Genomic DNA, 113,222 nt, shown 5'->3' with positions numbered 1-113,222 from the left:
AGTTCACCAACTCCTCGCCGCAGCAGCGGCTGCCGGCCCTGCAAGCGGGCGAGTTCGACGTGCTCCTGTCCGGCGTCACCGTGACGATCACCCGCGCCTTCCAGCTCGGCTTCCATTTCGGGCCGACGGTGTTCTACGACGGTCAGGGGCTGCTGGTGCGCAAGGACCTCGGCGTCAGCCAAGCCGCTGATCTCGACGGCGCGACGATCGGCGTGCAAAGCGGTACCACGGGCGAGCTGAACATCGCCGACTTCTTCCGCAAGAGCGGCCACAAGTTCACGCCCGTCACCATCGAGGACACCGGCGAGTTCATCAACGCCCTGGAGTCGGGCCGCGTCGACGCGATCACGCAGGACTCGTCCGACCTCATCGGCAAGCGCACGCAGTTGAAGAAGCCCGACGACTACGTCGTCTTGCCCGAGCGCCTGTCGAAGGAACCGCTGGCGCCGGCCGTCGCCGGCGGCGACGACCGCTGGCTCGAACTGGTGAACTGGACCGTCTACGCCACCGTCCAGGCCGAGGAATGGGGCATCACGCAAGCCAATGTCGACGAGTTCCTGAAGTCGGACGATCCGGCGATTCAGCGCTTCCTCGGCGTCGATCCCTCGCTCGCCCAGGCGATCAACCTCGATCCGAAGTGGGCCTACAACATCGTCAAGACCGTCGGGAACTATGGCGAGATCTTCGACCGCTCCCTGAAGCCACTCGGCTGGGAGCGCGGCTACAACCGTTTGTGGAAGGACGGCGGCCTCCTGTACTCGCCGCCCTTCCGTTGATCGATCGGCCCTGGGGGTGAGTTCCTTGACGAGCAAGGCGCTCGCCCCTCCCCGTCGGCCCGGCGCTTCGCGCCGGCTCGCCATGTGGTGGGGCGGTCACGGGCTTGCTCAGCTCGTGACCATCGCTCTCGTCGCCGCAGTTCTCGTCCTTGCGGGCGAGAACATCGCCGAGACCATGCGGCGCATCGGCGTCGTCCCCGGCTTCGCTTTCCTCGGCCGTTCGGCGAACTTCGAGATCGGCGAGAGCGTCATCGCCTTCCGGGGCGGTGACCCTTACGCCCTTGCGATCCTCGCGGGCTTTCTCAACACGCTGAAGGTGGCGCTCGCCGGCTGCGTGCTGGCAACCGTTCTCGGCGTCGTTCTCGGCGTCGCGGGTCTGTCGGGCAATCTTCTCCTCGCGAGCCTGGTGCGCGCCTATGTCGAGTTCGTCCGCAACACGCCGCTGCTCCTGCAACTGTTCTTCTGGATCGCGCTGGCGCAGGCCTTTCCGCCGCCCCGGCGGGCGATCTCGGCCTTCGATGCGTTGCTTCTGACCAATCGGGGCGTCTACGTTCCGAGCCTTACAGTCCACGGCTTCACGACTTGGACCTGGGTCACATTGGTGGTCGTGCTCATCGTCACGGTCGCCGCGCTGCGGCTGGCGAGGCGCGACGGCGCCTTCCACCTGCGGCGCAGCATGCTGGTCGTCGTTCTCGGCATCGCGGCCGCGGCGGCCGCGGCTCCGACGACGGGCGCTAGCCTCGATCTCGACCTGCCGACGCTCGCCGGCTTCAACATCCGCGGCGGCCACGTGCTGACGCCGGAGTTCGCGGCGCTTTTGACCGGCCTTGTCGTCAAGTTCGCCGCCGCGATCGCCGAGATCGTGCGCGCCGGCATCCAGTCAGTCGACCGCGGCCAGCGGGAAGCGGCGCGGGCGATGGGCCTGCGCGAGATGCAGATCATGCGCCTCGTGGTGCTGCCGCAGGCGATGCGCGTCATCACGCCGCTGACGACATCGAGCTATCTCGATCTCGCCAAGGATTCCAGCCTCGCCGTCGCCATCGGCTATCCGGACCTCGTCAGCGTCCTGAACACCACGGCGAACACCACAGGCCAGTCGCTGGAAGCACTGACGATCATGATCGGCGCCTATCTCGTCCTGAACCTGTCGATCTCCTTCGCGATGAACCTCTACAACCGCCGCGTCGTCCTGCGCGGCGCGACGCGCGCATGAGCGATCTCGATCCCGCCCTCCGGTCGGCGCGCCCGCTGGTCCGGAGCCGCCGGTCGTGGCGTACCGGGCTGTTCGGCACCCCGGCGAACACGACGCTCACCGTGCTGACGGCAGCCGCGCTGGTCTGGCTGCTGCTGCCCTTCGCGCGCTGGGCGACGCTCGACGCCACCTGGAGCGGCACCGCCGCCGACTGCGCCGCGCGCGACGGCGCCTGCTGGGCGTTCCTCGGCGCCAAGCTGCGTTTCATCCTCTTCGCCTTCTACCCGCCGGACCTGCAATGGCGGCCCGTTCTGGTGCTCCTCATGCTCGGCGCCCTTCTCGCCGCCACCGCGACGCCGCGCTTCTGGCGGCGCGAACTGCTGCTCGCCTGGCCCCTCGTCATCGCGGCGGCGTGGCTGCTGATGGCCGGCACGATCGCGCCGCCGACCGTCGGCACCAATCAATGGGGTGGTCTGCCGGTGACGATGCTGGTCTGGGCCGGATGCTTCGCCGCCGCCGTGCCGCTCGCCGTCCTGCTGGCGCTCGCGCGACGGTCCCGCATGGCAGGGCTGCGGCTCGTCGCCGTCGCCTATATCGAGGTGATGCGCGGCATCCCCATGGTGGCGGTCCTCTACTTCGCGATGCTGATCCTGCCGATGGCGGTGCCGAACGGCCAGTTCTTCGACAAGATCCAGCGGGCGATGGTGATGATCACGCTGTTCTGGGCCGCCTATGTCGCGGAGGTCGTGCGTGCGGGCCTGCAGGCCATCCCGGCGGGTCAGTACGAAGCGGCTTCAGGTCTCGGCCTTAGCTATTGGCGCATCATGCGGCTCGTGGTGCTGCCGCAGGCGCTGCGGCTGGTGATCCCCGGTCTCGTCAACCTCGCGATCGGCTTCCTGCTCGCGACCTCGCTGCTCGCGGTGATCGGCGTCTTCGACCTCCTGAACGCCGCCCGGGCCTCGGCGCTCGATCCGAACTGGCTCGGCTTCTACGACGAGAGCTATCTGGCCGTCGCGGTTCTCTACTTCGCGATCGGCTTCGGCGGCTCGCGCTACAGCCTCTGGCTCGAACGCCGCCTCGGCGCTGCCGGCAAGGCGAGAGACGTGCATTCCGGCGCCTGATGGCGCTCTTCCGGTCGACCAACCACGAAGGAGACGCGTCATGAAACTTCCGAGCTCCGCAGCATTTGCCCTGTTGGCCGCCGCGATCGGCCTCCTCGCCGGTAGCGCGTCGGCGACGCGAGCGGCTGACAATGGCCTGCAAACCTTGATCGACGGGCCGCAGCGCTCCGACAAGAACCGCGTCCGCGATGAGTACCGCCATCCCCGCGAGGTGCTGGAGTTCTTTGGCGTTAGACAGGACGAAACGGTGGTCGAAATCCTGCCGGGTGCGGGCGGGTACTGGACCGAGATCCTCGCGCCGTACCTGAAGGACCAAGGCCATTACATCGCGGCCAACGGCGAGAAGGCCTCGCCCTCGGCGGAAACGCAGAAGGACAATGCCGGATACGCGGCGAAGCTCGCGGCCGACCCCGGCAACTACGGCAAGGTCGTCGTCAGCGAGTTCGCCGCCGACCGGCACGAGATCGCACCGCCCGGCAGCGCCGACGTCGTCCTGACCTTCCGCAACGTCCACAACTGGATGGCCGACGGTGAGACGGCGCAAGCCTTCACGGCTTTCTACAAGGCGCTGAAGTCGGGTGGGGTGCTCGGCGTCGAGGAGCATCGCGGCCGGACGGACCAGCCGCAGGACCCGAAGGCGGCGAGTGGCTACGTCCGGCCCGACGTCATCGTCGGGTTCGCCGAGGCTGCGGGCTTCCGCTTCGCGGGCAGTTCGGAAGTGAACGCCAACCCGCGCGACACGAAGGATTATCCCGTCGGCGTCTGGGCACTGCCGCCGACCTACCGCATGAAGGACGTCGACCGCGCGAAGTACGCCGCGATTGGCGAAAGCGACCGTGCCGTGCTGAAATTCGTCAAACCCTGATCCTGGGAAAGCATCCCACCATCGGCAGGCGAAAGGTCATTCGCAGCAGGGGGAGTTCATACGGCTAAGACCGGCCGTGATCGGTCATCGCAGCAGAAGCCACAGCCACCCGTAGACGCCGAACATCAGCAAGCCCGCGCCGAGAACGCGAAGGCCAAGCTTCATGTCACCGAGCCCGGAAAGAGGCGTCGAGGGAACGGCCGGCAAGGAAAGCGCGACTAATCCGATGCCGATGAAGACGGCGAGAATAGCGATCGACATCCCGCGCCTTTCCCGACGATCGTCGCTGGCGCCTCAACCAGCGCACGTTCGAACGATGCGGGCGCGCTGGTGCGGGGGCCGTTCCCGTGCCGAGCCGGCCCACAGCCGCTTCGAACGATCCATGCCGGCCCGGAGACGCTCCGTGGCGTTTCCCGTCTACCGGCTCGCAGCGTCGACGGCACTGCGCGGCAGAGGCAGAGGTTGGCCGGGTCACCCCGGCGACAGATCGGCGTAGTGGCGCTGCGCCACGTCGGGATGCGAGCGCAGGCGGCTTTTCAGGACGTTCTCGCCGACGTTCCGCAGCAGCGGGTTCTCGGGGTCACTGGCGGGTCCCGGCGCTTCCGCAGCCAATGTTTCGGGTAGCCGCAAGAGCGGCACGGAAGCGTCGAGGCCCGCGCCGAAGAAGTACGGCACAGAGATGCGCTCGACCCCCGCCGTCGGGGCGACCACCCGGTGGACCGTCGCCCGAAGGTAGCCGTTCGACGCCAGCTCGAGCAGTTCGCCGATGTTGACGACGAGGGTGCCCGGGATCGGATCGGCGTCGATCCAGCTTCCGCCATACTCGACCTGCAGGCCCCTGTTCTCGTCCTGCAGAAGGAGGGTCAGGAAGCCGCCGTCCTTGTGGGCTCCGACGCCTTGGTCACCGTCGATCGCGTCGCGGCCGGGATAGCGCACGATCTTCATGCGGTTGTTCGGTGTCCTGCCGCGGATCGGCTCGAAGGCATCTTGGGGCTGATCGAGCGCCAGGGCGAATGCCTCGAGGAGCCGGAGCGCCACGCCGGCGACCTTTTCCTGCCATTCGAGCAAGGCGGGCTTCAGGCTCGGCAGCGATGCCGGCCACTGGTTGGGTCCCTGCAGGCGCGTCCAAGCCGGCAGGCCCGGGGCTTGCGCAATAGTTTCCCGCTCGACGCCGATGTCGAGCTGCTCGCGCATGTCGGCCTTGCCCTTGGTCAGTTCGCCGCCGACGCGGGTGTAGCCGCGGAACTGCGGCGAGTTGACCATCGCGATGGCTACCTTCTCGGCCTCGGGCAGGCGGAAGAAGGCGCGAGCGGCTTCGACCACCGCCTCGGCTTCGGTTTGGGTGATGCCGTGCGAAGCGAGATAGAAGAACCCGACGTCGCGCGCCGCCGAGCGCAAGTCTTCGAGGAACGTCCGCCGCTCCGAAGCGCCGGCGTCGAAACGCCGAAAGTCGAGAACGGGAATCAATCTGGTCACGTCCTGTCCTCTCCGGCTGGTTGGGACGCGTCGCCTCGGCGCACGCTTGACAACAGCATCAGCAGCGTCGGCGCGGCCCCGAGCCGGAGCAGTTCGGGGAGTAGCGTTCGATGCCGAGTATATGCCCGCCTCGAAGCTGAAAGACCGATCGATGTGGTTCCCATCGGCGTGAGCCGCCTCAAGCGGCCTGCCGTTCGGTGATCTCCGCCACTTGCCCCAGCGCTTGGTCGAGATCGCGGATGATGTCGTCGGGATGTTCGATGCCGACCGACAGGCGGACATAGCCCGGCGTCACGCCCGTCCGGAGCTGGTCCTCGCCGTTGAGCTGCGAATGCGTGGTGGTGGCCGGATGAATGGCGAGCGAGCGGGCGTCGCCGATGTTGGCAACGTGGTAGAGCAACTTCAGCGCGTCGATGAAGCGGCGTCCCGCCTCGCGCCCGCCCTTCAGCTCGAAGCCGACGAGCGCGCCATAGTGGCCGGGCCTGAAGGCGGCGTCCGCCCGTCGCTTGTCCTCGCCCTCCTGGTAGCGCGGGAAGATCACGCGCCCGACTTGTCGGTGGCCTTTCAGGAAGTCGGCGACCTTGACCGCGTTCTCGTTGTGCTGGCGGATGCGGAGCGGCAGCGTTTCCAGCCCCTGCAGGAACTGGAAGGCGCTGAACGGGCTGATCGCCGCGCCGACGTCGCGCAGCAGCACCACGCGAATGCGCACGACGTAGGCGACCGGACCGAGGGGCTTCACGAACTGCGTCCAGACCTTGCCGTGATAGCTCGGGTCGGGCTGGGTTAGCGTCGGGAAGCGGTCGGCGTGCGCCTCCCAGGGGAAGTTGCCGCCGTCGACGACGAGGCCACCGATCGTCGTGCCGTGGCCGCCGATGTACTTCGTCGCCGAATAGACGACCACCGCCGCGCCGAGCTCCAGCGGGCGAATGATCAAGGGGGCCGCCGTGTTGTCGACGATCAGCGGCACGCCGAGCGAGCGGCCGATGTCGGCGACTTCCTTGATCGGAAACACCTGCAGCTTCGGGTTGGGCAGCGACTCGGCGTAGTAGGCGCGGGTGCGCTCGTCGGTGGCGCGCCGGAAATTCTCCGGGTCGGCGGGATCAACGAAGCGGACCTCGACGCCGAAATGTTTCAGCGTCGCCGCGAACAGCGCCCAGGTGCCGCCGTAGAGGTCGGTCGAGGAGACGATGTTGTCGCCAGCGCCGGCAAGGTTCAGCACCGAATAGGCCGACGCGGCTTGGCCGGACGCCAGCGCGAGCGCCGCCGCGCCGCCTTCCAGCGCCGCCACGCGCTGCTCGAAGGCGTCCTGCGTCGGGTTGGAGACGCGGGTGTAGATGTGGCCGTCGACGTCGAGCGAGAACAGCTTGTCGGCGTGGTCCGTGTCCTGGAACTGGTAGGACGTGGTCTGGTAGATCGGCACCGCCACCGCGCCGTTCGTCGGGTCGGCCCGCCACGTGCCGCCGTGAAGCGCCAGGGTTTCCGGCGCGAGATCGGGCAAGGTCGTCATGGCGTGGCTCCAGTTCGGATGGGTTGTGGGCGCGTTCAGGCCGCGCGGTCGGCGGCCGCAGAAGCGCTTTCCGCGACGAGGTCCGGATAGTGGCGCTCGGCGACGTCGGGGTGCGAGCGCAGCCGGCTCTTCAGCGCGTTCTGGCCCGACACCCGGAACAGCGGATTCGTCGGGTCGCGGGTCACGCCCGCGGCCTGCGCCTTCAGATGCGGGGCGAGGTCGACGAGCGGGATCTCGGCATCGAACGGCGCGCCGAGGAAGAAGGCGACCGACAGTCGGTCGGCGCCGGCGGGCGGCGTCACGACGCGGTGGACGGTGGCCTTCAGGTAGCCGTCCGTCGCCATCTCGAGAAGCTCGCCGATGTTGACCACGAAGCTGCCCGGCCGCGGCTCGGCCTCGATCCAGCTTCCGTCGGCCGCCTCGACCTCGAGCCCCTTCTGCCGCTCCTGCAGGAGCAGGGTCAGGAAGCCGCTGTCCTTGTGCGCACCGACGCCCTGCTCGCTTTCCGTCGCCTCGCGGCCCGGATAGCGGATGATCTTGATCAGGTGGTTCGGCGTGCCGGCGGTGATCGCCTCGAACGTGGCTTCGTCCTCTTCGAGGGCGACCGCGAAGGCCCGCAGGAGCTCCGTCGAGACGCGGGTCAGCTCGCCCTGCCAGCGCAGGATGATCGGCTTCAGCTCCGGCTGGGCGCTCGGCCACTGGTTCGGCCCCTGCAGGCGCGTCCAGGCCGGCTGCCCGGGCTCGACCGGCAGGGCCGGCGCTTCCGAGCCGATGTCGACCTGCTCGCGCCAGTCGCGCTGCCCCTGGGTCCGCTCCTGGCCGACGCGGTTGTAGCCGCGGAAATGCGGCGAGTTGACCATCTCGATCTCGAGCTTGTCGGCGTCCGGCAGCGCGAAGAAGTCGCGCGAGCCCCGGAGCACCGCGTCGGTCAGGTCTTGCGGGACGTCGTGGCCGACGAGGTAGAAGAACCCGAAGTCGCGGGCGGCGGCCCGCAGCTCGGCGAGGAAGACCTGGCGCGCTTCCCGTCCGTCATACCATTTGGAGAGATCCAGGACCGGCAGAGCGGGAGTCGACATGCTCGCATTCCTCAATCAAACGATCGGAGCAGCGTGGCACGCACGAATAGTCCATTAAAGATATAGACAATTCGTGGGAAAGCCTGGAGGAGAACGGAACTGCTTCGGTCGGCGATTTCCGTCGAATGTTCGTCCTAACGAACGCTCCGACTTTCGCGACGGGCAACGTCATTCTCCGGCCTGCAGGTCGGTGCCTGCACGGCAAGCTTCATCGCAAATTGCGACGAGAACGACGGCGGGCTTCAGGAAGATCTCCAAGAGAACGTTCGGCAGTTGGCGCGAAAACGCTCTGCAATCGGTATCCCCCCGGAAAACCCGATTATGAGGAGCGAACCGGCGCGGAACTTCAGAGGCCGACGTCGTAGAACATCTGATCCATGACGCGCGAGGGTTCCGCGCAGCCGGCGTTACCGACGATGCGGGCGGGGATACCGGCCACCGTCACGTTCGGCGGCACGTCCTCGACGACCACCGATCCCGCGCCGACGCGCGAGCAGCGGCCGACCGTGATGCCGCCGAGGATCCTTGCCCCGGCGCCGATCATGACGCCGTTGCCGATCCTCGGATGGCGGCCCGCGCGGTCGTTTTCGCTCGGCCCCAGGACGACGCCCTGCAGAAGCGAGACGTTGTCGCCGATCGTGGCCGTTTCGCCGACCGAGATGCCGGTCGCATGGTCGACGAAGATGCCGAGGCCGATCGGCACAGCCGGATGGATGTCGACCTGAAACACTTCGGAGGCCCTGTCCTGCAGGTGGAGAGCGAAGTCACGCCGCCCCGCCTTCCAGAGCGCGTGAGCGATGCGATGGGTCTGCAGCGCTTGGAACCCCTTGAAATAAAGGAATGGGGTCAGCGCGCTGCTCGTCGCGGGATCGCGGTCGAGGAAGGCCAGAAGGTCGAGCCGGACCGCGTGCCCGAACGAGTTGTCGCCCGCCACCACCTTCTGCAGAAGCTGCTCCGACAAACCGCCCGCCGCGGTTCCGAGTCGCTCGGCGAGGCGGTGGAGAAGCGCCGCCTCCAGGCTCGGTTGCGCCAGGATCGAGGCGTATACGAAGCCGCCGAGAACGGGCTCGCTCCGGAGGATCTTCTCGGCCTCCTGGCAGAGCCTGACCCAGAGCAGATCGCTGACGCGCGATCTCGAAGGCGCCGCAAGGGACATCGCTCGACATCTCCAAACCCGGGTCCCGAGTATTTAAGTCCGCAAACGTCCGACGTGCGTTCGCGACCGCTCCCGCCCCGCCGAGCGCCGTCGCCCGAGCGACTTCCGAGCCGTTCAGCTCTTCCGTCTCGCCAGAAGACGATCGAGGATGCGGCGCTCGATCGCCGCGCCTTCCGCGTCGCCGTGTCGGCGCGGACGCGGCAGGTCGATGCGCTCCTCGTGCGCGATCCGGCCGGTTTCCATCACCAGCACCCGGTCGGCGAGCGCCACCGCTTCCGCGACGTCGTGCGTGACGAGCAGCGCCGTGAAGCCCTCTGCCTGCCAGACCCGCTCCAGGAGTTCCTGCATCTCGATCCGCGTCAGGGCGTCGAGGGCGCCGAGCGGCTCGTCGAGCGCGAGCAGGCGCGGCCGGCTGACCAGTGCCCTGGCCAGCGCGACGCGCTGGCGCTGGCCGCCGGACAAGACGGCCGGGCGCTCGCCGCCCTGGCCGGCGAGGCCGACCTCGGCGAGCGCGGCTTCGGCCATCGCGGCGCGGGTCGCGGCGGCGCGGTCTCGCGGGGCTCCGAGCGCGACGTTCGCCGCGACCCGCTCCCAGGGAAGCAGGCGCGGCTCCTGAAACACGAAGCGCGCCGACGCCGCGCCGCCCGCATCGGGCGCCCGGCCGTCGATCAGCACCGTTCCCCGGTCGACCGACTCCAGCCCGAGCGCGAGGCGCAGCAGCGTCGACTTCCCGCAGCCCGACCGCCCGACGATGGCGACGAACTCGCCGGGCGCGGCGGCAAGGTCGATGGCGGACAGGACCTCTTTATCGTCGAAGCGCTTGCCGACGCCGGAGATGCGCAACTCCGCGCCCCGATCCCCGGGCCCGGCCCGCGCCCCGGCGCGCTGCCGGGCCGCGGTGCGGCGTTCGGCGTCCGGTTCCGCGTCGAGACGCGGCGGCGCGCGGTCCAGCCGCAGGGCGCCGGGCGCAGCGGAGATGGCGTTCATGCGTGTCGCTCCTCCCGTCAGCGCGCGTGGGCCGGGTGCCAGGCGAGCACGCGCCGCTCGGCGAAGCGAACCACGACGTCGGCGAGCTTGCCGAGGGCGGCGTAGATCAGGATCGCCAGCACCACGACGTCGAGCTGCATGAACTCGCGCCCCTGCATCGCCATGTAGCCGAGGCCGGCGGACGCCGAGATCGTTTCGGCGACGATCAGCGTCAGCCACATGATGCCGAGCGCGTAGCGCAGACCGACGAGGATCGAAGGCAGCGCCCCCGGCAGCACGACGCGGCGGAACCGCTCGCGCGCGGTGAAGCCGTAGACCCGCGCCATCTCGCGCAGTTGCGGATCGACCGAGCGGATGCCGTGGAACGTATTCGCGTAGATCGGAAAGAATACGCCGAGCGCGACCAGGAAGAGCTTGGCTTCCTCGCCGATGCCGAACCAGACGATGACCAGCGGGATGAGCGCCAGATGCGGCACGTTGCGCACCATCTGGACGCTCGTGTCGAGCACCGTTTCCGACAGCCGCGACAGGCCGTTGGCGAGGCCGAGCGCGAAGCCGATCGAGGCGCCGATCGCCAGCCCGCCGAGCGCCCGCCCGAGGCTGACGGTCAGGTGCTCGAAGAGCTGGCCGTTGCCGCCGAGCTTCACCGCGGCCGCCCCGACGCCGAGCGGCGACGGCAGGACGTTGCGCGGCAGCCAGCCGAGGCTGGCGGACACCTGCCAGGCGACGAGCACCGCCGCCGGCAGGGCGAAGGGCAGCAAGCGTTCCGCCGCGAACCCGCCGCGCCGCGCCGCGAGCGCGCTCACCGGGCGGCGCCCGCGCCGATGCCGGACTCCGAGGCGAAGCCGGCATGTCCGCCTTCCGGCTGTTGCGGACCGGCCCGGCCCCGATCGCCGACGGTGTGGCCCAGCGCCGGAAACAGCAGTTCGGCGACGCGGTAGGCTTCCTCCAGGTGCGGGTAGCCGGAGGCGATCACCGTATCGATGCCGAGCGCCTGATATTCGCGGATGCGCTCCGCCACCGTTTCCGGATCGCCGACCAGCGCCGTGCCGGCGCCCTTGCGGACGAGCCCGACGCCGGCCCAGAGGTTCGGCGAGACCTCGAGGCGATCCCGCCGGCCGTTGTGCAGCGCCGACATGCGCTGCTGCCCGACGCTGTCGCTTTCGGCGGCCAATCGCTGCTGCGCCGCCGCGATCGACGCGTCGGTCAGGTGCGAGATCAGCCGGTTCGCTTCGGCCCAGGCTTCCGTTGCCGTTTCGCGGACGATGAGGTGGAGCCGGATGCCGAAGCGGAGCCGCCGGCCCTTCTCCCGCGCCTTGGCCCGAACGCGCTCGATCTTCTCGGCGACCTGCGCCGGCGGCTCGCCCCAGGTCAGATACATCTCGACGTGGTCGGTGGCGAGCTCGATCGCGGCGTCCGAGGAGCCGCCGATATAGAGCGGCGGATGGGGTAGCTGCACCGGCGGGAAGACTTGTCCGCCGCCTTTCGCCCAGAGGTAGTCGCCTTCGAAGTCGACGCTCTCGCCCGCCATCAGCGCGCGCCAGATTTTCAGGAAGTCGTCGGCGTGGGCGTAGCGCTCGTCGTGCCCGAGACCGACCCCGTCGACGGCCAGTTCCTTCGCCTCGCCCCCCACCACGACGTTGAGCAGGAGCCGTCCGTGCGAGAGGCGGTCGAGCGCGGCCGCCTGCCGGGCGTATTGCGCGGGGCTCGCGACGCCGGGGCGGATGGCGACGAGGTAGCGCAGACGCTCGGTGAACGGCGCGACGGAGGCGGCGGTGATCCAGGAGTCCTCGCAGAACTGCCCGGTCGGCAGGAGGACGCCGTCGTAGCCGAGCCGGTCGCTCGCCACCGCGATCTCGCGCATGTAGCTGTTGTCGGGCTGGCGGTTGCCGCGATCCGAACCGAGATACCGGCCGTCGCCCGAGGTCGGCAGGAACCAGAAGAAGTCGAGCGGACGGTCTTGGACGAAAGCGTGGCTGTTCATCGCGGCAACTCCGTGAGCCTGGACGGCCGCATCAACTCTGGTTCGCGGACCAGACCCGCGCGGCAACGTCGATCCGCGCCGGAATGAGGCCGAGCTTGGCGAAGCGGTCGGCGACCGCCTGCTGCGTCGCGACGATCTCAGGGCTGACCGGCGTGACGGTGAAGTCGCCGCGCTCGGCGGTGAGCTTCTGGATCTCGACCGGAACGCCGGTCGCGGCTGAGAGGGCCTCGGCGACGGCGTCCTTATTGGCGTTCGCCCAGTCGCCCGCCTTTCCGAGCGCGCCGATCGCGCTTTTCAGGACGTCGGCGTGATCCTTGGCGAAAGTGCCGTTCGCGAGGAAGAACGAGTTCGTCGCGCCGAGCAGGTCGTCGCCCTTGGCGAGCACCCGCGCGCCCTGGTTCAGTTCGGCCCCGGCGTAGAACGGGTCCCAGATGCTCCAGGCGTCGATCGCCCCGGAGGCGAAGGCCGCGCCCGCGTCCGCCGGGCTGAGATAGACCGGCTCGACGTCGGAATAGCCGAGGCCAGCCTTTTCCAGCGCCACCACCGCGACGTTGTGGGCGCTCGACCCTTTGGTGAAGGCGAGCTTTTTGCCCTTCAGGTCGGCGAGCGTCTGGATCGAGCTGTCCTTTGGGACGAGGATCGCCGAGTTGCGCCCCTTGGAAGGCAGCGCGGCGGCATAGACGATGTTGGCGTCGGCGGCCTGCGCGAAGATCGGCGGCGCGTCGCCGGTCGTGCCGAAGTCGATCGAACCGACGTTCATGGCTTCCAGCAGCGGCGGCCCCGCCTGGAACTCGACCCAGTTGACGGCGACGCCCTGCGGCTCGAGCGCCGTCTCGATCAGACGTTGGTTGCGCGCGACCACGAGCACACCGTTCTTCTGGAAGCCGACATTGAACTGCGTGAGGCTAGCGGCCCGAGCGGCCGGGAAGCGGAAGGGGAGCGCGGCGAGGCCCGCTAGGGCGGCGGTGCCAAGGAAGCGGCGTCGGTTCACGGCGAGGACTCCTTGGCCAGAAACGCCGCCCGGGGCGGCGCTGCTCGGTGGTTCGGGTCCGAGCAGGCTAGAGCGAAAGCGGACGGCCGCTGAGGTATTTTCTACCAATCTGATGGATAGTTCGAAGAATATTGGTGTGGCCTTCGAACCATTCATGGCTGCGTCGACGGGCCGAGTTCCCGATCGGGTGCGATGTGAGCTCTCGAACGGCCGGTGGTGATGCCGACCTGTTGCAGAGTTCCCGGGCGATCCGCCGCTACCGCGCGGGAACACCGCCGCGGAAGCGGTAGGCGGCTGCCGCGTGGCGCTCCGGCAGCCGGTCACCCGCGCCGAACAGCTTGCGGCGCAGCGATCCTGGCCTGTATTCCGCCTTGTGCAGCCCGATCTCCTGCAGCGCCGGCACGACGAAGCGCACGAAGTCCTCGAAGCTTTCCGGCACGACGGTGCGGGTGAGGTTGAAGCCGTCGATCTCGCCCTCCTCGATCCAGGACCGCATTTCCGCCGCCACCTCGTCGCCGGTCCCGACGATCGTCGCGTAGCGGCCGCCGAGCGCGAGCTGTTCGAGGAGCTGGCGCTTGGTGAAGCCGCTCTGCCGGGCGAGCTGGGTGGTCGACTGGATCGCGTTGGTCGGACCGTAGGGGATCGCCTCGTCGAGCTCGTAGCTCTGGAAGTCGATGCCGCTGCCGGCGGCGAAATGGGCGAGGCCCGCCTCAGGGCTGGCGTGGCGCACGTAATCGTCGAACTTTTCGCGGGCGGCCCCGGCGGTCTCCGCCGCGACGATGCTCACTCCGGCGATAACTTTCACGTCCTCCGCCCTGCGGCCAGCCGCCACGACCTCCTCGCGGATCCCGCGCGAAACGCGCCGCGCGGTCGCCTTGTCGGGCGCGAAGATAAAGACGCATTCGGCGTGGCGCGCGGCGAACTGCTTGCCCCGCCCCGACGTGCCGGCCTGGAAGATGACGGGGGTGCGCTGCGGCGAGGGTTCGGCGAGATGGACGCCGCTCGAGCGGTAGAACGGGCCGTCGTGCTCGATCCGGCGGATGCGGGACGGATCGGCATAGACGCGCTTCTCGCGGTCGCGGCGCAGGGCATCGTCCTCCCAGCTCGCCTCCCAAAGCTTGTAAAGGAGGGCGAGGTAGTCGTCCGCCCGATCGTAGCGCGTGTCGTGTTCGACCATGGCGTCGAGACCAACGGCGCGCGCCGCGCTGTCGAGATAGCCGGTGACGACGTTCCAGCCGATCCGGCCTTCCGTCAGGTGGTCGAGGGTCGAGAAGCGCCGGGCGAAGGTGTAGGGATGCTCGCCCGAGATGTTGACGGTCACCCCGAAGCCGAGATCACGCGTCACGGCCGCCATAGCCGGCACGAGCAGCGTTGGCTCGTTGACGGGAAGCTGGATCGACTCGCGGGCCGTGAGATCGATCGACCCGCCGTAGACGTCGTAGACCCCGACGATGTCGGCAATGAACACGGCGTCGAACAAGCCGCGCTCCAGGGTCTTTGCGAGATCGGTCCAGTAGGAAAGCTTCGTGTAGTCGCCCGAGCGGTCGCACGGGTGCGTCCACAGGCCGTGGTTGATGTGGCCGACGCAGTTCATCGTGAACGCGTTGAGGACGATCTCGCGGCGTCCGGTCATGGCTTCGTTCTCGCTGTTCGATCGCAAACGCGCATCATATCGCGCCGTGGCGCGGCGGATGCGCGCCGGTGAGATGGTAGCGGCCGACGGCCTGATACTTCCAGCGGACGGGGTCGTGCAGCGTGTGGGTGCGCACGTTCCGCCAGTGCCGGTCGTGGTTGTCGTCGGCGAAGGTGGAAGACGTGCCGCCGAGTTCGAACAGTTTGTTTGCCGCGAGGAGTCCGGCCTTCGTGGTCAGGATCCGCGCCTCGGCGACGGCGACCGAGGCCCGCGCGACGCTGTCCGCGTCCGGCGTGCCCCGGGCCGCGTCCACCAAGCGGCCCGCCCGCCGCACGAGCGCTTCGGCTGCGCGCAGGCGGACGGAAACCTCGCCGACTTGCGCGATCGTCAGCGGATCGTCGGACGCCCGCTCGACGCCGCTGTCGATCCAGGGCCGGGCGCGCTCGCGCACGAAGCGGAGCGTGTCGTGCAAAGCCGCGCGGCCGAGGCCGAGGTCGATCGCGGCGTGCATGATCTGCGCGACGGGCCCGATCGCGGTCGGCCGCTCGAACGAGGCCTGGAAGGGCACGATCCATTCGGGATCGACGCGGACCCGATCGAAGCGGACGGAGCCGCTGCCGGTGACGCGTTGGCCGATGCCGTCCCAGTCGTCCGCGACGGTGACGCCCTCGGCCATGCGGGGCACGAAGACGAGATGGGCGACGGCGCGCCCGTCCTCTTCAGCGACGGCGAGCGTCGGGATCCAGTGCGCGTAGAGCGCACCCGTGCAATAGAACTTCGCGCCGTCGACGAACCAGCTGCCTGCGTCCCGCGCCAGCCGCGTGCGCCGCACGAAGTCCTTCTGCCCGATCTCGGCGAGCGCGTTGCCGAAGCGCTCGCCCGCCAGCGCCCGGCCGAAAAAGGCCCGCTTCTGCGCCGCGCTGCCGCCGACGCGCAGCGCCTCCAGCGCGTAGAAATGGTTCTGCGGGATCTGGCCGAGCGAACCGTCCGCCTCGGAAATCACGGCGATCACTTCGGCGAGGGTCCCAGCGGAAACGTCTGCGCCGCCGTAGTCCCGCGGCACGGTGATGCCCCAGAGACCGCTCGCGCTGAAGGCAGCGAGTTCCTCCCACGGCAGTCGGCGTTCCCGGTCCCGAGCGGCGGCGGAGCCGGCGAAGCCGTCCGCCAGGCGTCGCGCCGCCTCCAGGGCTTCCGCGTCCGTCCGCACGACGTGGGCGGGCGGCATCTCGTCAGGGCGCTGCGCAGAATCCGGCGTCATGATGCGACGCTCAGTTCCACTGGTGCCGCGCCGGCAGGACGCCGTTCAGGCGCTGGTTGCCGAGAAGATGGAACTTCCAGCGCACCGGATCGTGCAGCGTGTGGACGCGGGCGTTGCGCCAGTGACGGTCGAGACCGTGGGCGGCGCGGGTCGCCGACGAGCCGGCGAGGTCGAACAGCGTCTCCGAGGCTTCGAGCGCGATCTCCGTGGTCAGGATCTTCGCCTCCGCGACGGCGACCGATGCCTCCCCGCTGGACGCGTCGGTGACGGGCGCCGCGGCGATGGCGTCCAGCCGCTCGGCCGCTTCCCAGAGCAGCGCCTCGGCCGCGTGGAGATTCGTCGCGAGCTGTCCGACGCCGTGGAGGATCGTCGGATCGTCGACGGCCCGCTCGACCCCCGAGTCCATCCAGGGCCGCGCCCGGTCCCGAACGAAGGCGACGGCGTCGGCGAAGGCGGCGCGGGCGATGCCGAGGTCGATCGCGGCCTGGATCATCTGCGAGACCGGTCCCATGAGGTTCGCAACCTTGGCGAAGGCATGGATCGGCACGACGTCGTCCGGCTCGACGGCGACACTCTCGAAGACGACCGAGCCGCTCGCGGTGGTGCGCTGGCCGAAAGACCGCCAGTCGTCGACGACGGAAACGCCCGGCCCGTCGGCCGGGACCCAAATCTGCACCGGCTTGTCCTCGTCGTCCAGCGCCCGGGTCGGTATCCAGTGGGCGAAGATCGCGCCGGTCGAGTAGAAGCGATGCCCGTCGAGGCGCAGGCCTTCCGGCGTCCGGCGGAGACGCGTGCGCGTGTCGGTGATTTTCCTGCCGCCGCGCTCCGGCCCGGCATTGCCGATGCGGGCGCCCGCGAGCACCGCCCCGAAGAAGCGGCGCTTCTGTGCCTCGCTGCCGAGCTCGCGGACGAGCTGCAGCACGCCGAAATGGTTCTGCGGGATCTGGCCGAGCGAGGGGTCGGCCGCGCAGAGGATCGCGAAGACCTCGGCGAGCGTCCGGTACGAAACGTCGGCGCCGCCAAGAGCCCGCGGCACGGTGATCGCGCCGAGGCCGCTCGCCGTGAAGCGCTCGATCTCGTCCCACGGCAGGCGGCGTTCGCGGTCGCGTTCGGACGCGCCACCTGCGACCTCCTCCGCCAGCCGCTCCGCGATCCCGATCGCTTCCGCGTCGCTCCGGACGAGATGCGGCCGGGCCGGCGGCAACGGGCGGCGGGGCGCGCCGGCGCCGGGGGCGGATGCGTCCGTCATCGGGCCTTGAGCCTTCGCACGGCGACGTCGCCTGCGAACTGCACGACGCAGACGAGCGCGATCAGGACGGCGATCACCGCCAGCATGACGGTGGTGTCGAAGCGCTGGTAGCCGTAGCGGATCGCGACGTCGCCAAGGCCCCCCGCGCCGACCGCGCCGGCCATCGCGGAGGCGCCGATCATGGTGACCACCGTGATCGTGAAGCCGCCGACGAGGCCCGGCAGCGCTTCCGGCAGGAGGACATGGCGCACGATGTGCCAGCGCCGGCAGCCCATCGCCTGCGCCGCCTCGACGAGGCCGGCGTCCACTTCGCGCAGCGAGACCTCGGCGATGCGCGCGAAGAACGGCGTCGCGGAGATCGACAGCGGCACGATCGCCGCCCAGACGCCGATCGTCGTTCCGGTGACGAGCCGCGTCAGCGGCAGCAGGGCGACGAGCAGCACGATGAAGGGCGTCGCGCGGAAACCGTTGATCAGCGTCGCGACGGCGCGGTTGGCGCGGGGCGCCTCCACCAGGCCGCTTGGGCCCGACAGGACGAGGAAGACCGCGATCGGGACGCCGGCCGCCGCGGCGATCGCCGCCGAAACGCCGACCATCGTGATCGTGTCAAGAAGCGCGTTCCAGAGCCGCCAGAGCATCGCCTCAGACATAGCCGAGCACCTTCGCTTGGGAGAAGAGCTCGGGGCGTTCGGGCAGCACGGCGGCCGGCAGGGGCGCTGCGACAAGGAGCCGACCTTGTGTCCGCCCGTCGATGCGGTCGAGCGAAGCGGACAGGACGCGCATCGGGCCGTCGAAAAGAGCGGCAAGGGCGGCGATGTCCGGCTCGCGCTCGCCCGCAAAGAAGAATTCCACGACCGCCTCGCTGGCGCTGTTGCCGGCAGGCCGGGAGCCGAGACGTTCGGCGATGTCTTCCGGCAGGCCGCGCGTCAGGGGTTTCAAAAGCGCGCGCGTCGCTTCGTGTCGAGGGTTCCCGAAGACCTGCCACACCGGACCCGTCTCGACGGTGCGTCCCCGGTCGAGCACCAGCACCTTCGTGCAGATCTCGCGGATGACGCTCATCTCGTGCGTGATGAGCAGGATCGTCAGGCCGAGCCGGCGGTTGATGTCTCGGAGCAGCCCGAGGATCGACAGGGTCGTCTCCGGGTCGAGCGCCGAGGTCGCCTCGTCGCAAAGCAGAATCTCGGGATCGTTCACCAGCGCGCGGGCGATGCCGACGCGCTGCTTCTGCCCGCCGGACAGCCGCGCCGGGTAGCTGTCGTGCTTCTCGTCCAGCCCGACCAGCGCCAGCGCTGCGTCCACCCGCCGCTCGCGCTCCGCCCGCGCGACGCCGGCGACGAGGAGCGGCAGCGCGACGTTCTCCCGGACGGTCTTCGCCTGAAGCAGGTTGAAGTGCTGGAACACCATGCCGACGCGCCGGCGCAGCCCGATCAGCGCTTCGCCGTCGAGAGCGGCGACATCCTGGCCGTCGACGAGCACACGGCCCACCGTCGGCGTCTCCAGGCGGTTGACGAGGCGGATCAGGCTGGACTTGCCGGCACCCGAGCGCCCGATGATGCCGAAGATGCTGCCCGCCTCGACTTCAGCGTCGACCGCCTCCAGCGCCCGCACCTCGCCCGCCTTCGAGCGATAGGTCTTGCCGATCCCCTCGAAACGGACGGTGCCGGACCGCCGCGTTGGACCGTTCGCGGCGCCTGCCCGTGCCCAGCCGACGGGAGCGAGCCCCGGCGCCGTGTCGGACGGCAACCGTTCCCGGTAGAGGCCTGCGACCGCGTCGCTCATCCGAGCTTTCCCGTTTCCCGTGCTGGCCGGACGCTCAATTCGTCCAGGCGATCGTGTAGAGCTTGTCGTTGTTGGCGAAGGCCTTGGCGATCGTCTCGCGCACGCTCAGTGAGGTCTGATAGATCTGCACGAACTTCGCGATGTCGGGATCCGCCACCCGGTCCTTCTTCACCACGAAGAGGATCGCGAACTGCTTGTCGTCGATGCCGGAATAGATGAGGCCGCTGCCCGGATCGAAGGCTTTCGCCGCGACGATGAAGTGCGGATAGCCGAGCGCGAGGTCGACGTCGCCGGTGACGCGCACGAGCTGCGGCCCCTCGACCTCGGTGAACGACAGGTTCTTCGGGTTGTCGACGATGTCATCCAAGGTGCCGTGGAAGCCGACCCCGTCCTTCAGCGTGATCAGACCCGCCTTCTGCAGCAGCAGCAGGCCGCGCCCCTGGTTCACCGGATCGTTGGCGATCGCCACCGTCCCGTTTTGCGGGATCTCGTCGAAGGATTTGTGCTTCAGCGAGTAGAGGCCGATATTGGCAAGGGTCCCCGTGCCGGCCGAGGCGAAGTCGTAGCCGCGCTCCTTGATCGCGTTGTCGAGGAAAGGCCGGTGCTGGAAGTAGTTGACGTCGATGTCGCCGTTGTCCAAAGCGACGTTCGGCGTCGTCCAGTCGCTGAATTCCACCACCTCGACGTCGAGGCCCTGCGACTTGGCCTCCTCGGCGGCGGCCGCGACGGAGTCCGCATAGGCGCCGGGCGTCACGCCGATCTTCAGCGACGCGGCCGGCGAGGGAGAGGCGACCGCCAGGAGGGCGGCGACGGTCGCGGCGAGGATACGGGCGGTCATGGCAACCTGCGTCGGTTGGGGGTGCTACGGGAGCGGACCCTCGCAACATGCCGGCGAATAAATCCAGTCGGAAAGTAGATTATCGCGTTTCCTTGCCCGGAACGAGATTCGTTTGCTCTTACGGCCTGGGTTCCCAACACGGCGGCTCGATACGACGCCGCGTTCTCGACGGTTTCGAGCCCCCGAATTCCCAAAGACAAACCGACGGAACACCGTACGCAGGCGAAACGGCCGTTCGAAATTGTCTATAACATTGGTATATCTTTCTTCGGCGCGGCGGGGATGCCGGCGTACGCTGCGTCCGGCACGGGATCGAACGGTCTGGTCAACAAGGAAGACGGCATGAACCTGATGGTGCCGAAATTCGACGGACGGAAGCTCCTTCCTGCCGGCGCAGCGGCGGATGTCCGACACGAGAAGGGATTGAAGCAGGCGATGCGCCACCTCGTCGGCAGCGTCTCGGTCGTCACGGCAGGCGTTGGCGAGTCTCGCACCGGGGCGACCGTGACCACGGCGCATTCGCTGGCCGTCGACCCGGAAACGATGGTGGTCTCGATCAACCTGTCGTCTTCGACCTGGCCGATCATCCGCCGTTTCGGCCATTACTGCGTCAACCTGCTCGCCGCTGACCAGCAGGCCGTGGCGGACCTCTTCGCCGGGCGCGGCGGCGTCAAGGGCGCCGACAGGTATCTCGGCGCCGACTGGACCACGCTGGAAACCGGCGCGGGCGTCCTCGTCGGGGCGCTGGCTTCGATCGACTGCGAGGTCGAGCACATCGTCGAGCGGCACAGCCACGCGCTGGTCTTCGGCGCAGTCAAGGCGGTGGCGACGGCGGAAGGCATGGATGCCCTCGTCTACAGCCACGGACGCTATGGAAGGTTCGCTCATCCGGATTGACGCCGTTTGCGGCCGATCCCGCCGTCGCGATCCAACCCTCTCGCTCCATTCGAGACCGAAGCCGATGTCCACCGACGCCCCTGACCGGATCAACGTCCTCTGGTTCCTGCCGACGCACGGCGACAGCCGCTATCTCGGGACCAGCGAGGGCGGCCGCGCTGTGGACCTGCCGTATCTGCGCCAGATCGCGCAGGCCGCCGACGGGCTCGGCTACTACGGCGCGCTCCTGCCGACGGGCCGTTCCTGCGAGGACTCCTGGGTGGTGGCGAGCGCTCTCGCGCCGATGACGGAACGGCTGCGCTTCCTTGTGGCGGTGCGGCCCGGCCTCCAGTCGCCGACGCTCGCGGCGCGGATGACTGCGACGCTCGACCGCATCTCGGGCGGAAGGCTCCTGATCAACGTCGTCACCGGCGGCGATCCGGCCGAGAACCGGGGCGACGGCATTCATCTCAGCCACGCCGAGCGCTACGAGGTGACGCGCGAGTTCCTCGCCATCTACAAACGAGTCCTTGCCGGTGAAACCGTCGAGCACAAGGGCAAGCATTTCCACATCGACGACGGCCGCCTGCTCTTCCCGCCCGTCCAGCAGCCCTACCCGCCGCTCTACTTCGGCGGCTCGTCGCCGGAAGCGAACGAGGTCGCGGCGGCCGAAATCGACAAGTACCTGACTTGGGGCGAGCCGCCGGCACTCGTGGCGGAAAAACTTGCCACGGTTCGTGCTCTTGCGGAAAGTCGAGGCCGCAAGCTCTCCTTCGGTATCCGCCTCCACGTCATCGTGCGCGAAACCAACGCGAAGGCATGGGAAGCGGCGGACGAATTGATCTCGCGCCTCGACGACGCGACGATCGCCGAGGCGCAGAAGGTGTTCGCCCGGATGGACTCGGTCGGCCAGTCGCGCATGAGCGCGCTGCACGGCGGGCGGCGCGACCGGCTGGAAGTCTCGCCGAACCTTTGGGCTGGCGTCGGCCTGGTGCGCGGCGGGGCGGGAACGGCTCTCGTCGGCGACCCGGACACCGTGGCGGAGCGGATCGACGAATACCGCCGGCTCGGCATCGACACGTTCATCATGTCCGGCTACCCGCATCTCGAAGAGGCCTACCGCTTCGGCGAGCTCGTGCTGCCGCGCCTGCCGCTCGCCCACGCTCTGCCCGCCCGGGGATCGACGGCGAACATGGGCCCCTTCGGCGAGTCCATCGCCGGCGACCGGCGGCCGAAACAGAAGCTCGCCGGCCAGTCGTGACCGACGGGCTGCGGCGACCGCTCGTCGTGGTTCTCGGCGGTGGCTTCACCGGCGCGGCGGTCGCCTACCATCTGGTGCGGCGCATCGGACGGGATGCCGCCAGAATCATGGTGATCGAGCCACGCGAAACGCTCGGCGCCGGGCTCGCCTACTCGACGCCCGAGCCGGCGCACCGGATCAACGTGCCGGCGGCGAAGATGAGCCTCGACTCGGCCGAGCCCGAGCAGTTCGCCCGCTGGCTCGAAGCCGCGAACCTGCCCGACGACGACCCGGCCGCGTTCGAGGCGCGGGGCGTCTTCCCGCAACGCCGGGTCTTCGCGCGCTACGTCGCCGCCATGCTGGCGCCGTTCCTCGCGGACGGGCGGATCGTCCACCGGCGCACCCGCGCCGAGCGCGTCGCGCGGGTCGCCGGCGGCAGGTTCGAGATCGGTCTTCGCGACGGACTGCCGGTCGCGGCGGACATCCTCGTTCTCGCGACGACGCATCCGCTGCCGGCGGTGCCGGAGCCCTTGCGTCCGATCGCGACGGCGCCCGGCTTCCTCGCAGACCCCTACGATATCGGCGCGCTCGGCCGCGTGCCTCGCGACGCGCGCGTTCTCGTGCTCGGCAACGGCCTCACCGCGGCGGACACGGTCGCCACCCTGGATCGCCTCGGCCATCGCGGTCCGATCGTCTCGCTGTCGAGGCACGGCCTGCGCTCGCGCGGCCACTCTCCGTTTCCCGTCGAGGCGTTCGGCGACTTCGCCGCCGAGCCGTCCTCGACGGCGCTTGCGCTTCTGCGGCGCATCCGACGAACGGTCGAACGGGCGGCCGAGGCAGGCGTCGGCTGGCACGCGGTGCTGGATGCCGTCCGCAACCAGGGCGGTGCCATCTGGCAGGGTTTGCCGGAAGCGCAGCAGCGCCGGCTGGTGCGCCGGCTACGCGCCTCCTGGGATGTTCACCGCTTCCGGATCGCGCCGCAGGTCGAGGCCGTCCTCGATCGGCTGACTGCGGAAGGCCGGCTCCGGACGTTCGCCGCCTCGCTCCATTCCGCCCGCGAAACGCTGGCGGGCATCGAGGTCGTCTTCCGCCAGCGCGGAGCCGCTTCGCCCCGGATCGAGACCTTCGACCGCGTGGTGAACACGACCGGGCCGGCGCATCGCGACGTGATCGCGGCGGAGCCGGCGCGCAGCCTCCATGCGGCGGGCCTCCTGCGTCTCGACGCGGTCGGTCTCGGGCTTGCGACGGCGGAGGACGGTCGGGCCATCGATCTCGACGGCCGACTGGTGCCGAACCTTTTCGTCGCCGGTCCCCTCGCCCGCGGCACGTTCGGCGAGCTGATGGGGCTGCTCGAAGTCACCCGCTATGCCGAGTTCGTTGCGGCGCAAATCGCAGCCGCCACCTTAAGGCTCGCAACCAAAGCGGAAAGAAGCGACGGCGAATTTGCCCGGTCGGGCTGACGGCGCAACTGCTACACCGCGGAACCGAAGAATTCGAAGCCTTGCGGCACACCATCGCTGCCGCTGTGGACGCAACTTTTGCTCCCGGACAGATGGCTTCATGAATGGCACCTGCAGATCTTCTGGCTGGCGCCCGGGTTTCGAGGTGCGTTGACCGACGCAATCCGCCGCATTCTGCACTGATCGGACGTCGAATTCCCTCGCTGGCGCATGCTCGTCGGCAAGCCGAGGCTGATGGAGTAGACGCCATGGTCACCGTGGTTCGGGTGGCCGGGAAGCGTCGGTCGACTGTGCCGATCGCCCGATCGCAGCACCAAGCCCGAGCGAGGCGACGGCGACGAGCGGGATGCCGAGGAGCCACGGCAGCCGCGCCGCCAGCGCGTAGAGGGCGGTGCCCGCTGCGGGTCCTAGCGAGTCCTTGAGGTCGTTCGCAACCGAGGCGGCCGCCATGTAGGTGGCGCGCTGTGGCCGTGGCGCGAGCGCGCTGACCGCAGTCGGCACCAGCGGTCCCGTCAGCATCTGGGCGATCGCGAACAGGGTCACGGCACCGATCAGCGCCGACTCCGAAGGCGACGCGGCCAAAAGCGCGAAGCCGACGACGGACGCGCCGCCGGCGCCTGCCGTCAGCCACCTGGCGGACCGCGTCTCGCCGACCCGGCTGACGAGCATCTGCAGGACGACCGTCAGGGCGGCGGCGTAGGCGAACAGCGCGCCGACGCCGGACGGCGTCAGCGTCCCGGCATCGTGCGCGTAGAGCGGGATCACGGCCTCGAGCCAACTGACCGAGACCTCGAACAAGACGATCCAGAACAGCAGCCTCGCCAACCGGCCGTCCCGGAAGGCCGGCAGCAGGGCCGACAGCCCCTCCTCTTCATCCTCGTCGGCGTCGCGACCACCGTCGCTCGCCCCGTGGCCGGTCCCGATGGTTTCGGTCAGGAAGAGCAGCATCATCGCGCCGCCGACGAGCAACATCCCGCCCGCGGCGAGGAAGACCGCGCCGAGCGAGGCGAGCGCGAGAAGCGCGCCGGTCGCCGGACCGAGCACCTGCCCCCCGCTGGACGCCACGCGCGCCAGCGCGAACCAGCGGCGGTGGGCTTCCGGCGGCGTCGCGTCGGCGATGACGGTCAGGATCGTCGGGTGGAGGACGGACTCGCAAAGGCCGGTCAGGAGCAGGAGAACGGCCGTCAGAACGACGCCGTGCGCGAGGAACAGTGCCGCGATGCCGCTTCCCACCCCGAGCGCGGAGACGATCAGCACAGGCCGCCGCCCGACCCGGTCCGCGATGCCGCCGATCAGCGGCGCCGCGACGAGCTCGCCAGCCGCGTAGCATCCGAACAGGAGGCCGATCGCCCCGACGGGAATGCCAGCCTCGCCCTCCGCCCAGAGCGGAAAGAAGGGCACGAGCGCACCGTCGGCGAAGCCCGCGCAGAGGAACAGGAGAAGGCCGAGCAAGGCCGGGCGCGGCGCGGTGCGCCAAAAGGAAACAAGCTGATCGAACACGAACCGCAACCTCGCGCGTGGCGAGCCCCGCCCATGGTCGGGAGCTCGGCGACTGCGCGTTGGTTGACGTAAACGCTTACGGACGCGTGGAGGCGACGCGGTCCCGATGCATCATTCGACGATGTGACGCAAGAGCGTCCGCAGGTCCTTGCCGGTCGACCAGCCCTGGATCGGAGCGAGCTTGCGCTCGTCGGGCGGGTTGTCGATCAAACGATCCGACCATCCTCCACAGCCGAGAAGCGGGAACAGCGGCCGCCGGTGCAGCCAGGCAAGGCACACTTCCGAGATGGTGCCCGCCCTGCCGCCGATCACCAGGCAGGCGTCGCCCGCCAGCGCCATCATCAGGTTGCGCGCGTCGCCCATGCCGCACGGGATGAGGACGGTGCAAGGCCAGTCGGCCGTCGTGATCTCGTCCGTCGGGACGATCGAGACGACTTGGCCCCCAGCGGCCAGCGCGCGCTCGGCGGCGAAGCGCGTCGCCGGACTGCCGCAGCCGCTGACCGTCGTGATCCCGAGGCTCGCCAGGATCTCGCCGGCCTCCCCCGCCCGCTCGTAGGCCACGCTTCCAGGCTCCGCGCTGCCGAGCACGCTCACCTGCAAGGGGTGCAGGCGCCTTGACGGCAAGACGGTCTGCGATGGCGAGTTCTTCTGAGCCTGCGGATGATTGCTGTTCAAGGCGAGTATCCCTCTCGTTTTCCGTCCCTACTCGTAGCCGAAGGCCACGCGTCTCGCCGCAGTCTGTGCATCTCAGTGGGCATACGATCCAGGCTTCAGGCTCGGAAACGACGTGACCAGCGCTCCAAACATTCAACCGATTGGTTGACTATCACCGCGCGGGCCCATACATTCAACCACATGGTTGAACTACAGGCTACTCCACTCGATGCCGTCTTCCACGCCCTCGGCGATCCCACTCGCCGGCAGATGTTGCGCGAGCTCGCCGGTCGCGAACGAACCGTCAGCCAGCTCGCCGAGCCGTTCGCGATGTCGCTCGCCGCCGCCTCCAAACACGTCAAGGCGCTGGAGGCCGCCGGCCTGATTCGCCGCGAGGTGCGCGGCCGGACGCATCTCTGCCGCCTCGATCCCGGACCGCTCGCGAGCGCCGCTGAGTGGCTGAACTTCTACGAACGCTTCTGGACCGGGCGTCTCGATGCCCTCGAACGGATCCTCCGCGAGGAGGACGCAGCCCGAACCCCGACCAGCCAAGGAGACAAGGAATGAGCGAGCTTGCAACTATGGAACGCTACGGCGAACTGATCGAACCCGCCACACTGCGGATCCAGCGCCTCCTGCCGGGCCCGATCGATCGCGTCTGGTCCTACCTCACGCAGAGCGAGTTGCGCCGCCAGTGGTTCGCGGCCGGCGATATGACGATGGAGGTCGGCAGCCCGGTCGAGCTCGTCTGGCGCAACGACGAACTGACCGATCCGCCCGGCCAGCGCCCCGCCGGATCGTCGGCGGAAAACCGGATGCAGACCCGGATTACCGAGCTCGATCCGCCGCGCAAGCTCGGCATTGCCTGGGGCGAAACCGGCGCCGTTTCCTTCGAGTTGCAACCGCAGGGCGGCGAGGTGCTGCTGACGATTATCCACAGCCGCGTGCCGGATCGCGCGCGCCTGATGAACTTCGCCCCCGGTTGGCACGTCCATCTCGATATTCTCGAAGCGCTGCTGACGGGCGGTCGGGCGAAGCCGTTCTGGGACGAGATCCACCGCCTCAAGGGTGAGTACGAACGGCGCCTGCCGGCCTGACGTACCCGCTTCGAAGCCTCGCGCACTTCGCGGCGGGCGGGGCTTCAGCCCTCACAAGACTTGACGCCGCGCGGATCGCTACCGACCGGCAGGTGAGTACCACGGACATACGCGCTTGAAGACGCCGATCCGGTTGGACGAAGCGGACCCTGAAAGCAGACGGATTGCCTTCGAGCCATCTAAGCCGTCGCGCGCACCAAACGGCATTCCCTAAAGCGGACGAACAGAAACAAGCACTCCGGAGGGCTCTGCTTTCATGCAAAAGAGTTTGACTGATGACCATTGCGATCACGTGGATCTTCTTCGAGAGAGCAGCCGTCGGATAAGCTTGTTCAAGGGGGAACGTGTCGCCGTTGGGATCCTGGATCATGCCGGCGATGTCGTTGTCAGAGTGGAGACAGGGCAGGTTCGGGGTCACACTTTCGAGTCGACCCAGAGACCATAAGGGAATGGCCGTCGACTCCGGCCTATCGGTAATCGGCGAAGCCGTGGCGGTGCAATGCGTCCTTCCCGACTGCCGATAACAGCCATTCCGCGAACCGCTCCGCATCGGTCCCGGCCATCCGTCCGAGGCACAGGCCGTAGCTCGCCGCGACATCCAGACGCTTCGGGATGGCCACGACCGCGAGGCCGGGTCGAGCTTCGACGAGCCTGCCGTTGGTGCGGTAGCTGACGAACACGTCCGCCTCGCCGCCATCGATCGCCCAGGCGGCGGCTGGAACATCGGAGGCGATCGGCAGCGAGTCCCGGCCGCCCACCAGCGCCCTCGCCTTTCCGGCGAGCACGGCACCGGCGCCGGGACGCTCCCGCTCGACATTCCGAAAGAACTCGAGCGCGTAGTCGCCGGACGGATCGGCGCCGGGCGTCGACGTCCCGATGCGGATGTCCGGCCGAAGCATGATCTCGATCATGGTCTCTGCCGTCATTCCGAGCCCGGCCCGAGCGATCAGGCAGAGGCTGTTCGCAGCGAACGGGCTCGCCGGGCCGGACAGCCCGAGCCGGTGGAGGCGTTCGGGATGCGCCATGTTGGCCGACGCGAACAGGTCGAACGCCTCGCCGGACTCGATCCGCTCCCGCAGGAGCCCGGCCGGGCCGAAGGCTGCGTCGACCCGAATACCCGTCCCGGCCTCGAACGCCGCGACGATGTCGGTGAACGCCTGGCGCAGGCTCCCCGCGGCAAGGACCTTGACGGCACGCGCAGGTCTTTCGGAGATTGTCATCGTCCCGGCGGCTCCTTCGCGTCGCGGCCCGATCCCCGCCTGCGGAACACCGGGGCGGCCGCGGTCAGCGGGGCTCCCTCAGCCTCGAACCGAACGAGCCGCACCGGCAGGCCGTAGAGGGCCTCGAGGTTGCGCTCGGTCACGACGTCGTCGACGGCACCGAAGATCGGGGACTCGTCCTCCATCATCAGGAGCGCCTTGGACGCCGCCGTGATCGCGTGGTTCGGCTGGTGCGTGGTGAAGACGAGCGTCCGCCCTTGCGCCGCGAGCCGGCCGAGAAGGTCCAGCACGCGGTCCTGGTTCTTCAGGTCGAGCGCCGACGCGGGCTCGTCCAGAAGCAGGATCGCACCCTCCGACGCGAGCGCCCGCGCGATCAGGACGAGCTGGCGCTCGCCGCCGGACAGCCTGTCGAAGGAACGCCCCGCGAGGTCGGCCATGCCGACGTCGCGAAGCGCGTCGAGGGCGATCGCCTCGTCGTTGGCGGTCGGCATCCGCAGCGTCGCCACGTGCCGGGCGCGTCCCATGAGGACGATGTCCAGCGCGGAATAGGGAAAGGCGCCTGCGAAGTCCTGCGGCACGAAGCCGATCGGGCCTGCCGCCCCGACCGTTCCTTCCGTCGCCCGGACGAGGCCGGCCATGACGCGCAGCAGCGTGGACTTGCCGCGCCCGTTGGGTCCGAGGATCGCGACGACGTCGCCGCTGTCGACGCTGAGGTCGAGCCGGCGGAACTGCCAGACGCGGCCGTCGTAGGAGTGGCCCGCGCCGGCGAGCCGCAGGACTGCCTCACCCATCCCGACCGCCCGCCATCTGGCTCCGGCGCAGGAGGATCGCGAAGACGGGCGTCCCGATCAGCGCCGTCAGGATGCCAAGCGGGATCTCGGTGCCGCTGAGCGTGCGCGCCGCGTCGTCGACGACGAGAAGGAAGGTGGCGCCGAGGAGAAGCGAGGCCGGCAGCATGCGGCGATGGCCCGGACCGACGAGCATCCGGGCAACGTGGGGGACGACGAGGCCGACCCAGCCGACGATGCCGCTGACGGCGACCTGCGCCGACACGATCAGGGCGACGAGGGCCAGCACGAACCAGCGCAGCCGCGCGACGTCGAGGCCGAGCGCCGCGGCGCTCTCGTCGCCGAGCGACAGGATGTCGATCCGCCAGCGCAGCGCCAGCAGCAGCGCACCGCCGACGAGCACCGGACCTGCGACCAGCAACGCCTTCTCCATGTTCGCGGTGGCGAAGCTGCCGAGCAGCCAGAACACCATCGTCGGCAGCTTGTCCTCGGTGTCGGCGAGAAACTGGACGAGGCTGACGAGCGCGCCGAAGAAGCCGCTGACCACGACGCCTGCGAGCACGAGCGCGAGGATATTGCGGCGGGCGACGAAGCTGTTCAGCGCATAGACGAGGACGAGCGCGAGGAGGCCGAAGGCGAAGGCGCCGGCGAGAAGCCCGCCGTGCGACAGGCCGAGAAGGATCGCGAGCACGCCGCCGAACGCCGCCCCGGAGGACACGCCGACGATCTGCGGCCCGACGAGCGGGTTGCGGAACACGCCCTGGAGCGCCGCCCCGGCCAGCGCCAGCCCCGAGCCGGCGAAGAGTGCGGTCAGTACGCGCGGCAGGCGGACGTTGAAAATGACGCTGCGCTCGACCGCCGTCACCGCCGGCTCGGCGGCGAGCACCGGATCGAGGAGGATCCGGACGACACGCAGAACCGGGATGTCGATCCGGCCGAGGCCGAGCGAGAGGAGCGCCACGGCGAGGAGGAGGACGCCGAGAAGCGGCAGCGCCAACGCCGCGCGGTCCCGGCTCGCGGCATCCTCCCGCGCCGTCCGGACCGTGGTCACGGTTTCGGAGGGGCGTACGATGTCCGATAGAATTCGCGGTAGTAGTCGTCGGCTTGCCTTTGCATGTCGACGTCTTTGAAGCGGTCGGGATAGAGCGTCTTCGCCATCCAGAGCTCGCCGAGCGCCAGCGCTTCCGGCATCGGGTAGCCCCAGGCCTTGGCGTATTCCGGCATCAGCTCGATGCGTCCGTTCCGCACCGCGTCGATCGTCGCCCAGGCGGGGTCCGCCTTGATCTCGCCGACGACCGCCGGATAGCGCTCCTGCACGAAGATCACCGCCGGGTTCCAGCCGATCACGTCCTCCATGGACACCTGCTTGAAGCCGGCGATCGAGTCGGCGACGTTGCGCGCTCCCGCGCGCCGCATCATCAGACCGGTGTACTTGCCGTGGCCGTAGGTCGAGAGGTCCGGATTCGCCATGTAGACCGGAACGCGGTCCTTCTCCGCGAGCCCTGCCAGCCGGTCGGACACGAGCTTGCGGTTCTCGGTCGCCTTGGCGATCAGCGCTTCGCCCTGGGGCTTCCGGTTCAGGACGTCGGCAATCAGCCGAATGCCCTCGGCGAAGCCCGCGTCGTAGGCCGCGGGCTCGTCGGCGACCGTCGGGTTCAGCTTGCCCGCCTCGCTCGACGGGACCTTCAGGAGCGAGATCGCGACCACCGGCACGCCGACGCCCTCGATCTGCCGGATCATCTCGGGCGGGGCGTAGTTCGTCACGAACACGACGTCCGGTTCGAGCTTCAGGAGCTCCTCGACGTTCACCTTCGTCAGTCCGCCCGGCATCGGCAGGTCTGCGATTTTGGGCGCGAGGCGAACGTAGTTGGATCCGAGCTGCTTCTTCCATTCGTCGAGGACGCCGACGAGTTCGTCCATGGCATCCAACTGCACGGCGATGTTCAGCGTCTGGTGCTGGAGGATCACAGCGTGCCGCACTGTGTCGGGCACATGCACCTCGCGCCCGAGCTGGTCGGTGACGGTGCGCTCGGCGAAGGCCGAACCGCCCGTTGCGAACAGCGTGGCGATCAATATCGCCGCCAGAAGACGGAGCTTGGGCAAAAACATGATGGCAAGGCTCCGATCGTGGCGGATGTCAGGTCGTAGCGATATGTTCCGGCGGATACAACGCATCGGGGCCACATCCCGGCGGAGTCGATCCCGTCTGCGAGAGTCGGCGGAGGTCGGCCTCCGATGGCAACGGCTTCGGAGGACCAAATTTGCGTGCGCGGCCCGGGAACGGCGATCGATGAACGAACGGCAGATTGACGGCAGCGCGGGCGACGCGAACTACGGGCGGATCGGCGTCGACTACACACGTTACCGCCACCCCGAGCCGGCGATCGCCCGGCTGATCGAGGACGCGCTGGGGGATGCCCGCACTGTCCTGAACGTCGGCGCGGGTGCGGGCTCCTACGAGCCGACGAGCCGAGATGTCACCGCGGTCGAGCCATCGGCCTCGATGCGCGACCAGCGGCCGCCGCAGCTTCCCCGCGCGATCGACGCCGTCGCCGAGGCGTTGCCGTTCGCCGACGGATCCTTCGACGCGGCGATGACGACCTTCTCCGTCCACCAGTGGAAAGACCTCGACAGGGGGCTCGCCGAGTTGCGGCGCGTGACGCGCGGCCCGGTCGTGGTGATGTCCTGCGATCCGGATCTGGTCCAGCGCTTCTGGCTGAACCGCTACGCCCCGGACGTCCTCTCGACCGAGGCGCGGCGCTATCCGTCCCTCCAGCGCGTCGGCTCGCTTCTTGGCGACGAGATGGAGATCGTTCCGGTCCCGATCCCGTTCGAGTGCCGCGACGGCTTCAACGAGGCCTACTACGGGCGACCGGAACGTTTGCTCGACCCGGGAGCCCGTAGGGCCAACTCGGCCTGGAGCTTCGTCGACGAAAGGACCGCCGACGGCTATGTCCGCCACCTCGAGCGCGAGCTGGTGGACGGCGCTTGGGACGAACGCTTCGGTCCGTTCAGGCGGCAGGCGGCCTTCGACGGCTCGCTGCGGCTGGTCGTCTCGCGCCGCTGCTCAGAACGGGTAGTGCTGCTCGCCCTCGACGGTGATCCAGCGCAAGTCGGTGAACTCGGCGATCGCCGCCCGACCGCCGAACCGGCCGTAGCCGGACGCGCCGACGCCGCCGAACGGCGCCTGCGGCTCGTCGCTGACGGTCGGCCCGTTCACGTGGCAGATGCCGGAGCGCAGCCGCCGCGCCACGTCGAGGGCGCGCCGGACGTCCCGCCCGAACACCGCCGTGGCGAGGCCGTAGTCGGTGTCGTTCGCGACCCGCACCGCTGCCTCGATGCCGTCGACGCGCACGACCGCCTTCGCCGGGCCGAAGGACTCCTCGCGGTAGATCCGCATGTCGGCCGTCACCCGGTCGAGCAGCGTCGGCTGCATCGCGCGGCCCTCGCCATCGCCGCCCGCCAGCAGTTCGGCCCCCTTGTCGAGCGCGTCGGCGACGAGACCCCGCACCCGTTCGGCAGCGGCGGCGTCGACCAGGAGGCCGAGCGCGCCCGGTCCGGCGGCGGCGAGAGCCCGGACGCGCGTCGCGAGCTTGTCGATGAAAGCGTCGGCGACTGCCGCGTCGACCACGATCCGCTCGGTCGACATGCAGATCTGACCCTGGTTCAGGTAGGCGCCGAACACGGCCGCGTCGACCGCGGCGTCGAGATCGGCGTCGTCGAGGACCACCAGCGCCGCCTTGCCGCCGAGTTCGAGGAGCACCGGCTTCAGGTGCCTTGCCGCGAGTTCCGCGACGATCCGTCCGACGCGCGTCGAGCCCGTGAAGTTGACGCGGCGCACCGCGGGCGCCGCGACCAGCGCCTCGACCACCGCGGCGGCCTCGGCGGGATCGTTGGCGACGACGCCGAGGACCCCGTCCGGCAGCCCGGCTTCCGCAAGGACGGCGCCGATCAGCCGGTGCGTTTCGGGGCACGTCTCGGACGCCTTCAGGACCGCGGTGTTGCCGCAGACGAGCGGCATCGCCACGGCACGGACGCCGAGGATGACGGGGGCGTTCCACGGCGCGATGCCGAGGCAGACGCCGGCCGGCTGCCGCACGGCGAGCGACAGGCAGCCCGGCTTGTCGGACGGGACGACCTCGCCGAGGATCTGCGTCGTCATCGAGGCGGCCTCGCGCAGCATGCGAGCGGCGAGCATGACGTTGAACCCGCCCCACGCCGCCGCCGCGCCCGTCTCTTCCGTCATCAGCCGGGCGAACTCGTCCGACCGTGCCTCGATGCAGTCGGCCGCGCGGAGCAGGATCGCCCGGCGCGCGGTCGGTCCCGTTTCTGACCAGGCCGAGAACGCGCCCGCCGCAGCCTGGACCGCCTGCAATGCCCGGTCGACAGCTTCGGCGCGTTTCCCTGCGACGCTCGGTTCCGCGTCCGCTCCCGGGATGGGCATCGCCTGTCTCCCGCTAGTTCGCGACCGCCGCTTCCTTCAGCGTCGCCATGTCGATGACAAAGCGGTAGCGCACGTCGTTCTTCAGGAGGCGTTCGTAGGCCTCGTTGATGTCCTGCATCGCGATCATCTCGATGTCCGGCAGGACACCGTGCTCGGCGCAGAAGTCCATCATCTCCTGCGTTTCGGCGAGGCCGCCGATCGCCGAGCCCGCGACCGAGCGCCGGCCCATGATCAGGCTCGCGCCGGCGAGCGGCTCGACCGGCGTCAGGACGCCCACCAGCACCATCGTGCCGTCGAGCTTCAGAAGCGCCGCGTAGGGATTGAGGTCGTGCCCGACCGGCACGGTGTTCAGGAGGAAGTCGAACGAGGCCTTCGCTTGGCCCATCGCCGACTCGTCCGTGGAGATCAGCACTTCGTCGGCGCCGAGCTTCATCGCGTCCTCGCCCTTGCCCGGCGAGGTGGTGATCATCGTGACGTGCGCGCCGAACGCCTTGGCGAGCTTGACGCCCATGTGGCCGAGGCCGCCGAGGCCGATCACGCCGACGCGGGAACCCGGCCCGACCTTCCAGTGCCGGAGCGGCGAGTAGGTCGTGATGCCGGCGCAGAGCAGCGGCGCGACGGCTTTGAGGTCCATCGTCTCCGGCACCTTCACCACGAAGCGCTCCTCGACGACGATCTGATCCGAGTAGCCGCCGAAGGTGAGCGCGTCCTTGCCGCGTTCCCGGCCGTTGTAGGTGGGCGTCGGGCCTTCCTCGCAGTACTGCTCGAGATCGGCCTCGCAGGCGGCGCAGCGGCGGCACGAGTCGACGAGGCAGCCAACGCCGGCGTAGTCGCCGGCTTTCAGCTTGGTGACGGCGGCGCCGACCTCGGCGACGCGCCCGACGATCTCATGGCCGGGCACCATCGGGTAGAGCGAGTTGCTCCAGTCGTTGCGCGCCTGGTGCAGGTCGGAATGGCAGACGCCGCAGTAGAGGATCTCGATCCGGACATCGTGCTCGCCGACGTCGCGCCGCTCGAACTCGAAGGGTTTCAGCGGCTGGTCGGCGGCGGACGCGGCAAAACCCTGACAAACGAACATGGATGGACCTCGTGAGGACAGGTGGAGGAGTGACCTGACGTCCCTCCGACATTGGGTCGGCACATAGCCCGTTCCGTCGTTGAGTCGATGCGCTCTCCGCTATATTCGATGGGATATAACGGGAGAACGATATGGGAAGCGTCCTGTCCGCGAACCGTCCCGGGGGATCGGGAGCGTTGCCCGGAGTGACGCTGCCGCCTGTGCGGGCCACGTCGCCCGCCACGCCTGCGCCAGCGATATCTTCCCACTCCCGGGACCGCGTTTGGGACCTGTCGCCGAACCTGCACTGCTCCATCGTCGGGACGTGCCTGACGACGGGAGAGTTGCGCCAGCTTCTCGCCAAGCTCGGAAACGCGGACGCGAAGACCGCCACCGCCCATCCCGTCCACTACCGTGGCGTGACGGCGGCCGGCCGGAACGACGTCGCCGGCAAGCTCCTCAACAAGCTGCTCGACCGGAAGCACGCGACAGCGATCAAGCGTTTTGGTCGTGCCCGGAGCCAGGCGGAGGTGGCCGCGCTCTGGCGCGAGGCGATGGATGGCGGCGACATCCCCGGCGGTTACTGGGCGACGATCAGCCATCCTCTGACGGGCGAGGAACTGGTGCGCGAGGCGTTCAGCGACGTCCACATGCTGTCGCATCTCGTCGGCTCCGCCAGCCGTCTCGACATCGCGCGGCTACGGCAGCTCGAAAGCCAACTTGGCGAGCGCGACGAGACGATCGCCCGCCAGCAGGCGCGGCTCCGGCGAGCCGCAGCAGAACTTGCCGAACGGGCCGAGCGCATCGCCGGCCTCGAGGCGGGTCGGGCGACTTTGCCGCATACGGCGACGACGACCCGCGAGCCAGACGCGAGCGACGCTTTGATGCGCAAGCTCCAGCTTGCGGAGGAGCGCGTCGCCGACGCATTGGCGCACCTGCGAGACCGTGAGGACAGGCTGCGCGGGAGCGAGGAGAGGTGTGGGGAACTGGAGCGTGAGAACGAGGCGCTTCGCGGCGAGATCGCCGCCTGCGAGCGCCTCGCCGCGCCACACATTGACGACGTTGCACCGGTCGACCTTGGCGGCTCACGGGTCCTCTATGTCGGCGGCCGTCCGGGGCACGTCGATCGACTGCGGGACCTCACCGAGCGCTCGGGCGGCAACTTCTTCACTCACGACGGCGGCGTCGAGGCGAGCGCCAAGCTGCTGCCGGGACTCATCGCTCAGGCGGACGTGGTCCTGTTCCCGGTGGACTGCGTTAGCCACGCCGCCGCGGAGCGGGTAAAACGCCATTGTCGCGAGGCGGACAAGCCGTTCGTCCCGCTGCGTAGCGCCAGCGTCGCGACCTTCGCCGCGGCGCTGCAACATCTGGCGACTTGAGCCAGGATCGATGTGTCCGAGCTTGTGACAATCCCGATTCCCGTCGTCCGTCGGTTAGCCGCCCGGATGGAACACGACCTTCACGCAGCCGTCCTGCTTCTCCTTGAACAGCTTGTAAAGATCCGGTCCGTCGGCGAGGTCGGTGCTGCGGTGGGTGATGAGGAAGGTCGTGTCGACTTGTCTGTCCTGGATCAGCTTGGTCAGCGGCTCGAGGTAGCGTTTGACGTGCGTCTGGCCGCTTTTGAGCGTCAGCCCCTTCTGGACGATCTGGCCCATGTTGACGGTCACCGGCCCGCCGTAGACGCCGGGCACCGAGACGATGCCGCATGGGCGCACCGCCCGGATCGCCTGATCGAGCACGAAGGTGCGCTCGCTCGGCAGCACCTTCTCCTTCAAGGCGCTCAACACGCCGGCCTGCCCGTGGCCCGCGTCCGCTTCCATGCCGACGCAGTCGATCACCGCGTCCGCGCCTTCGCCCTTGCTGATCTCGAGGATGCGCTCGTAGACGTCCTCCTCGGCGAAATCGACGATGTCGGTGGCGCCGGCCATCTTAGCGAGCGCGATGCGCTCCGGCACCGTCTCGATGGCGATGATGCGCTCGGCGCCGAGCACCTTCGCCGACTGCACCGCGAAGAGGCCGACCGGGCCCATGCCCCAGATCGCGACGATCTCACCGCCCTTGATCTCACAGTGCTCGGCCCCCTGGTAGCCGGTGGGGAAGATATCGGTGAGGAACAGCACCTCCTCGTCGGAGAGGCCCTCCGGCACCACCATCGGCGCGACGTCGGCCATCGGCACGCGGACGTATTCGGCTTGGCCGCCGCTATAGCCGCCGGTGAGGTGCGAATAGCCGAACAGCCCGGCGGTCGGGTAGCCGAACTGCTCGATCGCCATCGCGGCATTGCGGTTGGAGCGTTGGCAGACGGAATAGTTGCCGAGCTTGCACTGGCGGCATTCGCCGCAGTTGATGTTGAACGGTACGACGATGCGGTCGCCCTTCTTCAGCCGGTGGTTCGGCGAACCGACCTCCACGACCTCGCCCATGAATTCGTGGCCGAGGATGTCGCCGCTCTTCATGGTCGGCATCAGCCCGTCCATCAAATGGAGGTCCGAGCCGCAGATCGCGCAGCTCGTCACCTTGATGACGACGTCGCGCTCGCCCTCGATCTTCGGGTCGGGCACGCTGTCGCAGCGGATGTCGTTCGTGCCGTGCCAGGTCAAAGCCTTCATGCGCGTCGCCTCGTCGGTGGGATTCGTGATCGGAGAACAGGGCGGGTCGGTTGATGGTTCAACGGCCCGCGCGCCGCCGGACCCAGCCCAACGCAACCGCGGCCACGCCGGCCGCGATCACGGCGGTCGCAAGTGGTCGTTTCATCGCCTCCGTGTGCAGGCTGAACGGCAAGCCGCGGAAGTACGGGTAGTGCACTTCGCCGCCGCTGCCGCCCTGCTCGAGGTTGTCCGTCGTCGTTAGCGGATGGGAAGAACGCGTCACCGGCGGTACGGCGAAGGCCAGCACCCGGTCCATCAGGTTCGGCGCGATCGCAGCCGCCGCGGCGACGATGCGGCCGGCGGCGCCGACCGTCAGGTCGCGTACTCGGTGAGTCGCGGCATGGAGGATCGCGTCGGCGACGAGTTCGGGCGCATAGAGCGGCGGCACGACGCGGGGCTCGGCGCCGATCCGCGAGCGGGCGTGCTGCGGGAACGGCGTCGCAATGCCGGACGGCTTGATCAGCGTTACCTGCACCGGCGCCCGCTCGTACAGGAGTTCCATGCGCAGCGCGTTCGTGAACCCCTTCACCGCGTGCTTCGTCGCGCCGTAGGCGGAAAGATACGGCACCGCGACGTCGCCATTGACCGAGCCGACGTTGACAAGCGTGCCGCCGCCGGGGTGCTCACGGAAGTGCCGAACCGCGACGAGCGAGCCGTAGACGGTGCCCCAGTAGTTCGTCTCGAACGTCTTCCGGTGCTCCTCGATCGGCATGTCCGTCAGCGTGTCGTAGACGGCAGCGCCGGCGTTGTTGACCCAGGTGTCGAAACCGCCGAAGCGCTCGACCGCGGTCTGCGCGATGCGACGCACGTCCGTCTCCACCGACACGTCGGCGACGACCGCCGCGCACCGTCCCCCGTCGGCCTCGATCTCGTGGGCGACCCGCTCCAGCGTCTCGCCGCTGCGCGCCGCGAGCACGACGGCCGCACCACGGCGGGCCGCGGCTCGCGCCGTCGCCAGCCCGATGCCGGAGCTGGCACCCGTGACGACAATGACCTGTTCGCCGAGCGGCCTCTGTACGAGTCTCAAGCTGCGCTTCGCCTTTCCCGCTGTTCGGTCGCCATGACGCAGCGAGTTCGTCGGTCGGATGGCGCGCGAGAGGTCGTGCGCCGCTCGCCCACCGCTCCGCGCAACCGGGAAAGAGCGCCCGCTCAACGGCGAAGGTCCGGCAGCGCCCGACGCAGGACCGAGCGTGCCGCGGCGCCCGCGACCAGCAGACCGCCGACCGCGCCGGCCTTGATCAAATCGAGCTGCCGGCTGGTCAGGAACTCATGCCGGCTCCGGATGGTCCGCGAGCCGCCCTCGCCATCGATCCGCGCGGGACCCCGAACGGTTGCATCGAGGTTGCCGTCCCGCGCCGGCATCGGCGCACCTTGCATCGAGTCGATCATCTCCGCCGCCTTTCTGTCGGCGTAGGCGGGCACGGCGACCTGGGCGATGGCCATCATCACCGTCGAGCGTCCGACCCAGATCTCGCGCTGCGGATCCTCGACCGCAGAGAACACGGCCTCGGCGCACAGGCGCGGGTCGAACAGCGGATCGGGCAGAACCTGCTCGCGGCCCGTTCGGTTTCGCGCCCAGCCCGGCTGAGGCGTGTCCACCGCCGGCAGGTAGACGACCGTCAGCGTCACCGCCGAGCGGTCGGCGATGAGCTCGGCGCGCAGCGAGTCCGTGAAACCGCCAACGGCGGCCTTCGCCCCGCAATAGGCCGCTTGGAGCGGCGCCGCGCGGATCGCAAGGCCGGACGAGACCTGCACGATCGCGCCGCGGTTCCTCTCCCGCATGTACCGCAGAGCCGCCAGCGTCCCGTGCACCTGCGACAGATACGTGGTCGCGGTGACGCGCGCGTACTCGTCCGGCGTGATCTCGTGGGCCCGCGCCACGACGGTCGACATGGCGTTGTTGACCCAGGCGTCGATGCCGCCGAGCTCGGTCGCGACGCGGTCGGCGGCGGCATTCACGGCGCTTGCGTCGGCTACATCGACCGGCAGACCAAGCACTCGCCCGCCGTGGCGTTCGAGCATCGCCGTCGCTTGCGTGAGGCGCGCCTCGTCGCGGGCGAGGACGGCCACCTGCCAGCCGGCGCTCGCGAACCGCTCGGCGATCGCCAAGCCGATCCCGGCGCTCGCGCCCGTCACCACCACTGTCTTCATGAACGTCCTGATCCGTATGTTGCAGATATCGCAGGCACCCACCGTTCCCATTTGCAATCGACGCTCGCCGCGATCGAACGGTGAGGGGAACTTGCCGGGCATCGCGCTTCCATAGGATAGCCGGCGATGTGTCCGAGCAGATATAACCCTCGCTTGTTCAGATGGTTCGGTCGTCATCGAGTCGCAGGGCGCAGATCGCTCCGGCGGGGACCGACGACTGCACCTTCGAAGCTTTCGCGATGGATCACGGATATGAAGCGACCTTGGGCATGACGCTGTTTCGGGGCCTGTCGGCGTTTCCGCTGACGCCGCTGGACGAGGCGGGCGAAGTCGACGAAGCGATGCTCGGCTGCTTCCTCGATCGCATCGTCGCGGCTGGGGCCGACTCGATCGGCCTGCTCGGCAGCACCGGCGGCTACGCCTACCTGACGCGCGAGCAGCGGCAGCGCACCTTGCGCGTCGCCGTGGAACGCGTCGGCGGCCGCGTGCCGATCGTCGTCGGCGTCGGTGCGCTGACGACCGCCGAGGCCGTGGCGCTCGCCCGGGACGCTCGATCCGCCGGCGCCGACGGCCTCCTGCTGGCGCCGATGTCCTACCTGCCGCTGACGGACGAGGAGGTGTTCCGCCACTTCGTAGCGGTCACGGAGGCCGGCGAGTTGCCGCTCTGCATCTACGACAACCCCGGCACCACGAAGTTCGCGTTCACCGTCGACCTCGTCGCGCGGCTCGCCGAACTGCCGAACGTCGCGGCGGTGAAGCTGCCGTTGCCGGCCGATGGCGACCATGCGGGCGAACTGGCGCGGCTGCGCGCCCGGACACCGGACAGCTTCGCGGTCGGATACAGCGGCGACTGGGGCGCGGCGGACGCGCTGCTCGCCGGCTGCGACGCATGGTACAGCGTCGTCGCGGGCTTGCTTCCGGCAACGGCGCTTGCGTTGACGCGCGCCGCCATACAGGACGATTTCGCCGAGATGAGGCGGCTCGACGACGCCTTCCGGCCGCTGTGGGACCTGTTCAGGACTTACGGCAGCTTTCGCGTCATGTACGCGGTCGCCGATGTGCTGGGCTTCGCCGGGATCGCTCCGCCGCGCCCGGTGCTGCCGCTGCCGTCCGCGGAGCTCGGCCGCGTCGCGGCGGCGGTCCGGCAAATCGACCGCGCCAACGCGCAAGACGAGGGGAGTACGGATGGCGATGAGCACCCTGCCGGTTGAGGCCGAAGCCGACATCCCGGAAGCATCCGCGGCGCGCCCGCAGGTGTACATGGCGGTGCTGGTGGCGCTCGGCCTGTCGCATCTCCTGAACGACGCGGCGCAGTCGCTGATCCCGGCGATCTACCCGATCCTGAAGGACCGGTTCGCGCTCGACTTCGCCCGGATCGGCGCCATCACCCTGACCTTCCAGATCGCCGGGGCGCTGTTCCAGCCGGTGATCGGCATCTACACCGACCGCCATCCCCTGCCCTATTCCGGCGCCGTCGGCATGATCGCCACCCTCACCGGGCTGCTCAGCCTTGCCTTCGCGTCGAGCTACCCATTGATCCTCGTCTCGGTCTCGCTCGTCGGCATCGGCTCGTCGATCTTCCACCCGGAGGCGACGCGCGCCGCCCGCTATGCCTCCGGCGGGCGGCAGGGGCTGGCGCAGGGCATCTTCCAGGTGGGCGGCCAGATCGGCGGCGCGCTCGGGCCGCTGCTGGCCGCCCTCGTCATCGTGCCGCGCGGCCAGTCGAGCCTCGCACTCTTCGCCGCGATGGCCGTCCTCGGCATGGCGCTGCTGACGTGGACCGGCGGCCGGCAGGGCGCGATCCGGAAGCGGTTCGACGCGCTGGCGGCGCACGCCCACGCACGCGGCGGCGCGACGCCGCGGTCGCGCGGGCCGGCGCTGTTCGGGCTCGGGGTGCTCTGCGTCCTGATGACCTCGAAGCTCGCATATCTCGAGAGCTTCCGGTCGTTCTACACCTTCTACCTGATCGAGCGCTTCGAGGTGTCGGTCCAGACCTCGCAGATGATGCTGTTCGTCATCTTCATCGCCTCGGCGGTCGGCGTCCTCGTCGGCGGCGTCGTCGGCGACCGGATCGGCCGCTACCGGATCGTCTGGCTGTCGATCGTCGGACCGCTGCCGTTCACGCTGCTCCTGCCCTATGCCGACCTGTTCGGGGAACTGCCGCTCCTCCGGGTACTGGTACGCGAGCTCGTCCATCGAGAAGCGGCAGCGATTCGCGATCTCCATTGTCCGCCGAAGCGCGTCGGGATACCGGGCGAAGAGGCGATGCATCTCCTCCTGGGGCTTCAGGTAGCGGTCGGCGTGGCGTTCGCGGCGGAAGCCAGCGGCGTTGATCGTCGTTCGCTCGCGGATGCAGGTGACGACGTCCTGGAGGATGCGGCGGTCGGGGGAATGGAACAGCACGTCGTTCGTCACGACGGTGGCAACGCCGAGCCGGGCGGCCATCTCGGACAGTCCGTGCAGGCGAAGCTGGTCGTTCGGCCGGCGGCGGAGCGTCAGGGCGAGGTAGGCGCGGTCGCCGAAGGTATCGCGGAGCCGACGCAGATGGACCGCCGTCGCCTCGTCCGCTTCGTCCGGCACGAGGACAGCGAGCAAGCCCTCGCCGTGCGCGGCGAGATCGTCGAAGTTGAGGACGCAGCGTGCCTTGCCGCCGCGGCCCTTGCCGAGCGTCAGGAGGCGGCAGAGCCGCGAGTAGGCGGCGCGGTCGGTCGGGTAGACGAGAACCGGGGGGCCGCCGTCGAGGTCGAGGCGGCAGCCGACGACGAGGCGGACGCCGCAGGTCTTGGCTGCCTCGTGCGCCCGAACGATGCCGGCGAGCGAGTTGCGGTCCACGACGCCGAGCGCCCGGATACCGAGGACGGCCGCCGCGGCGAACAGTTCCTCGCAGCCCGACGCGCCGCGCAGGAACGAGAAGTGCGTCGTGACCTGAAGCTCGGCATAGGGTGGCGCGTTGGGCCGCAGCACTGGCGGTCTCGATGGATCGGCCTCCGTGCTCCCGCCGCTCATCCAAAGATACCGTGCAGAAACCAGCGCTGCGAGCCGGTCTCCGGGTGCTCGCCGTCACCCTCGCGGTAGAGCCAGTACCGTTCCCCGGCGTCGTCCTCGACCCGGAAGTAGTCGCGGGCCGTCGTGAGTTCGGCCTCCCGCTTCCACCATTCGCCGAACACCCGCTCCGGTCCGTCGGCGCGCCGCACCCGTCGCCGCACGCCGCGCCAGCGGAACCAGTTCGGCGGATGGTCGGGGAGGAGCGCCATGGTCTCCACCGGCTCCGGCCGGGGCAGCAGGCGCGAAGGTCGCGGCCAGTGGTCGTGCCAAGCGGCGCCGTCGTCGGGATTGAGCGCGCCGATCCGCGTGACGGACCGCTCCGGCACGTCGCTGGCGACCGGGGCAAAGCGATACAGGCGCCGCTCGCCGATCCTATTCGCCAACACGTCGACCAAACCGGCGAGGTCGGCTTCAGGCTCGGCAACCAGCGGGGATACCGCCTGCTTCGCGCCCAGTGGTTCGGCCAGCGTCGCGGCGAGCCGCATCGTTTCGATGCCGAAGCCGGGATCGACGGTCTCGATCCGGTCGCAGAGCAGGCGCGTCAGGCGGCGCACGTCGCGCACCGGCTGGCTGGTGCCGACACGGATCGCCTCGACGCGGTTGTCGACGCGGGTGAACAGCAGGTCGAGCCGCCTGGCGCCGAGGCCGCGCGGTTCCAGTTCGGCGCAGAGCGCGGCGACGAGCTTGCCCGTGTACCGCGCGATGGTCTCGGGGGCGCCGATCGGCTCTGGGAAGGCGCGACGCACTTCCACGAGGTCGGGCGAGCGCACGGGGTCGATGGGTTCGGGAACGGCCCCGAAGGCTTGGTCGAGGCGCCGGCCGAGCGCCGGGCCGAAGCGTTGTGTCAATGGCGCCCGCGGTTGGCTCGCGACGTCACCCACCGTCCGGAAGCCGAGGACATGCAGGTCCATCACCGTGCGCGCGTCGAGCCGCAGCGCCGCGACGGGCAGCCCGGCGAGAGCCTCCCTGCCCGCTCCCTCGTCGACGATCACTTGGCGCGCGCCGGCAAAGCGGGCAGCCGCGTGCGCCGCGCCCCACGTGTCGGCAACCCCGGCACGCGCTTCCAGCCCCGAAGCATCGAACCGCTCGACAAGGCGATGCAGCATCGCCTCCTCGCCGTCGTGCAGGTGGTCGGCGCCCGTCGTGTCGATCACGAGGCCGTCCGGTGGGTCAGCCGCGACCACGGGCGAGAAACGCAGCGCCCAGATCGCGAGGCGCTCGAGGGCCGCCGCATCGCCGACCGGATCGGCCTCCAGCACCGCGAGGCCCGGAAGGAGTGCCTGCGCCTTCGCGGTCGGCATGCCGATGGAGAGGCCGGCCGCTTCGGCGGCGCGGTCGAGCGCGACGGCCGTGCGGCGGTTGCCGTCCCGGCCGACGAGAACGAGCGGCACCTCAGCCGGCGGCGCGGTGCCGGGCGAGGTCCGCCGGAGCCGATCGGTCGGCCAGCGGGGCAGCCAGAGCGATGCGACCCTGGTCATCGCAGGCTTCCACCTCGAAGTCGGCGCACTCCCCGGCTCGGCAGCGGATCAGTTCGAGGAGCCATCGCGACCGTCCGACGCCCGGCACGGGCAACGGCGCCGACGGCATGACCGAAACCCGCCAGCGCGTCACCGCCGCTGTCGGCTGGCCGAAGTCGGCGGCTTCCGTCTGCCGCCGCCAGCGCCGGAGGGCGAGCGCCATCGTACCCGATCCTTCCGCCGCGAGCTGGAGGCGGCGCGAGGCGGTCATCGACAGCTTGGCGACCTCCGCCACCACCGCGCCGAGGCCGCCGTGCCGCAGGCAGTCCTCGAACGAGCCGAGCAGTTCCCGCTCGTCCCCCGCCTCCACGAAGATCACCCGTCCCGGAAGCAGGCCCGCCTGCTGGAGCGCCGGTGCGAACAGGTCCTGCCGCACGACGCACCACAGCACCGGACCCTTCGTGCGCGCCGCGACGCCGGCCGCGAACAGGGCCGCCGCCGCCCCGTCCACCGCGCCGTTGCCGCCTCCCGCCACCTCGTGCAGCGAGCCGAGCGCCAAGCCGCCGCCCGGTAGCCGCCGGTCGATCTCCCCGACGTCGAACGGCAGCGCGCCGCGCAACCGACGGTCGCCACCCTCTAGGCGCCGGACGCGCTCGCGCAACTCGGGCAACGTGAGCGGGATCGCCGGGAACGGCATCGGCGGAGCGAACTCCCATGCGCTGGTCGGATCCTTCGGGGCGGCGCGAATCGCCGACGAAAGCGTTCACTATCTGTTCCCGTCGAAGGGGCAGTCAATCCGGCAGCGGCCAGCCTGTGGATAGCGTGGACGAACCGGTTGTCCGCTTGCCCGGCCGTCAGCCGTTGGGAAGGTTCGCGCCTGCGCCGACGGACGGGCCTCCCGGGCCGGCGGACGCCGCGGACGGCGACTGGATGGGATCGTACTTGCGACCGAACATGCGGCAGGCGGACCTCTTCTCGCGCGCCGCCGCGAACGTCCCGGGGCTTCCCGCGACGCGCGCGGCCGCGCCGGCCGGTCCCGGCGCGCCCGTCCCCCTCGGAACGCGGTTCCCGCCGCTCGCTCCCGTGGCGGACCTCCCGCCCCTGTCCGCGACGCACGCCGCGGTCCGATCACCACAGCCCGACCACGAGGACGCGGCGCGCCGATTGGAGGAGACCGGGCTCTACCGTGTCCTGCGCCGCCTCGAGCCCCGCCCCGTGCGCGCCGCGGCCCGGCCGGCGCCCGGCGCGGAAACCCGGCTCGGCATCGTGGTCGACACCGAGACGACGGGACTGGACCACAGCCGTGACGAGGTCATCGAGCTCGGCATGGTCGCCTTCAGCTATGACGGGGACGGCATCCGCGACGTCGTCGACGTTTTCTCGGCGCTCGGGGAGCCGAGCGTTCCCATCGCACCGGAGATCACGCGGCTGACCGGGATCACGCCGGAGATGGTCGCGGGTCGACGCATCGATCGCGAGGCCGCGGCCCGATTCGTCGAGGGCGCGGACCTCGTGATCGCGCACAACGCCGGCTTCGACCGCCCCTTCTGCGAGGGTCTCGTCGGCGGCTTCGCGGCGATGCCCTGGGCCTGCTCGGTCCGCGAGATCGAATGGGCCACGCTCGGCTTCGAGGGAACGAAACTCGGTTATCTCGTCAACAGTTGCGGGTGGTTTCATTCCGGCCACCGCGCCGCCGACGACTGCCACGCGTTGCTCAAGGTGCTGGCCCGTCCCCTGCCCGACCACGGCGGCACTGCCTTCGGCCGCCTGCTCGAGGCTTCGCGGCGAACGCGGGTGCGCCTTTGGGCGGAGGGCAGCCCGTTCCACCTGAAGGACGCGTTGAAGGCGCGGGGCTATCGTTGGAGCGACGGCTCGAACGGCCGACCGAAGGCATGGTGGACGGAGGTCGGGGAGGACGCGCACGAGGCCGAGGTCGCGTACCTTCGCGCCGAGATCTACGGGCGGGACGTGACCCCGACCAGCCAGCGGCTCACCGCCCGCGATCGGTTCAAGCGGTAGGGGCGGATCCGAGTCAGCCCCCGTGGGCGGTGTCGCCGGTCGGCGGCGGGCGCCGCGTCCTACCCGACGCTCGCGCCGCGACCGTCCGCCGGAGCCGCATCGGGCATCGCGGCGTCGTCCGCATCCGGGCAGGCATCCCGCAGTCGTTCCCCGGGAATGTCGGCGAGCGACAGCGCGGTCACCCCGCCGAACGTCCGGTCAAACCGCGGCGCCCGTAATTGCCGCTTTCCGGTCCGACGCGGGCGGATAGGCGGCGCGTCGGCGGCGAACCGCACCGGCGCATTCCTCAAACGACGCTGCGGATGGCGAAGCTCGAGTTGATGCGCTGGACGCCGGGCAGGCGCGACAGCACCTCCTTGTGGATGCGCTCGTAGTCGCCCGCCCCGTCCGCCTCGACGCGCAGGAGGTAATCCTCCTCCCCGGTCATCAGGTAGCACTCGCGGATCTCCGGGTGTTTCAGCACGTCCGCCTCGAAGCGGTTCAGGACGTCCTCCGTCTGCCGCTCCAAGCTGATCCGGACGATGACCACCTGGGCGTCCGCCCCGGCACCCGCGCCCGACACCACCGCGGTGTACCCGCGGATGGTCCCCTGTGCCTCCAGGATCTGGACGCGACGCAGGCACGCGGACGGCGACAGGCCGACCTCCGCCGCGAGCTGCACGTTCGTCACCCGCGCGTTGCGGCGCAACGCCCTCACGATGTTGCGGTCGATGCTGTCGAGCGTCGGCACGACGTTGCTTCCTTTCGAACGTTGCATCAAATGGGACGGGAGATATCGCACGAACGGCGGACGAAAGCGCGGACATTCGGCGATCGTTCGACCATCATGCCGTCTCGACTCGGGAGGCGACACGATGGGTGCGGCAGCGATGGCGTCGACGCGCGACATGGCCGGGCGCGCGGTCCGCGACCCGGACCCGCGCTCCGGCGGCGACGGGACCGCGGGCGTCCTGACGATCGATCTCGTTGCCCTCGCCGCCAATCGTCGCCTGCTCGCCGAACGGGCGCCACACGCCACGGTCGCGGGCGTCGTCAAGGCCGACGGCTACGGGCTCGGCGCCTCTCCCGTCGCGGGGACGCTGTTCGCGAGCGGCTGCCGCACCTTCTTCGTCGCGCACCTCGCCGAGGCGCTCGCCCTGCTCGGCGGGCTGCCGGGGGCGGACATCCTCGTCCTGAACGGCCTCTCCCCCGGCGCGGAGGCGCGATGCGCCGACGCGGGGATCCAGCCGGTGCTCAACTCGCTCGACCAGGTCGCTCGGTGGTCGCGCGAAGCCCGGCGACGGGGCAAGCGCCTTCCCGCCGCCCTCCAGGTCGACAGCGGGATGGCGCGATTGGGTCTCTCGCCGTCCGACGTCGAGGCCATCGGTCGCGACCGCGGCTTCCTGGAGGGGATCGACGTGCGTCTCGTCATGAGTCACCTCGCGTGCGCGGACGAGCGGAACCACCCGGCCAACGCCGCGCAGCTCGGCCGCTTCACCGAATTGTCCGCCATGCTGCCGGACGCGCCGCGCTCGCTCGCCAACTCCGCCGGCATATTCCTCGGCGAGCACTACCATTTCGACCTCGTGCGCCCCGGCATCGCGCTCTACGGCGGCAAGCCGTTCGCCGGGACGGGACCGAACCCGATGCGGGCGGTCGCCCGGCTCCAGGCGCGCGTCGTCCAGGTCCGGGACGTGCCGTCCGGCACTGGGATCGGCTACGGGCACGCGGCGGTCGCCAGCAAAGCGATGCGGCTCGCCACGATCGGCATCGGCTACGCCGACGGCTGGCCGCGGCGGCTCGGCGGCCGCATCGCGGCCTGGGCCGGCGACGCGCGGCTGCCGATCGTCGGGCGGGTGTCGATGGACTCGATCGTTCTCGACGCGGGCGACGCCGGGCTGCGGCCCGGCGATCTCGTGGACCTCGTCGGCCCGCGCCAGGGGGTGGACGCGGTGGCGGCGGCGGCGGACACGATCCCCTACGAGATCCTGACGTCGCTTGGCCGTCGCTTCGAGCGCCGATACGTCAACGACGGGACGGGAGCGGCTTCGTGAAGGTCGCCGTTCTCGGCGCCGGCGTGATCGGCGTGACCTCCGCCTGGTACTTGGCGAGGGCCGGTCACGAGGTGACGGTGATCGACCGGCAGGACGGACCGGCGCTGGAGACGAGTTTTGCCAACGCGGGCGAGGTCTCGTTCGGTTACTGCTCCCCGTGGGCGGCTCCCGGCATCCCGAAGAAGGCGGTGAAGTGGCTCCTGATGGAGCACGCGCCGCTGATCCTCAGGCCCAAGCTCGATGCGGCCATGCTGCGCTGGCTCACCGCGATGCTGCGCAACTGCACGTCGGGGCGCTACGCGCTGAACAAGGGCCGCATGCTGCGCCTGTCCGACTACAGCCGTCTCGCGCTGGCGGAGGTCCGGCGCGACACCAACGTCGCCTACGACCAGCGCATGCGGGGCACGCTCCAGCTCTTTCGCACGGAGGCTCAGCTCGACGCCTCGCTCAAGGACCAGAAGGCGCTGGCGGCCGACGGCGTGCCCTACGAGGTGCTGGACCCGCAAGGTTGCGTTCGCGTCGAGCCGGCGCTGTTCCACGCGCGCGACCGGATCGTCGGCGGACTTCTCACCCCCCGGGACGAGACCGGCGACTGCTTCAAGTTCACGAACGCCCTAGCGGACGTCGCCGCTGGGCGCGGCGTATCCTTCGAGTGGGGCCGGGCGATCCGGAACGTCTTCGTCCGGAACGGTCGGACCGCGGGCGTCGAGACCGACCGGGGCATGGTCCGCGCCGATGCGGTCGTGGTGGCGCTCGGCTCGCATTCGCCGGCAATGGTCGCCCCGTTCGGCATCCGGCTGCCGGTCTACCCGGTGAAGGGCTACTCGCTGACGATCCCGATCGTCGACGAGGCGCTGGCACCGGAGTCGACCGTCATGGACGAGACCTTCAAGATCGCGATCACCCGGCTCGGCGACCGCATCCGGGTCGGCGGCATGGCGGAGATTTCCGGCTTCACCAACGACCGCCCGGAACGTCGGCGACGGACGCTGGAGCACTCCGTCTCCGACCTCTTCCCGGGAGGCGACCTGTCCCGCGCCTCGTTCTGGTCGGGGCTCCGACCGATGACGCCGGACGGCACGCCCGTGATCGGCCCGACGCACGTGAAGGGCCTCTTCCTCAACACCGGGCACGGCACGCTCGGTTGGACCATGAGTTGCGGCTCGGCCAAGCTCGTCGCCGACCTCGTCTCGGACCGGTCGCCCGACATCGACGCCCGCGACCTCGGCGTTTCCCGATACGCCGCCTGATCCCCGTCGCGTGCTTCCAATCGCTGGGCACCAAAAAGGCCGGGATCGCTCCCGGCCCTTCTCGTTTCCCTGCCGCGCTTGTCAGCGCATGACGGGCATGGAGAATTCGGCGCCCTGTTTGATGCCGGAGGGCCAGCGGCTCGTGACGGTCTTGGTTCGGGTCCAGAACTTGATGGCGTCGGGTCCGTGCTGGTTGAGGTCGCCGAAGACGGAGCGCTTCCAGCCGCCGAACGAGTGGTAGGCGAGCGGGGTGGGGATCGGCACGTTCACCCCGATCATCCCGATCGGCACTCTGCTCGCGAAGTCGCGCGCCGCATCGCCGTCGCGCGTGTAGATCGCGACGCCGTTGCCGTACTCATGCTGGGTCGGCAGCGACAGCGCCTCCTCGTAGTCCTTCGCGCGCACCACGCTGAGGACCGGCCCGAAGATTTCTTGGCGGTAGATTTCCATGTCCGGCGTCACCCGGTCGAAGAGGCACGAGCCGACGAAGAAGCCGTCCTCGTAGCCCTGCATCCGGAAGTTCCGGCCGTCGACCACGAGTTCCGCGCCCTCCGCGACGCCCTTCTCGACGAGGCTCAGGATCTTCTCCTTCGCCGCCTTCGTCACCACCGGGCCGTAATCGGCGGTCTCGTCGGTGTAGGGGCCGATCTTCAGCGCCTCGACCTTCGGCACGAGCTTCTCGATCAGCGCGTCCGCGGTCGCCTCGCCGACGGGCACGGCCACCGAGATCGCCATGCAGCGCTCGCCAGCCGAGCCGTAGCCCGCGCCGATAAGAGCGTCCGCCGCCATGTCGAGGTCGGCGTCCGGCAGGATGATCATGTGGTTCTTCGCGCCGCCGAAGCACTGCGCGCGCTTGCCCGTCTTCGCAGCCTCGGAATAGACGTAGCTCGCGATCGGGGTCGAGCCGACGAAGCTCACCGCGCCGATGTCGGGATGCCCGAGGATGCCGTCGACCGCCTCCTTGTCGCCGTTGACGACCTGCAGGACGCCGGCCGGCAGACCCGCCTCCATCATCAGTTCCGCGAGGCGCAGCGGCACGGAGGGATCGCGCTCGCTCGGCTTCAGGATGAAGGCGTTGCCGCAGGCGATGGCGGGAGCGAACATCCACATCGGGATCATGGCGGGGAAGTTGAACGGCGTGATGCCGGCCCCGATCCCGACGGCCTGGCGGATCGAGTACATGTCGATGCCCGGCCCCGCCCCTTCGGTGAACTCGCTCTTCATCAGGTGCGGAATGCCGCAGACGAACTCGGCGACCTCGAGCCCGCGCACGATGTCGCCCTTCGAGTCCTCCACCGTCTTGCCGTGCTCGGACGACAGCAGTTCGGTCAGCTCGGTCATGTGCTGGTTGAGGAGCGCGACGAAGCGCATGAACACCCGCGCCCGGCGCTGCGGGTTGGTCGCGGCCCACTTCGGCTGCGCGGCCAGAGCCCCGTCGACCGCCCGCTGCAATTCGGCAGCCGATGCCAGCGCGACCCGCCCCGTCGCCTGCCCCGTCGCGGGGTTGAAGACGTCCGCATGGCGCCCCGACATGCCCGCAACCCGCGCACCGCCGATGAAATGCCCGATGTCGTTCATGGTCTCAACTCGCCTGTTCCATGTGCTGCGACCGACGATCGGCGGTCATCGAATGGTCTCGATCGACGCGCGGAGCGTCTCGACCATCTCGTGGATGTGCCCGGTCTCGGCGATCAGCGGCGGCGACAGCGCGACGATCTCGCCGGTGACGCGGATGAGGAGGCCCTTCTCGAAGCAGTCGACGAAGACGTCGTAGGCGCGGGCGCCCATCGCGCCGTCCCTCGACTTCAGCTCGATGCCGGCGATCAGCCCGATCGTGCGGATGTCGACGACGTTCGGCAGGTCGGCGAGCGAGTGGATCGCCGCGTGCCAGTCTTCCTGGATGGCGGCGACACGTGTCAGCAGCCCCTCGCTCTCGTAGATGTCGAGCGTGGCGATGCCCGCGGCGCAGGCCGCCGGATGGCCGGAATAGGTGTAGCCGTGGAACAGCTCGATCGCGCCTTCCGGTCCCTGCATCAGCGCGTCGTGGACGTGGCGGCCGGCGAACACCGCGCCCATCGGCAACGCGCCGTTGGTCAAGCCCTTCGCTGTCGTGACGAGGTCGGGCAGGACGCCGAAATGGTCGGCCGCGAAGGGCGCGCCGAGCCGGCCGAACCCGGTGATGACCTCATCGAAGACAAGCAAGATACCGTGCCGGTCGCAGATCGCGCGGAGCCGTTCGAGGTAGCCCTTCGGCGGCACGAGGACGCCGGTGGAGCCCGCCACCGGCTCGACGATGCAGGCGGCGATCGTCTCGGCGCCATGCAGGGCAACGAGGCGTTCCAGATCGTCGGCGAGCTCGGCGCCGTGTTCAGGCTGGCCGCGCACGAAGCTGTTGCGGGCGATGTCGTGGGTATGGCGCAGATGGTCGGTGCCGGGAAGCTGCGGAAAGACGCGGCGGTTGTTGACGAGACCGCCGACCGAGATGCCGCCGAAGCCGACGCCGTGGTAGCCGCGCTCGCGCCCGATGAGGCGCGTGCGCGTCCCCTGTCCGATCGTCCGCTGGTAGGCGACCGCGATCTTCAGCGCGGTGTCGACCGACTCGGAGCCGGAGCCGGTGAAGAACACGCGGTCGAGCTTCCTGCCTTCCGGCCCCGGCGCAATGGCGGCGAGCCGTTCGGCGAAGTCGAAGGCGACGGGATGCCCCATCTGGAACGAGGGCGCGTAGTCGAGCGCGGAAAGCTGGCGCTCCACCGCGCTCGCGATCTCGCGGCGGCCGTGCCCGGCGTTGACGCACCAGAGACCCGCCGTGCCGTCGAGCACGCGGCGGCCATCGTCGCTCGTGTAGTGCATGCCCTCGGCGGAGACGAGCATGCGCGGCGCCGCCTTGAACTGGCGGTTGGCGGTGAACGGCATCCAGTAGCTGTCGAGCACCGGCGCGTTCGGCTTCGCGTGGACGTTCATGTCGGGCCTCCGAAGGGATGCGCGGACAAGGCCAGTGATTTGCCGTTCCAACAAGTCCTTTTCTTTCGTCGCCGAAAGGCTTGACCTAGCTGGACGGAAAGAGAAACTGTTGCGGATTTCGAACAGGGAGAACGGGGCTGGATGGTGGATGCCGTCGACATCGGTGGGCGCCTGCGCCACTTGCGCATGGTGCACGGCCTGTCGCAGCGCAAGCTCGCGAAGCGAGCGGGCGTCACGAACTCGACGGTGTCGCTGATCGAGGCGAACGCCACGAACCCGTCGGTCGGGGCGCTGAAGCGCATCCTCGACGGCATCCCGATCGGCCTCGCCGAGTTCTTCGCCTTTGAGCCGGAACGGTTGCGGAAGGCGTTCTATCAGGCGGAAGAACTGGTCGAGATCGGCAAGGGCGCGATCTCGTACCGGCAGGTCGGCGACGACCTGTTCGCACGATCCCTTCAGATTCTTAGGGAATGCTACCAGCCGGGCGCGGACACGGGAAAGGTGCCGCTCGTCCACGAGGGCGAGGAAGGCGGCATCGTCCTTACGGGTCGGCTGGAGGTGACGGTGGAGGACGAGCGGCGCATCCTCGGTCCCGGGGACGCATACTATTTCGAGAGCCGGCGGCCCCACCGCTTCCGCTGCGTCGGCCCCGTCCCCTGCGAGGTCGTCAGCGCCTGCACGCCGCCGACGTTCTGATGCATCGTTCTCGACGCTCGCAATCGCCGGACCCTCGTCGCCCGCGCCAAGGAGACGGTGCCGAGCGTCCAGTGAAGCTCACGGCTCCAGCAGCGGGGCGACGGCGTCCAGCAAGAACTCAGGCGAGACCGGATCGCCGTCCGTCTGCCATGCATACTGGAACTCGGCGATCTCGATCCCGACGAACTCGTGCCGTGCCAGCACCGTGCAGCACAGCCGCAGGTCCTCCAGCGACAGCCCGCCCTCGTGCACGTAGTCCGTCGGTACGATGCCCGGATCGAGGACGTCGCAATCGAGGTGCACGTAGACCGGTCGTCCCGCGACCGCGTCCCGCAGTTCGCTTGCGAGATCGGCGGCCGGCCCGATGTGCGCCATGCCGTGCTCCCCGATCACGCTTTGCTCGAAGGGATCGAGATCGCGCTGCCCGACCAGCACGATCCGATCCAGACCCAAGCCGGAACCCAACCCCGAATCCCAGAGCCCAGCGGGTGCGGCGAGAGCCAAGCCGCCAAGGTAGCCCGTGGTCGTGGAGCCGGGCGTATTCAGATCGCCGTGGGAGTCGAACCATACGACACAGGCGGCCGGATGATGCTGCGCGACGGCCGGCAAGGTCGCCAGCGACACGGCGCAACGGCTCGTCGCGGCGATCGAGATCGCTCCGGACGCAAGGACGTCATGCATGCGCGACTGCATCGCCCTGAGCGCCGGCAGGGCAGCATCGAGCTCCTCGCGCCAGTTCACGTTCAACGCGGGTGCCGGCGATCCGATCACGGTCGGTGAGACACCCGTCCTGCGAGCGAGCGCCTGCCCGATCGCTTTCGCACCGGGAATGGCGAGATCGTTGCGGTCGCCCGCCCGGCTCTGAAAGACGGTGTATTCGGTAGGCTTCATCGTCATACGGCCTAAGGCTGCCCTCGCCTCGCTTGGGCGCGACGGTGAGCTGGAGACGGGGACAACGTCCGCCATCGGCGCCCATGTCCCGAGATCGACGGTCGGGAAATTCGCCATCTCGCACCGTAACGGGCAGCCGGGATGGAGGACCTCCCGGGTTGCTTCGCGGCTGGATGGCGTAGGTCGTCAACTCCCTGGATCCATCGAGCGACGATCCCGGTACACTTTCGGCTTCCGCTACTCCGCCGCGGCGAGCGGCGCGAGCGAGACGCCGGACGTGTAGTTCTCGCGCATGTAGTCCATGAAGTTGTCGCGGAACTGCCGGGTATGGGCGTGCGCGAGCTCGTCGGCGAGCTTCACGTCCCGGGCACGGATCGCGGCGACCATCTCGTCGTGCTCGTCGGTCAGCAGGAAGCCGTCGCCGGTCCGCTCGAGGAAGCGGAAATGCAGGTGCAGCATCCGCCGCCCCTGGTTGAGCAGGCGGTCGTAGAAGCCGGCGAGGAACGGGTTCTGCCCCGCCCGGGCAACCGCCATGTGGAAATCCTTGTTGGTCGCCGACATCTGGAGATGGTCCCCCTCCCGCACCGCGTCTTCGAAGTCACGGGCCCGGCGCACTAGCGCCTTCAGGTCGGCGTCCGACCGGAGCTCGGCGGCGAGCCGGGTGTTCATGCGCTGCGCGACGTCGAGCGCCTCGACGTATTTCGGGAAGCGGTCGATCTCCAGCGGCGCGACGATCGTCGAGCGGTTCGGCAGGGTGACGACGAGCTCCTCGCCCGCCAACCGGATCAGCGCCTCGCGCACCGGCGAACGCGACAGGTCGAAGCGCTCGGCGAGCGTGTTCTCGTCGAGGAGGTCGCCGGGCGCGAGCTCCAGCGACAGGATGTCGGTGCGCAGCGTGTCGTAGACGCTCCTCCAACTCGTGCCCTTCGGGCGCCTCGGCTCCGCCATCGACGTCTCGTCCTCGATCACCGCATCGCACCTCCCTTGGCCAAATAAGCAGCAACTGCCTCATTTGTCGACACGTCGTACTTTTTTATTGACAGTGTCGACTCGATGACGACAAATGCTGTGTGTGTCGTCACGGTGACGACATGAACCTTCGGGTCTCGATGGCCCCGCCGCCGTCGACGATCAGCCAAGGGGAGTGCCAATGCGATCGACCTTGCTTTCCATCGCCGCGCGGGGCCTGTCAGCCCTCGCCGTCGCCGCCGTCCTCGCGGGAACCGCGAGCGCGCAGACGGCCGAGGGATACTGGCAGAAGGTGCAGGGCGCTGGCGTGCTGCGCTGCGGCGCCGCTGTCGCCCCTCCCTACGTGATGCGTGACCCGGCGACGGGAGAGTATTCCGGCTTCTTCGCCGACCTCTGCCGCGAGTTCGCCGACACGCTGAAGGTGAAGCCCGAGTTCGTCGACACGACCTGGGACAACATCGTCGCCGGGCTCCAAGCGGGCAAGTGGGACGTTTCGCTCGCCCTGAACCGCACGCCGGCCCGTGCCCTGGCGGTGAACTTCTCGATCCCCGCGATGCAGTACCAGATCTCGCTGGTCTACAATAAGCAGAACCCGAAGCTCGCCGGCGAGGCCAAGTCGGTCGCCGACGTCGACAAGCCCGGCGTGACGATGGCCGTGATGTCCGGCACCGCGCAGGACAAGGCGATCTCGGCCGCGGTCAAGCAGGCTACGGTCATGCGGCTGCCGAGCAACGACGAGACGCGCCTCGCCCTCATGTCCCGGCGCGCCGACATCGTGGTCGACGCCTCCGACACCAACCAGCTCCTGACCCAGTCGAACCCGGACTGGGCCGTGGCGCTCAACCCGGAGCCGGCGCTCGCCAAGCAGGGCGTCTCCTTCGGCCTGCCGCACCAGCTTTCCTACTCCGACATCGAGGTCGTGAACATCTTCCTCGAGGAGAAGGTCGCCACCGGCGCCGTCGACGCCCTGATCGCCAAGGCGAACGACGAGGTCCTGAAGGGCGCGAAGTAGGCGACGGCGTCCGGCTGCGGCGCGCTCGCCGTTGCCGGACGCCCCACCCAGCCATCAATCCGAGGGAGGCGGCGATGGATGCCAGGACGACCGACCAGGAGACATCGGCGCTCGTGAGGGTCGAGGGGCTCCACAAGAGCTACGGACCGAACATCAAGGTCCTCAACGGCCTCGACTTCACGATGCGACCCGGCGACCGCACGGTCGTGATCGGGCCGAGCGGCGGCGGGAAGTCGACGCTGCTGCGCATCATGATGGGGCTGGAGGAGATCGACTCGGGCTCGGTCACCTTCGACGGCAAGCCGTACATCTCGTCCCGCGGCGCGGGCAGGAAGACCGACATCGACGTCAGGGTCCGCCGCTCGATCGGCATGGTGTTCCAGCACTACACGCTGTTCCCGCACCTCAGCATCGTCCAGAACCTCGTGCTCGCGCCCTGCAAGGTGAACGGGGAGAGGAAGGCCAAGGCGACGGAGCGGGCCATGGCGCTCCTCGAGCGCTTCGGGCTGAAGGCGAAGGCGAATGCCTACCCGTCCCAGCTTTCCGGCGGCCAGAAGCAGCGCGTCGCCATCGCCCGGGCGCTGATGCTGGACCCGAAGCTGATGCTCTTCGACGAGGTGACGTCCGCGCTCGACCCCGAGCTCGTCGCCGAGGTCGAGCAGGTCGTCCTTCAGCTCGCGAAGCAGTCGATGCCGATGATGATCGTCACCCACGACATGTGGTTCGCGAAGAACATCGCTTCCCGCGTCCTGTTCTGCGCCGGCGGGGTGGTCGTGGAGGACGGTCCGCCCGAGCAGGTCCTCGGCAACCCGAAGGAAACCAGGACGAAGGAGTTCATCGACCGCGTCTTCCATATCCACTGAAGGGTGCGCCGCCGTGGATTACTCCTTCGATTTCGGTGCGGTCACCCGCAACCTCGATCCCCTGTTCCGGGGACTCTGGATCACCGTCCAGCTCACGGTCGCCGCCAACGCGATCGGCCTGACGCTCGGCTTCGTTGTCGCGCTCCTGCTGCTCAGCCGTTCCGCGGTCGTGCGGATGCCGGTGACGCTGTTCGTCGAGTTCTTCCGCTGCACGCCCGCGCTCATCCAGATCGTCTGGTTCTTCTACTGCGTGCCGCTGATCTTCAACGTCTTCCTCGACTCGCTGACGATGGGCATCCTCGCCCTCGGCCTGAACCTCACGGCCTTCAACGCCGAGGCCTACCGGGCGGCGATCCAGTCCGTGCCGCGCGAGCACCTCGACGCCAGCGTCGCGCTCGGCCTCTCCCCGCTCCAGCGCATTCTCCACGTCGTCCTGCCGCAGGCCGTGCGGGCCTCCGTTCCCGTTCTCCTGACCAACGGTGTAGGCATCTTCCAGCAGACGGCCCTCGTCGCCGTCGTGGCCGTGGCGGACCTCATGTACGAGGGCAAGTCGCTCGCGACCGTCACCTACCGACCGATCGAGACCTTCACGACGGTCGCGCTCATCTACTTCGCCGTCTCGTTCCCGATCACGCAGTTCGTCGGCTGGCTGGAGCGCCGCCGCGAGCTGGCCATGGCTCGCTGAGGAGGGCAGGTCGATGATGATGCCGCTCGACTTCTCGATCGTCCTCCGGTTCCAGCACGCGCTCCTGCTCGGGCTCCTGACCACGCTGGAGCTGACCGCGATCTGCATCGTGCTCGGCTGCGCCTGGGGCTTCCTGATCGCGCTGGCGCGGACGTCCGGCAGCCGGGTCCTGCGGGCCGCGGCCTCCGTCTACGTCGAGTTCTTCCGCGGGACCCCGGTGCTGATCCAGCTCTTCTGGATCTTCTTCTGCCTGCCGCTGATCCTCGGCTTCGAGCTCTCGAACTTCACCTGCGGCGTGACCGCGCTCACCCTCTACATGGGCGCCATCACCTCGGAGACCTTCCGCGCCTCGCTGAAGACCGTGGGACGCGAACAGTTCGACGCCTGCGTCGCCCTCGGGCTGTCGCCGTGGACGCGCGTGACGAGCGTCGTCCTGCCCCAGGCGGTGCTCCGGGCGGTGCCGACGCTCCTGTCGAACTGCGTCAGCCTGTTCAAGGAGAGCGCGCTGGTCTCGGCGGTGGGCATGGCCGACCTGATGTTCATCGGCCAGAACATCTCCAACAACACGGCCCGTCCCGTCGAGGTGCTGACGATCGTCGCCGCGATCTACTTCGCGATCGCCTTCCCCCTCACCCGTCTCGTGACCGTCGTCGAGCGCCGCATCCTGCGCCGGCTCGCCGTCTGACCCGCATCCGTCAATGTCGACCCGAGCCGGAAACGCTCCGGTTCCCGAGATCCAAAGGAGACCACCGATGCAGCTCTCAGGCGTCATGCCCGCGCTCGTCACCCCCTTCGACGCCGCCGGGAAGATCGACTTCAAGGCGTTCGAGAAGCACCTGACGGCCTTGCGTACCGCCGGCGTCACCGGCTGGGTGCCCTGCGGCTCGACCGGCGAGTACTCCTCCATGTCGAACGACGAGCGCGAGGACGTGCTGCGGTTCGTCAAGGAGTTCGCCAACGAGAACGAGACGCTCATCGCCGGCACCAACGCCCCGGCCACGCGCGAGGTGATCGAGAACACCCTGCGCGCCCGGGAGATCGGCTACGACACGGTTCTTCTGGCGACGCCCTTCTACACCCGCCCGACGGACGCCGAACTCCTCGCGCATTATCGGGCGGTCCTCGACGCGGCGGACGTCAACCTCGTGCTCTACAGCTACCCCTACAAGGACGGCATCGAGATCACTTTCGACGTGATGGACGCGCTGGCGGACGACCCGCGCGTCGTCGGCATCAAGGAAAGCTCGGGCGTCATGCAGCGCGCCATCGACATCCACAGCCGCTACGACGGCCGGATCGCCCTCGTGTCGGGCTCGGACGACCTCGCGCTCGACTTCATGTTCTGGGGCGCCGACTCCTGGATCTGCGGCCCGGCGAACTGCATGGCGAAGGCCTGCTGCGATCTCGACCGCACCTTCCGCTCCGGCGACCTCGCCAAGGCGCGCGAGCAGATGACGGTGCTCTACCGGGCGATGAACATCCTCGAAAGCGGCAAGTTCGTGCAGAAGATCAAGTACGGCTGCGAGGTGCAGGGCACGCCCGTCGGCGTCTGCCGGGCGCCGCTCGGCGAGCTGACGGCGGAAGAGAAGGCGGAGTTCCGCGCCGCGCTCGAGCCCGTCCTGAACTGAGCGACGCGCCGGCGGGGGTCGCCTCCGCCGGCGCCGCTCAGGCGCCCCGCATTCGCCCCGCTTCCGGTTTGGATCTTATGCGTTTCAAGCGAACCCTGTCCGTCGTCGACTGCCATGCGGAAGGCGAAAGCGGCAAGGTGATCGTCGGCGGCGTCGGGCAGGTGCCGGGCGAGACGATGTTCGACAAGCGCGTCCACCTCGAAACGCACATGGACGACATCCGCAGGATGGTGCTGTTCGAGCCGCGCGGCGCCGTCTGGCACAACGCCAACATCGTCCTGCCCTCGAACCACCCGCAGGCCGACATGGGCTACGTCATCCTCGAGACGACGGAGTACCCGGCGATGTCGGGCTCGAACACGATCTGCGTCGCGACCGTGCTGCTCGAGACCGGCATCCTGCCGATGCGGGAGCCGGTGACGAACCTTACGCTCGAGTCCCCGGCCGGGCTCATCCGGGTGCGCTGCGAGTGCTCGGACGGCAAGGTCACGAGCGTGCGCCTCGTGAACCAGCCGGCCTTCTGCTACCATCTGGACCGGAAGCTGGAACTCGCGGGCTTCGGCGCGGTCGGCGTCGACATCGTCTACGGCGGCATGACCTACGCGATGGTCGACGCCGCCGAGCTCGGCTTCGCGATCGAGCGCTCCGAGGCGCGCGAACTCTGCGAGCTCGGGCAGCGGGTCAAGGCCGCCGCGGTCGAGCAGTTCGCGGTGGAGCATCCGGAGAACCCGGCCATTCCCGGCATCACCAACACCCAGTTCATGGGGCCGCTGCGTCGCGAGGGGGAGCGGCTCTTCGCCAGGAACACCGTGATCGTCTCCCCGGGACGCTGCGACCGGAGCCCTTGCGGCACCGGGTCGTCCGCGCGGCTCGCCCTTCTCCATGCCAAGGGGCTGATGCGGGAAGGCGAGACGCTCGTCCACGAGTCGATCACGGGTAGCCGGTTCGCCTGCACGATCGACGGTGTCGCGAAGGTCGGGTCCTACGCCGCCGTCGTGCCGGCGATCGCCGGCCAGGCTTGGATCACCGGGCTCTACCAGATGGGCATGGACCCGACCGACCCCTACCAGGAAGGGTTCACGATGTCGGACACCTGGATGTCGACGGTCTGATCGCCGCATGCGTGAGCATAGTGACCGCGGAAGCTTCGAGGGAATGAACGACTTGACGAACCGGATCGTCGTGGTGGGCGCGGGCATCATCGGCGTCGCCATCGCCTACGAACTCCAGCGCCGCGGCCGCGACGTGACGCTGCTCGACAGGGCCGAGCCCGGGCGTGGCGCCTCCTTCGGCAACATGGCGAGCATCGCGGTGACGGAGTTCATGCCCGCCTCGCGTCCGGCGATCTGGCGGCAGATGCCGAAATGGCTCATCGACCCGGAAGGCCCGGTGCGCGTGCGGCCGTCCTACGTGCCGCGGCTGGTCCCGTGGTTCCTGCGCTTCCTCGCAGCGAGCCGGCCGGCGCGGCTGCGGGAACTGGAGGCCGCGGGCGCGGTGCTGTGCAAGCGCGTCTACGAGGATCTCGAGCCGCTTCTGGCGGACGCCGGGCTATCGGACGTTCTGGGCCGCGAGGGGTGCCTCAGCCTGTACCGGGACGACGCCGAGTTCGCGGCCGACCGCGACCACATCGAGATCCTCGAGCGCTTCGGCTTCGAGCACGAGCTGCTCGGCGGCAACGCCATCCGCGACCTGGAGCCGGCGCTGTCGACGAAGATCGGGCGCGCCGTCCTGTTTCCGCGGAACCGCTCGGTCCGCGACCCGCACAAGCTGGTCGTCGGTCTCTACGAGCGCTTCCTCCAGCGCGGCGGCCGGCTCGAGACCGGCGAGGTCGCGGGCTTCGAGCGGGCGGAGGGCAGGCTCCGGGCGATCCGCCTCACGGACGGGCGCAGCGTGGCGGCCGGGAATGTCCTGCTGTGCGCCGGCGCGCATACGGGACGGCTGGCGAAGCTCGTCGGCGAGCCGATGCCGCTCGAGACCGAGCGCGGCTACCACACGCAGATCATGGCGCCCGGGATCTCGATGCGCCACTCGATCATCTGGCCTGCCCGCGCCTTCATGGTGACCCCGACCGCCGGCGGCATCCGCGTCGGCGGCACCGTGGAGATGGCGGGTCTCGACGCGGAGCCCGACTTCCGACGCGCGAAGATCACGGTCAAGCGGGCCAGGGAAGCGTTGCCGGACCTGAAGGTCCAAGGAACGAGCGAATGGATGGGCCATCGCCCCGCGCTTCCGGACACGGTGCCGGTGATGGGCCCGTCGGCGAAAACCAAGGGGCTCTGGTACTCGACGGGCCACGGCCATCTCGGCCTGACCTACGCGGCGACCTCCGCCCGCCTGATGGCCGACCTCGTCACCGGCCGGACGCCCCCCGTCGACATGCGGCCCTACCGTGTCGACCGCTTCTAACGAAGGACGCCAAGCCATGCCCGAAGCCACGAAAGTCGACGCGCCTGTCGCCGTGATCACCGGCGGCGGCCGGGGCATGGGCGCCGCGATCGCCCGCGAACTGGGAAGCAGGGGCTATCGCCTCGCCCTCATGTCGCCGTCCGGCAGCGCGGAAGCGCTCGCTGCGGAACTCGACGGCCTCGGCCTGAAAGGTTCGACCGAGAACGCCGCCGACCTCGAGGCGCTGGTTTCCGGCGCGCTGGACCGCTTCGGCCGCATCGACGCCGTGGTGAACCACACCGGCCATCCGCCGAAGGGCGACCTCGTCGACATCGCGGACGAGAACTGGGCGCGCGGCAACGAGATGATGCTGCTGCCCGTGGTGCGCATGGCGCGGCTGGCGACGCCGACGATGCTGCGCCAGGGCCGGGGCGCGTTCCTGAACATCACCACCTTCGCCGCCTTCGAGCCGACGCTGAAGTTCCCCGTTTCCTGCGCCTACCGCGCGGCGGTCGGGGCCTATACCAAGCTCTACGCCGACCGCTACGCGGCCGACAACATCCGCATGAACGCACTGCTGCCGGGCTACATCGACAGCCTCGATTACACGGCGGAGACGGCCGCGACGATCCCGATGAAGCGGATCGGCACGGTGGCCGAGATCGCCAAGACCGCCGCGTTCCTCCTGTCCGACGACGCCGGCTACATCACCGGACAGAACGTGCGCGTCGACGGCGGCATCACCCGTCACGTCTGAACCCGGGAGACCCTTCCATGCGCGACGCACTCTACATCGACGGCCGTTGGGCGAAGCCGCTCCAGGGCGGCACCTTCGACGTGATCAACCCGGCGACCGAGGAGGTCATCCACAAGGCGCCGTCCGCCACCGCCGAGGACGTCGACCTCGCCGTGAAGGCGGCGCGGCGCGCCTTCGACGACGGATCCTGGTCGAAGCTGCCGGGCGCCGAGCGCGGGCGGTACCTGCGTTCCATCGCGGCCGCGATCCGCGAGCGGCTGGCGGAGATCTCCCGCCTCGAGGTCCTCGACAACGGCAAGCCCTATCCGGAAGCCGAGTGGGACATCGGCGACGCCGCCGGCTGCTTCGAGTTCTATGCCGGGCTCGCCGAGGAACTGGACGGGAAGCGCACCGAAACGGTCGCCCTGCCGGACGCGCGCTTCGTCTCGAAGGCGGTCAGGGAGCCGGTCGGCGTCGCGGGCGCGATCATTCCCTGGAACTACCCGCTGCTGATGGCCGCCTGGAAGGTCGCCCCTGCCCTCGCGGCCGGCTGCACGGTGGTGCTGAAGCCCGCCGAGCAGACCTCGCTGACGGCGCTGGAACTCGCCGCGATCGCGATCGACGTCGGCCTGCCGCCGGGGGTCCTCAACATCGTCACCGGCCCCGGCTCGAAGGTCGGCCAGGCGATCGTCGACCATCCGGACGTCGACAAGCTCGCCTTCACGGGCTCGGGGCCGATCGGCTCGAAGATCATGGAAGGGGCAGCGCGCGACATCAAGCGGATCAGCCTGGAGCTCGGCGGCAAGTCACCCTTCGTGGTGTTCGACGACGCCGACGTCGAGGAGGCCGTCGAATGGATCATGTTCGGCATCTTCTGGAACCAGGGACAGGTCTGCTCGGCGACCTCCCGCGTCCTCGTGCAGGAAAACCTCTACGCGCCGCTTCTCGATCGTCTGGTGGAAGAGGCGAAACGCATCCGGATCGGCGACGGGCTCGCGGAAGGCACGCTGCTCGGGCCGCTCGTGTCGAGGAAGCAGTACGACAACGTTCTCGCCGCGATCGCGAAGGCGAAGGCGGACGGGGCGACGATCGCTTCCGGCGGCGGCCGCGCGCCGAACTTCAACAAGGGCTACTACGTCGAGCCGACGGTGATCACGGACGCGCCGTTGGACAGCGACGCCTGGCGCGAGGAGATCTTCGGTCCCGTGGTCTGCGTCCGCTCCTTCGGAACGGAGGAGGAAGCGGTGCGGCTCGCCAACGACTCCCGCTTCGGCCTCGCGGCGGCCGTGATGTCGGCGGACGACGAGCGCGCCGAGCGGGTCGCGGCCGCCTTTCGGGCCGGCATCGTCTGGATCAACTGCTCGCAGCCGACCTTCACCGAGGCGCCCTGGGGCGGCTACAAGCAGTCCGGCATCGGCCGCGAGCTCGGCCGCTGGGGTCTCGAGAACTACCTCGAGACCAAGCAGGTCACCCGCTTCGTGTCGGAGGACCCCTGGGCCTGGTACATCAAGAAGGGCGAGGCGAATGAGCTTCGCTAGGGAGCTGGAGCTTCTCCAGGTCCACTGTCAGGGCGAGATCGGCAAGGTTATCGTCGGCGGCGCGCCGCCGATCCCGGGCGCGACCGCGCTGGACATGATGAACCACATCAACGAGGTCGACGACAGCTTGCGCCGTTTCGTCGCCTTCGAGCCGCGTGCCGGCGTCGCGATGTCGGTGAACCTGCTGATCCCTCCGACGCGACCCGACGCCGACGCGGGCTTCATCGTCCTCCAGGCCGACCGGGCGCATCCGATGTCCGGCTCGAACTGCATCTGCGTCGTGACCGCGCTGCTCGAAAGCGGCCGCGTGGCGATGCGCGAGCCGGAAACGGTCGTGCGGCTCGACACGCCCGCCGGCCTCGTCACCGCTCGGGCGCGCTGCTCCAACGGGCGCTGCCTGTCGGTCAGCCTCGACAACGTGCCCTCCTTCGTCGAGGCGTTGGATTGCGCGGTCGAGACGCCGCGCTGGGGCACGATCCGCGCCGACGTCGCCTTCGGCGGCGTGTTCTACGCGATCGTCGACGTCGGGCAGGTCGGCCTGTCTATCGATCCCGCCTACGCCCGGGAACTCGCGGAAGCGGGCATCGAGCTGAAGTCGATCCTCGCCAGCCAAGTCTCGGTGTGCCATCCGGAGTTGGATGGGGTCGGTGGCATCGCCTACGTGATGTTCCGGGACCGCGAGCCGGACGGCGCGATCCGGACCTGCACGACGCTGAAGCCCGGCCGCGTCGACCGCAGCCCTTGCGGCACCGGCTCCTCGGCCAACCTCGCCGTGCTCCACGCGAAGGGCGAGGTGCGGGTCGGCGACGCGCGCCGCTCGCGCTCCATCATCGGCGGCGAGTTCCTCGCCGAGGCGATCGGCGAGACGAACGTCGCCGGCCGCCCCGCGGTGCTCCCCCGGATCACCGGACGGGGCTGGATCTACGGCCGCGAGTTCATGCGGCTCGACCGGGACGATCCCTTTCCCCAAGGCTTCGCGCTCTCCGACACTTGGGGGCCACAGGTCGGCGATCTCTCGAGGGACCGGAAATGACGCTCGAAGGACGGACGATCCTCGTCACCGGAGCCAGCGGCGGCATCGGCGCGGCCATCGTCGAGCGGATCGCCGCCGAGGGCGGGCGCGCCGTGATCCACTACGGACGGGACGAGGCCAGGGCACGGGCGCTTTTGGAAAGCGTCGGCGGCTCCGGCTGGATCGTGGGCGCCGACCTTTCCAGCCCCGACGGGGCGACGAAGCTCTGGGAAGACGCCGTCCGGCAGGCGGGGAGGGTCCACGGCCTCGTCAACAACGCCGGCATCCGTTCGGAGACGACGATCGACGACGATCTCGACGCTTGGCAGTCCGCCTGGCGACACGAGTTCCAGGTCGACCTCTTCGCCGCGGTCGACCTCTGCCGCTCGGCGCTCCGGCATTTCCGGCAGCACGGCGGCGGCCAGATGGTCCACATCGCCAGCCGGGCGGCGCAGCGCGGCTACGCGGCCGAGGCCATGCCCTACGGCGCGGCGAAGGCGGCGCTCGTCAACGTCTCGAAATCGATCGCCCGCTCCTTCGGCAAGGACGGCGTCACCTCTGTCGCGATCGCCCCCGGCTGGGTGCGCACCGCGATGGCCGAGGACTTCGTCGCCAGGTTCGGCGAGGCGGCCGCGACCGGCGACATCCCGACCGGCGCGATGGCGACGCCCGAGGAGGTCGCCGAACTCGTCGCCTTCGCGCTCCGCCCGAGCCAGCGCTCGCTGAACGGCGCGACGCTGGACGTCAACGGCGGCAGCTACATCCGCTGAACGAGAAAGTCCGGAGACCCGCATGAAACGCTTCGAGGGCAAGGTCGCGATCGTCACGGGCGGCGGCGGAGGCATCGGCTCGGCGATCTGTCGCCGCCTCGCCGACGAGGGCGCGCACGTCGTGGTGACCGACATGGACGCCGCCGCCGCCAAGGAGGTGGCCGAAGGCATCCGGGCGAGCGGCGGCACGGCGGAACCGCTCGCCGCCGACATCTCGAGCGGTGCCGCCTGCGCCGCGCTCGTCGCCGCGACCCTCGAGCGCCACGGGCGCATCGACGTCCTCGCGAACAACGCGGGCATCAACCGGCGCGGCGACCTGCTGTCGCTCACCGAGGAGGACTGGCGCACCAGCTTCGCCGTGAACCTCGACGCGATGTTCCATCTCTGCCGGGCCGTCCTGCCTCACATGGTCGAGGCGGGCGGCGGGGCGATCGTGAACACCGCCTCGCAGTGGGGCCTTTACCCCGCGCCGAACCACATCGCCTACAACACGACGAAGGCCGCCGTCGCCGCGTTCACGCAGAACCTCGCTCGCGACTACGCCCCGAACAATGTCCGGGTGAACGCCGTCTGCCCCGGCGAGATCCACACGCCGATGCTGGAAGCCGGCGTCAAGCGCGCCGGCAAGACCATCGCCGACCTCGACCGGCTCGTGCCGCTCGGCCGCATCGGCAAGCCGGACGAGGTCGCGGCCCTCGTCGCCTTCCTTGCGTCCGACGAGGCGCCGTTCATCTGCGGCTCGCTGGTCGAGATCACCGGCGCGCAGGCCGTCGCTTGAACGGCGGAACCAAAGCCCCACCGATCGGGCGACGCCCGGAAAGGGACTCCCGATGACGGGAACCGGGTCCTCGGACCGCGTCCCCCTGGCCGACCTCGTCGAGACGCTCTCGCCCATCCTGGAGCGGTACGGCTGCTCGAACGCGGTGGCGCGCCTGCTCGCCGAGAACTGCGCCGCCGCCGAGCGCGACGGCGCGCACAGCCACGGACTCTTCCGCATGCGGGGTTACGTCGACACCCTCCGCTCCCCCGGTTGGGTCGACGGGCGTGCCGTGCCCTCGATCGAGGACGCGGCGCCCGGCTTCCTGCGGATCGACGCCCGGAACGGCTTCGCCGTTCCCGCATTGGCGGCGGGCCGCGACCTTGCGATCCGCAAGGCGCGGGAGAACGGCGTCGCCGCGGTCGCGATCCGCGACTCGCACCATCTCGGCGCCCTGTCCCTCGACGTCGAGCCGTTCGCGGATGCCGGGCTGGTCGCCCTGACGTTCATCAACTCGATGCGGGCGGTCGTCCCCTTCGGCGGGCATCGCGCCGTGTTCGGGACCAACCCGATCGCCTTCGCGACGCCGCGCGCGGGCGACGCTCCGTTGGTGTTCGACATGGCCACCTCCTCCATGGCGAACGGCGACGTGCAACTCGCGGCGCGCGAGGGCCGGGCGCTGCCTGCCGACACCGGCATCGATCGGGCGGGCCGGCCGACAACGGATCCGAAGGCCGTGCTGGACGGCGGCGCCCTCGTGTCGTTCGGCGGCCACAAGGGAGCCGCGCTGTCGCTGATGGTCGAGATCTTTTGCGCGGCCTTGGTCGGCGGAGGCTTCTCCGGCGAGCTCGACCTGTCCGGGCATCCGGGAGTCGCCACGCCGCGGAGCGGACAGACCGTCCTGCTGATCGATCCGGACGCCGGCCGGGGAAGGCTTCCGGACTTCGCCGGACGCGTCGCCACGCTGCTTTCCATGGTCCGGGAGGCGGGACAGGAACGGCTGCCCGGCGACCGGCGCCTGCAAGCCCGCCGCGTCGCGGAGCGCCGCGGGATCCCGGTCTCGCCGGAGATGCGCGCGACGCTGGCGGAACTGGCTGCCGGGTAAGCCCTCGGCGGCGCGGCCGAGCCGTCGCCGGCGGCACGGTCGCGAGGCGGCTTCACGTCGGCCCGTTCCGGGGACGACCGCGCGGCAGGGGATGGACCGTGCCCGTCGCGCGGGTCGCGCCGCCGGCGACCGACACGCCGGACGCGAGCCCCCGGGCCATGCCCTTCCGTTTCGTCCAGCCGATCCGGGACGACGGGCCTCGCCCGCCGTTAACCCTCCGGGGCTTCGCCATCGATATCGTTACCAACCATCTTGACGCCGCGCCGCGTTCACTATTTGTTCAGCACATGACCGGAACCGCGCAGCACCAGAGCATCGACGGGCGCCATGCGCTCCGCGCGGTCGCCCGCGCGTCCGTGTCCGCCATACGCATACGCTGATTCCTTCCACACATCCGAGAGGTTGAACGCGGACGGGGACACAGCCCGTCCGCCCGAGGACAGGCGCGCCCGTGCCGCAAGACGCGATCACAGCATCCGACCAGCCATCGTCCCCCGACGGGCGAAGGGTACCCCGAAGGGAACCGTGCGGGAACGCGTACGAGCCGCGGCACACCGTACGGTGTGTCGGCGAGCCCAGGTTCCGGTCGCAGGCGGTGCGGGACGCCGCCTGCCTCTTGGACGTCGACGCCGACGTCGTCGAATGGTCGTGCCTTCCCCGGCCCCTGGCGGACGGTGGGCGTACGTACGTCGTGGACCTCGCGGTGACGCGCGCTTCCGGACGCGAACTCGTCGCCGTCGCCGAGCGACCGGAAAACTTCTCCGCTCCCGGTTGGGCGCAGGAGGCGGCCGCCGAACGCGGCGCCGTCCTACGGATCGTTCCCGCCGCCGACCTCGCCGGGGACCGGCTGGAGAACTCGCGCGAACTCCTGCGCTACGCCAAATGGCGCGTCTCGCTCAGCCAGCGCATCGTGCTGCTCGCCGCCCTGGACCAGGAAGGCTCGCTTTCCCTGATCGAATGCATGTCGGCAGTGCGGAACGCCGCCGACCCCATAGGGGCGGTCGCGGCGCTCGCGTTGCGGCGCTTCGTCGAGATCGACCTCGACAGCGGTCCCCTCGGCCCGGAAACGAGGGTCACCCGCTTCCGCGGCTGACCCCCTCCCCACCAGACATCCACTCCATCGCGCGGCGCGCCCGACGGCGGCCGCGAACGGGAATCCTTGCCATGACCATCATCGTCTCGCCCCAGGGCGACATCCTCGGCCTCGACGATCACCTCGACCGCTTGAAGCGCCTCGTCGCCGACCTCGAGGCCCTGAAACTCGGCCGCCACCCCGATCCCGCCTCGATCGAGGGATCGGCCGGCATCCGTGGCTGGGTCCTCGACACGCGCCCGGCGCCCTGCCTTCGGGGACACATCGTCGGCCACCCCGACATCCGCGACGGACGGATGGGCGTGACCTCGGACCTGTGGGTCTGGGCGCCCGACCACGGCTACGCGCGCACGCTCTCGAGATGGTACGCGCTCGGCCCGCGCGACGCCGACGCCGACCGGAGGGGACGGCAATGACCGTTTTCTCGCTCGGGAAGCAGGCGGCGCGCGTCGCAGGAAAGAAGAGGCAGTTGCCGCCGCGACACCTGTCCCCGTCCGCCTTCGTCGCCCGCGGGATGATCGTCCACGCGCTGCGGCAGGCGAACCTCCACCACGTGCTGTGCCACGAACCGTGCACGGTCGGCATCGCGGGCGTGTCGGAGGGGGCCGTCGATGCCGTGTCCTCCGCCGCAAGGGACATCATGGGCGCCAACCTCACCGCGAACTACGGCTTCGACGTCTCGATCTACGACCGCACCGATGTCTCGTCCAACGGCAAGCGCAACCTCAAGACCCTCGTTCGGGAGGCCGCGAAGGGGGGCGAGCGCGCGGCGTTCCTGTTCCCGTCCCGGGACGCGGTGCCCGGGGCGTTCCTCGCCACGGCCGAGGGCGTCGTGGACTTCGGTCCGGTCGATCGGCGCGTCCTGCGCGGGGCGTTCATGGCCATCGTGGGGAGGGCGCCGGATCGGCAAGGGCTCGACCTCGTCGCCTCCCTGCCGATCGACCTTCTCGACAGCGTCGTCGTGAAGGGCCGCGGCGTCGAGCGCAGCCTCGGCGTCGCGCGAAGGCTGCTCGCGGCGGTCGCGGCGGAAGCGGAGCCGGCCGGGCCGCCGGCAGCGAACCCGCCGACGGCGAGCTCCGGACCCCGGCTGGAGGAACTGTCGGGCCTCGGCGAGGTCGGCGAGTGGGGCGCCGAACTCGTGCGCGACATCGCCGACTACCGCGCCGGCGCGATCCCGTGGACCGACGTCGACCGGGGCGTCCTCGTGACGGGGCCGCCCGGGGTCGGCAAGACGATGTTCGCCGCGGCCCTGGGCAGGTCGTGCGGCGTTCCCGTCCATCTCCATTCCTTCGCCGCGTGGCAGGCGCGCGGCCATCTCGGCGACCTGCTCAAGGCCATGAGGCAGGCGTTCGACGAGGCGAGGAAGTCGGCGCCCTCCATTCCTTCGCCGCGTGGCAGGCGCGCGGCCATCTCGGCGACCTGCTCAAGGCCATGAGGCAGGCGTTCGACGAGGCGAGGAAGTCGGCGCCGTGCGTGCTGTTCCTCGACGAGGCGGACGCCTTCGGGTCGCGCGTCGATCCGGGCGACCGCTACGCCGCCTACTCGCGTCAGGTCATCGACGGCCTGCTCGAGCAGCTCGACGGCGCGGCGGGACGCGAGGGCGTCGTGGTGGTCGGCGCTACCAATTACCCCGAGCTGGTGGATCCCGCGATCACGCGGCCGGGACGGCTTGACCGGGTACTGCGCATGCGGCTGCCCGATGCCGCGGCACGCGTCGGGATCCTCCGCCACCACCTGCGCGGCGCGATGGAGGCGGCGGACCTCGGGCCGTTGGCCGAACGCATGGAGGGTGCGACGGGCGCGGAGATCGAGCTGCTGGTCCGCGACGGTCGGCGGCGGGCGCGGCGGCGGCGGGAGGAACTGACCCTCGCCGATGTCGAGGCGGGCCTGCCGCCCGAGGAACGGATGTCGGACGCCTTGTTCCGAAGGGTCTGCGTGCACGAAGCCGCGCACCTCGTGGTCGGCACCGCGCTCGCGGACGAGTCGGGCAGCGACCCGGTCGAGGCGAGGGTCGACCGCCGCCTGCGCGAGGGAACCTCGCCCGGCACCGAGTTCACGCGGCGTGCGGGCTTCGACCGGACCCGCGGAAGCTGCCTCGCTGAGATCGCCGTCCTGCTCGCCGGCACGGCCGCCGAGGAGGAGATCGTCGGCGACCGCGGCGACGGCGCGGGCGGACCCGAGGGAAGCGACATCGCGAACGCCACGGCGATCGCGGTGGCGATCGAGGCGTCGTTCGGGCTCGGCGACGGATTGGTCCACCGCGTGGCGGCCCGCGGGGAAGGCGTCGAGGCCATCCGCTGGGACGCCACGCTCCGGCTGGCCGTGCGGAAGATCCTCGACGGTGCCTTCGAACGGGCCAGGGCGATCGTCCGGGCCGAGAGGGAGACCATCGAGCGCGTCGCCGCCGTGCTGGCGGCGGAAGGCCGGGCCGGCCGGGAGCCGTCGAGGCTGGAACTCGTCATGGAGGGGCGGGGGTGACGGCCGGGCGCCGACGCGTCGCTCCGGCCCATCCCGCCCCGTCCGTCGTACCGGGGTCGGGGTGACCGGAGTGACGCGGCTCCCGGACGCCCGCTTGCCGGACGGGGTCGCCGCGTCGGGCGATTGCCACGTATCCTTGAACGAATCCTTCAACCGGGGCTTGCGCGAATCGGGCGGCTGAACCAATCCTCGCGCATCGCAGGCGCCAGGCTTGCGAGTGGTGGGTTGACCCTGTCAACGGGCCGCGACGAAATCAGGTCGATGAACAACGAGATCATCTCCTTGGTTGGATCGCCGGCAAGTTCCGGCAGGACGGTCGACAGTCCGATGAGGACGGCACGACCAGCATACCGCAGCATGTTCGGTACACGGCAGCATTAGAGATCCCACCCGGGGTCTCGCTCAGAAACGGCAAGGGGCGCTGGGACGACGGAATGCCATCCCGACCAGCGTCCCTTCTCGCACCGCCCCGCCCGTGGACGATGCCGCCAGCGAAGCTGAAGAACTACCCGCACTTCGACAGTCCGCTCAGCGCGGCGGGGGCCACCGATCTCGCGACCGACCCCGTGGCCGTCGCGGCCCACGCGTTCCATCCTCTGCTCCTGTTCGACGACGTGAAGCGGTACTTCCGGCGTCCGGACCGTCCACGAAAGGCGCCGAAGAAAAGGCCGATCCGCTACGCGGCCCGAACCGACGCCTACATCTACACGCGCTACCGCGACTGGTTGTCGTGCCTCTACGAGGAGCGGCTCGCCGCGCTTGGACTGAGCGACGCCGTCGCCGCCTACCGCCGGATTCCGAGCCCGTACCGCCGCGGGAACAAGTGCAACATCGACTTCGCCTACGACGCGATCGGGCACATCCGGCGGCTCGGCGACTGCCACACGCTCTGCCTCGACATCAAGGGCTTCTTCGAGAGCCTCGACCACGCCCGCCTGAAGGCGGTGTGGGCATCCCTCCTCGGGGTCCGAGACCTTCCGCCCGACCACTACAGGGTCTTCAGGAGTGTGACGAAATACGTCGAGGTCGACCAGATCGAGGTCTACCGTCGGCTGGGCTTCTGGGGCGAGAAGACGGTGCGGGGTCGCCGCGATCCCGTGGAGGGTTTCCTCGTCGACCGTCGCAGGATCCCGATCCGCCTGTGCGACGCGCGGGTCATGCGGGAGGTGGTGTTCGGCGAGGGCGGCAGGCACCCGAAGATCGCGGTGACGCGGAAGGAGAGGTTCGGGATCCCGCAGGGAACGCCGATCTCGGACCTCCTCGCCAACATCTACATGCTCGACTTCGACAGGGACATGAAGGAGCTGGCGACGGGGCTCGGCGGCCACTACAGCCGCTACAGCGACGACATCCTGTTCGTCGTCCCCGCCGACGCGATCGCTCCGGGTGCGCTCGCGGCGACCGTCGCGTCGGCGATAACCCTCCAAGGCGACGAACTGAAGATCGCCGACGGCAAGACGGCCATCCACAGGTTCACCCGCCATGACGGCGAACTGCGCTGTGCGTCCGTCAGCGCCGGCTCCCCGAACAAGCGTTTCGAGTACCTGGGCTTCCGCTTCGACGGCCGTCGGGTCCACCTGCGCGACTCGACGCTGTCGGTGCTCCGGCAGAAGATCGCCGGCGTCGTTCGCCGCGAGGCCATCGCGCAGTCGCGGAGATACGCCTCGTGGTCTGTCGACGAGATTTGCGACCGCTACGACTACCGACGCATCGAGGCGCGTTTCGGCCGCGTCCGCGAATTCGAGGCTGTCTGCGACAAGGCGGACTGGTAGTTCTGGACCTACGTCAAGCGGGCGGAGGAGGTCATGGGAGCCGACGCGCGTCCCGTCATGAGGCAACTGCGGAACCAGAGGGCGCAGATCCGCGAGCGTTTCCGGGCGTACGTCGAGCGCGACCGCCTGTGATGCCTGTTCGAGGCATGGTCTAAATCTCGCTGCACCGCGGCGCCAAGCCTTCGCAAGCGTCTCCGCGATGTCCGGCGGAGGATGTAACGGTAACTCGCTGGCGCCAGCGGCCGCTCGGTGCGACGGTTCCCGGCCACAAGGTCGGATCGTCGACCGAATCGGAAGCCGGGAATGGAGAAACCGAACGTCATTCGGGGATGGCCGACGCGCCTTGTCGCGTTCGCGGCACTCGTGCCCGGGATGGCTACGGCCCAGGAAGCCGCCGACGGCTCGCCCGTCCCGACTGGCGCCTCCGGCATGATGGACGCCTCCGGCATGGTCGCGGCGGCCACGTGGGCCTCGGACACGCTCCGCCGCCTCATCGCCGCCGCCGACCTCGTGCCGGACAACCTCGCCCGGACGGCGGCTTGGGTCGGGACCCCGCGCGAGTGGCTCGCACTCGCCGCCTGCTCGCTCGTCCTCGTCGCCGTTGCGCAGGCGGCGCGGCGGCTCGTCGAGCGCCTCGTCGCACCGGAACACGGCTTTCGCGGCTGGTTCCTCGGTAGCGCCTCCTTCGTCGCCGCCGGCGTCCTCGTCCACCTCGCCTTTCCCGTCGCCGATCGGGTGCGCGCCGTGTCCCTTGTCGTCGTCCTGTCCGTCGGGTTCGTCGTCCTCAACGCCGCGCTGGCCGGGCTGGCGCTCAGGCGCGGCGGCGTCGCCGCGGACCGGACGACCGCGGCGCTCGTGACCGCCGAACTGACTGTGACGGCCGTCGGCTACACGACGCTCGGCCTGATGCGGCTCGCCGGGACCCCGGTCGACGCTCGCCTCTTCCTCGGCATGTGCCTGTGGCTCGTCCTGATGGCGGGCGCGGTCGCGCTCCTGGCACGCTTCCGCACGCTCGAACACGGATCGACTTCCATCGCCTCGTCGGACCCTGCTTCCGGACATGACCCGATCCATCATCTCCTGTCGCGGCGGGCGGAGTGGTTCTTCGGCTCGGTGCTCTTCCTGATCGCTGCGGCCACGATCGTCTCGGCGCTGCGCGAGGGTCCGGCCGCGTTCTTGTCCGGCGCGCTGGCGCTTCTCGCCCTCGGGGCGCTTCCCGCGACGATGGCATTGCTGCCGTTGCCGACGATCGGCAGCGAGGGCACGGTCCGGCCGTGGCGGGCGACCGTGCGACGCTGCGCCCGGCTCGGCCTGTTCATCGCGTTCTGGCTGGTCCTCGCCCGGCTCCTCGACGTCCACCTGGTGGAGATGGCCTCCGACCGCCTCGGCGAAGGCGTCGCCCGCGTCATGATCGACGTCGCCGTCGCGGTGGCGCTCGGCAGCCTTCTCTGGCAGGTCGCGGAGGCGGCGCTCGACGGCCTAGCCGCCGGCCGCGCAACAGGCATCGTCCCGCCGGACACCGACGCGCATGCCGGGCGGCATGCCTCGCGGATCGAGACCTTCGTGCCGCTGCTGCGCACCATCGCGGCCGCCCTCATCGTCACAGTGACGGGGATGGTCGTGCTAGCCTCGATGGGCGTCCACATCGGCCCGCTCCTCGCCGGAGCGGGCATCTTCGGCATCGCTGTCGGCTTCGGTTCGCAGGCGCTGGTCAAGGACGTCATCTCCGGCCTGTTCTTCCTCGCCGACGACGCCTTTCGGATCGGCGAGTACATCGAGGTCGGCAGCGCCAAGGGCACCGTCGAGAGCCTGTCGATCCGCTCGATGAAGCTCCGGCACTCGCGCGGGGCGATCTACACCGTGCCGTTCGGCCAGATCGGCGTCGTCAACAACCAGAGCCGCGACTGGGCGATCGTGAAGCTCGAGTTCCTCGTCGACTTCGACACGGACCTGCGCGAGGCGAAGCGCTTGGTGCGCGGCATCGGCGCGGAGATCGCCGCGGACGAGGAAATCGGAAAGTCGCTGCTCGACCCGGTGAAGTTCCAGGGCGTCCGCCGGATGGAGCCCTACGGCATGGTGGTCGGGGTGAAGTTCACCGCGGTACCGGGCGAACAGTTCGCGTTGCAGCGCGAGGTCTACGCCCGGGTCCGCGACGCCTTCGCCGGGGCCGGGATCCGCTTCGCGCGCCCCCGCGTCAGCGTCGACGCGGGCGGCCGACACCTCACCGACGAGGCGATCGGCGCGGCGGTGGCCACCTCGTTGCCGCCTCCGGCGAAGGACGGACGGGACACGGTAAGCGAGACCTGATCGCGGGACGTCAACGCGGCGCGGGAACGACCACGTAGACGACATCGTGGCCCTGGTAGCGCGGCTCGTACCATCCGTTGGAGCAACGCCTGTAGGCGATGCCATTCACGACCAGCGTCTCGCAGCTCGTCGGCACCGAGGCGACGATCGTGCCCGCCACGACCGCGCCGGCGGTGAAGGCGACCGCCGCCCGCGCGACGGGATGGTAGCCCGGGTAATACGGCAGGGCCGGCCGGACGGGCACGGGCACCGGGACGGGATACGGCCGCGGGTATGGACCCGGACGGTATCGGACCCCGCCGCCGTTGAAGCCGGGCCGCACGTAGGGGCGGCGCACGTTGTAGTGGCCGCCGAGGTTGGCCCGCGCCATCCGCGCGCTCATGAAGCGGCCGCGAGCGTCGGCGACGTCCGGCGGGATGACGGAGAGGCCGACCGCGAGCGTGCCGACCGCGAGGCCCAGGATCTTGAAGCATCGCAGGGCGATCATTTGCCGTCCTCCGACTTGAGGAAGCCGATCTTCGTCATCCCGCCCGGTGGGACGAACCGGAACTCGTCGTCGGGGATCGCCTCCCGGGGTGTCCACTCGAGCGTCGCGGAGAAGCGGGGTCCGGCCGGGTCGAGGCGGTCGACGAGCGAGTACTTCAGCGGCAGCGGGTCGCCTTCGGCGGCGAGCCACAGCTCCCAGTCCTGGTCCTCGGCGCGGAAGGCGTAGTGGTCCGCGCTCTTGCCGCCGATCGTCGCCTCGCCGACCTTGAAGGCGCGCAGGATCTTCTCGAACGGCGCGTCAGGCGTGCCCCAGTCGAAGAGGTCCGCCAGCGGCAGGGAGAGGTCGTAGGTCGCGGCCGCCCGCTCCAGCATCGCCTTGATCGTCGGCGGCGCGTCGAAGCTGCCGTAGACGTTCCGGTCCGGCGACGCGTAGGTCACCGTCCTGCCGTCGTAGACGAGTTCGCGGTGGACGACGTCCGTCGTCATCTCGACGCGCAGGCGGTCCGGGCGGCGTGCCCGGTAGTCGGCCGTGCCCTCTACCAGAAGCTTTTGGTCGTCGTCGAGGACGATCTCCACCGAGGTCGCGCTCTTCAGCTCGAAGGTCTTCATCGCAGCGATCGCCTCACCCATGCGGGTCAACGCCGCGACGGCGGCGGGCTCGATCGGCGGTCCCTCCTCGACGTCCGACATCGGCACATCGGCCTCCGGGATCGTCGGCGCTGCGGTGTCCGACACCCCGGCGGGTGCGTCGGGCGTCGCCTCCTGCGTGACTGCGGGAGGCGACGAGGCGATCAGCATCGCGGCGACCAGCGCCGTCGGCAGCGGGTGGCCAGGCAGCGTCCACCTGCGCTTCCGGTATTCGATCATGGCGGCGATCCACGGCTGTTGGGATGTCGCCAGCTTCGACCGCCCGTCCCCGCGGACAAGTACGTTACTGTTACGGCGGGGCGGTGTGCCTCAGATCGCGGCGAGGCAATGCCGGATCAGCTCGGCCTCGATCTCGCGGCAGACGGTCTCGTACTCCGCGAGGATCGCCGCGTCGGCGGCCGCCCGCTCGCGCCGGAGGCGGTCGAGCGTCGCCGTCGCCTCGTCGAAGGCGCTGCACAGGCTCGCAACCTCCTCGCTGTGGGCGAACGAGACTTGGAGCTCCCCGCGCAGGGCGGGCAGCCTGAGCATCAGCTTGGCGAGGCCGCGGCGCCTGCTCTCCGGCGACATGCCGATCCCCCGGCGGTCGAGTCAGCAACGACCCCGGTTTCCGGCACGCCGAACCAAAGCGCGAGCATGTTACTGTTACATGCCGCCGCCGCGCCGTGTCGGACGAGAGTATGTAACTGTTACATGCCCGCCGTCCGGCTCGCCGCTAGGACCGGATCGAGAGCTGCGCCCGCGCTGTCCGCCGCAGCGCCGACCGCCTTCGGCAGGTTGCGCCGCGTCGTCGGGTCGAGCACCGCGATCGGCGCCGCGATCACCGCGGCGGCGGTCTGCCCGACGGCCTGCGTCGCCCCGACCGCGACCGCGCCGATCGCCTCGCCCACCCCGACCCGGCTGTCGGTGATCGGCTGGTTCGTCAGCCGACGCCCGATCAGTTGGACGATCTCCGGACTCTGCGCGAACTTCGTGTGGTTCAGGCGGTCGCCACCCCGGACCGTCGTCAGGTCGATGACGTCGATCCCGGCGCGCTCGATCGCGCTGCGGGCCGGCTCACGCGACGGGTCCACCGCGCCGACGCGGCCGCGGTTGCCGGAGATCAGCCGGGACAGCGCGAGCGCCCGGTCGTCGGTCGACACGAAGATCGTGAACTTCGGCCGGGGTTCCCCAAGTTCCGCCCACTGCTTGCGGAACACGTCGATGTCGATGTCCGGCGAGGCGAGCATGACGTTGCGGATCTTGCGCGCGACCCGCCCGTCTCGGATCGCCATCTGCCGTAGCGACTCGACCGCGAGCCACGTCCCCATCGAGTGGGCGAGCACGGCGACCTCGCCGACGTTCGGGTCCCGCGCCAGCGCTTGCAGCACCGCCTCGAGGCCGTCGCGCGAGTAGTTCGTGCTCTCCTTGTCGTAGTTGTAGTCGAAGACGCTGGCCCGGGACGGCCAGGTGAACAGGACGGGCGTCACATCGGCGTTTGCGTCGTGGACGATCTGGGCGAAGCGGTAGACCGCGTCGTCGAAGCGGTTGTTGAAGCCGTGCACGAAGACCAGCACCCGCCGCTTGGCCCCGAGGTGTTGCCGCATCCAGGCCGGGCTGTCGCGAAGCTCGACCGGCTCGGACCGCAGGATCGCGAAGTCGCGGGCCGGGTCAGGCGGCAGGCGGCGCGGCCACTGCACCTCGCCGACCTTGCGGGCCGCTTCCGGCGGGATGGAGATGTCGAGGTCGGTGAGGCTTAGCCGGGCGCCCCGCTCGCCCGAGTAGAGGAAAGCGGGATCGCCGAGCGGCTCGCGGGTCGTCGCCACCAGCATGTCGACGTCCGACGCGCCGGCGACCGTGGTCGACGAGGCGAGCGGCGCCAGCACGCCGTCGGGGCGTCCGGCGCAGGCGGAGGCGGCGCATGCCATCGCGACTGCGACGGCGATCTGGATCGGATTGCGCATGCGCTGCCTCCCGGCCGCAAACGTTGTCCCGCGACGCTAGCCGGAAAGCCCGCTCGTTGCGGGCCGAGGGCACGATCCGACCGTTACGTTACAGTTACATGCTGGACGACCTGGCGTCGGATGCCCGATCGACGGACGACGCCGGGAGGCGGCGGTCTTGGACGGGAGGCCTTCGCGATGGGTGACGACACAAGCCGGCGGGCGGCCGCCGAGTTCTTCGGGACGTTCTGGCTGACCTTCGGGGGGTGCGGCGCGGCGGTGCTGTCCGCCGCCTTCCCGGAGCTGGGGATCGGCTTCCTCGGCGTCGCCTTCGCCTTCGGCCTGACGGTCCTCACGATGGCCTATGCCGTCGGCCACATCTCGGGCGGCCACTTCAACCCCGCCGTCACCCTCGGGCTCTGGTCGGCGGGCCGCTGCGCCAACCGCCACGTCCTGCCGTACATCGTGGCGCAGGTCGTGGGCGCCGTCCTCGCCGCCGGCCTGCTCTACGCCATCGCGTCCGGCAAGCCCGGCTGGGTGCCGGGCGGCTTCGCCTCGAACGGCTACGGCGAGCTCAGCCCCGGCAAGTACGGCATGGGCGCGGCCTTCGCGACGGAGTTCCTCACCACCTTCTTCTTCCTGTTCATCATCATCGGCACGACATCGAAGGGCGCGGCGACGGGCTTCGCCGGCATCCCGATCGGCTTCGCGCTCGTCCTGATCCACCTGATCTCGATCCCGGTCACGAACACCAGCGTCAACCCTGCGCGCTCGACCGGACCCGCGCTGTTCGCCGGCGGCCCCTACATCGCGCAGCTCTGGCTGTTCTGGCTGGCTCCCATCGTCGGCGCGATGGTGGCGGGCGCGCTGGCGAAGTGGCTCTACGAGCCGGCGGGGATCGTCGAGACGATCGTCGTCGAGGAGCGCGTGGCGGAAGTCTCCTGACAGAACGGCAACCGTCGAACCTCCGAGCCGTTCGGACACGATGGTGGACGACTGCACTCGCATGAGCCGGGAAGGCTCCCGGCGATCCCGGCCTCGGCGATGATGCTGTTGCTTCTCGGCGCGACAGGGCTGGTCGGCGGCCACGTCCTCGAGCAGGCGCTGCGCGACGCGCGCATCTCGGCGGTGACGGTGCCCGTGCGGCGGCCGATCCCGCCGCGCGACAAGCTCCATGCCCCGCTGGTCGACTTCGAGCGCCTGCCGGAAGAGGCCGACGCGGTGGTGTGCGCGCTCGGCTCGACGCGGCGCAAGGCGGGCTCGGCGGCGGCCTTCCGACACATCGACCACGACATCGTCCTTGCCGCCCTCCGCTTGGCGCGCGCCCACGGGACGCCGACGCTGGCGCTCGTCTCGGCGGCCGGGGCCGACGAACGGTCGCCGTTCCTCTACCCGCGGGTGAAGGGCGAGACCGAGCGCGACGCCGCGGCGCTCGGCTTCGCGTCGCTGACGATCCTGCGGCCCGGCCTGATCGGGGGCGAACGGGCCGAGCACCGTCCCGCCGAGCGCGTCGCCCTCGCCCTCGGCCGGATCGTCCAACCGTTGCTCCCAAGGGCGCTCCGAATCAACCCAGCGGAGCGGATCGCCGCGCGACTCGTCGAAGCGGCCGTCGAGGCTGCGCCCGGTCGGCGGTTCGTCGGGTCGCGGGAGCTCGCGTGACCCGACGGGCATCGGCGAGCCCGGTTTTCCGGGATTTTGTTACCCCCGGCCCCACGTTTCGTAACAGTTACATCCTTCCCATCGCACCGCCCCTGCGTACGGTCCGGACAGCCGGATCGGACCGTTCGGGGGAGACATGGCACGACGCGCGGGGCACGGCGAGCGCCCGGGGAGCGGTGGGGCCGCGAAAGCGATCGCGGCGGCCATGGTCGCCGCGCTCACGGTCGCCGGATCCGGCCACGCGAACGCCACCGAGGCGGTGGCGGGCCGCTACATCCCCGGCGCCTTCGCGATCCCGGGCGCGGGCATCGTTCCCCCGCCCGGCCTCTACTGGAACGCCGCCACCTCCTTCTACCACGGGACACTGGGGGCGGACGTGCAGGTGCCCGTCGCCGGCGAGATCCGCGCCGGCCTCGAGGCCACCATCCTCGCCGAGACCTTCACCGGGCTGTGGGTGCCCAACGTCGAGATCGCGCCCGGCACGTCGCTCGCCCTCACCCTGTCCGTGCCCGTCCAGTACCTCGACGCCGAGGCGTCGGTCGGTCGGTTCGACGTGGAGGCCGACCAGGTGGCGCTCGGCGACATCGCCTTCGGCCCGCGGCTCGGCTGGCATTCCGGCCCGCACTTCTTCTCCCTCGGCCTCAACGTCTTCGCGCCGACGGGCAAGTGGGAGGAAGGCGCGCTCGACAACATCGGCCTGAATTACTGGAGCTTCTCGCCGACCGTCGCCTACACCTACCTCGACGTGCCGCACGGGCTCGACCTGTCGCTCAACGCCGGGATCGACATCAACACGAAGGACCGGGACACCGACTACTACAGCGGCGCGCTGGCCCATCTCGACGCCGTCGCGATGAAGACGTTCACGGAGCGGTTCTCCGCCGGGATCTTCGGCTCGGTGCTCTACCAGGTCGAGAGCGACGAGGGCGGCATCGCCGACCGCCTCGGCGGCTTCAAGGGACGCTCCTACTCGGTCGGCCCGATGGTGAAGTTCGACTTCGGGCCGAAGGAGAAGCCGATCGCCGTCAGCCTGAGCTGGGCGCCGGAGTTCGGGGTCGAGAACCGCACGGAGGGCAACGCCGTCTACCTGTCCGTCGCGGGCAAGTTCTGAGGGCGGGTGCCATGGGCAGGACCGCCAACCTTCGAGCGATCCGCGAACCCGACGAACGGCCCGCCGGGCCGAGCGCCGACACCGTCCTCGTTCCCGGTGACACGTTCTGGATGGGGTCGGACGACCACTACCCGGAGGAGGCGCCCGCGCACCGGGTCTGGGTCGACGGCTTCCGGATCGACCGCACCCCCGTCACCAACCGCCAGTTCCGCAAGTTCGTCCGCGCGACCGGCTACGTCACCGAGGCCGAGCGGGCGCCGAGCGCGGCGGACTACCCCGGCGCGCTCCCGCACATGCTGCGGGCCGGCTCGATGGTGTTCGCGCCGCCGGACGGCTCCGTCGACCTTTCCGACTGGAGTCGTTGGTGGCGGTTCGAGTTCGGCGCTCAGTGGCGGCGGCCGGAGGGGTCGCGCGGCTCGCTCCGCGGGCTTGAGAACCATCCGGTCGTCCATGTCAGCTATCGCGACGCCGAGGCCTACGCCGCATGGGCGGGCAAAGCGCTGCCGACCGAGGCCGAATGGGAGCTCGCCGCCCGGGGCGGCCTCGACCGAGCCGAGTACGCCTGGGGAGACGAGTTCGCTCCCGGCGGCCGGCACATGGCGAACACCTGGCAGGGCGAGTTCCCGCACCGTAACCTGGCCGAGGACGGCTACGCCCGCACCTCGCCCGTCGGCGCCTTCCCTCCGAACGGCTTCGGCATCCGCGACATGATCGGCAACGTCTGGGAGTGGACGGCGGACTGGTACGCGCCGCGGCACGAGGCGGACGCCGGCAAGTCGTGTTGCATCCCGTCGAACCCGCGCGGCGGACGGGAGGACGAGAGCTTCGATCCGAGCCAGCCGCGGGTCGCCATCCCGCGCAAGGTGGTGAAGGGCGGCTCGCACCTCTGCGCCCCGAACTACTGTCGGCGCTACCGCCCGGCTGCCCGGCACGCGCACCCGGTCGACACGTCCTCCAGCCACATCGGCTTCCGGTGCGTGACGCGCGGACCCGAGGTGGCATGATGGTATCCGGGGCAACACCGACGCAGACGCTTCTCGCCTGGCTGGCCCTCGGGCTCGCGGCCGGCCGAGCACCCCGACGCCGAACTCGTCGCGCTCGGTCCCGAGTTCGATCGGCTATTTGCCGCGAACAAGTCGCTCAACGTGAAGGTCCACGAGGCGCATCAAGCCTACCTCGCAGCCCGGCCGTGCGAAGCTCGCGGCCTTTCGTTCGATCATCCGTTCTGGAGCGATTGGGCCGCCGAATGCGGGTCGGTCGAAGACCAGATGGAAGCGGCTAACGACAGCCTGAACGACCTGTGCGAGCGCATCAGGGCGATCCGGGCCACCACGCTCGCGGGCTTTGCGGTCAAGGCGCGGATGCTGCGCTACGACATGTGCAAGCCCGGCGACAACCCCGCGCCGATGGAGGATTGGGATTGGGACGACGAGTGCCTGGAACGCTTCGTCCGTGAGATCGAGGCCGCCGCCAACGGGAGGGTGCTGGCATGATCTCGCGTCGTCGTTTCCTTCGCACCACCGCCAGCGCCGGCATCGTCACCGCTGCGACCGGCACTGCGTTCGCCGTCGAGGCGTCTGCTGCCGCGCCTGTCACCCCCGACGCCGCATTGACCGACCACCTGAACGGCATCCTCGCCAACCTTCTCACCGAACTTCGCGAGGAACGGCGACTGTCGAAGGCGCACAAAGTCGCCGAAGCCAGTTTGGCCGCATGGGCGCGTCCCGGCCCCATTCATCTTCTGCACAACGGCACAAAGGGAGGCCCCGAACAGGGTTGGCCTGAAATAGCGGACTTGCCTGAACCGCCGGCTAACCCTGGCACGCACAAGGTGATCCGGCCGAACCCCTATGACTTGTGGCACGAGGTTCGGCGCGCTCTGAAGCCAGCGATGGACTTCACCCGGCATGCGAACGGCTCGTTCAGCTTCACCGCGCCGAAGCCGCTCAGCCCGCACGAACGGCGCGAGATCCAGCGTCGGGAGTTCGCCAGGATGCGCATGGTGCTGGCGCGCCGTCGCGAACAACTGGCGCTGGAGAAGGCGACAGGCATTACCGACATCGAAGCGGCGATGGAGGCGCAGGCCGATCGCGTCGAGGTGCAGCGCGAGCGACTGGAAGAAGCGGCGGCAACCGGAGCGTCGCCGGCCGCGCTTGCGGCCACCGCGTTAGTCGAGGCGATGGGCGATGCCGACGAGTTCGTCATGCTCGTGCTGGCGCGCACCGCGCCGCATCTGACTGGGCTGCTGCACATCGTAGTCGACGACTTCGTGGCGAAGAAGGAGACCGAGGGCTACTACGCCACCATCCTTGGAACTGGCGATACGGGAGGGCTCGTTTAATGGGCGGCCCGTCCCCGATCGAGGTCTTCGCGCCGCTCGCAAACCCCTTAGCCGAGCGCATCGCTGCGCTCGCCGCCCGGATCGGCCGCGAGACGGCGGACTGCGCTGTCCTGATGTTCGCGCTGCCGATGCCGGCCGATGTTCGCGAGCGGTTCGAAACCGAGACGCTCGTGGCGATCGGCGAGCTGCTGGACGAGTTCGGGCAGGTGACGCCAGCCGACAAAGAACGCTTCCGGCAGATCGCCAGTCTCGCGCTCGACCGGCGGCTGGCGCACCACGCCATGCAGGGTATTCAGGGAGGCATGGCGTGAGCGCGGCACCCTACGGCAGCACTGCACGGGTTGCTGGCAGCCTTGAACCAGCGCTACGGAGGGTTGGGTGTCTCCCGTAAATCTAGTGCTGTTAGGACGGTCGTATGCCAGCGCGTAACTCAACGCCCGCGATTGCTGCTTCTTTACTGATGCTCGTAGGGTGTTCCGTTAAGGAGCATACTGCGGTCGTGACAAAGGAGCAGTACGGCAGTGACTGGCCTTGGCCCAGCTTTGATCGCGGAACCATTCGATGCTCTGGAGATGCAGTTACTATCGCGCTTGGTGGCAGCACCTACGCTGTCAATGGTCGTGCGCTTTCGAATGGCAGATACGCCGACTCAAAAGAGTTGATGGGGCGCGTATCGGGCACTGAAGACATTAGCGCAGACGGAAAAGGGATATTTAAGTTGGGCGCGGTCGATGAGATAATCCAGACCGGGCTGGCATTATGTTCGTCGTAAGCTTGGCTGCCGACTGACTGCTTAGAACCAGTGCGTTGATGCTCGTGTAATGGATTTATGAAAGCAGACCGAGGTTCCCTTCAGTATTTCAAAAAGGCTTGGAATGTCGGATCATATATTACCCTCTGACGGAAAAACTGAATTCGCTATAAAGGAGTGGGAGAAAACCCGAGAACAGGTTCATTTACTCCTGCAAGCGATCTGGCGCTTCGAGGCGGCTTCGATTTTAGGATTGGCTGCATTTTACGCTTGGTATTTTTCGACGAGAGATACCGGAATTACATTCACTAAATTCTTCTTCGGTCACGATGACAATTTGGAGCCAGGGCTGGAACATGACTTTCTCATCCTAGTTCCAATCATATTTTCATTCGCAATACGACATAGATTAAAGATTGAGTACGGTATCCTCGTGAGACTTGGTGATTACTCCAAGCGAATAGAGGATTACGTCTATCGCGCTCAAGGTAATTTTACTCGATTAGGATGGCAAACCTACCTTGAACGCTGTCGACCTGACGACATTAAGTACGAAGTAATCAGGAGCAGGTTCTCCAACACCTTTAACTTGTTCAGAAAGGTGATCATTGGAACAATATTGATAGCGATTGTTGACATATCGATACACTACGGTCCAATTATTTTGCAGCATAAACCACTCATTTTACAGTTCTGGCAAATAGCTAAGAACTTCTTCGCAGAAACTTTCATCTCAATCGAAAGGGCTTGGAGTAGCTTCGATGCAGCCCTCCACAGCGGGCGGATTTCCGATTGAGTTGGTGGTGTTCATCAAATTCTCTGCGTCCACTCGATATTCGTAAGCACCGATGCCTCAACGGTCACGTCCGCCGCAAACTTATCAACGTGGTCGGCGAGCAGCTTCCGAGCAGCCGTCACGGCGGCGGCCCGCCCCTTGCATTCTTGGTGGAAGGCGTAGAGCTGATCCCCGACGCCCTCATCGTTCCAGCGGGTCACCTCAACGAGGGCGTACCAGCTCCCCTTCCCGTTCCGGCGGCGGCGTAGGATCTCCAGCCGCTCGTCGGCCATCTCCGCGATGGCGCGATAGAGCGCGCCGTATTCAGGTTCACCGTTGGCTCGATGCCTCGCCTCAAACGCGAAGCCCTTGAGCGCTGGCTCCTTCAGTCGCTCCAGTTTATGCGAGACGTCCCAGAACCCCTTTGCGATGCCGTCGATGGCGTTGCTCGCTTCGTAGGTCAGCGGCGGCCGCTTCGGCGCGACGCCCTTCGCGTCCTTGAGACGCTTGTTCCCTTTCTTGGGCCAGATATCGCCGATGACGCTTTCAATGTCCGTCGAACTGGGTTCCCAGCGATGCCTCTCGTGCAGCCGCTTGCGACTGATCTTCGGCTGGAGGCTGACGACCTTTCCGCCGCTCGCGTGTCCCTGATGAGCGAGGTTCACGAACTCGACTGCCGTATCGCCCAGGCTACGATCGATCCTCCCTTCCTCGTCGAAGTGCCAGATGGAGGCCTCCGTATGGATGATCTCCTGCGGGTCGCCATCGTCGTTCCGCACGATGACGCCGAGCACTCGCTGGCTGGATCCTGCGAACTGGGGCAAGGCATCTTCGCCAGAGACCAATCCCTCCACGACCCGCTGCGACAGCCTCAGCGGCTCGCCATCTTCCGGAAAGAGATAGTGACGCATACCCAATCCACTCGCTGACGCTGCCGACGCAGGATGGTAGACGATAACGAGCCGCTTCCGCGCGTCAACGAAATGGCGCCGTCAGCGAAGGACTCGACCATGCAGACAATGACGAATGCTTCGGGCAGCCGGCAGAGAGCGATGACAAAACGTGTCGCGCGCGTATCGCACGGACACGCTGGGACTGCCTTGGAATCCCTGCAAATTGCTAGGATTGGGCTGGAGCGGTTGAAGGACTAAATCCAGCGCGGAGGCATCAATCCAATCCTTCAACCTACTGTAATAGCTATCTAATTTCTGGACGTTAGGACTCGTCTGATTAGCCCACTCTGACTCCGCTAGTCTTGGTTCGAATCCAGGCCCCCCATTCAGCATCCATCAACCTCTTGTAATTGCTGATGTTTTCGGTGGATGAGAATCCATCTCGGCTGTCCCTCGCCCCTTGGGCCCAAACCTGTAGCCCGGAGGTGATGGCCATCGCCGTCCCGCCGGGCTCGCGGCGCAAGGAATTCGGTCGGTGGCGACTCGGCATGACGTGACGAACCTCGAACGGCGCGGGCACACCTTCTACTGGCGTGCCCGGGTACCTGTTCGGTTCCGGCAGGTGCGGCGGCAGGCGCGTCTGTCGTTCTCCCTTCGGTTGTCGGACCATGGCAAGGCGGCCTACACGGCGCGGCGGCTGAACACGCTGCTCGCCGACCTGACCGTGAGACCCACCGCCGCGATGACCACAAAGGACCAGCTCGACCAAATCTTCCGGGCCGAGATCGAGCGCATGACGGCGCATCTTGAGGACACGCCTTCGCCGCGCGCCGTGTGGGGTCGACCGACGACGTCCACGAGATGGAGGCCGACATCGAGGTGGGATGGGCCTATCGCCTGATCCAGCTCTTCGGCACCGGTCGGCCGCTCAGCTTCGACGAGGGCTGTGCCGGCCGCAGCATGTTGCTTCGGCATGGCATCCCAGAACCACATATCCCGACGATCGCCGAGACGTTTCGGTCGGAGCAGAAGGGTGCGGCTGGCGTAGTGTTCGACCGGCAGGTGCGCGAGCAGATGGCCGATGTCGGCCTGCCCGACACGCTCGCGAACCGCGAGCGGGCGAAGATGGAGATCTTCCGCGCCAAGGCGGACGCGCTGCTGAATGTCGCTGACCGTTGGCCGCTGATCGACCGCCGCCAGAACGCGCTCGTCGCCTCCACCTTGCCGGAGGAAGAGCGGCCGCGTTTCGAACCGGACGCTGTCAGCACGAACGCCGAAGCAGAAGCGACCGAACACGGTGCCACCAAAACATCGGCGTCCGTTATCGCTCTGACGGCATCGATTTTCACTTCCGAACAAGCAGTTTCGACCGAACAGCCGCGAGGTGTTGTTGCCGAAGCGGCGGGTTCGCCGCCTGCCAGAAGTCCATTCTCTGCGCCAGAAATTCCGCCGGAAACCTCCGCAGAAATAATTTCCGCGCTTGCCACCCCGGTGGCATCTGCTGCGTCGGAGGCGGTTGGAGGGACCAATCTGCCGATCTCCGGCCTTGACGCTGCATACAAGAATTTGGCCCGCAACAAACGGGACGAATGGGAGCCATCAACGGCGACAGACGTCCGTGCCCTCGTCCGCATGCTCGCCGACGTGCTAGAGGAGCGCTATGAGCGGCTGGCTTCACATTGCGAACCGCAGCTCCGCCGACGCCGCACCCGCTCCGCAAAGGATTCGACAACCAACTCCTCCAGCGACCTCGTCCGGCGCCAACTTCTCCCACCTCCGGCACCGCTCCACGCCGAGAGCCCCGCCGCCGACCCCACGCGCCGGCCGCCTGCATACGATGCCGCTGGCAGCCGCGAGGCGGCTGGGGTCGTACCGCCGCGGAAGCGGCGCAGCCAAGCGATTTGATCCGACGCCAATGCCTCAAGCGAGACCTAGAGCACGTCACGTAAATTCGGGTTCACCGGACGTGTTCCAGCGCCTTGTTTGCCGCATTGTCCGGTGCCAGCGCGCCGTCGATTCGATTGGTTTCACCCTCGCCGCCGTTCCGTCGTTCACGGGCTGCGTCCCGCAAATTTGGGACCGCCGGGCACGGCGGGGAAGAGCATCCTTGCTGGATCCACGGGACGGTGCCCGAGGATGGAGATCCGGGCTGGCGCACGGGTGCGGCGGCGTCGCTTGCGTGTCGCGGTCAGGTGTCGTCGGCAGCTCCCCCGAAGTTTGTCGACGCGGTCGTCGCTCGAACCGGTCGGAGTGCGTCGAGGCAATTGCGGACGCCCTCCTGCCATTCCGGCAGGCCGTGCCCGAAGGTTCGCCGGAAGCGCGCCGTCGCCAGGCGCGAGTTGGCGGGGCGTTTGGCGGAGGTCGGATGATCCGGGGTGGCGACAGGCTCGACGCGCGCGGATGGGCCGGCTCGTTCGGCCGATCCGCGAAGGATTTCCTCCGCGAAGCCCGCCCAAGTCGTCTCGCCCCCGGCGACCATATGAACGATGCCGCGCCAGTCCGTCCGACCCGGCTGCCGGAGCGCGACCCGCAGCACGGCGGCGATGCCGACAGCGATGTCGGGTGCGTAGGTCGGCGTGCCGCGCTGGTCGGCGACGACGCGCACCGTGTCGCGCTCGCCCGCGAGCCGCAGCATGGTCTTCAGGAAGTTCGCGCCATAGGGGCTGTAGACCCAGGCGGTCCGCAGGATGACGTGCGCCGGGTTGGCGCCGGCGACGGCCGCCTCCCCTTCCAGCTTGGAGCGCCCGTAGACGCCGAGCGGCCCGGTCGGGTCCGTTTCGACGTAAGGCTCCGGCTTCGTCCCGTCGAACACGTAGTCGGTGGATATGTGGACGATCGGCCGGCCGTGCCGCGCCGCCGCTTCCGCCAGCGCACTGGCGCCGTCGCGATTGATCGCGAAGGCAGCATCGGGCTCGGTTTCCGCCCTGTCGACGGCGGTATAGGCCGCGGCGTTGACGATGGCGACGGGTTCGTGCGCGTCCATGGCCCGCTCGATCGACGCCGGGTCGGAAAGGTCGAGATCGGGCCGCCCGAGCGTCGCGAAGCGGAGGTCTGGGACGTCCAGTGCCGCCAGCGAGCGGGCCACCTGCCCGCTCGCCCCGGCAACGAGAACGGTTCGTCGCATCGTCATCCGGCGGCCTTGGCGGTGCCACCGAGTCGCGCGGGCCGCTCGCTGGCGGGGCGCCTGTCCCGGATCGGCCGCCACCAAGCTTCGTTCTCCACGAACCAGCGCACCGTCTTTTCCAGTCCCGTGTCGAACGTCTCCTTGGCCCGCCAGCCGAGTTCCGCCTCGATGCGGGAAGCGTCGGTCGCGTAGCGCAGATCGTGACCTGGCCGGTCCGGCACGAAGCGGATCAGCTCGCGCCGCGAAGTGGCGCGCGCCGGGGGCCGGATACGGTCCAGCACGTCGCAGATCGCTTCCACGACCGAGAGGTTGGTGCGCTCGTTGCGCCCGCCGATAATGTACGAACGCCCGGTTTCGCCCTTCGTGGCAACGAGTTCCAGCGCCCGCGCATGGTCCTCCACGAAGATCCAGTCGCGCACGTTCTCGCCGCTTCCGTAGACCGGCAGCGGCTCGCCGTGCAGCGCGTTTAGGATCACCAGCGGGATCAGCTTTTCGGGAAAGTGGAACGGTCCGTAGTTGTTGGAGCAGTTCGAGAGCACCAGGGGCAGGCCGTAGGTGCGATGCCACGCCATCGCCAGATGGTCGGACGCCGCCTTCGAGGCCGAGTAGGGCGAGGACGGAGCGTAGGGCGTGGCTTCCGTGAACGGCGAGCCGTCCATCGGAAGCTCGCCGTAGACCTCATCCGTCGACACGTGGTGGAAGCGGAAACGCTCCCGCGGTCCATGCGGCAGACGGGCCCAGTAGGCGCGAACCGCTTCGAGCAGGTGATAGGTGCCGACGATGTTGGTGTCGACGAAGGCGGACGGGCCGTCGATCGAACGGTCCACGTGGCTTTCGGCGGCCAGGTGCATCACGACGTCGATGTCGTTGTCGCGGAGAGCCGCGCCCACTGCCTTGCGGTCCGCGATGTCGGCCCGGACGAAGCGATAGCGCCGGTCGTTCTCGATCGCGGACAACGAGGCGAGGCTCGCCGCGTAGGTCAGCTTGTCGAGGTTGACGACGCGGTGCTCGGTGTTCGCGATCAGGTGCCGACAGACGGCGGAACCGATGAAGCCGGCCCCGCCGGTGACGAGGAAGTTCACGACGCGGCTCCTTCGGAGCGGAACACCGTGTCGACCTGCGCGAGCAGCGGGGCGGCAGCGTCCCTGGCGGAGAGCACCGGTTCGGCACCGACCAGCGGCCAGTCGATGCCGATCGCGGGATCGCTCCAGCGGATGCCCCGGTCGTGCTCGGCCGAGTACGGGGCGGAAACCTTGTAGAAGACCTCCGTATCCGGTTCCAGCGTGAGGAAACCGTGGGCGAAGCCCTTCGGCACGAGAATCTGGTTGAAGGCGGCCGCCGAGACCTCGAGCGCGACCCATCGCCCATAGGTCGCGGACCCCGCGCGGATGTCCACGGCCACATCGAGGATGCGGCCTCTCAGGACGCGCACCAGCTTGTCCTGAGCGAACGGCGGCGCCTGGTAGTGCAGGCCGCGCAGCGTGAACGGCGGCGCCGACATGGACTGGTTGTCCTGAACCCATTGGAGATCGACGCCATGCGCGGCGAAGCGCGGGCGGCTCCACGTCTCGGCGAAGAAGCCCCGCTCGTCGCCGAACTTCCGCGGCACGATCTCCATGACATCAGGAATGGCCAGCCGCCGCACATCCACGTCGTTCGAAACCGCCGTCCGAGATCGTTCGACGGCCTTGTTCGCGCGATTTCCGCCTCGAGGCAATCGCGCCGCCGCACCACCACGATATCACGCCGCCGGTCGATCGAGGCGGCCGGGCGCCGTCCGTTTCTTCTCGCGACGAGCCCGGCGCCCCCAATGTGGCGTCGCGGGGCGGTCAGGCGGCGATGTCGGCGGTCAACCTTCAGGAACTCGTCAGAAGCCTGATCCTGCGCGGACCGGCTCTGCCCGTGATCGAGGAGATCGTCGCGGACCTTGCGCCTCGAAATCCACGACCGCGACGCGGCCTTCGCGGCGGCCACGCCGGCGGACGCCACGAGGCGATAGGGCAACGTCCTCGGCGACCGCTCCTGCATGGCGCTCGCCATCAGGCTCGGCGTTTCGGTTCCGACGGCCGATAAGGCGCGGACCAAGGTCTCCGTGGAGGGTCTGCGCGTCGAGACCGTCCGCCGACGCGCGTCGCCACCGTTCCGGCCGAAGGCGCGGGCGTCAGGCGCGGATCGACGCGGCGAGGTCGCGATAGGCGGCGGCCATCGCGACCGCCGTGAAGGGCGGCCGGATGTTGGCGGCAAGGCGCGCCTGCCGGCCGGGATCGGCGAGCAGCGAGCCGAGAAGCGCCTCCAGCGCGCGCGGGTCGTGCGGGGGAAACAGCAGTCCGTCGATCCCATCCCGCACCATCTCGGCGATGCCGCCGTGCCCGGCGCCGATCACCGGAACGCCGTGCGCGAAGGCCTCCTGAATCACGATCGGCGCGTTCTCGACGAAGGTCGAGGGCACCACGGCGAAGGCGAGCCCCGCCATGCGCGAGGCGAGCTCGTCCCGCCCGTAGGCGCCGGGCCAGCGCAGCGTCCCCTCGGCGAGGAGCGGCGCGCGAAGCCGCTCGATCAGTTCGCGATACCAGGCGCCCTGCGCTTCCAGCCGGCTGCCGTTGACGCTGAGCTCGAAGCATCGGCGCTCGTCGGGCTCCAGGCGGTGCAGGGCTGCGAGCAGGATGTCGAGCCCCTTCGCCTCGCGCACCTGCCCGAAGAAGCCGAGGCGTATCCGCCCGTCGCCCTCGGGCGTTGGCGCCGGCGCGCTCGGTTCGAGCCCGTTCGCGATGACGGCAATGCGCGCCGGATCGAGGCCCCATTCGCCGTAGCGCCCGGCGAGAAAGCGCGAAGGCGAGACGAAGCGGTCGACGGGCGCGAAATGCCGGAGCATCGCGGCGCGCCGCGCGGCGAAGGCGTCCGGCGCGTGAGCGGGAAAGCAGGCATGGCACGCCTGCGGCTCGGCGCGCCCGCACGGGATCCGCGCGTAGCCCGTCTTCGCCATCAGCCCCCCGTTGTGGCAGATCGCGGCGAAGTCGTGGAGCGTCAGGACGATCCGCGCTTCCGGCAGCACGTGGCGGATCGCCGGGAGCACCTCCGCGCCGATATGGGCGAAATGCTGCACGAACACGGCGTTCGGCCGGCGCTCCGCAAGGAAGTCGGCGAACGCCGCCGCGCCCCGCTCGTCGCCCCGATGCGCGAACCAGTCGGCCGTTTCCTGCCGCCACAGGAACTCGCCCGGCCCAACCCGCCCGATCGCGCCCGGCTCGATGCGGGGATCGGTCGATCGCGCGAGGAAATCCGCCGCCACGTCGCCGCGCGCCCGCAGCGCCCGGAACAGCGTATGGGCGGCCAGTTCCCCGCCGCCGATGCCGGCACGCGGAGATCCGTGGGCGAGAACCAGCGCGCGCATCATCCGGCTCTCAGCGCTCGCGCAGCGACTCTTCGAGGTTCTCCAGCACCGGCGCGGTGACGTATTGGAGCACCGTGCGGCTCTTCGTCGGCACGATCACGGAGGCCTCCATGCCGGCGACGAGCTTGCCCCGGATGTCCTCCGGCACGCTCGCGCCGGAGACCGTCACCTCCACCGCGTAATAGGGCGCGGCGCCGGAGCCGGCCTCGAGAATAGCGTCGCGCGACACGAAGCGCAGCGTGCCCTCGATCGCCTCGCGCCGGTACTTCATCAGGGCGTTGAGGCGGATCGTCACCGCCATGCCTTCCGCCACGCGGTCGATGTCGGAAGGGTGGATCTTCGCCTTCACCACCATGTCGTCGGAATCCGGCACGATGTCGAGGATCGGCTCGCCCGGCCGGATCACGCCGCCGACGGTGAAAACGCGCATCTGCTGCACCGTGCCGGCGACGGGCGAACGAATGTCGGTGCGCGTCAGCATGTCGAGCGCGACCTGCCGCTCCCCCCGGAACTGGGCGACCTGCTTGGCCACTTCCACCAGCGCGTTGGAGGCCTCCTGCCGGTAGTCCTTGCGCACTGCCTCTTTCCGAAGGTCGAGCTCGGCGATCTTGTTCTCGCCCTTCCTCGCGTCGTTGGCCGCCTTGGCGGCGGCGCTTTCGAACAACATCTTCTGCCGCTCCAGCCCGGTGACGCGGCTCATGGCGACGAGGCCGCGCGACAGGAGCGGCTTGACGCTCGCCAGCTCCTTCGAAACGCTTCGCAACTGCTCCGACGCGCTTTTCGCATCGAGCCGCGTCTGGGCGATCTCGTTGCGGGCCTGCGCCTGCTGCGTCTCGACGAGCTCGATCGCGCCGAGCATCACCTGCCGGCGCGACTCGAATTCGCGATGGTTGTCCTCGATCTCGTCCGTCCCGTAGGAGCGGATCAGCGTCGCCGCTTCCTCCGGCACGACCATGTAGTCGATCATGTCGCGCTGGGCGGTGTAGCGCGCCTGCGTGGTCAGGACGCCGGCGAGCGATTTCGCCGCCGCCGCCGCGCTCGCCTCGATGCGCGTCGTGTCGAGGCGGATCAACGTCTGCCCGGCCGCGACGCGGTCGCCGTCGCGGACCAGGATCTCGGCGACAATGCCGCCTTCGAGATGCTGCAGAGTCTTCCGGTAGGATTCCACCGCGAAGGTGCCGTTCGCGACGACGGCGGAATCGATATGGGCGAAGGCCGCCCAGCTCCCGCCGATCCCGACCGACAGGAAGAGAACGGCATAGCCGCGCCGGAGCGAGGCGCGCCAGTCCGTGTTCGGCCGAGGCGCGGGGGTCAGGATCTCGGCGAGCGCCGTCATGCGGCGCGGCTTCCGCCGATGTCGGCCGCGAGGTCGAGGATCGGGGGCGCGGCGGGCGCGGCCTTCAGGCGCGGTAGACGGTTGAAGATCTGCTCGCGCCCGCCGATCGCCTGCACCGTGCCCTCGTTGAGGACGAGGATGTCGTCGCAGAAGGCGAGAAGGCTGATGCGGTGCGAGACGACGATTACCGCGGAGCCCGCATCGCGCATCGCCTGGATGGAGCGGCCGAGCAACTGCTCGGCGCCCGCGTCGAGATTCGAGTTCGGCTCGTCGAGCACCAGAAGGCGCGGCATGCCGTAGACGGCGCGCGCCAGCGCCAGGCGCTGGCGCTGGCCGCCGGACAGCGTGTGCCCGCCGGGACCGAGGCGCGTCGAATAGCCGTTCGGCAGGCCGCGCAGGATGTCGTGGATGCCGGCCATGTCGACCGCCTCGAGGATCTTCTCGGAGGACGCCTGCGGATCGAAGCGCGCGATGTTCTCGGCCACCGTGCCGGGCAGGAACTCCACGTCCTGCGGCACGTAGCCGATATGGCGGCCAAGGTCGTCCGGGTTCCAGTGGGTGAGATCCTGCTCGCCGAAGACCACCGTGCCACGCCGCGCCCGCCAGATGCCGACGAGAAGGCGCGACAGGCAGGACTTGCCGGCCCCGCTGGGACCGACGACGCCGAGGATGCGGCCGGGCTGGAGCGTGAAGCTCACGTCGTTGACGATCGGCTTCTCGATCTCCGGCGGCCCGCCGACGAGGCGCGTGACGACGAGCGCGCCGCGCGGCGGCGGCAGCTCGATATGGCGGGGCGCCGCCTCGACGCTGCGGAGCAGCGCGTCGAGGCGTTTGGTCGCCAGCCAGAAGGACTGGAAGGAGTTCCAGTTGGTGACGATGTGCTGGAGCGGACCCTGCGCGCGCATCATCATCAGGAGCACGACGAAGAGCACGCCGATATGGATGAGGTTTTCCAGGAACAGGAAGCCGCCGAGGCCGTAGACGAGGATCATCTGCCCGTTCTGCACCATGCGCGGCACGAGCCCGATGCGCCCCGCGCGCGTCTGCGCGGCCGCACGCCAGCCGAGCGCGCCGGAATGAAGCCCGTACCAGCGCTCGGTGAGGAAGGGGAGCATGCCCATCACCCGCACCGTCTCGGCATTGCGCGATACGGCGAGGCCGAACTCGTTGGCCTCGCCCTCCAGGCGCTGCGCGTGGCTCATATGCCCGGCGACGAGCGTGTGGGTGGCGAAGGACGCCGCGCCCGACAGGGCGAGGAGGCAGAGGATCAGGACGCCGAAGGCCGGGCTGATCGCGAACATCACGCAAACGAAGAGCGGCGACCAGAAGGCGTCGACGATGGCCGACAGCGAGGGGCCGCACAGGAAGCGGCGCACCGTCTGGAGATCGGCGAGGGCCTGCGCCGGCGAGCCGCCGGCCCCGCGCTTCTCGCGGTTGAAGGCGTCGAAGCAGATGCGCGTCAGCTTCTCGTCGATCACGGTGCCCATGCGCTCCAGCACCTGCGCGCGCACGACCTCGATCAGCGTGAGGGTCACGGTGACGACGGCGGCGATGAGGATGAGCGTCACGAGCGTCGAGCCGCTGCGGCTCGTGCCGACGCGGTCCATGATGCCCATCGGCACGAAGCTCATCGCCATGTAGAGGAAGGGCAGGAAGAAGCCGAAGGCGAAGAGCGCGACATAGCCGTAGGTGAAGCCGCGAAAGATCGCGAGCAGCGGCGAAGTGCCGAGCGATCTCATCGGACCCGCCTGCGGGGCGCGGGGCGCAAGCTCGGGCGCGCGGGCGCGCGCCGCTCCGCCGCGCTTGGCCTTTCGCTGTCCTGGCCGCCGATCTCGCGCAACCCCTGTCCGTTCCTGTTCGCCGCACGGGATCGCGGCACCGACCGAAACGTTTCGAACCGTCCGCGGCCTCGTTCGCCGGACAGAATGCCGGATGTTCGTGAAATAGCCTTTAAGCGATCGAGTTCGGAAAGATGCGGGAATGGTCGGAACGGGTGACGGGCGATGCGCGAACGGGGTTCGCTTCGCCGGCGCGGTGTTTCTCTTGATCGCCGCCACTGCCTCCGCGCCTGCCGGGGCGAGCGAGCCCGAACTCCGGCTCGCGACGGAGGGCGGCGAAACGCTGCTTTTCGACCACGGCACCGAGGCCTGCGAGCCGTGGGACATTCCCGACACGCCGACGCGCGCCTTTCGCGAGGCGAACGGGACGTTGCGCGTGTTCCAGACGACGTTCCGCAACCGCGCGGCCGTCGGCGCGGACTTCGCGTCCCTTCGCCACGACTGCCGGATCGCGTTCCAGGGCCGCGACGATCCCGACCCCGCGAGTTTCGACCACCGGGGCTGGATCGCCGCGACCTGGACCGGCGACGGGAAGACCGTCTTCGCGATCGTCCACGACGAATATCACGGCGAGCGCTTCGGCGCGGCTTGCGGGGCAGAGAGCGGCCCCCTCGCCTGCTGGTACAACGCGCTGACGGCCGCGGTGTCGCGCGACGGCGGCGCAAGCTTCGAAGCCGTGCGGCCCCGCCGCCTCGTCGCGGCGGTGCCGTTCCGGGCGGAGGAAACGCGCGATGGTCATGCCGGCTACTTCGAGCCGACCAACATCGTCGCCCATGACGGCGCGCTGTTCATGATGGCGAACGTCGTGTCGCCCCCGCCGCAGCGCGCCGGCAACTGCCTGCTGCGCACGACCGGGATCGAGGATCCGGCAGGCTGGCGCGCTTTTCGCGACGGCGGCTTCCCGACGCGGTTCGCCGACCCCTATGCGGGCGCCGTCGACGGAGAAGCGCAGCTCTGCGACCCGATTGCGCCGGATGTCCTGCGCTGGCCGGTGACGAGCCTCGTCCGCCATGTTCCGAGCGGGCTCTTCGTCGCCACGATGAAGGGCCGGACGACGGACGGCGACGGACGGGAGCGGACGGGCGTCTTCTATGCGACGAGCCGTGACCTGATCGACTGGCGCGGCCCGGCGCTCCTGTTCGAAGCCCCGATCGCCGGCGACTGCGCCGCGCCGGCCACCCTCGCCTATCCGGCGCTGATCGACACAGGCAGCGAAAGCCGCAACTTCGACACCCTGTCCGGCGACCGCGCCACCCTCACCTTCGTCCGGACGCATCGCAAGGCCTGCAAGGACACGCCCGACCGCGACGTCGCGATGCGGCCGGTTCGGATCACGGTCCCCTGATCACATGCGCGTCGGAACGCCGTTCTTCTCGATGAACGCCTTCATCCGGTCGTAGCGATCCGCGAACAGCGACTGGAAGCGGTCGAAGCGGGCGGGGGCGAAGGCGTCGGCCAGCGTCTGCCGCTCGAACTCCTCGGGCGAATAGATCGGCAGGTCGAAGGTCTCGGCGAGTTCGCGCGAGCGCGTGTCGTAGGCGAACAAGACGCCCGGCACGCCGACCGCGACGGCGGGGAGCACCGCATGGACCCGGTAGCCGAGCGCGGCGTCGAACTGCGGCGCATAGACGTCGTAGTCGCCGGGAGCGCCCACGTAGTAGAGCCGGCTCTCGTAGAGGTCGCGCATCAGGCGGCCCGTGGTCTCGTCGAACCAGCCTTCCGCGACGAGCTTGGCCGCCGCGGCCGCCATGTGCTGCGGCGCCTTGAAGAAGAAGGCCTTCTCCTCCGGCTCGCCGTGGCAGGAAAGATAGAGGTCGGAAACGAGCGCGAGCTTGGCGATGATCCGCTTCTGCGTCACCGCGAAGGCGGCGGGATCGACGGCATAGGTCGAGGACACCTCGCGCCGGAGGCTGAAGGTCAGGCGCTTCGGGCCGCCGGGCGCGTGGACGAGCTTCATCTCGCGGTTCAGGCCCCGGAATACGGACGGGCAGCCGACGATCTCGATGTTGTGGATGCCGTTCCGGTGCATGGTCTCGGCGGTGAAGGCGCCGCGCACGCCGATCGCCGGCGTCCGCTCGGCGATCGCGGCCCAGAGGCGCCGGCCTTCCGGCGGCAGGACGATCGGCCGCTCGGTTTCCGCCTGCGCACCGACGCCGACGCAGAGCACCGGCATGTCCAGCGCCTCGATCCACTGGCCGAAATGCCCCCAGTCCATATCCTCGTGGATGTAGTTCGAGCCGCGCAGAAGGATGAAGTCGCAATTGGCCTTGATGCGCTCGACGCCTGCTTCCGTCACCGGCTCGTCGATGTTGAGGATCGTGCCGTCCGAATAGTCGAGAAGGCGGAGCGTCGAGTCGTAAACGCAGATGTCGCCGGTGTTGTAGTAGCTTTCCAGCGTCGAGCGGAACGGCATGTCGAACCAGACCGCCTCGTGGTTGCCGAGGCGGCGGCCCGAATATTTGACGAGCGCTGCGCGCATGGATTCCCGACTCCGCCGGAAGGTCGAACCTTCTCCAGGAGACTGGGACAAAACCTTGCGGCGGAGGGCTGGCGAGGGGCTTTCGTCGCCGACGAGGCGCCGAGCGCAGTCCATGCAGCGCATGGGCGAGCATCGGCAACGACGCCAACGGCGAAAAGACCCGCCAGACCGACCCGCAGGGGTTTAGTCCCAGTCTCTAAGCCGATGATAAGGAAGAAAGATTAAAACTGTCTGGACCGTCAGCCGAGGAAGGGCAGCCCGAATGCCGGGCGAGGCGCCGCGGGTTCGCCCGCACCCGCCAGCAACCGGGTCAGGCGGGGCAGGCAGACGGACCTGAGGTCGTAGCGCCGGACGATCCGGGCCCGCGCCGCCCGGCCTTTCTCCGCGTGGCGCTCGGGATGCGCGAGCGCGTCGATCAGCGCGTCCGCTAGGCGCGCGGGCTCGTGGAAGGGCACGAGGATTCCGGTCGAGGCGTCGATCACCTCGCGCACCGGCGCCGTGTCGGAGGCGACCATCACGCAGCTCGCCGCCATCGCCTCAAGGCACGACCAGGACAGGACGAAGGGATAGGTCAGGTATGCATGCGCGCGCGACACGCGCAGAACGTCGAGATAGCGCTCGTAGGGAAGGTGCCCGAGGAAATGCAGGCGGTCGAGGTCGATCCGGTCGCGCACCTCCTCGAGGAAGATGCGGTGCCACGTCTGGCCTTCCGGCGGGCGCTGCCCGTAGGACACGCCGAAAGCCCCGACCACCACGACCCGCGCTTTGGGCCGCGCCGCCATCACCGCCGGCAGCGCGCGCATCAGGACGTGGTAGCCGCGCAAGGGTTCGAGGTTGCGCGCGACGAAGGTCAGCACCTCGTCCTCCCGCGTCAGCACCGTCCCGTCGTCGAGAACGAGCCGCGCGTCCGGGTCGGGCGCGACGAGATCGGTATCGACCCCCTCGTGCGCGACGGCGATCTTGCCCGCGTATTCCGCCGGAAAGGTCGAGCGCTGCCATCGCGTCGGCGAGATCGCAAGGTCGGCGTCGGCGAGCCCGAGCAGCGCCATCGCGTTCCGCGCATGGAGGCCGACGAGCCCGTCGAGCCCGAGCGCCGGGAATTCCGGGTCGAAGTTCACGTCGGAGGAATGGGAGCGGTAGAAATATTCGCAATAGTTGACGATGCGCGCTTCGGGAAACACCGCGCGCAGCGGCAGCGCCTCGCCCCAGCCGGAATGGGCGACGACGACATCGGGCGAGAAGCCCGTCTCGGCGAGCATCGTCGCGACGTAGAGCACTTGCTCGGCCCGTCGGCATTCGTTGTCGAAGCGCCGCGCGAAGGGATGCGTCTGCGCGACGTGGCCCGGGCTCATGGCGTAGCGGTGCAGGACGACGCGGCGGAGCGGCCGCGCCGTGTCGGCGCCGATCGCCCGCACCTCGTTCGCCGGGTCGCTCGCAAGGTGAGCCGCGAGATGACGGAACTGCGCCGGGAAGTTGTTGTGGACGAAGAGGTAGTTCACGGCGGCTGCGCGCCGTGGGTCGCCTCGTTGCCCAGGTCCGGCGGCGGAGGCGGCGCGAATTCGCGCCAGTCGATCGCCGGATCGCGCGGATCGAAAAGATCGCTGGCGTCGAGCGCGAAGTTCATCGCTTCCAGCCCCGCCAGCACGAAATCCATCGGGTCGGCGCGGGTCGCCGGCGTTTCGGCGGCTTCCACCGGTGCCTTCTCGGGCACGGGCATGCGCTTGGCGTCGAGATGCCGGCGGGAGAAGAGCATCGCGCCGGCGAGGTCGAGGGCCAGGAAGGATTCGCGCGCCAGGGCCGCAAGCGCCATCGGCTCCAGCGCGTTGAAGCGGCCAGCATCGACGGTGAGGAACTCCGACGCTGCGCCGTCCGCGCCCCGCAGCGGCACGAGCACGTTCGCGATGCGCAGGAGTTCCAGCGCGCGGCCGAGCCGCTCGCCGCCCTCCCGCAGCATCAGAAGCGTGTTGCGGATGGCGTTCATTTCCGGCCCGAGCGCGCCAGTCGCCGGCTCGATGCAGATCGGTGCGCCCTCCGTCGCGATGCGGGTAGAGCCGGGCAGCACTTCGAGACCGTCGACCGGGCGGTCGGACGTGGCCGCGCCGAGGACGAAGGGCCAGGTGCGCAGCGCGATCGGCTGGTAGCCGAGCCGCCAGCGGCCCGCGCCGTCGATCTGCGGCGCGGCGGGATAGCTGGGGTCGAGGATCGCGCCGAGCCGCAGCGTGCCGTCCTCCGCCCGCGCGGCGAGCGCAAGGTGATGGGCGGACAGATGGTATTCGGTGTCGTTCAGCCGCGCCCAGCGGAGAAACGGCGCGAAGCGGAAATCCGTCTGGGGACCGAGCCGCCGGTGCGCCACGAGGCCGAGCGGAATGCGGCCGTCGGTCATCGGCGCGCCGCGGCTGCCGGAGGCGCGACGGTCGCGGCGACGGCGGCCCGCGCCGCGCCGACCAGCGGGCCGGCCCGGAACAGCGACAGGCGGTGCATCGCCAGGAGTTTGGCGGCGGCGATGCCGAATTCGGCCAGCACCGGCGCGAGCCGCGGACCGTCGAAGGCGCTTGTCGGCACCACCAGGAGATCGTCGATGTCGCAACGCCGGCCGAGCCCGAGATCGAAGCCGAGCGGCCAGGGCTCCAGCAGCCCGTGCGTTTCCAGCGCCACCCCGAGGGCGAGCGTCCGGGTGAAGTCGCGCTCGAAGATTTCCAGCGCCTTCAGGCGAAGCTCGGTGGCGCGCGTCGGCCGCCCATCCGGCCCGGCGAGCGGCGCGCCAGCATCCGTCGGCGCGTCTGCCACGGCGACATCGAGGAGGCGCGGATTGCCGGAGGGCGCGAGTGCCGTGTCAGAAGGAAGCAGCAGCGGATAGGCCTGGAAAATCAGCGGCAGGAGCGCGAGGGCGCGGTCGCTGCCGGCGACGAAGCCGGTGCCGTCCTCCATGAGGGTGCGGAGCACGCAAAGTTCCGGCCCGCTGACGCCGCGCCGCCAAACGAGGGGAAAGGTCGCGACGAGCCGCTCCGCCTCGATCGACACGACCGGCACGATCCGGGCGCGGCGCGGCAGCGGATAGCTGAAGGGCGAATAGATGCGGGAGGCCATGACCTCGCCGCCGAGCGGCCGGGGGCATTCGGCGAGCATGGCCGGTCAGGTTCCCGGCCGCGCCGGCACGAAGGCGGCGAAGGCTCCGTCGTCGCGCAATGTGAAGCGCCCGTCGAGATCGAGCATCAGGAGGTCGCGGCCGCCGAAGGCGTGGCGGATGCCGCCGCCGGCCGCGAGCGGCGCGCCGCTCGTATGCGCGCCTTCCACCACGTCGATCTCGCGCCGCCGCTCTGCCCACAGCCCGATCACGGGGGCGACGTGGGGAAAGGCCGCGCGCAGGCCCTGGCCGATCGCAAGAAGATCCGCCGCGCCGAGATCCTCGCGGATCTCGAGTTCCGCCGGTTGGAGAAGGTGCAGTTCCACGATGTCGGCCGCCGCGAGCGCCGCCTCGTCGCAGCGCGCCGCCTCGCTCAACGCCTTGGCGGAGAAGCGCAGGGGTTGCGCATAGACGCCGAACTCGGCGAGGAGCCGCAGCGCCTCGTAGTGTCCCTGATCGAGCCAGCCGCGCGCGCGCATCCAGGCGAGCGTCGCGGGATCGCGCCCCTGCCGCTTGCGGTCCTCGCCCACCGCCCCGCGCGGGGCGAGGCACGCCTCTCCCTGCTTCAGGAGGACGCTGCCGCCTTCGAGCCGCACGTCGAGGACACGCGTGTCGTGCCAGGGCTCCGGGGCGATCGGGAAGCGAAAGCCGGCGACGCCGTCGCCGAGCCCCGCATCCGCCAGATCCTGTCGGAACCGGTCCACGGTGCCGCCGCCGATGCAGGCCTCGTCCACGAAGGCGAGGACGCGCGCGCCGGTGAGGTTCAGCCGGTCCGAGGCGATCCAGCCCTCGACGCGCGTCCGCGACACGAAGTCGATGTGGCCCCGGATCATGGGCCCGCCACCGCCAGCATGGACGCGAAGAAGGCGAGATAGCGCTCGGCCATCGCCGCCGCGCCGGTTGGGGCAGGCAGGCCGGCGCGCAGCGTCGCGGCGTTGCGGGGATCGGCGCCGAGCTTCATCGCGCGGACGAGGTCGCCCGCATCGCCGAGACGGAAATGGAGGCCCGACACGCCGTCGCGCACCTTTTCCGCCATGCCGCCGATGCCCGTGCAGATCACCGGCGCGCCCGCCGCATAGGCCTCCTGGATCACCACCGGCGAGTTCTCCCACCATTTCGACGGGATCAGCACATAGTCGCATTCGCCCATCAGCCGGTGCACGGCGGCGTTGTTGTAGGCGCCCGCGTAGGTGAGGAAGGAATGGCTCTTCAAGGCCTTGTCGAACCGCTCGCCGAATTCGGAGCTTTGCCCAATGAGGTTGCCGTGGATGCGGATGCGCAGCTTCGCTTTCAGCGCCTCGTCGCGCGCGACGAGGTCGGCCGCGTCGAGGATCACGTCGACGCCCTTGAACGGGTTGATCTGCCCGAAGAAGCCGAAGGTCCAGGTGTCGCCGTTCTTCGGCCCCCGCGTGTTCTCCGGAAGCGAGAGGAGGCCGTTCTCGATGACGGTGGTGCGCTCCGCCGGCAGGCCCCATTCGATAAAGCGCTCGGCGAGGAAGCGGCTCGGCGACACGAAGCCGGCGAAATCGCCGAAGCTGTCCAGCATCGTTTCCTTCCGCATCGCGAACTGCATGCGCGAGACGTCCGGGAAACAGGCGGTGCAGCCGTCGCCGGACGGGCGCTCGCACAGAACCTGCGCCGGGCGGGTGATCATCTGCCCGTGATTGTGGCAGAGCGCCAGGAACTCGTGGATCGTCAGAATTGCGGCGGTGCCCGGCAGGACTTTGGCGGCCCGGAGCGCGTTCAGCCCGAGATTGAAGAAGTGGTGGAAGTTCGCGAGCCCGATCCGCTCGGCGCGAAGGATCGCGACGAGCTGGTCCTCGGTCCCGCGCGGCGCGACGTGGTAGAGGTGGTCGTAGCGCTCGTTCTCGGTGAATACGGCAAACTCGTTGCGGTCGCCGAGCGCCAGCCGGTTGCGGTCGGCCGCGTTGCAGGCGCCGACGAAGATCGCGTCCACCCCGATCTGCCGCAGCCCCTTGTAGAGCGCGAAGGCCGCGATCTCCGCGCCGCCCTTCGAGAGCGAGGGATGGGAATGCGAGATCACCGCGATGCGGTCGGGAAGGAGGCGGCGCGCACGCCCGCGCCCGGGAACCGGGTCGATCCTCATGCCGCATCCTTTCGGGAGCCGGCCAGCGCCAGGTCCGCGTCGATCATGTCGGCGAGGCGCGAGGGCTTCGCCCGCTCGATCCGCGCGGCGCAGGCGGGGAGCACGCGATCGAAGCCCGGCGTTTCCGGCAAGGCGTTGCCGCCGAAGACGCCGCGCAGGAAGCGCGGCGCGTCGAGGCTCCAGCCGAGGAGCGCCGGCACGCTCCAGCCGAAGCAAGCGGCCGACAGCGCGCCGTCGACGCGGTCGGGCAGGCCGTTCTCGTCGACGATCTCGAAGCGGTCGACGAAATGGCCGCGCCGGAAAAGGCTCGTCGCCGCCTCGCGCCAGCCTTCCGCGGTGAGGACCACGCCGCGCCCGACATGGACGAAGCGCTCCGCGCCGAGCCGTGTCAGGATGAAGGGCAGTTCGTCCACCGCGTCGAATTCGTGCGGCAGCGCGAAGAGCGACAAGGGCGTCGCGACGCGGGCTTTCAGCTCGTGGAACTGGAGGAGCGCTTCGGAGCGCCCGGCGCCCTGGTCGGCAACGAGCGCGACGCCGATGCTCGCGTCGAGGTCGGGCAGGTGCCGCGCGAGGCGGTCGAAGACGAGGCGAAGGTTGCTGCGCTCCGCCGGCAGCCGGATCACGATCAGGCGCCGGGCCGCCATCGGCGCACCGAACGCCAGCGGCTCGGCGGCCCGCGCGTCCAGCATCCGCCGCACGGCATCGAGGAGGGCCGGATAGAAGGGCTCGTGGCGCAGCGAGGGATAGAGCCGCAGCAGTTCCTCGCCGTCGGCGACGAAATCGAGCAGCCGCAAGGCTTTCGGCTCGACCCGCGACACGGCCATCGACCCGTCGGCGTGGACGATGCGCAGGAGCGGTGCGCCGCCGGTGCTCGCGGGAAGCGCCCCGCGCAGCACCGCGACGAAGCCGGCACGCTGCGTGACAGACGCCCCGCCCCCAAAGGCGGACTGGAGGTCGGGCCTCGCGCGGAATTCGGTCGCCGCGTCGTCGGCCACCATCACGCAGTCGCCGATCTTCAGGTGGAAGGTCTCCACCCGCCGCGCCGGGCTGACGGCCCAGCCTTCCGCGATGCAGCCGAAGCCGGGCACGGCGAGAAGGCGGTCCACCGAGCCTTCCGCGAGGATGCCGGCGGCGGCGGCGGCGCCCGGCAGCCAGTTCGCGGCCGAACCCAGCACCGCCGCGATCGCGTCGGCATTCCGCCCGCCCGCCACCGCCTGCACCTGCCCATAGGCCGCGAGAAAGGCCTCCGTGCGCAGGAGCTTCGTATGGGCGCCGTAGCGCAGGTGAAACTGCCCGTTCCGCCCGACATAGACGAAGCCGTCATCCGCCGCCGGCGGCGGCGTCCAGCTCGTGTCCATTACGCCGATGACGCCGACTTCGCTCAACGGCAAGTCCTGCCGCTCGTAGTGGAGGATCGCGACGCCGGCCGGGATCTTGCGCCGGTCCGCGACCACCGCCGGAAATTCCGGCTCCATCCCGCGCTTCATCGAGCCGACGAACCAGAGCTGGCCCTCGGAGGCGAGATGGAGCGCGTCGATCCGGCCGACCTCGTTGTCGGAGAACGGGCGAAGGGGTTTGCCCGCCAGGCTTTGCGCTTCGAGGCGGAAGGCGGAGAGGCGGGCCAGCAGGCGGTCGCCCTTCGCCGGCGACGCTTCGTCGAAGCGTTTCGCGCCGAGAACGGCGCTCCGCCAGGCCGCGACGCATTCTGCCACCGTCGCGGGCAGCGCGCAGTCCGCTGGCAGCGTGCGGTCCGCGTCCGCCACCCGCACGCCGACCGCGAGCGTGCCGCGATGCGGCGCGAGCTTGGCCAGCCGCGCGAAGACTTCCGGCGCGAAGCGGAAACCCGCGAGGCTTCCCGGCCCGAGGTCCGGGCGCGGCAATCCGGTTTGCGCGAAGGCGAAGGCGTCGGCGCCGACCGTCAGCTCGATCCGGACCGTATCCGCCGGCGCACCCGCTGCCAGCGCCCAGCCCTCGATGCCGGTTAGAGGATCGAAGCCGTCCACCGCGCCGCGCGGGCGCCCGGCGGCATCGTCGCGGGGAGCGGCGGCGGGCAGGACCTCGTCTGTCGCGGTGGCGGGAAACATGGAAGGGCCGTCGGAAGGCGCAACGGGGACGACGCCGCGCAGCGTCAGTTCAGCGCCGGATTGGCGGAGACGATCTCGACCGAGCCACCCTCCGGCAAGACGATCTCGCAGCGTGCCCTAGCGTCGAGCATCACGAGGTTCGTGGCCGACAACGGATAGTCGACGAGGCCCGCAACGCGGCCCGCACCCTCCTCGCCCGCGTCGGCGACATGCGAACCTTCGACGACGCGCAAGACCGCGCGGGCATTCGAATGAACCGCCACCACCGGCGCGCCGCCATCCTGCCGCCCGGCGATCCGCGCGAGTTCGGACCTGAAGTCCGCCGCCCCGCGCACGCGCTGCGTCGCGACGCTCGCCTCCATTTCGAGATAGACCTCCAGAAGATGCGCCGCGACCGCCGCCGCAGGCTCGGCTACCGCCGCTTCCTCCGCGCCGTTGCGCTTCACGAGGCCGCGCTCGTAGACGCCGAAGCTACAGAGGATGCGCAGGTAGTCGAAGTCGGACTGCGCGATGCGGCCATGCTTCAGCGCCCATTTCAGCGCCGCGAGGCGCTGGCGCACCTCCGCCCGGCCGAGGCCCCGCACCACCGCCGCGCCGTGGACCACGGCGGCGTCGCGCTGGAGGAGGATGGCGTCCGAGCCTTCGAGCTTCACGACGATCGAGCCGACCGCCGGGGCGGGCACCGAGATGGGGAAGGAGAAGCCGAGATAGCCGTCGCCCATGCCGGCATCCGCGAGGTCCGCGCGGAAGGCTCCGACCTTGCCGGCGCCGACGCAGGTCTCGTTCTGGAAGGCCAGCACGGTCCGATCGCGCACCCGGCCGTCTTCCGTGAAGATCCAGCCCTCAATGATCTCGCTCGACGCGAACTCGATACTGCCGCGGATCATCGCCCCGGATCCCGTATGCCGACTAACTCGCTGAGATTAGGAGTTAAAAACGTTACGAAGCGGTGTATGCGCCAAACCGCCGCCACAATTGGCGCCAGCAGTGCGCGCCGGCGGGGCGAACGGTTCGCTCGAACTCGACCGTTTCGCTTAAAGCCGCGTTCAGCGTATCCTTCAACCCATTTCTCATGCCCTGCCGGTAGAGTTCAATGAGCGCCCGGGAATTGCCCCGCGCGTCTTGCGGGGGTCGAGGATGAGCGACGGGCAGCGCACGGCGACGCTTTCGGTGGAACGCGGTCTCCACACCCTCACCTATCGCTTCGATCCGAGCTTCGCGCTGGCGCTCGCCGCCGCTCCGGTGGTCGACGTCGTTCATGCCAGCGCCGGCATCTCTATCCTTTCGGCCCCCGGCACCGAGTTCGGCGTCCTCGCAGAACCCGGCCAGGGCCTCGTGGTGCTGGCCGAACAGCCGGGCACGCTGCATCTCGTGGTGCGTCCGAGCGTTCCCGGCGGCAGTCTCGACGCGGAACTGGCGCTCACGCGCGTCGAGGCGCCGCGCCCGGCGATGGCGAAGGGCGGCCCCGAGCGCTCCCCTCTGCCGGACGGCGCCGGGGAGTTCCTCGTTCGCGCCCATCTTTCGCTCCGCGGCGACGTGTCGGGCGGGCGCGGAAGCTGGATCGGCGGACCGCAGGCGCCGGGGCGCATCGAGGGTCTGGAGATCCGTCCGATCGGCGGTGCCCTCGCGCTCGAATACCAGGTCGCGACGGCGGGCCGCACGGGCGGCTGGTCGGCCTGGGTTCCGGCGGGCGCCTATGCGGGCTCGCGCGGCAAGGGCATGCCGCTCATCGGCCTGCGCATCCGCCTGCGGGGCGACGCCCCCGACCATCTGGAACTTCGCGGCGAGGCCCTGTTCCTCGGCGCCTCGCCGATCGCGCGGAACGGCCGCGAGATCGAGCTCGTCGGCGCTTCGCCGCTCGACCCGCTGGTGGGCCTGCGCCTCGACATCGCGGCGGCAGCCGAAGCGGGCGAAGCCGGCGCGCCCCAGGGCCAGAACGACGCCGCCCCGGCGCTGAACCGCCTGCGCGTCTTCCGGCGCACCCAGCCCGACGCAAGGGCCGCATGACCGCAGGGCCCGTCCCGGACCCGGATCGGGAGGCGGCGGCCGCCGTGAGGGCGCGCCGTGGCTGAGATCTATTCGAGCTCCGAGGCTTCCAGCCATTCGACGCTTTCGGCCGAGGACGCCGACCATATCCAGCGCGTTCTTGCCGATCTCGGGCTCGGCGACGGTCACGGCGCCGCTGCGCAGGGAACGGACGGGCACGACGCCGCGCCGGCCGCAGCCCTGGCCGCCGACACGCACCCCGCCGCCGATGCGCCCGCCCACGACAACGGCGCGAGCCTCGCCGCGCATGACGGCGGCGACGCGTTCCACATTTCCGGCCTCGGCGACGCCGCGCCGGCCGGCACCGACAGCGCGGCCGCCGGCTCGTCCGACGACGCATCCGCGCACGCCGCCACTCCCGCGTCCACCCTTGCAAACGACGCGGGCGCGGTGGCCCATGCGAGCACCGGCGCCACCACTCCGCCGAGCGCCGCGGCCGACACGCTGGCCGGCGGCAACGGCATGGATACCCTGTGGGGCAGCGAGGCGTCGCCCTTCGCTCCGGGCGCAGGCGCGACGCATGCCGAAGGCGGTCAGGCGGCAGGAGCGGCGAGCGGCGCGGACGCCTTCGGCCATCCCGGCACCGACACGCTCGCCGGCGCGCACGCCGCCGATCCCGGCGCAACCGACGCGGCGGCCCTTCACACCGGCGCCGATACGCCCGCCGCCCATCCGAGCCACGACACGCTCGACGGCTCGGCCGCCACCCCCCACGCCGGCGCGACCGACGTCTTCGGCAGCCATTCGACGATCATCGGCGGTGCAGGCAACGACACGCTCGCCCAGCACGACGCTTCCGGCACGGCGAACTGGAGCCAAGCCGGCACGGCCGACCACGGCTTTGCCGACGGCACCGGCTGGCACGCGACCGCCGCCGAGGGGACCGCGAGCGATCACTTCTCGAACTGGATGACCATGGAAAGCGTCGCCGGCGGCGACGGCTCGGACATCTACGCCATGGCCCATCACGCCGGCGCCGACACCGCCGATGCGGGCGGCGCGACGGGCGGCGACTATGACGGCGCCTTCCACGACCAGGGCTACCCCACCGGCCATTTCGCGCCGGAACCCTCCGCGATCGTCACCTTCGGCGACGGCTACGGCGCGCACCCCGCCACGCTCGACCACACGCAGTTCCACGACACGGTTTACAATATCTGAAGCATGTCCGGCGAGGATGAGGCGGGAAGCCCGCGCGGCTTGCCCCATCCGGCGGGGTTCGGCGACACGCGATGAGTTTCGAGGCGGAGCGGCAGGCGGGAATCGAAGCCAGGGCGGCGGGGCGGCGGGAGGATGCGCTCGGGCATTTCCGCGCGGCTCTCGCGCTGCGCCCCGCCGAGCTTGGCTGCCGCTGCGACGCGGCGGGCGAACTCATCGCGCTAGGTCGCCTCGCCGAGGCCGAGATCGAGGCGCGGCTCGGGCTCGACGCGGTTCCCGGTTTCGCACCGCTCCATCGCGCCCTCGCCCTCGCCCTGCGCGCCCGGGGCGACCGGGCCGGCGCGCTCGACGCCTTCCGCGCCGCCGCCCGCGCCGATCCGCGCGACCTCTGGCACCGGCACGACATCGGCATGGAACTCCGCGCACTCGGGCGGGAGGCGGAGGCCGACGCGGCGTTCGGCGCCGTTGCTGCCGGCACCCCCCTCCCCCATGCCCTCCGGGCGCTCGGCGAAAGCGCGCGAAGCCGGGGCGAGGGGGACGCCGCGCTCGCGCTCTTCGCGGCGGCCGCGCGGCTTCTGCCGGCCGATCCTTGGTTCGCGCTCGACGTCGCCGTGGCGCTCCGGGTGCTCGACCGCCTTGCCGAGGCGGAGACCGCTACAACTGCGCTTCTCGCCGCCCATCCGGGCTTCGTGCCCGGCGCCTGCGAGCGGGCGGAGCTGCTTCTTCGCCTCGACCGGGCGCCGGAGGCCGAGACCCTCTACGCCCGGCTCCTCGTGTCCGATCCAAGCCTCGTCGCGGCCTATCGCGGCCTCGCGCGCATCGCTGCGGCCCGGGGCGACGCGATGATGGCGGCGGCGCATCTCGCCGGCGCGGTGCGGGCGCGGCCGGCGGACGCGGCCCTTCGGCTCGAATGGGCGGCGGCCCTAAAGCGCGCCGGGCGCTGGGTCGAGGCCGAGCCCCTCCTTCGCGGCCTCCTCGGGCCGCCCACGACCGCCGTTTCGGCGCAGCTCGAACTCTACCCCATCGTGAAGCGGCGCGCGGGCCACGCGGCGGCGCTGGCGCTTCTCGAAGCAGCACGCGACCTCGATCCTCGTCATCCGCGGGCGCTCCTGATGCTCGGCGACCATGCCCGCGAGCGGGGCGACTTGGCTGCGGCAGAGCGCTGGTATGACGCCACGCTCGATGCCAGCCCCCACTTTTATTGGGCGCTCGTCGGCCGAGCGGCGACGGCGCGGGCGCGGGACGACACAGCCGGAGCGTTCGCGCTTCTCGAAGCCGCCGCCGGAGCCGATCCGCACGAGCACCACGCGACGATCGAGCTTGCCGCCCTCCACCGCGAGAACGGCGACTTCGCAGCGGCCCGCGCCGCGCTCGGCCGCGTTCCGGCCGACTCCCCCCGCGCTGGCGAGGCGGCGCTCGCCGCCGCCCTCGTGCTTCGCGCCGAGGGCCGCTGGGACGCCGCTGCCGCCGCCTTTCTCGACGCAGCCGAGCGCTTTCCGGCCCGCGTCGAGGCGCTGGTCGAAGCCGCGGAGGATTTCGCGCGCGCCGGCGCGGACGAGGCCGCGGCGCGCGCCCTCGACGCGGCGCGCCGCCGCGACCCGGATCATCCGGCCGTGCTCGACATTCTCGCCCGCCGCGCCTTGTCCCGCGACGACTACGATGCCGCCCGCGCACATCTCGGCCGCGCCATCGCGCTCGATCCCGGCCGGTTATGGCCGCCGCTCGGCCTCGCGCGCATCCGCGCGACGCTCGGCGACATCGCCGGCACCCTCGCCGACCTCGACGCCTGCGAGGCGCGGTTCGGCGGGCGGCCCGAGATCGCGGAAGCGCGGATCGCGCTCCTCCGCCAGACCGGCGAGCGGAACGCGGCGCGCGATCGGGTTGGAGAGGCCCGCCGCCTTTATCCCCACCATGCTGGGCTGCGGCAGGAGGCCGTGCTGCTCGCCCTCGACGAGGGGCGCTTCGCGGACGCCGAGGCGCCGCTCGCCGGAACCATCGCACAGGAGGGCGCGCGACTCCTGTTCCTCCGCTCGCTCGTTCATGCCGCGCGCTTCGACATGGAGGCGGCGATCCGACTCGGCGAAGCGGCGCTCGCCGCCTTGCCGGGCGACGGCTGGCTGCGCAACCGCGTGATCCACGCCGCGCTGGTCGACCTCGATCTCGACCGCGCCGGCCGGCATCTCGCGGCGCTCGCCGCGCTCGAAGCCGTGGCGAGCCGCGCCAAGGGCAAATCCGCCAACGCTTCGCAAAGCCATTACGGGCAAATCTACGACGAGTTCCGCCTCGATCGGGAGGCCGTCGCTGCGGTGCGCCAAGCGCGCGTGCTGCCCGCCGAGCGCCGCCTCGCCGCGCTGGCGGCGGTGGTCGCCGCCTTTCCGGATTCCACCGCCGCCGCGATCCGCTATTTCGTCGAGCGCCGCAGCTCGCCCCCGCCACCGCCCGATCCGGCGCGCATGACCGCGATTCCGCAGGTGATCCACCAATACTGGAACGACCCGGTGCCGCCTGCCGACCTCGCCCTCTATGCGGCCTCCTGGCGAGATCTGCATCCCCGTCACCGCTATCGCCTCTGGAACGAAGCCGAAGCGCGCGCTGTTCTCGCGGGCGTTTCCACCGAGGCGCTCCGGGCGTTCGAACGCGCGAGAGAGCCGGCGATGAAGGCCGACCTCTTCCGCCTCGCGCTCCTCTTCGAGGCGGGCGGCATCTATGCCGATATGGACGACCGCTGCCTCGCGAGCCTCGAACCGCTGCTGGTCGCCGGCCATTCGATGGTCGTTTATCAGGAGGACCTCGGCTCGCTCGGCAACAACCTCATCGCGGCGACGGCGCGCCATCCGGTGATCGGGCGCGCCCTCCGGCTCGGCGTCGAGGCGGTGAACCGGGGCGATTCCGACATCCTTTGGCTCGCGACCGGTCCGGGATTGCTGACGCGCGCTGCGGCGCAGGTGCTCGGCGAAGGCGGGGCGCCGGAGCTTCTCGTTCTCGACCGCCCGGCGCTCGGCGCCCATGTCGCGATCCACTGCCTCGCCGGCTACAAGGCGACGGAGCGGCACTGGAGCCGTACCGCCTTCGGCCGCGCGCGCAGCGCTCAGGCCGCGAGGGTGAGCGCCGCCTGAGGAAGCGCCGTCGCCCGTTCGGCCAGCATCCGGCGGACCGCCCGCGGCACCTGGCGGGCGGATTTCGCGCGCGGCAGGTCCATCTCGGCAACCGGCTCCGCAGCCCCAAGCAGCGCTTCGCGCTCGGCCCAGTTATCGAAGGCGAGCCGTTCCGGGTTGTCGACGAACGTTTCCGCCGCGAGCCCTTCGGCGAGGATCAGGGAATGGCGGGAGAGCTCCACGTGGAGATAGAGCAGCCGCTCCGGTCCGTCGCTTTCGCGCGTCACCGCGACGCCGTCCACCAGCGCTCCCGCGTGGACGAGGACGCCGCCGATCGCGACCGCATGGTCCGACGACAGGAAGAGATCGCGCGCCGGCAGGGCGGGGCCGATCGCCCCGGCGCGGATGCGGATCGGCAGGACGCGCAGCGGATCGCCGGAGCGCGCGTCGACCGTCTGCCTTCCGATCCAGCGCACCGGCTCGGCCGCGCCTCCCACGGTCAGAACGAGGTCACCGGGCCGCAGCGCCTCGACCGGACACGCGCCGCCGGGCGTCGCGATCAGGGTTCCCGGCCGGAAGCAGACCGGCGACGCGACGTCGGCCGGCATGCTTACCCCCGTGCCGGTGGCCGGGGTCGTCGCCGTGGTGGTGCCGGCACCGGACGGTGCGCCCGAGCCGCCGGTCTCGCCGATATGCGGCGAGCCCGAGTCGGAAGAGCCCGAACCGGTGGAGCCCGTCGCGGCATTCGCGGCATCCGTCGCGGCGCTGCTGGCGGACGATGCTCCGCCCCCGCCGCCATCGCTCGTGCCGCCGCCGCCCTCGTTTCCGCCGGAGCCGCCGTTCTCGCCCGTGCCGGCCGTGCCGCTGCCCGCGCTGCCGCCTTCGCCGCCCGAGGCGGTGGCGGACGACCCGCCGCCCGATCCGGCTTCACCGCCGCCGCCATCGCGTCCGCCGGCCGCTGTCGCGTCGCCGCGCGCGTCGGATCGCCCTTCGCCGCGCCCTGCCTCGCGCGATGGCCCCGGCGTGTTGATTCCGCCCGCCCCGGCGCCGCCGGCGCCCGGGCCCGCGCTGGCGCCGCGCGCCGCGCCGCCGCTCGCCGCAGCGGACGCCGCCTGCCCGCCGCCACCGCCGCCGGCGCCGCTGCCGGCCTCGCCGGTGCTCCTTCCCTGATCCGCCGCGTCGTTCGCGCCGGCGCGCGCCTCGCTGCCGCTCGCCTCGCCGCGCCCGCCAGGGCCAGCGCCCGGCCCCTGCGTCGCGGCGGCTGCCGTGGTCGTGGCGGCCATGCTGTTCGACATGATGGCGCCGACGGTGCCGGCATCCGTGCCGCCGGACCGCTCGCGGCTGTCACCGGCGCCGCCGCCCGGCGCATCGTCCTGCTCGTGGCTCTCGCTCATCGCCGCGCCTGAACTTCCGCCGGCATCGCCCGGCCCGGCGAAGGATGCCGTCTGGACCACGCCGCGCCAAGCAAGTTGTTGAATCATCGCAAGCAAAGCGTGAACGAGGTCAGCCTCCCGAAAGCCAGCGCCGGCATTCTTCCGCGCGGCGCGAACGGCGAGCGAAGGCATTCCCAACCCCGATGGATCTCGTGGCAGCATGGCGCACGCTCGCGCTCGGCGACGCCGACCGCCACGCCGACGCGCTGGTACTCGCCGCGACGCGGGCGCTGCGCGGCGGCCGGCCGGCCGAGGCGTTCGAGTTCATCGACCGCCGTTGCCGGATCGCGCGGCCCCCGCGCGCGGTGGACTTGGCGATCCGGGCGCTGGCGAGCGCGCTCTGCGGCTTTCCGGCCGAGGCCGAGCGCGACTTGGCGCGGGCGGAAAGCGCCGACCCCCTCGACCCGATGGTGGCGATGACGCGCCTGCGGCTCGGCGCCGACGCCCCGACGCTCCGGCGCCTCGCGGGCGACATCGCGAACGGCGGCAGGCCGGTGGCCCCGAGCCTTCTCCAAGCCGTCCTGAAGCAGTTCGTCGCCGTAGCCAACGAGGACGGCGCACCGCGGGCGCTGGCAGGGCTCGACGTCCTCGACGGCCGCCTGTCGGGTTTCGCCGCCTGGCCGGCGGGACTGCCCGTCGCGCTGGAGATCGGGGCTGCGGACGGCACCGAGCGCTTCCCCCTTCGCCACGATCCGGCGCTCGCCTTCGCGCCGGACGGCTTCGACGCCTGCCGCCTCGACGCGCGGCTCGAGATCGTCCCCGAAAGCTATCGCCTCCTTGCCGAGGACGGCGCGGTTCTGGCGGACGGCCGGATCTGGCCGCGCCGCTCCCGCCTCCCCGCCACCGCCGCGCGCCGCCGGGCGCCGGAGCGCGTTCCCCCGCGCGCGTCTGTCACCGTCGTCGTGCCGGTCTATCGCGGCTTCGAGGCGACGCGGGACT

At 69.8% G+C, this 113,222-nt stretch carries 105 protein-coding genes and 3 pseudogenes (2 of these 108 only partly in view); 52 read left to right on the top strand and 56 right to left on the bottom strand.

Annotated elements, in window-relative coordinates:
- The 4 genes in view from F6X38_RS14620 to F6X38_RS14605 are tightly spaced (at most 40 nt apart) and all read left to right on the top strand, a layout consistent with a single transcriptional unit that may run on beyond the window.
- A protein-coding gene (locus F6X38_RS14620; RefSeq protein WP_150970835.1) for an amino acid ABC transporter substrate-binding protein crosses the window boundary here: on the top strand, positions 1–776 show its 3' portion. 214 nt of this gene lie to the left of the window's left edge; 776 of the gene's 990 nt are visible here — the last part of the coding sequence; its start codon lies beyond the left edge, outside the window; it ends in the stop codon at positions 774–776.
- A 16-nt stretch (positions 777–792) separates the two neighbouring features.
- Positions 793–1,989: an amino acid ABC transporter permease gene (locus tag F6X38_RS14615; RefSeq protein WP_425482865.1), complete on the top strand. Its 1,197-nt coding sequence runs from the start codon at positions 793–795 to the stop codon at positions 1,987–1,989.
- Positions 1,986–3,089 carry an amino acid ABC transporter permease gene (locus F6X38_RS14610; RefSeq protein ID WP_150970781.1) on the top strand — a complete coding sequence of 368 codons (1,104 nt, stop codon included), beginning with the start codon at positions 1,986–1,988 and terminating at the stop codon, positions 3,087–3,089. The genes F6X38_RS14615 and F6X38_RS14610 overlap by 4 nt, the downstream gene beginning before the upstream one ends.
- 40 nt (positions 3,090–3,129) lie before the next feature.
- Entirely contained in the window at positions 3,130–3,954 is an 825-nt protein-coding gene (locus F6X38_RS14605; RefSeq protein ID WP_150970779.1) for a class I SAM-dependent methyltransferase, read from the top strand.
- A gap of 84 nt (positions 3,955–4,038) precedes the next feature.
- On the opposite strand, the gene F6X38_RS23435 is transcribed toward F6X38_RS14605, so the two are convergent.
- The 15 genes from F6X38_RS23435 to F6X38_RS14535 all read right to left on the bottom strand — a co-directional run bounded on the left by F6X38_RS23435 (position 4,039) and on the right by F6X38_RS14535 (position 19,888).
- Entirely contained in the window at positions 4,039–4,215 is a 177-nt protein-coding gene (locus F6X38_RS23435) for a hypothetical protein (protein WP_161992766.1), read from the bottom strand.
- Positions 4,216–4,425: 210 nt separating this feature from the next.
- On the bottom strand, positions 4,426–5,430 hold the full coding sequence (locus F6X38_RS14600; protein WP_150970777.1) for an isopenicillin N synthase family dioxygenase: 1,005 nt from the start codon (positions 5,428–5,430) through the stop codon (positions 4,426–4,428).
- Positions 5,431–5,608: 178 nt separating this feature from the next.
- Positions 5,609–6,937 (bottom strand): O-acetylhomoserine aminocarboxypropyltransferase/cysteine synthase family protein, encoded by a 1,329-nt coding sequence (locus tag F6X38_RS14595; protein ID WP_150970775.1) that lies wholly within the window; start codon positions 6,935–6,937, stop codon positions 5,609–5,611.
- A gap of 35 nt (positions 6,938–6,972) precedes the next feature.
- Entirely contained in the window at positions 6,973–8,013 is a 1,041-nt protein-coding gene (locus tag F6X38_RS14590; protein WP_150970773.1) for an isopenicillin N synthase family dioxygenase, read from the bottom strand.
- Between the two features lie 346 nt (positions 8,014–8,359).
- The gene (epsC, locus tag F6X38_RS14585; protein ID WP_150970771.1) at positions 8,360–9,169 is read right to left on the bottom strand and encodes a serine O-acetyltransferase EpsC; all 810 of its coding nucleotides are present in this window, start codon (positions 9,167–9,169) and stop codon (positions 8,360–8,362) included.
- Between the two features lie 114 nt (positions 9,170–9,283).
- Positions 9,284–10,156 carry an ABC transporter ATP-binding protein gene (locus F6X38_RS14580; protein ID WP_150970769.1) on the bottom strand — a complete coding sequence of 291 codons (873 nt, stop codon included), beginning with the start codon at positions 10,154–10,156 and terminating at the stop codon, positions 9,284–9,286.
- 17 nt (positions 10,157–10,173) lie between these two features.
- Positions 10,174–10,962: an ABC transporter permease subunit gene (locus tag F6X38_RS14575; RefSeq protein WP_150970767.1), complete on the bottom strand. Its 789-nt coding sequence runs from the start codon at positions 10,960–10,962 to the stop codon at positions 10,174–10,176.
- On the bottom strand, positions 10,959–12,140 hold the full coding sequence (gene ssuD / locus F6X38_RS14570) for an FMNH2-dependent alkanesulfonate monooxygenase (protein ID WP_150970765.1): 1,182 nt from the start codon (positions 12,138–12,140) through the stop codon (positions 10,959–10,961). Before ssuD (F6X38_RS14570) ends, F6X38_RS14575 begins: the two co-directional genes overlap by 4 nt.
- A gap of 31 nt (positions 12,141–12,171) precedes the next feature.
- The gene (locus F6X38_RS14565; protein WP_150970764.1) at positions 12,172–13,131 is read right to left on the bottom strand and encodes a sulfonate ABC transporter substrate-binding protein; all 960 of its coding nucleotides are present in this window, start codon (positions 13,129–13,131) and stop codon (positions 12,172–12,174) included.
- A gap of 256 nt (positions 13,132–13,387) precedes the next feature.
- Entirely contained in the window at positions 13,388–14,764 is a 1,377-nt protein-coding gene (locus F6X38_RS14560) for an LLM class flavin-dependent oxidoreductase (protein ID WP_150970762.1), read from the bottom strand.
- Positions 14,765–14,798: 34 nt separating this feature from the next.
- The gene (locus F6X38_RS14555; RefSeq protein WP_150970760.1) at positions 14,799–16,022 is read right to left on the bottom strand and encodes an SfnB family sulfur acquisition oxidoreductase; all 1,224 of its coding nucleotides are present in this window, start codon (positions 16,020–16,022) and stop codon (positions 14,799–14,801) included.
- Between the two features lie 10 nt (positions 16,023–16,032).
- Positions 16,033–17,271, bottom strand: coding sequence for an SfnB family sulfur acquisition oxidoreductase (locus F6X38_RS14550; protein ID WP_150970758.1), 1,239 nt, complete (start codon positions 17,269–17,271; stop codon positions 16,033–16,035).
- Entirely contained in the window at positions 17,268–17,921 is a 654-nt protein-coding gene (locus tag F6X38_RS14545) for a methionine ABC transporter permease (protein WP_150970756.1), read from the bottom strand. The genes F6X38_RS14550 and F6X38_RS14545 overlap by 4 nt, the downstream gene beginning before the upstream one ends.
- A complete protein-coding gene (locus F6X38_RS14540) occupies positions 17,914–19,050 on the bottom strand; it encodes a methionine ABC transporter ATP-binding protein (RefSeq protein ID WP_150970754.1) in 1,137 nt (378 codons plus the stop codon). Before F6X38_RS14540 ends, F6X38_RS14545 begins: the two co-directional genes overlap by 8 nt.
- Positions 19,051–19,084: 34 nt before the next feature.
- Positions 19,085–19,888, bottom strand: a complete 804-nt coding sequence (locus F6X38_RS14535) for a MetQ/NlpA family ABC transporter substrate-binding protein (RefSeq protein ID WP_150970752.1) — start codon at positions 19,886–19,888, stop codon at positions 19,085–19,087.
- A 282-nt stretch (positions 19,889–20,170) separates the two neighbouring features.
- On the opposite strand from F6X38_RS14535, the gene F6X38_RS14530 reads away from it, so the two are divergent.
- The 3 genes from F6X38_RS14530 to F6X38_RS14520 all read left to right on the top strand — a co-directional run bounded on the left by F6X38_RS14530 (position 20,171) and on the right by F6X38_RS14520 (position 23,464).
- Positions 20,171–20,785: a flavin reductase family protein gene (locus tag F6X38_RS14530; protein WP_246191357.1), complete on the top strand. Its 615-nt coding sequence runs from the start codon at positions 20,171–20,173 to the stop codon at positions 20,783–20,785.
- 64 nt (positions 20,786–20,849) lie between these two features.
- Positions 20,850–22,025, top strand: coding sequence for an FMNH2-dependent alkanesulfonate monooxygenase (gene ssuD / locus F6X38_RS14525; protein WP_150970750.1), 1,176 nt, complete (start codon positions 20,850–20,852; stop codon positions 22,023–22,025).
- Positions 22,022–23,464 (top strand): FAD/NAD(P)-binding protein, encoded by a 1,443-nt coding sequence (locus tag F6X38_RS14520; protein ID WP_150970748.1) that lies wholly within the window; start codon positions 22,022–22,024, stop codon positions 23,462–23,464. Before ssuD (F6X38_RS14525) ends, F6X38_RS14520 begins: the two co-directional genes overlap by 4 nt.
- A 252-nt stretch (positions 23,465–23,716) precedes the next feature.
- Here the strand turns inward: F6X38_RS14520 and F6X38_RS14515 are convergent, their stop codons facing one another.
- Positions 23,717–24,964: an MFS transporter gene (locus F6X38_RS14515; protein WP_246191356.1), complete on the bottom strand. Its 1,248-nt coding sequence runs from the start codon at positions 24,962–24,964 to the stop codon at positions 23,717–23,719.
- A 111-nt stretch (positions 24,965–25,075) separates the two neighbouring features.
- The gene (locus tag F6X38_RS14510; RefSeq protein WP_150970827.1) at positions 25,076–25,552 is read right to left on the bottom strand and encodes an SLOG cluster 4 domain-containing protein; all 477 of its coding nucleotides are present in this window, start codon (positions 25,550–25,552) and stop codon (positions 25,076–25,078) included.
- Positions 25,553–25,819: 267 nt separating this feature from the next.
- Between F6X38_RS14510 and F6X38_RS14505 the strand changes: the two genes are divergently transcribed.
- On the top strand, positions 25,820–26,185 hold the full coding sequence (locus tag F6X38_RS14505) for an ArsR/SmtB family transcription factor (RefSeq protein WP_150970746.1): 366 nt from the start codon (positions 25,820–25,822) through the stop codon (positions 26,183–26,185).
- A complete protein-coding gene (locus F6X38_RS14500; RefSeq protein ID WP_150970744.1) occupies positions 26,182–26,715 on the top strand; it encodes an SRPBCC family protein in 534 nt (177 codons plus the stop codon). Before F6X38_RS14505 ends, F6X38_RS14500 begins: the two co-directional genes overlap by 4 nt.
- Before the next feature lie 467 nt (positions 26,716–27,182).
- Here F6X38_RS14500 and modA read toward each other — a convergent pair whose 3' ends face one another.
- The 4 genes from modA to F6X38_RS14480 are packed head-to-tail and all read right to left on the bottom strand — an operon-like array spanning position 27,183 to position 30,832.
- Complete coding sequence (gene modA, locus F6X38_RS14495) at positions 27,183–27,935, bottom strand: molybdate ABC transporter substrate-binding protein (RefSeq protein WP_150970742.1); 753 nt, start codon at positions 27,933–27,935, stop codon at positions 27,183–27,185.
- Positions 27,932–28,726: an ABC transporter ATP-binding protein gene (locus F6X38_RS14490; protein ID WP_150970740.1), complete on the bottom strand. Its 795-nt coding sequence runs from the start codon at positions 28,724–28,726 to the stop codon at positions 27,932–27,934. Before F6X38_RS14490 ends, modA begins: the two co-directional genes overlap by 4 nt.
- The gene (locus F6X38_RS14485; RefSeq protein WP_281353067.1) at positions 28,719–29,774 is read right to left on the bottom strand and encodes a FecCD family ABC transporter permease; all 1,056 of its coding nucleotides are present in this window, start codon (positions 29,772–29,774) and stop codon (positions 28,719–28,721) included. Before F6X38_RS14485 ends, F6X38_RS14490 begins: the two co-directional genes overlap by 8 nt.
- Positions 29,771–30,832 (bottom strand): ABC transporter substrate-binding protein, encoded by a 1,062-nt coding sequence (locus F6X38_RS14480; RefSeq protein ID WP_150970738.1) that lies wholly within the window; start codon positions 30,830–30,832, stop codon positions 29,771–29,773. Before F6X38_RS14480 ends, F6X38_RS14485 begins: the two co-directional genes overlap by 4 nt.
- Here F6X38_RS14480 and F6X38_RS23925 point away from each other — a divergent pair.
- Positions 30,831–31,376, top strand: a pseudogene (locus F6X38_RS23925) (class I SAM-dependent methyltransferase); the annotation flags it as partial. The gene F6X38_RS14480 and the pseudogene F6X38_RS23925 overlap by 2 nt on opposite strands.
- A gap of 414 nt (positions 31,377–31,790) precedes the next feature.
- On the opposite strand, the gene F6X38_RS14470 reads toward F6X38_RS23925, so the two are convergent.
- On the bottom strand, positions 31,791–33,167 hold the full coding sequence (locus F6X38_RS14470; RefSeq protein ID WP_150970737.1) for an aldehyde dehydrogenase: 1,377 nt from the start codon (positions 33,165–33,167) through the stop codon (positions 31,791–31,793).
- Between the two features lie 13 nt (positions 33,168–33,180).
- Positions 33,181–34,245, bottom strand: coding sequence for an NAD(P)-dependent alcohol dehydrogenase (locus F6X38_RS14465; RefSeq protein WP_150970735.1), 1,065 nt, complete (start codon positions 34,243–34,245; stop codon positions 33,181–33,183).
- A 323-nt stretch (positions 34,246–34,568) separates the two neighbouring features.
- Here F6X38_RS14465 and F6X38_RS14460 point away from each other — a divergent pair, with 323 nt between their 5' ends.
- Positions 34,569–35,603: a DUF2325 domain-containing protein gene (locus F6X38_RS14460; protein WP_161992765.1), complete on the top strand. Its 1,035-nt coding sequence runs from the start codon at positions 34,569–34,571 to the stop codon at positions 35,601–35,603.
- A 54-nt stretch (positions 35,604–35,657) separates the two neighbouring features.
- Here F6X38_RS14460 and F6X38_RS14455 read toward each other — a convergent pair whose 3' ends face one another.
- From F6X38_RS14455 to F6X38_RS14445, 3 genes are all read right to left on the bottom strand, one after another.
- Positions 35,658–36,833 (bottom strand): zinc-dependent alcohol dehydrogenase, encoded by a 1,176-nt coding sequence (locus tag F6X38_RS14455; RefSeq protein ID WP_150970730.1) that lies wholly within the window; start codon positions 36,831–36,833, stop codon positions 35,658–35,660.
- A gap of 58 nt (positions 36,834–36,891) precedes the next feature.
- A complete protein-coding gene (locus tag F6X38_RS14450) occupies positions 36,892–37,899 on the bottom strand; it encodes an SDR family oxidoreductase (RefSeq protein ID WP_161992764.1) in 1,008 nt (335 codons plus the stop codon).
- Positions 37,900–38,021: 122 nt separating this feature from the next.
- The gene (locus F6X38_RS14445) at positions 38,022–39,023 is read right to left on the bottom strand and encodes an SDR family oxidoreductase (RefSeq protein ID WP_150970726.1); all 1,002 of its coding nucleotides are present in this window, start codon (positions 39,021–39,023) and stop codon (positions 38,022–38,024) included.
- Positions 39,024–39,292: 269 nt separating this feature from the next.
- On the opposite strand from F6X38_RS14445, the gene F6X38_RS14440 reads away from it, so the two are divergent.
- Together F6X38_RS14440 and F6X38_RS14435 are read left to right on the top strand one after the other, a co-directional pair.
- The gene (locus F6X38_RS14440; protein ID WP_150970724.1) at positions 39,293–40,234 is read left to right on the top strand and encodes a dihydrodipicolinate synthase family protein; all 942 of its coding nucleotides are present in this window, start codon (positions 39,293–39,295) and stop codon (positions 40,232–40,234) included.
- Positions 40,209–41,120 (top strand): annotated as a pseudogene (locus F6X38_RS14435) (MFS transporter); the annotation flags it as partial. The gene F6X38_RS14440 and the pseudogene F6X38_RS14435, both read left to right, overlap by 26 nt.
- 51 nt (positions 41,121–41,171) lie before the next feature.
- Here the strand turns inward: F6X38_RS14435 and F6X38_RS14430 are convergent.
- The 3 genes and pseudogenes from F6X38_RS14430 to F6X38_RS14420 form a co-directional block, all read right to left on the bottom strand.
- Positions 41,172–42,029: pseudogene (locus F6X38_RS14430) on the bottom strand (PHP domain-containing protein); the annotation flags it as partial.
- On the bottom strand, positions 42,026–43,546 hold the full coding sequence (locus F6X38_RS14425; protein ID WP_150970722.1) for a Y-family DNA polymerase: 1,521 nt from the start codon (positions 43,544–43,546) through the stop codon (positions 42,026–42,028). The gene F6X38_RS14425 and the pseudogene F6X38_RS14430, both read right to left, overlap by 4 nt.
- Positions 43,461–44,222, bottom strand: a complete 762-nt coding sequence (locus tag F6X38_RS14420; protein ID WP_150970720.1) for an ImuA family protein — start codon at positions 44,220–44,222, stop codon at positions 43,461–43,463. The genes F6X38_RS14425 and F6X38_RS14420 overlap by 86 nt, the downstream gene beginning before the upstream one ends.
- Positions 44,223–44,455: 233 nt before the next feature.
- On the opposite strand from F6X38_RS14420, the gene F6X38_RS14415 reads away from it, so the two are divergent.
- Entirely contained in the window at positions 44,456–45,544 is a 1,089-nt protein-coding gene (locus F6X38_RS14415) for a 3'-5' exonuclease (RefSeq protein WP_246191355.1), read from the top strand.
- Positions 45,545–45,603: 59 nt separating this feature from the next.
- Here the strand turns inward: F6X38_RS14415 and F6X38_RS14410 are convergent, their stop codons facing one another.
- The gene (locus F6X38_RS14410) at positions 45,604–45,819 is read right to left on the bottom strand and encodes a hypothetical protein (RefSeq protein ID WP_150970718.1); all 216 of its coding nucleotides are present in this window, start codon (positions 45,817–45,819) and stop codon (positions 45,604–45,606) included.
- A gap of 11 nt (positions 45,820–45,830) precedes the next feature.
- Positions 45,831–46,274: an Lrp/AsnC family transcriptional regulator gene (locus tag F6X38_RS14405; protein ID WP_150970716.1), complete on the bottom strand. Its 444-nt coding sequence runs from the start codon at positions 46,272–46,274 to the stop codon at positions 45,831–45,833.
- A gap of 157 nt (positions 46,275–46,431) precedes the next feature.
- Between F6X38_RS14405 and alr the strand changes: the two genes are divergently transcribed.
- Positions 46,432–47,577, top strand: a complete 1,146-nt coding sequence (gene alr, locus F6X38_RS14400; protein WP_150970821.1) for an alanine racemase — start codon at positions 46,432–46,434, stop codon at positions 47,575–47,577.
- Positions 47,574–48,827 carry a D-amino acid dehydrogenase gene (locus F6X38_RS14395; RefSeq protein WP_150970714.1) on the top strand — a complete coding sequence of 418 codons (1,254 nt, stop codon included), beginning with the start codon at positions 47,574–47,576 and terminating at the stop codon, positions 48,825–48,827. Before alr ends, F6X38_RS14395 begins: the two co-directional genes overlap by 4 nt.
- Positions 48,828–48,908: 81 nt before the next feature.
- Here F6X38_RS14395 and F6X38_RS14390 read toward each other — a convergent pair whose 3' ends face one another.
- Complete coding sequence (locus F6X38_RS14390; protein ID WP_150970712.1) at positions 48,909–50,405, bottom strand: CoA-acylating methylmalonate-semialdehyde dehydrogenase; 1,497 nt, start codon at positions 50,403–50,405, stop codon at positions 48,909–48,911.
- A 45-nt stretch (positions 50,406–50,450) separates the two neighbouring features.
- Complete coding sequence (gene aptA / locus F6X38_RS14385) at positions 50,451–51,788, bottom strand: omega-aminotransferase AptA (protein ID WP_150970711.1); 1,338 nt, start codon at positions 51,786–51,788, stop codon at positions 50,451–50,453.
- Between the two features lie 141 nt (positions 51,789–51,929).
- On the opposite strand from aptA, the gene F6X38_RS14380 reads away from it, so the two are divergent.
- On the top strand, positions 51,930–52,484 hold the full coding sequence (locus tag F6X38_RS14380; protein ID WP_150970709.1) for a cupin domain-containing protein: 555 nt from the start codon (positions 51,930–51,932) through the stop codon (positions 52,482–52,484).
- Positions 52,485–52,562: 78 nt separating this feature from the next.
- Here F6X38_RS14380 and F6X38_RS14375 read toward each other — a convergent pair whose 3' ends face one another.
- Both F6X38_RS14375 and F6X38_RS14370 read right to left on the bottom strand, forming a co-directional pair.
- Positions 52,563–53,375, bottom strand: coding sequence for an arginase family protein (locus tag F6X38_RS14375; RefSeq protein WP_246191354.1), 813 nt, complete (start codon positions 53,373–53,375; stop codon positions 52,563–52,565).
- A 237-nt stretch (positions 53,376–53,612) separates the two neighbouring features.
- Complete coding sequence (locus tag F6X38_RS14370; RefSeq protein WP_150970819.1) at positions 53,613–54,323, bottom strand: GntR family transcriptional regulator; 711 nt, start codon at positions 54,321–54,323, stop codon at positions 53,613–53,615.
- A gap of 202 nt (positions 54,324–54,525) precedes the next feature.
- Between F6X38_RS14370 and F6X38_RS14365 the strand changes: the two genes are divergently transcribed.
- From F6X38_RS14365 to F6X38_RS14280, 18 genes are all read left to right on the top strand, one after another.
- Positions 54,526–55,356 carry a substrate-binding periplasmic protein gene (locus F6X38_RS14365; RefSeq protein WP_150970705.1) on the top strand — a complete coding sequence of 277 codons (831 nt, stop codon included), beginning with the start codon at positions 54,526–54,528 and terminating at the stop codon, positions 55,354–55,356.
- Between the two features lie 74 nt (positions 55,357–55,430).
- Positions 55,431–56,219, top strand: a complete 789-nt coding sequence (locus F6X38_RS14360; RefSeq protein ID WP_150970703.1) for an amino acid ABC transporter ATP-binding protein — start codon at positions 55,431–55,433, stop codon at positions 56,217–56,219.
- 13 nt (positions 56,220–56,232) lie between these two features.
- The gene (locus F6X38_RS14355) at positions 56,233–56,904 is read left to right on the top strand and encodes an amino acid ABC transporter permease (protein WP_150970701.1); all 672 of its coding nucleotides are present in this window, start codon (positions 56,233–56,235) and stop codon (positions 56,902–56,904) included.
- Positions 56,905–56,920: 16 nt separating this feature from the next.
- The gene (locus F6X38_RS14350) at positions 56,921–57,589 is read left to right on the top strand and encodes an amino acid ABC transporter permease (protein ID WP_202617984.1); all 669 of its coding nucleotides are present in this window, start codon (positions 56,921–56,923) and stop codon (positions 57,587–57,589) included.
- Positions 57,590–57,656: 67 nt separating this feature from the next.
- Positions 57,657–58,532: a dihydrodipicolinate synthase family protein gene (locus F6X38_RS14345; RefSeq protein ID WP_150970699.1), complete on the top strand. Its 876-nt coding sequence runs from the start codon at positions 57,657–57,659 to the stop codon at positions 58,530–58,532.
- Between the two features lie 77 nt (positions 58,533–58,609).
- Positions 58,610–59,644, top strand: a complete 1,035-nt coding sequence (locus F6X38_RS14340; protein WP_150970697.1) for a proline racemase family protein — start codon at positions 58,610–58,612, stop codon at positions 59,642–59,644.
- 7 nt (positions 59,645–59,651) lie between these two features.
- A complete protein-coding gene (locus tag F6X38_RS14335) occupies positions 59,652–60,938 on the top strand; it encodes an NAD(P)/FAD-dependent oxidoreductase (RefSeq protein WP_343033235.1) in 1,287 nt (428 codons plus the stop codon).
- Positions 60,939–60,954: 16 nt separating this feature from the next.
- Complete coding sequence (locus tag F6X38_RS14330; protein ID WP_150970693.1) at positions 60,955–61,674, top strand: SDR family oxidoreductase; 720 nt, start codon at positions 60,955–60,957, stop codon at positions 61,672–61,674.
- A gap of 17 nt (positions 61,675–61,691) precedes the next feature.
- Positions 61,692–63,191 (top strand): aldehyde dehydrogenase family protein, encoded by a 1,500-nt coding sequence (locus F6X38_RS14325; RefSeq protein ID WP_150970691.1) that lies wholly within the window; start codon positions 61,692–61,694, stop codon positions 63,189–63,191.
- Positions 63,178–64,224: a proline racemase family protein gene (locus tag F6X38_RS14320; RefSeq protein WP_150970688.1), complete on the top strand. Its 1,047-nt coding sequence runs from the start codon at positions 63,178–63,180 to the stop codon at positions 64,222–64,224. Before F6X38_RS14325 ends, F6X38_RS14320 begins: the two co-directional genes overlap by 14 nt.
- A complete protein-coding gene (locus tag F6X38_RS14315) occupies positions 64,221–64,973 on the top strand; it encodes an SDR family NAD(P)-dependent oxidoreductase (RefSeq protein ID WP_150970686.1) in 753 nt (250 codons plus the stop codon). The genes F6X38_RS14320 and F6X38_RS14315 overlap by 4 nt, the downstream gene beginning before the upstream one ends.
- A gap of 22 nt (positions 64,974–64,995) precedes the next feature.
- A complete protein-coding gene (locus F6X38_RS14310; protein WP_150970684.1) occupies positions 64,996–65,751 on the top strand; it encodes an SDR family NAD(P)-dependent oxidoreductase in 756 nt (251 codons plus the stop codon).
- A gap of 52 nt (positions 65,752–65,803) precedes the next feature.
- Positions 65,804–66,835 carry an Ldh family oxidoreductase gene (locus F6X38_RS14305; protein ID WP_150970682.1) on the top strand — a complete coding sequence of 344 codons (1,032 nt, stop codon included), beginning with the start codon at positions 65,804–65,806 and terminating at the stop codon, positions 66,833–66,835.
- A gap of 98 nt (positions 66,836–66,933) precedes the next feature.
- Complete coding sequence (locus F6X38_RS14300; protein WP_150970680.1) at positions 66,934–67,215, top strand: hypothetical protein; 282 nt, start codon at positions 66,934–66,936, stop codon at positions 67,213–67,215.
- A 215-nt stretch (positions 67,216–67,430) separates the two neighbouring features.
- A complete protein-coding gene (locus F6X38_RS14295; RefSeq protein ID WP_210248890.1) occupies positions 67,431–67,928 on the top strand; it encodes a hypothetical protein in 498 nt (165 codons plus the stop codon).
- Between the two features lie 71 nt (positions 67,929–67,999).
- Positions 68,000–68,344, top strand: a complete 345-nt coding sequence (locus F6X38_RS14290) for a hypothetical protein (protein WP_150970676.1) — start codon at positions 68,000–68,002, stop codon at positions 68,342–68,344.
- Positions 68,341–69,363 (top strand): AAA family ATPase, encoded by a 1,023-nt coding sequence (locus tag F6X38_RS14285; protein ID WP_161992763.1) that lies wholly within the window; start codon positions 68,341–68,343, stop codon positions 69,361–69,363. The genes F6X38_RS14290 and F6X38_RS14285 overlap by 4 nt, the downstream gene beginning before the upstream one ends.
- Positions 69,360–70,406, top strand: a complete 1,047-nt coding sequence (locus tag F6X38_RS14280; protein WP_150970672.1) for an AAA family ATPase — start codon at positions 69,360–69,362, stop codon at positions 70,404–70,406. Before F6X38_RS14285 ends, F6X38_RS14280 begins: the two co-directional genes overlap by 4 nt.
- A gap of 149 nt (positions 70,407–70,555) precedes the next feature.
- On the opposite strand, the gene F6X38_RS23430 is transcribed toward F6X38_RS14280, so the two are convergent.
- Positions 70,556–70,765: a hypothetical protein gene (locus F6X38_RS23430; RefSeq protein WP_161992762.1), complete on the bottom strand. Its 210-nt coding sequence runs from the start codon at positions 70,763–70,765 to the stop codon at positions 70,556–70,558.
- Between the two features lie 75 nt (positions 70,766–70,840).
- Between F6X38_RS23430 and F6X38_RS14275 the strand changes: the two genes are divergently transcribed.
- On the top strand, positions 70,841–72,178 hold the full coding sequence (locus F6X38_RS14275) for a reverse transcriptase domain-containing protein (RefSeq protein ID WP_150970670.1): 1,338 nt from the start codon (positions 70,841–70,843) through the stop codon (positions 72,176–72,178).
- 372 nt (positions 72,179–72,550) lie between these two features.
- Positions 72,551–74,485: a mechanosensitive ion channel family protein gene (locus tag F6X38_RS14270; protein WP_150970667.1), complete on the top strand. Its 1,935-nt coding sequence runs from the start codon at positions 72,551–72,553 to the stop codon at positions 74,483–74,485.
- A gap of 10 nt (positions 74,486–74,495) precedes the next feature.
- Here the strand turns inward: F6X38_RS14270 and F6X38_RS23920 are convergent, their stop codons facing one another.
- The 4 genes from F6X38_RS23920 to F6X38_RS14250 form a co-directional block, all read right to left on the bottom strand.
- Entirely contained in the window at positions 74,496–74,972 is a 477-nt protein-coding gene (locus F6X38_RS23920) for a hypothetical protein (protein ID WP_246191353.1), read from the bottom strand.
- Positions 74,969–75,838: a DUF2092 domain-containing protein gene (locus F6X38_RS14260; protein ID WP_246191352.1), complete on the bottom strand. Its 870-nt coding sequence runs from the start codon at positions 75,836–75,838 to the stop codon at positions 74,969–74,971. Before F6X38_RS14260 ends, F6X38_RS23920 begins: the two co-directional genes overlap by 4 nt.
- Positions 75,839–75,928: 90 nt before the next feature.
- Positions 75,929–76,186 carry a hypothetical protein gene (locus F6X38_RS14255; RefSeq protein WP_150970666.1) on the bottom strand — a complete coding sequence of 86 codons (258 nt, stop codon included), beginning with the start codon at positions 76,184–76,186 and terminating at the stop codon, positions 75,929–75,931.
- 119 nt (positions 76,187–76,305) lie between these two features.
- Positions 76,306–77,559, bottom strand: coding sequence for an alpha/beta hydrolase (locus F6X38_RS14250; RefSeq protein WP_150970664.1), 1,254 nt, complete (start codon positions 77,557–77,559; stop codon positions 76,306–76,308).
- Between the two features lie 177 nt (positions 77,560–77,736).
- On the opposite strand from F6X38_RS14250, the gene aqpZ reads away from it, so the two are divergent.
- From aqpZ to F6X38_RS14210, 8 genes are all read left to right on the top strand, one after another.
- Positions 77,737–78,483, top strand: a complete 747-nt coding sequence (gene aqpZ / locus F6X38_RS14245; RefSeq protein ID WP_150970658.1) for an aquaporin Z — start codon at positions 77,737–77,739, stop codon at positions 78,481–78,483.
- A 99-nt stretch (positions 78,484–78,582) separates the two neighbouring features.
- Entirely contained in the window at positions 78,583–79,197 is a 615-nt protein-coding gene (locus tag F6X38_RS14240; protein ID WP_150970656.1) for an NAD(P)H-binding protein, read from the top strand.
- 205 nt (positions 79,198–79,402) lie between these two features.
- Positions 79,403–80,308 carry a SphA family protein gene (locus F6X38_RS14235; RefSeq protein WP_161992761.1) on the top strand — a complete coding sequence of 302 codons (906 nt, stop codon included), beginning with the start codon at positions 79,403–79,405 and terminating at the stop codon, positions 80,306–80,308.
- Between the two features lie 11 nt (positions 80,309–80,319).
- Positions 80,320–81,312, top strand: coding sequence for a formylglycine-generating enzyme family protein (locus F6X38_RS14230; RefSeq protein WP_150970652.1), 993 nt, complete (start codon positions 80,320–80,322; stop codon positions 81,310–81,312).
- Positions 81,313–81,453: 141 nt separating this feature from the next.
- Positions 81,454–81,801: a hypothetical protein gene (locus tag F6X38_RS14225; protein WP_150970650.1), complete on the top strand. Its 348-nt coding sequence runs from the start codon at positions 81,454–81,456 to the stop codon at positions 81,799–81,801.
- Positions 81,798–82,649 carry a hypothetical protein gene (locus F6X38_RS14220; RefSeq protein WP_150970649.1) on the top strand — a complete coding sequence of 284 codons (852 nt, stop codon included), beginning with the start codon at positions 81,798–81,800 and terminating at the stop codon, positions 82,647–82,649. Before F6X38_RS14225 ends, F6X38_RS14220 begins: the two co-directional genes overlap by 4 nt.
- A complete protein-coding gene (locus F6X38_RS14215) occupies positions 82,649–82,960 on the top strand; it encodes a hypothetical protein (protein ID WP_150970647.1) in 312 nt (103 codons plus the stop codon). Before F6X38_RS14220 ends, F6X38_RS14215 begins: the two co-directional genes overlap by 1 nt.
- A 564-nt stretch (positions 82,961–83,524) precedes the next feature.
- Entirely contained in the window at positions 83,525–84,196 is a 672-nt protein-coding gene (locus F6X38_RS14210; RefSeq protein WP_150970645.1) for a hypothetical protein, read from the top strand.
- A gap of 14 nt (positions 84,197–84,210) precedes the next feature.
- Here the strand turns inward: F6X38_RS14210 and F6X38_RS14205 are convergent, their stop codons facing one another.
- The gene (locus F6X38_RS14205; RefSeq protein WP_150970643.1) at positions 84,211–85,086 is read right to left on the bottom strand and encodes a hypothetical protein; all 876 of its coding nucleotides are present in this window, start codon (positions 85,084–85,086) and stop codon (positions 84,211–84,213) included.
- Positions 85,087–85,603: 517 nt separating this feature from the next.
- Between F6X38_RS14205 and F6X38_RS23700 the strand changes: the two genes are divergently transcribed.
- Both F6X38_RS23700 and F6X38_RS14195 read left to right on the top strand, forming a co-directional pair.
- Positions 85,604–85,969, top strand: a complete 366-nt coding sequence (locus tag F6X38_RS23700; RefSeq protein WP_202617981.1) for a DUF6538 domain-containing protein — start codon at positions 85,604–85,606, stop codon at positions 85,967–85,969.
- Positions 85,930–86,973 (top strand): hypothetical protein, encoded by a 1,044-nt coding sequence (locus F6X38_RS14195; protein WP_150970641.1) that lies wholly within the window; start codon positions 85,930–85,932, stop codon positions 86,971–86,973. The genes F6X38_RS23700 and F6X38_RS14195 overlap by 40 nt, the downstream gene beginning before the upstream one ends.
- Positions 86,974–87,256: 283 nt before the next feature.
- On the opposite strand, the gene rfbD is transcribed toward F6X38_RS14195, so the two are convergent.
- The 6 genes from rfbD to F6X38_RS14160 form a co-directional block, all read right to left on the bottom strand.
- Complete coding sequence (rfbD, locus tag F6X38_RS14190; RefSeq protein WP_150970639.1) at positions 87,257–88,192, bottom strand: dTDP-4-dehydrorhamnose reductase; 936 nt, start codon at positions 88,190–88,192, stop codon at positions 87,257–87,259.
- 2 nt (positions 88,193–88,194) lie between these two features.
- On the bottom strand, positions 88,195–89,274 hold the full coding sequence (rfbB, locus tag F6X38_RS14185; RefSeq protein WP_150970637.1) for a dTDP-glucose 4,6-dehydratase: 1,080 nt from the start codon (positions 89,272–89,274) through the stop codon (positions 88,195–88,197).
- Positions 89,271–89,843 carry a dTDP-4-dehydrorhamnose 3,5-epimerase gene (gene rfbC / locus F6X38_RS14180; protein WP_150970635.1) on the bottom strand — a complete coding sequence of 191 codons (573 nt, stop codon included), beginning with the start codon at positions 89,841–89,843 and terminating at the stop codon, positions 89,271–89,273. The genes rfbB and rfbC overlap by 4 nt, the downstream gene beginning before the upstream one ends.
- Positions 89,844–90,353: 510 nt before the next feature.
- Complete coding sequence (locus F6X38_RS14170; RefSeq protein ID WP_161992760.1) at positions 90,354–91,583, bottom strand: glycosyltransferase; 1,230 nt, start codon at positions 91,581–91,583, stop codon at positions 90,354–90,356.
- A 10-nt stretch (positions 91,584–91,593) separates the two neighbouring features.
- The gene (locus F6X38_RS14165; protein WP_150970631.1) at positions 91,594–92,919 is read right to left on the bottom strand and encodes an HlyD family type I secretion periplasmic adaptor subunit; all 1,326 of its coding nucleotides are present in this window, start codon (positions 92,917–92,919) and stop codon (positions 91,594–91,596) included.
- On the bottom strand, positions 92,916–94,658 hold the full coding sequence (locus F6X38_RS14160) for a type I secretion system permease/ATPase (protein ID WP_161992759.1): 1,743 nt from the start codon (positions 94,656–94,658) through the stop codon (positions 92,916–92,918). Before F6X38_RS14160 ends, F6X38_RS14165 begins: the two co-directional genes overlap by 4 nt.
- A gap of 304 nt (positions 94,659–94,962) precedes the next feature.
- Between F6X38_RS14160 and F6X38_RS14155 the strand changes: the two genes are divergently transcribed.
- Positions 94,963–96,102, top strand: a complete 1,140-nt coding sequence (locus F6X38_RS14155; RefSeq protein WP_210248889.1) for a hypothetical protein — start codon at positions 94,963–94,965, stop codon at positions 96,100–96,102.
- Here F6X38_RS14155 and F6X38_RS14150 read toward each other — a convergent pair whose 3' ends face one another.
- From F6X38_RS14150 to F6X38_RS14115, 8 genes are all read right to left on the bottom strand, one after another.
- The gene (locus F6X38_RS14150; protein WP_161992757.1) at positions 96,103–97,236 is read right to left on the bottom strand and encodes a polysaccharide pyruvyl transferase family protein; all 1,134 of its coding nucleotides are present in this window, start codon (positions 97,234–97,236) and stop codon (positions 96,103–96,105) included.
- A 239-nt stretch (positions 97,237–97,475) separates the two neighbouring features.
- On the bottom strand, positions 97,476–98,735 hold the full coding sequence (locus F6X38_RS14145; protein WP_150970623.1) for a glycosyltransferase: 1,260 nt from the start codon (positions 98,733–98,735) through the stop codon (positions 97,476–97,478).
- A complete protein-coding gene (locus F6X38_RS14140; RefSeq protein ID WP_150970621.1) occupies positions 98,732–99,619 on the bottom strand; it encodes a SapC family protein in 888 nt (295 codons plus the stop codon). Before F6X38_RS14140 ends, F6X38_RS14145 begins: the two co-directional genes overlap by 4 nt.
- The gene (locus tag F6X38_RS14135) at positions 99,616–100,362 is read right to left on the bottom strand and encodes a SapC family protein (protein WP_150970619.1); all 747 of its coding nucleotides are present in this window, start codon (positions 100,360–100,362) and stop codon (positions 99,616–99,618) included. The genes F6X38_RS14140 and F6X38_RS14135 overlap by 4 nt, the downstream gene beginning before the upstream one ends.
- Before the next feature lie 6 nt (positions 100,363–100,368).
- Positions 100,369–101,193, bottom strand: a complete 825-nt coding sequence (locus F6X38_RS14130) for a hypothetical protein (protein ID WP_150970617.1) — start codon at positions 101,191–101,193, stop codon at positions 100,369–100,371.
- The gene (locus F6X38_RS14125; RefSeq protein WP_150970615.1) at positions 101,190–102,467 is read right to left on the bottom strand and encodes a glycosyltransferase family 4 protein; all 1,278 of its coding nucleotides are present in this window, start codon (positions 102,465–102,467) and stop codon (positions 101,190–101,192) included. Before F6X38_RS14125 ends, F6X38_RS14130 begins: the two co-directional genes overlap by 4 nt.
- Positions 102,464–104,551, bottom strand: coding sequence for a hypothetical protein (locus F6X38_RS14120; RefSeq protein ID WP_150970612.1), 2,088 nt, complete (start codon positions 104,549–104,551; stop codon positions 102,464–102,466). Before F6X38_RS14120 ends, F6X38_RS14125 begins: the two co-directional genes overlap by 4 nt.
- A 44-nt stretch (positions 104,552–104,595) precedes the next feature.
- Positions 104,596–105,438 carry a hypothetical protein gene (locus tag F6X38_RS14115; protein WP_150970610.1) on the bottom strand — a complete coding sequence of 281 codons (843 nt, stop codon included), beginning with the start codon at positions 105,436–105,438 and terminating at the stop codon, positions 104,596–104,598.
- 250 nt (positions 105,439–105,688) lie between these two features.
- Between F6X38_RS14115 and F6X38_RS14110 the strand changes: the two genes are divergently transcribed.
- The 3 genes from F6X38_RS14110 (at position 105,689) to F6X38_RS14100 (ending at position 110,871) form a co-directional block, all read left to right on the top strand.
- The gene (locus F6X38_RS14110) at positions 105,689–106,558 is read left to right on the top strand and encodes a hypothetical protein (RefSeq protein WP_150970608.1); all 870 of its coding nucleotides are present in this window, start codon (positions 105,689–105,691) and stop codon (positions 106,556–106,558) included.
- A 57-nt stretch (positions 106,559–106,615) separates the two neighbouring features.
- A complete protein-coding gene (locus tag F6X38_RS24125) occupies positions 106,616–107,758 on the top strand; it encodes a hypothetical protein (protein ID WP_150970606.1) in 1,143 nt (380 codons plus the stop codon).
- 71 nt (positions 107,759–107,829) lie between these two features.
- Positions 107,830–110,871: a tetratricopeptide repeat protein gene (locus F6X38_RS14100; RefSeq protein ID WP_150970604.1), complete on the top strand. Its 3,042-nt coding sequence runs from the start codon at positions 107,830–107,832 to the stop codon at positions 110,869–110,871.
- Here F6X38_RS14100 and F6X38_RS14095 read toward each other — a convergent pair.
- A complete protein-coding gene (locus F6X38_RS14095) occupies positions 110,844–112,244 on the bottom strand; it encodes a Hint domain-containing protein (RefSeq protein ID WP_150970602.1) in 1,401 nt (466 codons plus the stop codon). The genes F6X38_RS14100 and F6X38_RS14095 overlap by 28 nt on opposite strands.
- A gap of 182 nt (positions 112,245–112,426) precedes the next feature.
- Between F6X38_RS14095 and F6X38_RS14090 the strand changes: the two genes are divergently transcribed.
- Positions 112,427–113,222, top strand: partial view of a glycosyltransferase gene (locus F6X38_RS14090; RefSeq protein WP_161992756.1) — the 5' portion only. Its footprint extends 1,235 nt past the window's final position; 796 of the gene's 2,031 nt are visible here — the first part of the coding sequence; the start codon lies at positions 112,427–112,429; its stop codon lies beyond the right edge, outside the window.

It is taken from the genome of Plantimonas leprariae (assembly GCF_008802405.1).
GTDB lineage: Bacteria > Pseudomonadota > Alphaproteobacteria > Rhizobiales > Rhizobiaceae > Plantimonas > Plantimonas leprariae.
The sequence above is the reverse complement of the archived record's forward strand: the minus strand, read 5'-3'. Positions and strand labels throughout refer to the sequence as shown.

Bases quoted from the DNA above. Each gene is read 5' to 3' on its own strand.
- F6X38_RS14490 (WP_150970740.1), bottom strand. From the start codon at position 28,726: ATGGGTGAGGCAGTCCTGCGGCTCGCCGGCGCGGGCCACTCCTACGAC.
- F6X38_RS23920 (WP_246191353.1), bottom strand. From the start codon at position 74,972: ATGATCGCCCTGCGATGCTTCAAGATCCTGGGCCTCGCGGTCGGCACG.
- F6X38_RS14125 (WP_150970615.1), bottom strand. From the start codon at position 102,467: ATGAGGATCGACCCGGTTCCCGGGCGCGGGCGTGCGCGCCGCCTCCTT.
- F6X38_RS14440 (WP_150970724.1), top strand. From the start codon at position 39,293: ATGACGCTGTTTCGGGGCCTGTCGGCGTTTCCGCTGACGCCGCTGGAC.
- F6X38_RS14290 (WP_150970676.1), top strand. From the start codon at position 68,000: ATGACCATCATCGTCTCGCCCCAGGGCGACATCCTCGGCCTCGACGAT.
- F6X38_RS14425 (WP_150970722.1), bottom strand. From the start codon at position 43,546: ATGACCAGGGTCGCATCGCTCTGGCTGCCCCGCTGGCCGACCGATCGG.
- F6X38_RS14330 (WP_150970693.1), top strand. From the start codon at position 60,955: ATGCCCGAAGCCACGAAAGTCGACGCGCCTGTCGCCGTGATCACCGGC.
- F6X38_RS14415 (WP_246191355.1), top strand. From the start codon at position 44,456: ATGGGATCGTACTTGCGACCGAACATGCGGCAGGCGGACCTCTTCTCG.
- F6X38_RS14165 (WP_150970631.1), bottom strand. From the start codon at position 92,919: ATGACGGCGCTCGCCGAGATCCTGACCCCCGCGCCTCGGCCGAACACG.
- F6X38_RS14235 (WP_161992761.1), top strand. From the start codon at position 79,403: ATGGTCGCCGCGCTCACGGTCGCCGGATCCGGCCACGCGAACGCCACC.
- F6X38_RS14270 (WP_150970667.1), top strand. From the start codon at position 72,551: ATGGCTACGGCCCAGGAAGCCGCCGACGGCTCGCCCGTCCCGACTGGC.
- F6X38_RS14325 (WP_150970691.1), top strand. From the start codon at position 61,692: ATGCGCGACGCACTCTACATCGACGGCCGTTGGGCGAAGCCGCTCCAG.
- F6X38_RS14390 (WP_150970712.1), bottom strand. From the start codon at position 50,405: ATGAACGACATCGGGCATTTCATCGGCGGTGCGCGGGTTGCGGGCATG.
- F6X38_RS14345 (WP_150970699.1), top strand. From the start codon at position 57,657: ATGCAGCTCTCAGGCGTCATGCCCGCGCTCGTCACCCCCTTCGACGCC.
- F6X38_RS14095 (WP_150970602.1), bottom strand. From the start codon at position 112,244: ATGAGCGAGAGCCACGAGCAGGACGATGCGCCGGGCGGCGGCGCCGGT.
- F6X38_RS14340 (WP_150970697.1), top strand. From the start codon at position 58,610: ATGCGTTTCAAGCGAACCCTGTCCGTCGTCGACTGCCATGCGGAAGGC.
- F6X38_RS14240 (WP_150970656.1), top strand. From the start codon at position 78,583: ATGATGCTGTTGCTTCTCGGCGCGACAGGGCTGGTCGGCGGCCACGTC.
- F6X38_RS14590 (WP_150970773.1), bottom strand. From the start codon at position 8,013: ATGTCGACTCCCGCTCTGCCGGTCCTGGATCTCTCCAAATGGTATGAC.
- F6X38_RS14535 (WP_150970752.1), bottom strand. From the start codon at position 19,888: ATGACCGCCCGTATCCTCGCCGCGACCGTCGCCGCCCTCCTGGCGGTC.
- F6X38_RS14170 (WP_161992760.1), bottom strand. From the start codon at position 91,583: ATGCGCGCGCTGGTTCTCGCCCACGGATCTCCGCGTGCCGGCATCGGC.
- F6X38_RS14310 (WP_150970684.1), top strand. From the start codon at position 64,996: ATGAAACGCTTCGAGGGCAAGGTCGCGATCGTCACGGGCGGCGGCGGA.
- F6X38_RS14320 (WP_150970688.1), top strand. From the start codon at position 63,178: ATGAGCTTCGCTAGGGAGCTGGAGCTTCTCCAGGTCCACTGTCAGGGC.
- F6X38_RS14545 (WP_150970756.1), bottom strand. From the start codon at position 17,921: ATGTCTGAGGCGATGCTCTGGCGGCTCTGGAACGCGCTTCTTGACACG.
- rfbD (WP_150970639.1), bottom strand. From the start codon at position 88,192: ATGCGACGAACCGTTCTCGTTGCCGGGGCGAGCGGGCAGGTGGCCCGC.
- F6X38_RS14530 (WP_246191357.1), top strand. From the start codon at position 20,171: ATGCCGGCGTACGCTGCGTCCGGCACGGGATCGAACGGTCTGGTCAAC.
- F6X38_RS14115 (WP_150970610.1), bottom strand. From the start codon at position 105,438: ATGATCCGCGGCAGTATCGAGTTCGCGTCGAGCGAGATCATTGAGGGC.
- F6X38_RS23435 (WP_161992766.1), bottom strand. From the start codon at position 4,215: ATGTCGATCGCTATTCTCGCCGTCTTCATCGGCATCGGATTAGTCGCG.
- modA (WP_150970742.1), bottom strand. From the start codon at position 27,935: ATGACAATCTCCGAAAGACCTGCGCGTGCCGTCAAGGTCCTTGCCGCG.
- F6X38_RS14370 (WP_150970819.1), bottom strand. From the start codon at position 54,323: ATGGCGGAGCCGAGGCGCCCGAAGGGCACGAGTTGGAGGAGCGTCTAC.
- F6X38_RS14150 (WP_161992757.1), bottom strand. From the start codon at position 97,236: ATGCGCGCAGCGCTCGTCAAATATTCGGGCCGCCGCCTCGGCAACCAC.
- F6X38_RS14160 (WP_161992759.1), bottom strand. From the start codon at position 94,658: ATGAGATCGCTCGGCACTTCGCCGCTGCTCGCGATCTTTCGCGGCTTC.
- F6X38_RS14470 (WP_150970737.1), bottom strand. From the start codon at position 33,167: ATGCCCATCCCGGGAGCGGACGCGGAACCGAGCGTCGCAGGGAAACGC.
- F6X38_RS14335 (WP_343033235.1), top strand. From the start codon at position 59,652: ATGCGTGAGCATAGTGACCGCGGAAGCTTCGAGGGAATGAACGACTTG.
- F6X38_RS14500 (WP_150970744.1), top strand. From the start codon at position 26,182: ATGAGCGAGCTTGCAACTATGGAACGCTACGGCGAACTGATCGAACCC.
- F6X38_RS14120 (WP_150970612.1), bottom strand. From the start codon at position 104,551: ATGTTTCCCGCCACCGCGACAGACGAGGTCCTGCCCGCCGCCGCTCCC.
- ssuD (WP_150970765.1), bottom strand. From the start codon at position 12,140: ATGAACAGCCACGCTTTCGTCCAAGACCGTCCGCTCGACTTCTTCTGG.
- F6X38_RS14260 (WP_246191352.1), bottom strand. From the start codon at position 75,838: ATGATCGAATACCGGAAGCGCAGGTGGACGCTGCCTGGCCACCCGCTG.
- alr (WP_150970821.1), top strand. From the start codon at position 46,432: ATGGCCGGGCGCGCGGTCCGCGACCCGGACCCGCGCTCCGGCGGCGAC.
- aptA (WP_150970711.1), bottom strand. From the start codon at position 51,788: ATGAACGTCCACGCGAAGCCGAACGCGCCGGTGCTCGACAGCTACTGG.
- ssuD (WP_150970750.1), top strand. From the start codon at position 20,850: ATGTCCACCGACGCCCCTGACCGGATCAACGTCCTCTGGTTCCTGCCG.
- F6X38_RS14465 (WP_150970735.1), bottom strand. From the start codon at position 34,245: ATGTTCGTTTGTCAGGGTTTTGCCGCGTCCGCCGCCGACCAGCCGCTG.
- F6X38_RS14580 (WP_150970769.1), bottom strand. From the start codon at position 10,156: ATGAACGCCATCTCCGCTGCGCCCGGCGCCCTGCGGCTGGACCGCGCG.
- F6X38_RS14135 (WP_150970619.1), bottom strand. From the start codon at position 100,362: ATGCTCGCCGAATGCCCCCGGCCGCTCGGCGGCGAGGTCATGGCCTCC.
- aqpZ (WP_150970658.1), top strand. From the start codon at position 77,737: ATGGGTGACGACACAAGCCGGCGGGCGGCCGCCGAGTTCTTCGGGACG.
- F6X38_RS14610 (WP_150970781.1), top strand. From the start codon at position 1,986: ATGAGCGATCTCGATCCCGCCCTCCGGTCGGCGCGCCCGCTGGTCCGG.
- F6X38_RS14605 (WP_150970779.1), top strand. From the start codon at position 3,130: ATGAAACTTCCGAGCTCCGCAGCATTTGCCCTGTTGGCCGCCGCGATC.
- F6X38_RS14255 (WP_150970666.1), bottom strand. From the start codon at position 76,186: ATGTCGCCGGAGAGCAGGCGCCGCGGCCTCGCCAAGCTGATGCTCAGG.
- F6X38_RS14595 (WP_150970775.1), bottom strand. From the start codon at position 6,937: ATGACGACCTTGCCCGATCTCGCGCCGGAAACCCTGGCGCTTCACGGC.
- F6X38_RS14280 (WP_150970672.1), top strand. From the start codon at position 69,360: ATGAGGCAGGCGTTCGACGAGGCGAGGAAGTCGGCGCCGTGCGTGCTG.
- F6X38_RS23430 (WP_161992762.1), bottom strand. From the start codon at position 70,765: ATGCTGCGGTATGCTGGTCGTGCCGTCCTCATCGGACTGTCGACCGTC.
- F6X38_RS14130 (WP_150970617.1), bottom strand. From the start codon at position 101,193: ATGATCCGGGGCCACATCGACTTCGTGTCGCGGACGCGCGTCGAGGGC.
- F6X38_RS14445 (WP_150970726.1), bottom strand. From the start codon at position 39,023: ATGAAGACAGTGGTGGTGACGGGCGCGAGCGCCGGGATCGGCTTGGCG.
- F6X38_RS14455 (WP_150970730.1), bottom strand. From the start codon at position 36,833: ATGAAGGCTTTGACCTGGCACGGCACGAACGACATCCGCTGCGACAGC.
- F6X38_RS14110 (WP_150970608.1), top strand. From the start codon at position 105,689: ATGAGCGACGGGCAGCGCACGGCGACGCTTTCGGTGGAACGCGGTCTC.
- F6X38_RS14275 (WP_150970670.1), top strand. From the start codon at position 70,841: ATGCCATCCCGACCAGCGTCCCTTCTCGCACCGCCCCGCCCGTGGACG.
- F6X38_RS14100 (WP_150970604.1), top strand. From the start codon at position 107,830: ATGAGTTTCGAGGCGGAGCGGCAGGCGGGAATCGAAGCCAGGGCGGCG.
- F6X38_RS14420 (WP_150970720.1), bottom strand. From the start codon at position 44,222: ATGCCGTTCCCGGCGATCCCGCTCACGTTGCCCGAGTTGCGCGAGCGC.
- F6X38_RS14365 (WP_150970705.1), top strand. From the start codon at position 54,526: ATGCGATCGACCTTGCTTTCCATCGCCGCGCGGGGCCTGTCAGCCCTC.
- F6X38_RS14380 (WP_150970709.1), top strand. From the start codon at position 51,930: ATGGTGGATGCCGTCGACATCGGTGGGCGCCTGCGCCACTTGCGCATG.
- F6X38_RS14230 (WP_150970652.1), top strand. From the start codon at position 80,320: ATGGGCAGGACCGCCAACCTTCGAGCGATCCGCGAACCCGACGAACGG.
- F6X38_RS14205 (WP_150970643.1), bottom strand. From the start codon at position 85,086: ATGCGTCACTATCTCTTTCCGGAAGATGGCGAGCCGCTGAGGCTGTCG.
- F6X38_RS14220 (WP_150970649.1), top strand. From the start codon at position 81,798: ATGATCTCGCGTCGTCGTTTCCTTCGCACCACCGCCAGCGCCGGCATC.
- F6X38_RS14505 (WP_150970746.1), top strand. From the start codon at position 25,820: ATGGTTGAACTACAGGCTACTCCACTCGATGCCGTCTTCCACGCCCTC.
- F6X38_RS14305 (WP_150970682.1), top strand. From the start codon at position 65,804: ATGACGGGAACCGGGTCCTCGGACCGCGTCCCCCTGGCCGACCTCGTC.
- F6X38_RS14550 (WP_150970758.1), bottom strand. From the start codon at position 17,271: ATGACGGACGCATCCGCCCCCGGCGCCGGCGCGCCCCGCCGCCCGTTG.
- F6X38_RS14560 (WP_150970762.1), bottom strand. From the start codon at position 14,764: ATGACCGGACGCCGCGAGATCGTCCTCAACGCGTTCACGATGAACTGC.
- F6X38_RS14285 (WP_161992763.1), top strand. From the start codon at position 68,341: ATGACCGTTTTCTCGCTCGGGAAGCAGGCGGCGCGCGTCGCAGGAAAG.
- F6X38_RS14215 (WP_150970647.1), top strand. From the start codon at position 82,649: ATGGGCGGCCCGTCCCCGATCGAGGTCTTCGCGCCGCTCGCAAACCCC.
- F6X38_RS14480 (WP_150970738.1), bottom strand. From the start codon at position 30,832: ATGTTTTTGCCCAAGCTCCGTCTTCTGGCGGCGATATTGATCGCCACG.
- F6X38_RS14195 (WP_150970641.1), top strand. From the start codon at position 85,930: ATGGAGGCCGACATCGAGGTGGGATGGGCCTATCGCCTGATCCAGCTC.
- F6X38_RS14250 (WP_150970664.1), bottom strand. From the start codon at position 77,559: ATGCGCAATCCGATCCAGATCGCCGTCGCAGTCGCGATGGCATGCGCC.
- F6X38_RS14360 (WP_150970703.1), top strand. From the start codon at position 55,431: ATGGATGCCAGGACGACCGACCAGGAGACATCGGCGCTCGTGAGGGTC.
- F6X38_RS14540 (WP_150970754.1), bottom strand. From the start codon at position 19,050: ATGAGCGACGCGGTCGCAGGCCTCTACCGGGAACGGTTGCCGTCCGAC.
- F6X38_RS14375 (WP_246191354.1), bottom strand. From the start codon at position 53,375: ATGAAGCCTACCGAATACACCGTCTTTCAGAGCCGGGCGGGCGACCGC.
- F6X38_RS14210 (WP_150970645.1), top strand. From the start codon at position 83,525: ATGTCGGATCATATATTACCCTCTGACGGAAAAACTGAATTCGCTATA.
- epsC (WP_150970771.1), bottom strand. From the start codon at position 9,169: ATGTCCCTTGCGGCGCCTTCGAGATCGCGCGTCAGCGATCTGCTCTGG.
- F6X38_RS14350 (WP_202617984.1), top strand. From the start codon at position 56,921: ATGATGCCGCTCGACTTCTCGATCGTCCTCCGGTTCCAGCACGCGCTC.
- F6X38_RS14140 (WP_150970621.1), bottom strand. From the start codon at position 99,619: ATGACCGACGGCCGCATTCCGCTCGGCCTCGTGGCGCACCGGCGGCTC.
- F6X38_RS14555 (WP_150970760.1), bottom strand. From the start codon at position 16,022: ATGACGCCGGATTCTGCGCAGCGCCCTGACGAGATGCCGCCCGCCCAC.
- F6X38_RS14315 (WP_150970686.1), top strand. From the start codon at position 64,221: ATGACGCTCGAAGGACGGACGATCCTCGTCACCGGAGCCAGCGGCGGC.